This window comes from Nocardia amikacinitolerans NBRC 108937, assembly GCF_001612615.1.
GTDB classification, from domain to species: Bacteria; Actinomycetota; Actinomycetes; order Mycobacteriales; family Mycobacteriaceae; genus Nocardia; species Nocardia amikacinitolerans.
In genome coordinates this window covers 1-113,579 of the sequence record NZ_BDAU01000035.1, presented here as the reverse complement: position 1 = coordinate 113,579, position 113,579 = coordinate 1, and the positions used below count along the sequence as shown (strand labels likewise).

Annotated in this window: 98 protein-coding genes, 5 tRNA genes and 1 other RNA gene (1 of these 104 running past the window's edge); 45 read left to right on the top strand and 59 right to left on the bottom strand. The window is 68.0% G+C overall.

The annotated features are described in order from the left end of the window. From NAM01S_RS25840 to NAM01S_RS25830, 3 genes are all read left to right on the top strand, one after another. Positions 1-421, top strand: the 3' portion of a protein-coding gene (locus NAM01S_RS25840) for a ribosomal eL19 family protein (RefSeq protein ID WP_253799168.1). The gene continues 263 nt to the left of window position 1, outside the view; the window shows 421 of its 684 coding nt (coding positions 264-684); its start codon lies off the left edge, out of view; its stop codon occupies positions 419-421. 74 nt (positions 422-495) lie between these two features. Further along, positions 496-1,323 carry a MerR family transcriptional regulator gene (locus tag NAM01S_RS25835; protein WP_067789832.1) on the top strand — a complete coding sequence of 276 codons (828 nt, stop codon included), beginning with the start codon at positions 496-498 and terminating at the stop codon, positions 1,321-1,323. A gap of 6 nt (positions 1,324-1,329) precedes the next feature. Beyond that, a complete protein-coding gene (locus NAM01S_RS25830; protein WP_067789829.1) occupies positions 1,330-1,680 on the top strand; it encodes a VOC family protein in 351 nt (116 codons plus the stop codon). Positions 1,681-1,750: 70 nt separating this feature from the next. Here NAM01S_RS25830 and NAM01S_RS25825 read toward each other — a convergent pair whose 3' ends face one another. Then, a complete protein-coding gene (locus tag NAM01S_RS25825; protein WP_067789826.1) occupies positions 1,751-2,185 on the bottom strand; it encodes an SRPBCC family protein in 435 nt (144 codons plus the stop codon). 225 nt (positions 2,186-2,410) lie between these two features. On the opposite strand from NAM01S_RS25825, the gene NAM01S_RS25815 reads away from it, so the two are divergent. Next, positions 2,411-3,850, top strand: coding sequence for an FAD-binding oxidoreductase (locus tag NAM01S_RS25815; RefSeq protein WP_067789821.1), 1,440 nt, complete (start codon positions 2,411-2,413; stop codon positions 3,848-3,850). Beyond that, on the top strand, positions 3,847-5,163 hold the full coding sequence (locus NAM01S_RS25810) for a class I SAM-dependent methyltransferase (protein WP_067789818.1): 1,317 nt from the start codon (positions 3,847-3,849) through the stop codon (positions 5,161-5,163). The genes NAM01S_RS25815 and NAM01S_RS25810 overlap by 4 nt, the downstream gene beginning before the upstream one ends. 18 nt (positions 5,164-5,181) lie before the next feature. On the opposite strand, the gene NAM01S_RS25805 is transcribed toward NAM01S_RS25810, so the two are convergent. Continuing rightward, positions 5,182-8,754 (bottom strand): protein kinase domain-containing protein, encoded by a 3,573-nt coding sequence (locus tag NAM01S_RS25805; protein ID WP_084483307.1) that lies wholly within the window; start codon positions 8,752-8,754, stop codon positions 5,182-5,184. A gap of 247 nt (positions 8,755-9,001) precedes the next feature. On the opposite strand from NAM01S_RS25805, the gene NAM01S_RS25800 reads away from it, so the two are divergent. After that, positions 9,002-9,445 (top strand): MarR family winged helix-turn-helix transcriptional regulator, encoded by a 444-nt coding sequence (locus NAM01S_RS25800; RefSeq protein WP_067789887.1) that lies wholly within the window; start codon positions 9,002-9,004, stop codon positions 9,443-9,445. Here NAM01S_RS25800 and NAM01S_RS25795 read toward each other — a convergent pair. The 4 genes from NAM01S_RS25795 to NAM01S_RS25780 all read right to left on the bottom strand — a co-directional run bounded on the left by NAM01S_RS25795 (position 9,442) and on the right by NAM01S_RS25780 (position 17,358). Further along, complete coding sequence (locus tag NAM01S_RS25795; RefSeq protein ID WP_218018465.1) at positions 9,442-10,527, bottom strand: esterase-like activity of phytase family protein; 1,086 nt, start codon at positions 10,525-10,527, stop codon at positions 9,442-9,444. The two genes, NAM01S_RS25800 and NAM01S_RS25795, sit on opposite strands and share 4 nt — an antisense overlap. A 133-nt stretch (positions 10,528-10,660) precedes the next feature. Continuing rightward, on the bottom strand, positions 10,661-12,811 hold the full coding sequence (locus tag NAM01S_RS25790; RefSeq protein WP_067789816.1) for a 3-hydroxyacyl-CoA dehydrogenase NAD-binding domain-containing protein: 2,151 nt from the start codon (positions 12,809-12,811) through the stop codon (positions 10,661-10,663). A gap of 40 nt (positions 12,812-12,851) precedes the next feature. Then, positions 12,852-14,066, bottom strand: coding sequence for an acetyl-CoA C-acetyltransferase (locus NAM01S_RS25785; RefSeq protein WP_067789813.1), 1,215 nt, complete (start codon positions 14,064-14,066; stop codon positions 12,852-12,854). Between the two features lie 334 nt (positions 14,067-14,400). Next, positions 14,401-17,358, bottom strand: coding sequence for a DNA polymerase III subunit gamma and tau (locus NAM01S_RS25780; protein WP_084483301.1), 2,958 nt, complete (start codon positions 17,356-17,358; stop codon positions 14,401-14,403). A 492-nt stretch (positions 17,359-17,850) separates the two neighbouring features. Between NAM01S_RS25780 and NAM01S_RS25775 the strand changes: the two genes are divergently transcribed. The 3 genes from NAM01S_RS25775 to NAM01S_RS25765 all read left to right on the top strand — a co-directional run bounded on the left by NAM01S_RS25775 (position 17,851) and on the right by NAM01S_RS25765 (position 21,707). Next, positions 17,851-18,675: a hypothetical protein gene (locus NAM01S_RS25775; RefSeq protein ID WP_067789810.1), complete on the top strand. Its 825-nt coding sequence runs from the start codon at positions 17,851-17,853 to the stop codon at positions 18,673-18,675. A 96-nt stretch (positions 18,676-18,771) separates the two neighbouring features. Further along, the gene (locus tag NAM01S_RS25770; protein ID WP_067789808.1) at positions 18,772-21,021 is read left to right on the top strand and encodes an MMPL family transporter; all 2,250 of its coding nucleotides are present in this window, start codon (positions 18,772-18,774) and stop codon (positions 21,019-21,021) included. Between the two features lie 44 nt (positions 21,022-21,065). Then, positions 21,066-21,707: a TetR/AcrR family transcriptional regulator gene (locus NAM01S_RS25765; RefSeq protein WP_307188705.1), complete on the top strand. Its 642-nt coding sequence runs from the start codon at positions 21,066-21,068 to the stop codon at positions 21,705-21,707. Between the two features lie 73 nt (positions 21,708-21,780). Here NAM01S_RS25765 and NAM01S_RS25760 read toward each other — a convergent pair whose 3' ends face one another. Together NAM01S_RS25760 and NAM01S_RS25755 are read right to left on the bottom strand one after the other, a co-directional pair. Then, on the bottom strand, positions 21,781-22,710 hold the full coding sequence (locus NAM01S_RS25760) for a neutral zinc metallopeptidase (protein ID WP_067789882.1): 930 nt from the start codon (positions 22,708-22,710) through the stop codon (positions 21,781-21,783). Between the two features lie 250 nt (positions 22,711-22,960). Further along, positions 22,961-23,881, bottom strand: a complete 921-nt coding sequence (locus NAM01S_RS25755; RefSeq protein ID WP_067789802.1) for a neutral zinc metallopeptidase — start codon at positions 23,879-23,881, stop codon at positions 22,961-22,963. A gap of 299 nt (positions 23,882-24,180) precedes the next feature. Here NAM01S_RS25755 and NAM01S_RS25750 point away from each other — a divergent pair, with 299 nt between their 5' ends. Next, positions 24,181-25,806 carry a DUF2207 family protein gene (locus tag NAM01S_RS25750; protein ID WP_067789799.1) on the top strand — a complete coding sequence of 542 codons (1,626 nt, stop codon included), beginning with the start codon at positions 24,181-24,183 and terminating at the stop codon, positions 25,804-25,806. A gap of 279 nt (positions 25,807-26,085) precedes the next feature. Here the strand turns inward: NAM01S_RS25750 and NAM01S_RS25745 are convergent, their stop codons facing one another. The 3 genes from NAM01S_RS25745 to NAM01S_RS25735 all read right to left on the bottom strand — a co-directional run bounded on the left by NAM01S_RS25745 (position 26,086) and on the right by NAM01S_RS25735 (position 29,153). Beyond that, a complete protein-coding gene (locus NAM01S_RS25745; RefSeq protein WP_067789797.1) occupies positions 26,086-27,351 on the bottom strand; it encodes an ROK family protein in 1,266 nt (421 codons plus the stop codon). 352 nt (positions 27,352-27,703) lie between these two features. Beyond that, positions 27,704-28,414 (bottom strand): DUF8020 domain-containing protein, encoded by a 711-nt coding sequence (locus NAM01S_RS25740; RefSeq protein WP_067789794.1) that lies wholly within the window; start codon positions 28,412-28,414, stop codon positions 27,704-27,706. Between the two features lie 154 nt (positions 28,415-28,568). Beyond that, positions 28,569-29,153, bottom strand: a complete 585-nt coding sequence (locus NAM01S_RS25735) for an HhH-GPD-type base excision DNA repair protein (protein ID WP_067789790.1) — start codon at positions 29,151-29,153, stop codon at positions 28,569-28,571. 138 nt (positions 29,154-29,291) lie between these two features. Between NAM01S_RS25735 and NAM01S_RS25730 the strand changes: the two genes are divergently transcribed. After that, the gene (locus tag NAM01S_RS25730) at positions 29,292-30,098 is read left to right on the top strand and encodes a methyltransferase domain-containing protein (RefSeq protein WP_084483300.1); all 807 of its coding nucleotides are present in this window, start codon (positions 29,292-29,294) and stop codon (positions 30,096-30,098) included. 10 nt (positions 30,099-30,108) lie between these two features. Beyond that, positions 30,109-30,546, top strand: a complete 438-nt coding sequence (locus tag NAM01S_RS25725; protein ID WP_067789785.1) for an SRPBCC family protein — start codon at positions 30,109-30,111, stop codon at positions 30,544-30,546. A 194-nt stretch (positions 30,547-30,740) separates the two neighbouring features. Here NAM01S_RS25725 and NAM01S_RS25720 read toward each other — a convergent pair whose 3' ends face one another. Together NAM01S_RS25720 and ffs are read right to left on the bottom strand one after the other, a co-directional pair. Next, positions 30,741-32,030 carry an aspartate aminotransferase type Ic gene (locus tag NAM01S_RS25720; RefSeq protein ID WP_067789782.1) on the bottom strand — a complete coding sequence of 430 codons (1,290 nt, stop codon included), beginning with the start codon at positions 32,028-32,030 and terminating at the stop codon, positions 30,741-30,743. 222 nt (positions 32,031-32,252) lie between these two features. Continuing rightward, an RNA gene (gene ffs / locus NAM01S_RS25715) (signal recognition particle sRNA small type) lies at positions 32,253-32,347 on the bottom strand. A gap of 173 nt (positions 32,348-32,520) precedes the next feature. On the opposite strand from ffs, the gene NAM01S_RS25710 reads away from it, so the two are divergent. Further along, positions 32,521-32,608 (top strand) — tRNA-Ser (locus NAM01S_RS25710). Between the two features lie 191 nt (positions 32,609-32,799). Here NAM01S_RS25710 and NAM01S_RS25705 read toward each other — a convergent pair. Further along, entirely contained in the window at positions 32,800-33,819 is a 1,020-nt protein-coding gene (locus tag NAM01S_RS25705) for an alpha/beta hydrolase (RefSeq protein WP_067789779.1), read from the bottom strand. Positions 33,820-34,090: 271 nt separating this feature from the next. Next, a complete protein-coding gene (locus NAM01S_RS25700) occupies positions 34,091-34,900 on the bottom strand; it encodes an NmrA family NAD(P)-binding protein (protein WP_067789776.1) in 810 nt (269 codons plus the stop codon). Between the two features lie 180 nt (positions 34,901-35,080). Here NAM01S_RS25700 and NAM01S_RS25695 point away from each other — a divergent pair, with 180 nt between their 5' ends. Further along, a complete protein-coding gene (locus NAM01S_RS25695; protein ID WP_067789773.1) occupies positions 35,081-35,761 on the top strand; it encodes a hypothetical protein in 681 nt (226 codons plus the stop codon). A 388-nt stretch (positions 35,762-36,149) separates the two neighbouring features. On the opposite strand, the gene NAM01S_RS25690 is transcribed toward NAM01S_RS25695, so the two are convergent. Both NAM01S_RS25690 and NAM01S_RS25685 read right to left on the bottom strand, forming a co-directional pair. Continuing rightward, on the bottom strand, positions 36,150-36,596 hold the full coding sequence (locus NAM01S_RS25690; RefSeq protein WP_067789771.1) for a GtrA family protein: 447 nt from the start codon (positions 36,594-36,596) through the stop codon (positions 36,150-36,152). Further along, positions 36,593-38,821 carry a hypothetical protein gene (locus NAM01S_RS25685; RefSeq protein WP_253799201.1) on the bottom strand — a complete coding sequence of 743 codons (2,229 nt, stop codon included), beginning with the start codon at positions 38,819-38,821 and terminating at the stop codon, positions 36,593-36,595. The genes NAM01S_RS25690 and NAM01S_RS25685 overlap by 4 nt, the downstream gene beginning before the upstream one ends. Before the next feature lie 146 nt (positions 38,822-38,967). Between NAM01S_RS25685 and NAM01S_RS25680 the strand changes: the two genes are divergently transcribed. After that, positions 38,968-39,417 carry a hypothetical protein gene (locus NAM01S_RS25680; RefSeq protein WP_067789766.1) on the top strand — a complete coding sequence of 150 codons (450 nt, stop codon included), beginning with the start codon at positions 38,968-38,970 and terminating at the stop codon, positions 39,415-39,417. A gap of 220 nt (positions 39,418-39,637) precedes the next feature. Here NAM01S_RS25680 and NAM01S_RS35325 read toward each other — a convergent pair whose 3' ends face one another. Both NAM01S_RS35325 and NAM01S_RS25675 read right to left on the bottom strand, forming a co-directional pair. After that, positions 39,638-39,778 (bottom strand): hypothetical protein, encoded by a 141-nt coding sequence (locus NAM01S_RS35325; RefSeq protein WP_157107909.1) that lies wholly within the window; start codon positions 39,776-39,778, stop codon positions 39,638-39,640. A gap of 52 nt (positions 39,779-39,830) precedes the next feature. Continuing rightward, positions 39,831-41,717: a wax ester/triacylglycerol synthase domain-containing protein gene (locus NAM01S_RS25675; protein WP_253799199.1), complete on the bottom strand. Its 1,887-nt coding sequence runs from the start codon at positions 41,715-41,717 to the stop codon at positions 39,831-39,833. Between the two features lie 111 nt (positions 41,718-41,828). On the opposite strand from NAM01S_RS25675, the gene qcrB reads away from it, so the two are divergent. Then, positions 41,829-43,469 (top strand): cytochrome bc1 complex cytochrome b subunit, encoded by a 1,641-nt coding sequence (qcrB, locus tag NAM01S_RS25670; RefSeq protein WP_067789760.1) that lies wholly within the window; start codon positions 41,829-41,831, stop codon positions 43,467-43,469. A gap of 81 nt (positions 43,470-43,550) precedes the next feature. Here the strand turns inward: qcrB and NAM01S_RS25665 are convergent, their stop codons facing one another. Further along, positions 43,551-43,760: a DUF397 domain-containing protein gene (locus NAM01S_RS25665; protein WP_067789758.1), complete on the bottom strand. Its 210-nt coding sequence runs from the start codon at positions 43,758-43,760 to the stop codon at positions 43,551-43,553. A gap of 420 nt (positions 43,761-44,180) precedes the next feature. Here NAM01S_RS25665 and NAM01S_RS25660 point away from each other — a divergent pair, with 420 nt between their 5' ends. The 3 genes from NAM01S_RS25660 to NAM01S_RS25650 are packed head-to-tail and all read left to right on the top strand — an operon-like array spanning position 44,181 to position 46,476. Then, the gene (locus NAM01S_RS25660) at positions 44,181-44,729 is read left to right on the top strand and encodes a DUF309 domain-containing protein (RefSeq protein WP_067789879.1); all 549 of its coding nucleotides are present in this window, start codon (positions 44,181-44,183) and stop codon (positions 44,727-44,729) included. 30 nt (positions 44,730-44,759) lie between these two features. Next, positions 44,760-45,698 (top strand): tRNA glutamyl-Q(34) synthetase GluQRS, encoded by a 939-nt coding sequence (gene gluQRS, locus NAM01S_RS25655; protein ID WP_253782193.1) that lies wholly within the window; start codon positions 44,760-44,762, stop codon positions 45,696-45,698. A gap of 46 nt (positions 45,699-45,744) precedes the next feature. Continuing rightward, positions 45,745-46,476, top strand: a complete 732-nt coding sequence (locus NAM01S_RS25650) for an RDD family protein (protein WP_067789752.1) — start codon at positions 45,745-45,747, stop codon at positions 46,474-46,476. Between the two features lie 200 nt (positions 46,477-46,676). Here NAM01S_RS25650 and NAM01S_RS25645 read toward each other — a convergent pair whose 3' ends face one another. Further along, positions 46,677-47,234 carry a DUF4190 domain-containing protein gene (locus NAM01S_RS25645; protein ID WP_067789749.1) on the bottom strand — a complete coding sequence of 186 codons (558 nt, stop codon included), beginning with the start codon at positions 47,232-47,234 and terminating at the stop codon, positions 46,677-46,679. A gap of 115 nt (positions 47,235-47,349) precedes the next feature. Here NAM01S_RS25645 and NAM01S_RS25640 point away from each other — a divergent pair, with 115 nt between their 5' ends. Further along, positions 47,350-48,132, top strand: a complete 783-nt coding sequence (locus tag NAM01S_RS25640) for a queuosine precursor transporter (RefSeq protein ID WP_067789746.1) — start codon at positions 47,350-47,352, stop codon at positions 48,130-48,132. Positions 48,133-48,211: 79 nt separating this feature from the next. Here the strand turns inward: NAM01S_RS25640 and tgt are convergent, their stop codons facing one another. Both tgt and NAM01S_RS25630 read right to left on the bottom strand, forming a co-directional pair. Then, positions 48,212-49,465: a tRNA guanosine(34) transglycosylase Tgt gene (tgt, locus tag NAM01S_RS25635; protein ID WP_067789743.1), complete on the bottom strand. Its 1,254-nt coding sequence runs from the start codon at positions 49,463-49,465 to the stop codon at positions 48,212-48,214. Between the two features lie 375 nt (positions 49,466-49,840). Next, entirely contained in the window at positions 49,841-51,136 is a 1,296-nt protein-coding gene (locus tag NAM01S_RS25630; RefSeq protein WP_067789740.1) for a saccharopine dehydrogenase NADP-binding domain-containing protein, read from the bottom strand. 49 nt (positions 51,137-51,185) lie between these two features. Between NAM01S_RS25630 and NAM01S_RS25625 the strand changes: the two genes are divergently transcribed. Then, a complete protein-coding gene (locus tag NAM01S_RS25625) occupies positions 51,186-51,818 on the top strand; it encodes a TetR/AcrR family transcriptional regulator (RefSeq protein WP_067789737.1) in 633 nt (210 codons plus the stop codon). A gap of 124 nt (positions 51,819-51,942) precedes the next feature. Here NAM01S_RS25625 and NAM01S_RS25620 read toward each other — a convergent pair whose 3' ends face one another. From NAM01S_RS25620 to NAM01S_RS25605, 4 genes are all read right to left on the bottom strand, one after another. Next, complete coding sequence (locus tag NAM01S_RS25620; protein ID WP_067789734.1) at positions 51,943-53,862, bottom strand: ABC transporter ATP-binding protein; 1,920 nt, start codon at positions 53,860-53,862, stop codon at positions 51,943-51,945. Then, on the bottom strand, positions 53,859-55,592 hold the full coding sequence (locus tag NAM01S_RS25615; RefSeq protein WP_067789877.1) for an ABC transporter ATP-binding protein: 1,734 nt from the start codon (positions 55,590-55,592) through the stop codon (positions 53,859-53,861). Before NAM01S_RS25615 ends, NAM01S_RS25620 begins: the two co-directional genes overlap by 4 nt. A gap of 68 nt (positions 55,593-55,660) precedes the next feature. Continuing rightward, positions 55,661-56,119 carry an RrF2 family transcriptional regulator gene (locus NAM01S_RS25610; RefSeq protein WP_067789731.1) on the bottom strand — a complete coding sequence of 153 codons (459 nt, stop codon included), beginning with the start codon at positions 56,117-56,119 and terminating at the stop codon, positions 55,661-55,663. Positions 56,120-56,155: 36 nt separating this feature from the next. After that, positions 56,156-56,749, bottom strand: coding sequence for a TetR/AcrR family transcriptional regulator (locus tag NAM01S_RS25605; protein ID WP_067789728.1), 594 nt, complete (start codon positions 56,747-56,749; stop codon positions 56,156-56,158). A gap of 203 nt (positions 56,750-56,952) precedes the next feature. Here NAM01S_RS25605 and NAM01S_RS25600 point away from each other — a divergent pair, with 203 nt between their 5' ends. Continuing rightward, positions 56,953-59,253: an MMPL family transporter gene (locus NAM01S_RS25600; RefSeq protein WP_067789726.1), complete on the top strand. Its 2,301-nt coding sequence runs from the start codon at positions 56,953-56,955 to the stop codon at positions 59,251-59,253. Between the two features lie 224 nt (positions 59,254-59,477). Next, positions 59,478-61,775 carry an MMPL family transporter gene (locus tag NAM01S_RS25595; RefSeq protein WP_067789723.1) on the top strand — a complete coding sequence of 766 codons (2,298 nt, stop codon included), beginning with the start codon at positions 59,478-59,480 and terminating at the stop codon, positions 61,773-61,775. Between the two features lie 83 nt (positions 61,776-61,858). Here the strand turns inward: NAM01S_RS25595 and NAM01S_RS25590 are convergent, their stop codons facing one another. Next, a complete protein-coding gene (locus NAM01S_RS25590; protein ID WP_067789720.1) occupies positions 61,859-62,059 on the bottom strand; it encodes a hypothetical protein in 201 nt (66 codons plus the stop codon). A gap of 223 nt (positions 62,060-62,282) precedes the next feature. On the opposite strand from NAM01S_RS25590, the gene NAM01S_RS25585 reads away from it, so the two are divergent. Then, positions 62,283-63,314: an EamA family transporter gene (locus NAM01S_RS25585; RefSeq protein WP_169810903.1), complete on the top strand. Its 1,032-nt coding sequence runs from the start codon at positions 62,283-62,285 to the stop codon at positions 63,312-63,314. Positions 63,315-63,363: 49 nt separating this feature from the next. On the opposite strand, the gene NAM01S_RS25580 is transcribed toward NAM01S_RS25585, so the two are convergent. Beyond that, positions 63,364-64,338 carry a GlxA family transcriptional regulator gene (locus NAM01S_RS25580; protein WP_067789715.1) on the bottom strand — a complete coding sequence of 325 codons (975 nt, stop codon included), beginning with the start codon at positions 64,336-64,338 and terminating at the stop codon, positions 63,364-63,366. Between the two features lie 106 nt (positions 64,339-64,444). On the opposite strand from NAM01S_RS25580, the gene NAM01S_RS25575 reads away from it, so the two are divergent. Further along, positions 64,445-65,401: an NADP-dependent oxidoreductase gene (locus NAM01S_RS25575; RefSeq protein WP_307188704.1), complete on the top strand. Its 957-nt coding sequence runs from the start codon at positions 64,445-64,447 to the stop codon at positions 65,399-65,401. Between the two features lie 129 nt (positions 65,402-65,530). Here NAM01S_RS25575 and NAM01S_RS25570 read toward each other — a convergent pair whose 3' ends face one another. The 5 genes from NAM01S_RS25570 to NAM01S_RS25550 form a co-directional block, all read right to left on the bottom strand. Beyond that, positions 65,531-65,731 (bottom strand): hypothetical protein, encoded by a 201-nt coding sequence (locus NAM01S_RS25570; protein WP_067789709.1) that lies wholly within the window; start codon positions 65,729-65,731, stop codon positions 65,531-65,533. Between the two features lie 141 nt (positions 65,732-65,872). Beyond that, on the bottom strand, positions 65,873-66,130 hold the full coding sequence (locus tag NAM01S_RS35990) for a hypothetical protein (protein WP_067789706.1): 258 nt from the start codon (positions 66,128-66,130) through the stop codon (positions 65,873-65,875). Positions 66,131-66,181: 51 nt separating this feature from the next. Then, the gene (locus NAM01S_RS25560; protein WP_067789703.1) at positions 66,182-66,469 is read right to left on the bottom strand and encodes a DUF6968 family protein; all 288 of its coding nucleotides are present in this window, start codon (positions 66,467-66,469) and stop codon (positions 66,182-66,184) included. Positions 66,470-66,478: 9 nt separating this feature from the next. Then, complete coding sequence (locus NAM01S_RS25555; RefSeq protein WP_067789700.1) at positions 66,479-66,799, bottom strand: hypothetical protein; 321 nt, start codon at positions 66,797-66,799, stop codon at positions 66,479-66,481. Between the two features lie 143 nt (positions 66,800-66,942). Further along, entirely contained in the window at positions 66,943-67,320 is a 378-nt protein-coding gene (locus NAM01S_RS25550; RefSeq protein WP_067789697.1) for a hypothetical protein, read from the bottom strand. Positions 67,321-67,519: 199 nt separating this feature from the next. On the opposite strand from NAM01S_RS25550, the gene NAM01S_RS25545 reads away from it, so the two are divergent. Together NAM01S_RS25545 and NAM01S_RS25540 are read left to right on the top strand one after the other, a co-directional pair. Further along, on the top strand, positions 67,520-68,740 hold the full coding sequence (locus NAM01S_RS25545) for a helix-turn-helix domain-containing protein (protein WP_067789694.1): 1,221 nt from the start codon (positions 67,520-67,522) through the stop codon (positions 68,738-68,740). Between the two features lie 677 nt (positions 68,741-69,417). After that, positions 69,418-69,753 carry a hypothetical protein gene (locus NAM01S_RS25540; RefSeq protein WP_157107908.1) on the top strand — a complete coding sequence of 112 codons (336 nt, stop codon included), beginning with the start codon at positions 69,418-69,420 and terminating at the stop codon, positions 69,751-69,753. 391 nt (positions 69,754-70,144) lie between these two features. Here the strand turns inward: NAM01S_RS25540 and NAM01S_RS25535 are convergent. The 3 genes from NAM01S_RS25535 to NAM01S_RS25525 form a co-directional block, all read right to left on the bottom strand. Further along, positions 70,145-70,235: transfer RNA gene (locus NAM01S_RS25535), tRNA-Ser, on the bottom strand. 64 nt (positions 70,236-70,299) lie between these two features. After that, a complete protein-coding gene (locus tag NAM01S_RS25530) occupies positions 70,300-70,776 on the bottom strand; it encodes a nucleoside deaminase (RefSeq protein ID WP_067789688.1) in 477 nt (158 codons plus the stop codon). A gap of 141 nt (positions 70,777-70,917) precedes the next feature. Next, positions 70,918-71,457 (bottom strand): tRNA adenosine deaminase-associated protein, encoded by a 540-nt coding sequence (locus NAM01S_RS25525; RefSeq protein ID WP_067789685.1) that lies wholly within the window; start codon positions 71,455-71,457, stop codon positions 70,918-70,920. Positions 71,458-71,515: 58 nt separating this feature from the next. Between NAM01S_RS25525 and NAM01S_RS25520 the strand changes: the two genes are divergently transcribed. Then, on the top strand, positions 71,516-72,469 hold the full coding sequence (locus tag NAM01S_RS25520) for a prephenate dehydrogenase (RefSeq protein ID WP_067789682.1): 954 nt from the start codon (positions 71,516-71,518) through the stop codon (positions 72,467-72,469). 85 nt (positions 72,470-72,554) lie between these two features. Here NAM01S_RS25520 and NAM01S_RS25515 read toward each other — a convergent pair whose 3' ends face one another. From NAM01S_RS25515 to NAM01S_RS25505, 3 genes are read right to left on the bottom strand one after another with little or no spacing between them, the layout of a single operon-like run. Continuing rightward, the gene (locus NAM01S_RS25515; protein WP_084483296.1) at positions 72,555-73,160 is read right to left on the bottom strand and encodes a putative glycolipid-binding domain-containing protein; all 606 of its coding nucleotides are present in this window, start codon (positions 73,158-73,160) and stop codon (positions 72,555-72,557) included. Between the two features lie 36 nt (positions 73,161-73,196). After that, positions 73,197-75,110 carry an ABC transporter ATP-binding protein gene (locus NAM01S_RS25510; RefSeq protein WP_253799161.1) on the bottom strand — a complete coding sequence of 638 codons (1,914 nt, stop codon included), beginning with the start codon at positions 75,108-75,110 and terminating at the stop codon, positions 73,197-73,199. Beyond that, positions 75,107-76,960: an ABC transporter ATP-binding protein gene (locus tag NAM01S_RS25505; protein ID WP_067789679.1), complete on the bottom strand. Its 1,854-nt coding sequence runs from the start codon at positions 76,958-76,960 to the stop codon at positions 75,107-75,109. The genes NAM01S_RS25510 and NAM01S_RS25505 overlap by 4 nt, the downstream gene beginning before the upstream one ends. Positions 76,961-77,117: 157 nt before the next feature. On the opposite strand from NAM01S_RS25505, the gene NAM01S_RS25500 reads away from it, so the two are divergent. Next, the gene (locus tag NAM01S_RS25500) at positions 77,118-77,396 is read left to right on the top strand and encodes a putative quinol monooxygenase (protein WP_067789676.1); all 279 of its coding nucleotides are present in this window, start codon (positions 77,118-77,120) and stop codon (positions 77,394-77,396) included. Between the two features lie 12 nt (positions 77,397-77,408). Here NAM01S_RS25500 and fadD32 read toward each other — a convergent pair whose 3' ends face one another. Beyond that, the gene (fadD32, locus tag NAM01S_RS25495) at positions 77,409-79,328 is read right to left on the bottom strand and encodes a long-chain-fatty-acid--AMP ligase FadD32 (protein ID WP_067789866.1); all 1,920 of its coding nucleotides are present in this window, start codon (positions 79,326-79,328) and stop codon (positions 77,409-77,411) included. 141 nt (positions 79,329-79,469) lie between these two features. Beyond that, positions 79,470-80,720 (bottom strand): KasA/KasB family beta-ketoacyl-ACP synthase, encoded by a 1,251-nt coding sequence (locus NAM01S_RS25490; protein WP_067789673.1) that lies wholly within the window; start codon positions 80,718-80,720, stop codon positions 79,470-79,472. A 303-nt stretch (positions 80,721-81,023) separates the two neighbouring features. On the opposite strand from NAM01S_RS25490, the gene NAM01S_RS25485 reads away from it, so the two are divergent. From NAM01S_RS25485 to NAM01S_RS25465, 5 genes are all read left to right on the top strand, one after another. Continuing rightward, complete coding sequence (locus NAM01S_RS25485) at positions 81,024-82,178, top strand: DNA cytosine methyltransferase (protein WP_067789671.1); 1,155 nt, start codon at positions 81,024-81,026, stop codon at positions 82,176-82,178. 4 nt (positions 82,179-82,182) lie between these two features. Continuing rightward, positions 82,183-82,599 carry a very short patch repair endonuclease gene (locus NAM01S_RS25480; RefSeq protein ID WP_067789669.1) on the top strand — a complete coding sequence of 139 codons (417 nt, stop codon included), beginning with the start codon at positions 82,183-82,185 and terminating at the stop codon, positions 82,597-82,599. 263 nt (positions 82,600-82,862) lie between these two features. Next, on the top strand, positions 82,863-83,576 hold the full coding sequence (locus NAM01S_RS25475; protein WP_253799158.1) for a DUF998 domain-containing protein: 714 nt from the start codon (positions 82,863-82,865) through the stop codon (positions 83,574-83,576). 73 nt (positions 83,577-83,649) lie between these two features. Further along, complete coding sequence (locus tag NAM01S_RS25470) at positions 83,650-84,069, top strand: RidA family protein (RefSeq protein WP_067789667.1); 420 nt, start codon at positions 83,650-83,652, stop codon at positions 84,067-84,069. 60 nt (positions 84,070-84,129) lie between these two features. Beyond that, the gene (locus tag NAM01S_RS25465) at positions 84,130-84,858 is read left to right on the top strand and encodes a maleylpyruvate isomerase family mycothiol-dependent enzyme (protein ID WP_067789664.1); all 729 of its coding nucleotides are present in this window, start codon (positions 84,130-84,132) and stop codon (positions 84,856-84,858) included. Between the two features lie 6 nt (positions 84,859-84,864). Here the strand turns inward: NAM01S_RS25465 and NAM01S_RS25460 are convergent, their stop codons facing one another. From NAM01S_RS25460 to NAM01S_RS25430, 7 genes are all read right to left on the bottom strand, one after another. Further along, on the bottom strand, positions 84,865-87,651 hold the full coding sequence (locus NAM01S_RS25460; protein WP_067789662.1) for a CHAT domain-containing protein: 2,787 nt from the start codon (positions 87,649-87,651) through the stop codon (positions 84,865-84,867). A 2-nt stretch (positions 87,652-87,653) separates the two neighbouring features. Next, positions 87,654-89,060 (bottom strand): lipase/acyltransferase domain-containing protein, encoded by a 1,407-nt coding sequence (locus NAM01S_RS25455; RefSeq protein ID WP_067789659.1) that lies wholly within the window; start codon positions 89,058-89,060, stop codon positions 87,654-87,656. Between the two features lie 136 nt (positions 89,061-89,196). Further along, on the bottom strand, positions 89,197-91,023 hold the full coding sequence (locus NAM01S_RS25450) for a DNA/RNA non-specific endonuclease (RefSeq protein WP_067789655.1): 1,827 nt from the start codon (positions 91,021-91,023) through the stop codon (positions 89,197-89,199). Between the two features lie 401 nt (positions 91,024-91,424). Next, positions 91,425-92,648, bottom strand: coding sequence for a hypothetical protein (locus tag NAM01S_RS35320; RefSeq protein WP_157107907.1), 1,224 nt, complete (start codon positions 92,646-92,648; stop codon positions 91,425-91,427). A gap of 46 nt (positions 92,649-92,694) precedes the next feature. After that, positions 92,695-93,225, bottom strand: coding sequence for a hypothetical protein (locus tag NAM01S_RS25440; protein ID WP_067789650.1), 531 nt, complete (start codon positions 93,223-93,225; stop codon positions 92,695-92,697). A gap of 360 nt (positions 93,226-93,585) precedes the next feature. Next, positions 93,586-93,876, bottom strand: coding sequence for a hypothetical protein (locus tag NAM01S_RS25435; protein ID WP_067789647.1), 291 nt, complete (start codon positions 93,874-93,876; stop codon positions 93,586-93,588). A gap of 2 nt (positions 93,877-93,878) precedes the next feature. Further along, positions 93,879-94,193 carry a hypothetical protein gene (locus NAM01S_RS25430; RefSeq protein WP_067789644.1) on the bottom strand — a complete coding sequence of 105 codons (315 nt, stop codon included), beginning with the start codon at positions 94,191-94,193 and terminating at the stop codon, positions 93,879-93,881. Between the two features lie 223 nt (positions 94,194-94,416). Here NAM01S_RS25430 and NAM01S_RS25425 point away from each other — a divergent pair, with 223 nt between their 5' ends. Continuing rightward, positions 94,417-95,619, top strand: coding sequence for an NsdA family TPR-like regulatory protein (locus tag NAM01S_RS25425; RefSeq protein ID WP_067789641.1), 1,203 nt, complete (start codon positions 94,417-94,419; stop codon positions 95,617-95,619). 92 nt (positions 95,620-95,711) lie between these two features. Here NAM01S_RS25425 and NAM01S_RS25420 read toward each other — a convergent pair. The 3 genes from NAM01S_RS25420 to NAM01S_RS25410 all read right to left on the bottom strand — a co-directional run bounded on the left by NAM01S_RS25420 (position 95,712) and on the right by NAM01S_RS25410 (position 96,715). Next, a tRNA-Arg gene (locus NAM01S_RS25420) sits at positions 95,712-95,784 on the bottom strand. Positions 95,785-95,820: 36 nt separating this feature from the next. Next, positions 95,821-95,910, bottom strand: a tRNA-Ser gene (locus tag NAM01S_RS25415). Positions 95,911-96,001: 91 nt separating this feature from the next. Next, on the bottom strand, positions 96,002-96,715 hold the full coding sequence (locus tag NAM01S_RS25410; protein ID WP_067789861.1) for a dienelactone hydrolase family protein: 714 nt from the start codon (positions 96,713-96,715) through the stop codon (positions 96,002-96,004). Positions 96,716-96,932: 217 nt separating this feature from the next. Between NAM01S_RS25410 and hisC the strand changes: the two genes are divergently transcribed. Then, complete coding sequence (gene hisC, locus NAM01S_RS25405; RefSeq protein ID WP_067789639.1) at positions 96,933-98,009, top strand: histidinol-phosphate transaminase; 1,077 nt, start codon at positions 96,933-96,935, stop codon at positions 98,007-98,009. Between the two features lie 186 nt (positions 98,010-98,195). Here hisC and NAM01S_RS25400 read toward each other — a convergent pair whose 3' ends face one another. Then, entirely contained in the window at positions 98,196-99,248 is a 1,053-nt protein-coding gene (locus tag NAM01S_RS25400; protein ID WP_067789858.1) for an alpha/beta hydrolase, read from the bottom strand. A 464-nt stretch (positions 99,249-99,712) separates the two neighbouring features. Between NAM01S_RS25400 and NAM01S_RS25395 the strand changes: the two genes are divergently transcribed. The 4 genes from NAM01S_RS25395 (at position 99,713) to NAM01S_RS25380 (ending at position 103,543) form a co-directional block, all read left to right on the top strand. Continuing rightward, positions 99,713-100,801, top strand: a complete 1,089-nt coding sequence (locus tag NAM01S_RS25395; RefSeq protein WP_372508416.1) for a nitric oxide synthase oxygenase — start codon at positions 99,713-99,715, stop codon at positions 100,799-100,801. Positions 100,802-101,011: 210 nt separating this feature from the next. Then, positions 101,012-101,767 carry a phosphatase PAP2 family protein gene (locus NAM01S_RS25390; RefSeq protein WP_067789636.1) on the top strand — a complete coding sequence of 252 codons (756 nt, stop codon included), beginning with the start codon at positions 101,012-101,014 and terminating at the stop codon, positions 101,765-101,767. A gap of 259 nt (positions 101,768-102,026) precedes the next feature. Continuing rightward, positions 102,027-102,590 carry a YbaB/EbfC family nucleoid-associated protein gene (locus tag NAM01S_RS25385; RefSeq protein ID WP_067789633.1) on the top strand — a complete coding sequence of 188 codons (564 nt, stop codon included), beginning with the start codon at positions 102,027-102,029 and terminating at the stop codon, positions 102,588-102,590. A gap of 92 nt (positions 102,591-102,682) precedes the next feature. Further along, positions 102,683-103,543 carry a hypothetical protein gene (locus NAM01S_RS25380; RefSeq protein WP_067789631.1) on the top strand — a complete coding sequence of 287 codons (861 nt, stop codon included), beginning with the start codon at positions 102,683-102,685 and terminating at the stop codon, positions 103,541-103,543. Positions 103,544-103,586: 43 nt separating this feature from the next. Here NAM01S_RS25380 and NAM01S_RS25375 read toward each other — a convergent pair whose 3' ends face one another. The 5 genes from NAM01S_RS25375 to NAM01S_RS25355 all read right to left on the bottom strand — a co-directional run bounded on the left by NAM01S_RS25375 (position 103,587) and on the right by NAM01S_RS25355 (position 106,963). Next, positions 103,587-104,375: a WXG100 family type VII secretion target gene (locus NAM01S_RS25375; RefSeq protein ID WP_067789629.1), complete on the bottom strand. Its 789-nt coding sequence runs from the start codon at positions 104,373-104,375 to the stop codon at positions 103,587-103,589. Continuing rightward, entirely contained in the window at positions 104,369-104,707 is a 339-nt protein-coding gene (locus NAM01S_RS25370) for a hypothetical protein (RefSeq protein WP_067789626.1), read from the bottom strand. Before NAM01S_RS25370 ends, NAM01S_RS25375 begins: the two co-directional genes overlap by 7 nt. Positions 104,708-105,144: 437 nt before the next feature. Further along, positions 105,145-105,229 (bottom strand) — tRNA-Ser (locus NAM01S_RS25365). 24 nt (positions 105,230-105,253) lie between these two features. Further along, positions 105,254-105,664, bottom strand: coding sequence for a MarR family winged helix-turn-helix transcriptional regulator (locus NAM01S_RS25360; RefSeq protein ID WP_084483304.1), 411 nt, complete (start codon positions 105,662-105,664; stop codon positions 105,254-105,256). A gap of 123 nt (positions 105,665-105,787) precedes the next feature. After that, complete coding sequence (locus NAM01S_RS25355; RefSeq protein WP_067789620.1) at positions 105,788-106,963, bottom strand: alpha-hydroxy-acid oxidizing protein; 1,176 nt, start codon at positions 106,961-106,963, stop codon at positions 105,788-105,790. 127 nt (positions 106,964-107,090) lie between these two features. Here NAM01S_RS25355 and NAM01S_RS25350 point away from each other — a divergent pair, with 127 nt between their 5' ends. Next, positions 107,091-108,101, top strand: coding sequence for an NAD(P)H-quinone oxidoreductase (locus NAM01S_RS25350; RefSeq protein ID WP_067789618.1), 1,011 nt, complete (start codon positions 107,091-107,093; stop codon positions 108,099-108,101). A gap of 7 nt (positions 108,102-108,108) precedes the next feature. Here the strand turns inward: NAM01S_RS25350 and NAM01S_RS25345 are convergent, their stop codons facing one another. Beyond that, positions 108,109-109,311: a cysteine desulfurase-like protein gene (locus tag NAM01S_RS25345; protein ID WP_067789854.1), complete on the bottom strand. Its 1,203-nt coding sequence runs from the start codon at positions 109,309-109,311 to the stop codon at positions 108,109-108,111. Positions 109,312-109,666: 355 nt separating this feature from the next. On the opposite strand from NAM01S_RS25345, the gene NAM01S_RS25340 reads away from it, so the two are divergent. From NAM01S_RS25340 to glfT1, 4 genes are all read left to right on the top strand, one after another. Further along, the gene (locus NAM01S_RS25340; protein WP_067789615.1) at positions 109,667-110,269 is read left to right on the top strand and encodes a bacterial proteasome activator family protein; all 603 of its coding nucleotides are present in this window, start codon (positions 109,667-109,669) and stop codon (positions 110,267-110,269) included. Between the two features lie 252 nt (positions 110,270-110,521). Next, complete coding sequence (wzm, locus tag NAM01S_RS25335) at positions 110,522-111,358, top strand: galactan export ABC transporter permease subunit Wzm/RfbD (RefSeq protein WP_067789851.1); 837 nt, start codon at positions 110,522-110,524, stop codon at positions 111,356-111,358. 11 nt (positions 111,359-111,369) lie between these two features. Beyond that, positions 111,370-112,221: a galactan export ABC transporter ATP-binding subunit Wzt/RfbE gene (wzt, locus tag NAM01S_RS25330; protein WP_067789612.1), complete on the top strand. Its 852-nt coding sequence runs from the start codon at positions 111,370-111,372 to the stop codon at positions 112,219-112,221. Then, a complete protein-coding gene (gene glfT1 / locus NAM01S_RS25325; RefSeq protein WP_253799155.1) occupies positions 112,218-113,213 on the top strand; it encodes a galactofuranosyltransferase GlfT1 in 996 nt (331 codons plus the stop codon). The genes wzt and glfT1 overlap by 4 nt, the downstream gene beginning before the upstream one ends. The last annotated feature ends 366 nt before the right edge of the window (positions 113,214-113,579 follow it).

Sequence of the window (113,579 nt, the reverse complement as noted above, 5' to 3'; positions counted from 1 at the left end):
GGCCGCGACCTTGGATTCGCTGCGCTTCCGCTGCTCACCGGAACAGCAGGACGCGATCTTCCACGACGCGCCGCAGGGCGCGGTGCCGATGGGCGTCAAGAACGGCTGGGTGGTCCGGCCGAACTACATCCAGGGCATCGCACCGGGCGTGTGGATCGGCAAGACCTTCTACACCGGTCCCGACGGCGGACACCTGATGAACCGCCTGACCGGCGCGGGCGTCGAGGGCTGGCGGGCCGATGTGTATCGCGCGCCAGCGGTGTTGGACGGCCGCCCGGCCTGGGCGCTGAACTACGCCCCGTCGCCGAGCCCGCCGCTCTACGACGAGATCCGCGAGGTGACCCCTGGCGTCTGGTTCGGCTACTCGTGGTGGCGCGGCGCGCTGCAGACCACCCTGCTGCTGACTTTCGCCTTGGCATGAGCGAACGTCGTGAGCGAACCATGTGCCGGCGGGCCGCTTGACTCTCCAGTCGCTGGAGGGTGTTCGCTGAACACATGACCGCGACCGTCTCGATCGGTGAGTTCGCCAGACTGACCTACCTCAGCGTGAAAACGCTGCGGTACTACCACGACATCGAACTGCTCGAGCCGGTCGAGATCGACCCGGCCTCGGGTTATCGGCGCTACTCGACCGAGCAGGTGGCGCAGGCCCATCTGATCCGGCGCCTGCGCCGCCTCGACATGCCGCTGCCCGAGATCAAGTCCGTGCTCGCCGCGCCGGACGTCGCCGCGCGGGACAGCGCGCTGCGTGCGCATCTGGAGCGCATGGAGGGGGAATTGCAGCGGACAAGGGCGGTGGTCGCGTCGCTGCGTTCGCTGCTGACCGAACCCGCGCCGATCACGGTGAGCTACCGGTCGATTCCGGCATTTCCGGCGCTGGCCGTCGTCGGCTTCGTCGAGCGCGACGGCATCGAAATCTGGTGCGGACAGTCCTTCGCGCAGCTCTACCAGACCTTGGCCGCAGCGGGCGTGCAGCCCGCGGGGGTCGGCGGCGCGACGTACTCGCCGGAATTCTTCGAGAACGACGAAGGCGAGGTGGTCGCCTTCGTGCCGATCCCCACCCGCGACGCCATCGAACCGCCCGAGGGACTCGACGTGATCGAACTACCCGCGCGCCACTTCGCCATCGCCGTGCACACCGGCCCCTTCGAGGACTTCGACCGCACCTACGGCGCGCTGGGCAGCCACGTCGCCGAACACGACACGGCGCTGCCGGAGCCGGTGCGCGAGCTGTACCTGGTGGCCCCGAACGACACCGACGACCCGACCGCATACCGGACCGAAGTCTGCTGGCCCATCGGCGGACGCCGAGAACAGGAGTGAACGATCATGACGCTGTCCATCGCCAACGTCACCTTCGACTGCGAGAACGCCGCGGCGCTCGCCGGATTCTGGGCGGAGCTGCTCGAGCAGCGCGTCGACGAAGGAGCCAACGAGTTCTTCGCGACGGTGGGTAGGGAGTCCGGGCACAAGCCGCTACTGATGTTCATCAAGGTGCCGGACAAGACGCCGGGCAAGAACGTCGTCCACCTGGATCTCGCCTCGACCGAGTGGCGCGAACAGGTCGACCGCGCGGTCGCCCTCGGCGCGAAGCACATCGGCGATTTCGACGAGTACGGCGGGAACTGGGCGACGCTCGCCGACCCAGAGGGCAACCTCTTCGACATCGGCAAGGCCTGATCGAATGGCGACGGCGCGGCCGGACCTCATCGGAAGGTCCGGCCGCGCCGTCGCTCGATTCGCTACCGGCTCAGGCCAGTTCGCGCTTCAGGTTCTCCAGCACCTCGGCCTGGATCTTCTTCAGCCCCAGCGGCGCGAAGATGCCCTCGAAGATGCCCGAGATGCCGCCAGCGCCCTTCCACGTGGTGCGCAGCGTGATCTGCGCGCCAGCGCCCTCCGGCGTCACCGTCCAGGTGTTCACCATGGTGGAGTTCGAATCACGCTCGGTGACAATGGAATCCGCCACCGAAACGACGGCGTGCACGTTACGGACGCGCTTCTCGGTGGCCTGCAACGTCCACTCGGCGACGGTGCCCGCGCCCTTGCCGCCCTCGACGACCTTGTAGTCGCGGTAGTGCGAGGAGAGAATGCGCGGGCGCACCGTCTCGTAGTCGGCGATGGCCTCGAGCGCGCGCTTCGGATCCGCGTCGACGGTGATCGAACTGCTGGCGCTGACCTGTCCCACAATGAGCTCCTTGTCCGGATGCGGTGTCTCGACCGCCCCCTATCCTGCCCTGCGCCCGCGCGTGCGCGGCGTCCAGGCTCACGTTGTCCTACCGCGTGTTCGACCGGACGACTGCCACACCGAACACCGGGTATTCCCGATGCAACATTCCCGTGACATTTATCCCGGCTCGATCATTTATCAGTGGTCGAAGATCACGGTGCGTACTAGCGTCGAGGGGTGGCAGTGAGTCTGTTGGGGAAGGCCGGTCACAGTCCGGCCGCACGCGAATCAGGGTTTGCCGCGCACCGAGCGGGTGTGGATCGCCTTCTGGCGAGTTACCGCGCCATACCCGCGGACGCCAACGTGCGGCTGGCGAAGAAGACCTCCAATCTGTTCCGAGCCAGGGCCAAGAACACCGCGCCCGGCTTGGACGTTTCCGGCCTGACCCAGGTCGTCGCGGTGGATCCGGACGCGCGGACCGCCGACGTCGCGGGCATGACCACCTACGAGGACCTGGTGGCCGCGACCCTGCCGTACGGGCTGGCGCCGCTGGTGGTTCCGCAGCTCAAGACGATCACCCTCGGCGGCGCGGTGACCGGCCTCGGCATCGAGTCCACCTCGTTCCGCAGCGGCCTCCCGCACGAGTCGGTGCTGGAGATGGACGTGCTGACCGGTGCGGGCGAGCTGCTCACCGCCCGGCCCGATGGCGAGCACGCCGACCTGTTCCGCGGCTTCCCCAATTCCTACGGCACGCTGGGGTACACCGTCCGGCTGAAAATCGAGCTCGAGCCCGTACTGCCCTACGTGGCGCTGCGCCACGTGCGGTTCCGCGACCTGCGCGAACTGGAGGCCGCGATCACGCGGATCGTGGACGAGAAGTCCTACGACGGCGAGCGGGTCGACTACCTCGACGGCGTCGTGTTCACCGCCGAGGAGAGCTACCTGACGCTCGGCAGGCAGACCGACGAGCCAGGTCCGGTCAGCGATTACACCGGGATGGACATCTACTACCGCTCCATCCAGCACGACGGCGCGCGGCCCAAGCGCGATCGCCTGACCATCCACGACTACCTGTGGCGCTGGGACACCGACTGGTTCTGGTGCTCGCGCGCTTTCGGCACGCAGAACCCGAGAATCCGCCGGTTCTGGCCGAAGCGCTACCGGCGCAGCAGCTTCTACTGGAAGCTCGTCGCCCTCGATCACAAATACGACATCGGCGACAAACTGGAAGCCCGCAAGGGCAACCCGCCGCGCGAGCGGGTGGTGCAGGACATCGAGGTCCCGGTGGAGCGCACCGCGGATTTCGTCGAATGGTTCCTGCGCGAGATTCCCATCGAGCCGATATGGCTGTGCCCACTGCGTTTGCGGGAGACCGCCGCACCCGCCGCGACCGGACGTCCCTGGCCGCTGTATCCGATCGAGCCGAACCGCACCTACGTCAACGTGGGATTCTGGTCGGCCGTGCCCACCGTTCCTGGCCAGCAGGAGGGCGCGGCCAACCGCGCCATCGAACGCACCGTGACCGAGTTCGACGGGCACAAATCGCTGTATTCCGACGCGTACTACGAAAAAGACGAGTTCGCGGCGCTCTACGGCGGCCAGACCTACACCGAACTGAAGAAACGCTACGACCCGGACCAGCGCTTGCTGGATTTGTATTCGAAGGCGGTGCAACGGAAATGACGACATTCAAGGACCGTTCCGACGTGTTCGCGGACCTGGGAACCAAACTGAGCATTGCCGAGATCTTCGAGACCCTCGTCGACGGCGAGGTCCCGATTCGCCTGACCGCCTACGACGGCAGCGCGACCGGGCCGAAGGATTCGGACTACACCCTCGACATCAAGACCCCGCGCGGCATCAACTACCTGGCCACCGCGCCCGGCGATCTCGGCATGGCGCGCGCCTACATCGCGGGCGACATGACCGCGACCGGCGTCCACCCGGGCGACCCGTACGAGATCCTGAAGGCGATGCAGGACTTGAAGTTCCGCCGCCCGTCGGCGCTCGCGCTGGTCACCATCGCGCGCTCGCTCGGCTGGGAGCGGCTCAAGCCGGTCGCGCCGCCGCCGCAGGAGACGCTGCCGCGCTGGCGCCGGATCGCGTTCGAGGGTCTGCGCCACTCCAAGACCCGTGACGCGGAGGCCATCCACCACCACTACGACGTCTCGAACACCTTCTACGAGTATGTCCTCGGTCCCTCGATGACCTACACCTGCGCGGCCTACGGCGACGAGAACTGGACGCTGGAGCAGGCACAGGAGAACAAGTACCGCCTCGTCTTCGACAAGCTGCGCCTGAAGGAGGGCGACCGGCTGCTCGACATCGGCTGCGGCTGGGGTGGCATGGTGCGCTACGCGGCTCGGCGCGGCGTCAAGGTCATCGGCGCGACCCTCTCAGCGGAGCAGGCCGAGTGGGCGCAGCGGAAGATCGCCGAGGAAGGCCTCTCCGATCTGGCCGAGGTGCGGCACTCCGACTATCGCGACGTGCCAGAGGGCGAGTTCGACGCCGTGTCCTCGATCGGTCTCACCGAACACATCGGCGTGCACAACTACCCGTACTACTTCGAATTCATCAAGAACAAGCTGCGCGACGGCGGCCTGTTCCTGAACCACTGCATCACCCGCCCGGACAACACCCGCACCACCAAAGCGGGCGACTTCATCGACAGGTACGTCTTCCCGGACGGCGAGCTGATCGGCTCCGGCCGCATCATCTCCGAGATCCAGAACACCGGGCTCGAGGTGCTGCACGAGGAGAACCTGCGCGAGCACTACGCGCTGACCCTGCACGAATGGTGCAAGAACCTGGTCGCCAACTGGGACGCCTGCGTCGCCGAGGTCGGCGAGGGAACGGCCAAGGTCTGGGGCCTGTACATGGCGGGCTGCCGACTCGGCTTCCAGCGCAACGTGGTTCAGCTGCACCAGGTGCTCGGCGTCAAGCTCCCGCCCAACGGCGCGTGGACGGTCCCGCTGCGTCCCTGGTGGGAAGCCTGAGCTGACGCTGCCCGCCCTTCAGTCCAGGAGTTCCTCCAGGAACAGGGCGGGTAGCGCCGCGTCCTCCAGCTGCTCGGGGGACGCGTGCATTTCGGAGCGCAGCACGCGCAGGATGGCGACGACGCCGGGGCCCGCGTCCAAGAGCGGACGGGTCCACCCCAGTTCGGCGCAGGTGGCGGCGGCGGGGAGCAGCAGGCCGGTGGCCTCGCCGACCCAGCCGGACGCGGCGAGGCATTCCGCGAGCAGCAGCGCGGTGTCCAATTCCGCTCGGGGACGGTCCTGTTCGAGCATCCGGCCGTGCAGGGCGCGGGCGCGGCGCACCGCGGTGTCGTCCGAGCGCGGCGGCTTCTGCGCGAGCAGGCCGCGGATGCCCGCGATCTCCTCGGCCTCGGCGGTGAGCGCGGCGGAACCGACCAACCGGTGGTGGACCACGCTCAGCGCTTCGGAATGCCCGTCGCCGTGCGCCAGGTACTCCACGGGTAGGCCGAGCCGCAGCCGTTCGGCGCGGATGTGCGCGGCGAGCCGGACCAGGCGGTGCTCGGCGGCAATCCTTGCGCCCTCGTCCAACCGGGCCGCGGCGGTCGCCAGATCGCCGAGCACCGCCTTGATCCGCGCTCCGGTGACGAACGTCGGGATCAGGAAGTCGACCGGCCCGATCCGGGTGACCAGCTGGTGGCTCTCGTCGAGCAGCCGGTCGGCGACATCGAGATCGCCTCGGCGGTAGTTCAATTCGCCGAGCAACGCCGAGGCCACCCGCACCGCGTGCGATCGCGGACCCGAGCGGAGCCGCGCCGTCTCCCATGCCTGCTGGAAACACTGCATCGCCGTGGCGATGTCGAGCTGCTCGTAGGCCGCCGCGCCCTGCCCGCACAGCCCGAACACCACGCCGAGCGGGTCCTTGGAGCTGGCGTGGTACTCGGCCGCCCAGTCCTGGATGCTGCGGGCGCCGTCGAAATCGAACTGGCACAGCCGCACGAACGAGGTCAGGTTCGCCGCGGTGGAGACCGTCCACGCGGGCAGCTCCTCGGGGTGCTCGAGGCAGTCCGCGACGCGGTCGAGCACGCCCTCGGTGTGGTCGCGCGCGATCTGGTCTGCGGCGGCGAGCACCGCGGCCTCGCACCGCTGCACGACCACATCGGCGTCACCGGAGGAGCCGCGGGCGAGCATGTTCGACAACCTGCCCAACGCGCTGCGCGCCGCGCTGGACTGTTGCAGGTTCACATTGGCTCGCGCCACCGCCATCAGCAGCTTGGACCGCGAAGCCACCTGCTGCACCGGCAGCTTCGACACCGTGCCGAGCAGGGTGGCCAGCCGGGATGCGTCGATCAGGTCCATGCCGCCACCCTCGACCAGATCCAGCGCCATCTTCAGATCCGTCGCGGCAAGCGCGTGGTCCACCGACTTGCGCAGCAGCTGATGTTCGGCGTACCAGCGGGAAGCCTTGCGGTGCAGCGACTTCAGCTTCCCCGGCTGGGTGCGTTCCAGCCGGGCGCGCAGATGCTCGGCGAACAGCGGCTGCATCCGGTACCACTCCGGGTCGTGCTCGATGCGCCGCAGGAACAGCTCGCGCTGCTCGGCCTGGGCGAGCAGCAGCTCGGCCTCGCTGTCGTCGGAGAGGGCGGCGGCCAGCGACGCGGAGACGCGCTCGGTCACCGAGATCGAGCTGAGGAAGTCGAGCATCCTCGGTTCGAGCGCGTCCAGCACGTTCTCGGCGAGATATTCGCGGATGCCGTGACTGCCTTCGGAAAGCGTCGCGATCAGCTGTTCCGGGTCGACGTTGCCGCGCAGCGAGAGGCTGATCAGCTGGATGGCGGCGGGCCATCCGTCGGTCGCCTCGTGGATCTGCTCCACCTGCGCCTCGGTAAGCGCGAAACCGTTGCGGTCCACCAGAATCTGCTTGGTCTCGGCAACGGTGAGCCGCAGCGCCGCGGACCCGATCTCGACCAGTTCGTCATGCACCCGCATTCGGCTGGTCGGCAAGCCGGACTGCTCCCTGCTGGTCACCACGAAACGCAGGTGGTGGCAGCCGTTGTCGAGCAGCGCCTCCATCGCGCGGTGCGTACCGGGATCGCTGATGCGGTGCCAGTCTTCCACCACCACCACGATGGTCTCCCCGCCCGCGTGGATCTCGTTGATGAGCGTGGTGATGGCGTAGGGCACCGCGTCGCCCGCGTGTTCCTCCAGCGCCTGGTCGAGCCCGGCGCCGATATCGGGGCGCACCCGGTGGATGGCCTGGATGAGGTGGGCGAGGAACCAGATCTCGTTGTCGTCGTCGCGGTCGATGCCGATCCACGCGACAGGCACCCCGCCGCCGCTGAGTTCCGCGCGCCACTGCGCGGCCACCGTGCTCTTGCCGAACCCCGCGGGGGCGTGAAGCACCGCGAGCCTGCGCCGCCCGCCCGCGCGCAGGATGTCGAGCAGCCGGGGTCGCGGTACCGGCTCGAGGACCGGGGTCGGCGGGTGGAATTTCGTCGCGGCGGTTGGCGGGAGGGTGGTCGCGCCGGTCGGGTGCTGCGAGACGGCGGGACGCAACGTCAACGGCCAGCTGCGCCGGGTCACCGCGGGGCGGGTGCGCGTGGACGGTTGCGCCTCCACCACCGGACGCGCGCCGTCGAACTCCTCGAGCAACCCGGTCGTGTCGAGCAGCGCCATCTCGTCGGGCAGCTGGCCGTGTTCCACCTGCACCGAGCGCAGCAGCGTGCCGAACTCGTACGCCGATTCCGGTCGATCGGCCGGATCGGGCGCCATGGCCCGCTCGATCGCGTCGGCCACATCGGGCGGAATGTCCTGCTCGCGCAGGTCCGGCACCGGCTGGGTGGTGATCCGCAGGAACTGCGCGACCACCCGCTCCCCCGCCTGCCTCTCGAAAGCGGCGTGGCCGGTGAGCAGGGCGAACAGCGTGGCCCCGAGACCGTAGATATCGGAGCGGACGGTCGGCTCCTCGCCCTTGAGCACCTCCGGCGCGGTGAACGCGGGCGACCCGGTGATCAGGCTGCTGGAGGTGCGAAAGCCGCCGGGAATCCTGGCGATGCCGAAATCGGTGAGCTGCGGTTCGCCGTAGCCGCTGAGCAGCACGTTGGCTGGTTTGACGTCGCGGTGCAGGATTCGGGCGCGGTGCGCGCTCTCGATCGCGCCCGCCAGTTTCACACCGGCCCGCAGCGAATCCGCCCAGGTGAGCGGGCCCTGCTCGCGGATGAGCTGTTCGAGCGAACCGTGTGTGCAGTACGGCATCACGATGATCGGCATACCGCTGGCGGTGACGTCCACCTGCAGGATGTCGACGATGTTGGGGTGGCCGGAGAGCCTGCCCATGGCCTGTTCTTCGCGCAGGAAGCGTTCCCGGCTCTCGATGTCGATCTCGGAGGAGAGCACCTTCACCGCGACGACCCGTTCCAGCGCGACTTGCAGACAGCGGTACACCACGCCGAAACCGCCCCTGCCGATCTCGACGGCCCCGGAGAGACCCATCGCCGCGAGCTCGTCCGCGATGCCTGCCAGCTCGGGGCGTGGGGTGTCGCGCTGGGTATCCGCGCCGCGTCGCGTATCGATGCCGCGCGTATCCGAATCGGCCGGGGCCGCGTCGGGACTCATCTTGCCCGAACCCCTGTGTGGATTCACGTGACCACCTCGAATGCACATCGAATCGGCGTCACCGGCGATCGTGGAACACGCCGACATCGGGCACCGGTGCCGACCTGGTGTCCGAATTGTCTGCGCATACTCCAACGTAGCGCGGTGCGGGGCCGGACGGGTGAAGATTGCCCCAGCTTCGTTTCCGCCTCGCGGCGACCCTTCGATCTGGTATCTCTTCGTTGTCGAAGAGTCACCGGAGGTGTTCGTGTCGAGTGAGCAATCGGAGGCGAACGCGGTCTATCGCCGCTACCTGAGCGCGATCGTGTTGCACAGTCAAACCGCGGCGCGAGCGGTGGATTTGGGCGCGACCGACGGCTACGCGCTCACCATCCTGCAGCTCGCGGGCCCGATGACGCCCGGCGAACTCGGCGCGCGCACGGGGCTGACCACCGGGCCGACCACTCGGCTGATCGACCGGCTGGAGCAGGCTGGATACGTGCGCCGGATTCCGGTGCCCGGTGACCGTCGCAAGCTCACCGTCGAACTGGTCGACCCGCCCGCCGACCTCGACCGTGTGCTCGGCCCCGCCCGCAAGCGCATCGGTGAAATTCTCGGCGGCTATCGCCCAGAAGAGCGCGAACTCCTGCTCGACTACTTCCGCAAGGCCGCGGACGCGTACGTCGAAGCGGCCGAAGAACTTCGCGCCTAGACTCGGCGCACCGCGAGCGCGACGATCTGGGTGATCTGGTTCTCGGCGAAGTTGTCGTCACTGACCAGCACCAGCGTCCGCTCGCCGGACGGCAGCCGCGGTCCCCATGTCATGCCCTCGATGTTGTCGATGTGCGAGAGGCCGACGTTGTGCAGGTCGACGAGCAGCCGTTTGGCGACCGGACGCGCGTTGCCGAGCGGAGCATCGAGCACGTTGGTCGCGCCCGCGATGTCGGCCTCGTAGACGCGGATCTTGGTGCCGACACCGTCCACGAACGCGCGCTCGAGCACCAAGAACTTCGTCGGGTCGAGCGGGTCGGCGGCCAGGATCGAGGCGACGCCGTTGCCGCCGCGCCCGGGCTCGGGCCGCGACACGGCGAACACCGGCTCCATCGGGTACGCGTACTGCGCGAGCAGCGGTCCGGACCGCGCCCGCACGGTGATGCGCGAGATCGCGCCCGAGCTCACGGTCGCCTCGGGTCCGTCTTGGAGCAGCGGCCCCTCGACGGCCGTGACGAACAGCGCGCCGCCCGCGGCGAAGGTGGCGGCCTCCAGCACCGCGTTGCGGCGCGGCCCGGAATCCGGCCGCATCCGCTCGTTGTCCGGGATCGGCAGTTCGGCAACGAACGTCCCGTCCGGCCGCGCGACGCGCACGGCCGGATCGATGAGCACGTCGCCCGCGCGCTCGCCCTCCTGGGTCCAGAAGTAGTCACCGGTCCACGGGTCGACCCGAATCTCCTCGGGGTCAACGGATTTCGGTGGGTACAAGCCGCCGTCCGCAGTGCGCAGCGGCCGAGTCCCGGTGAATGTCACCGGGCCGACGCCTTGGTCGTCGACGGTGAAGCGGACCGTGTAACCGCGGGCGGGTGCGCGTTCCGAGCGGTCGTCGCTGATCAGCACGTACTCGTCGGTGGCGGGCCGATAGTCGATGCCGGAAAGCCCGCCGACGGTGGTTCCGTGAAAGTCCATGCCGTGCGGCAGGATCTGCTGACCCAACAGCCGCACATTCGGTTCCGCCTGTGCGGCGGGCATCGCGACGACCGATGCCGCGGCGGCGAGAAGGAGTCCGATCTTGCTGCGCACGAGCCACACGGTATCGGCACTCGCGGACGGCGCGGTGAACTCCATCGGAAATCCGGCCGAGAGACGGCGAAAGCCCGCCACCGCGAAAAGCGGTGGCGGGCTTCGCCGTTGCGTAACTACCTACGCGGCGCGATTACTTGCGCAGCGAGGCGGGAACCTCGAAGCGGTCGCCGAACTTGGCCTTCAGCTCGTCGGCGCGAGCGACGAAGGCTTCCTGGCCGCCCGGGTAACCGACGATGAACTGGTGCACACCACCGGTCCAGGCCGGGTAGCCGATGCCGAAGATCGAGCCGATGTTGGCGTCGGCGGTGGTCTCGAGCACACCCTCGTCGAAGCACTTCTGGGTCTCGATCGCCTCGATGAACAGCATGCGGTCGATCAGGTCCTGGATCGGCACGTTGAAGTCGGTGACCGACTTGAAGTGCTCGCGCAGGCCCGGCCACAGACCGGTCCGCTTGCCGTTCTCGTCGTACTCGTAGAAGCCGGCCTTCTCCAGGCGACCCGGACGACCCTCGTTCACCATGTACTCGATGACGTCGATGGCCGGGTGCCGCTTCTTGCCCATGGTGGCGTCACCGCGGGCGATGGCCTCTTCGGTCTCCTTGGCGATCTTCAGCATGAGCTTCATGTTCAGCTCGTCCGACAGCTGCAGCGGCGCGGCCGGGTAGCCCGCCTGCGAGCCCGCCTGCTCGATGGTCGCGGGCTCGATGCCCTCGCCGAGCATGGCGATCGCCTCGTTGACGAAGGTGCCGATCACGCGCGAGGTGAAGAAGCCGCGGCTGTCGTTGACGACGATCGGGGTCTTCTTGATCGCGAGGGTGTAGTCGAACACCCGGGCCAGCGCCTCGTCCGAGGTCTTCTCACCCTTGATGATCTCCACCAGCGGCATCTTGTCGACCGGCGAGAAGAAGTGGATGCCGATGAAGTCCTCCTGGCGCTTCACGCCGGTCGCGAGACCGGTGATCGGCAGGGTGGAGGTGTTCGAGCCGAGCAGCGCGTCGGGGGTGACGATGTCCTCGATCTCCTGGAACACCTTGTGCTTGAGCTCGGTGTTCTCGAAGACGGCCTCGATCACGAAGTCCACGCCCGCGAAGTCGGCCGCGTCGGCGGACGGCTTGATCCGGTCCAGCAGCGCCTTGGACTTCTCCTCGGTGGTCTTGCCGCGGGAGAGGGCCTTGGCCTCGATCTTCTCGGAGTAGTTCTTGCCGCGCTCGGCCGCCTCGATGGTGACGTCCTTGAGCACGACCTCGTAGCCGGCCTTGGCGGAGACGTACGCGATGCCCGCGCCCATCATGCCCGCGCCGAGCACGCCGATCTTCTTGATCTCCTTCTTCGGCACGTCCTTCGGACGCGAGCCGCCGTTGTTGATCGACTGCAGATCGAAGAAGAACGCCTGGATCATGTTCTTCGCGACCGGGCCGGTCAGCAGGTTGACGAAGTAACGCGACTCGATGAGCGAGGCGTTGTCGATGTCGACCTGCGCGCCCTCGACCGCGGCGGCCATGATGGCGCGCGGCGCGGGCATGTTCGCGCCCTTGATCTGCTTGCGCAGGTTGGCGGGGAAGGCCGGGAGGTTGGCGGCGAAGGCCGGGGTCGACGGAGTGCCGCCCGGGATCTTGAAGCCCTTCTTGTCCCACGGCTGCATGCCGCCCTCGGGGTTGGCCTTGATCCACGCCTTGGCGGCGGGGACGAGCTCCTCGACGGAACCGACCAGCTCGTTGACCAGGCCGATCTCCTTGGCCTTTGCCGGCTTGTTGCGCTGGCCCTGCAGCAGCACCTGCATCAGTGCGTTCTGCAGGCCGAGCATGCGCACGGTGCGGATGATGCCGCCGCCCGCGGGCAGCAGGCCGAGGGTGGCCTCCGGCAGACCGATCTGCGAGCCGGGGACGTCGGCGGCGATGCGGTAGTGACACGCCAGCGCGATCTCCAGGCCACCGCCGAGCGCGGCGCCGTTGATGGCGGCGACGACCGGCTTGCCCAGCTGCTCCAGGCGACGCAGGGCGCTCTTGATGGTGCCGAGCTCGTCCATGAGGGCCTGGCCGTCTTCCGGGCCGACCTTCATCATGTTCTTCAGGTCGCCGCCTGCGAAGAAGGTCTTCTTCGCGGAGGTCAGCACCACACCGGTGATGCTGTCCTTCTCGGCCTCGAGCCGGTCGACGGTCGCGGTCATCGACGTCTTGTACAGCTCGTTCATCGTGTTGGCGCCCTGGTTCGGGTCGTCCATCGTCAGTACGACGATGCCGTCCGAATCCTGCTCCCAACCGATCATGTTGGTTTCGCTCACAGCTCTGTGTCTCCTTGAATTCTCAGCTGTCGGTTGGGGATCAGACCCGCTCGATGATGGTCGCGACGCCCATGCCGCCGCCGATGCACAGGGTGATCAGCGCGTAGCGGCCGTTGCGGCGCTCCAGCTCGTCGACCATGGTGCCGGTGATCATCGCGCCGGTGGCGCCAAGCGGGTGGCCCATCGCGATGGCGCCGCCGTTGACGTTCAGCTTCTCGTCCGGGATGTTCAGGTCCTTCTGGAACTTCAGCACCACGGAGGCGAACGCCTCGTTGATCTCGACCAGGTCCATGTCGTCGAGGGTCAGACCCGCCTTGGCCAGCGCCTTCTTGGCGGCCGGGGTGGGACCGGTCAGCATGATGGTGGAGTCGGCGCCACTGGTGGCGGTCGCGACGACGCGCGCACGCGGAGTCAGGCCCGAAGCCTTACCGGCCTCCTCGGAGCCGATCAGCACCAGCGCGGCGCCGTCGACGATGCCCGAGCTGTTGCCGCCGTGGTGCACGTGGTTGATCTTCTCCACGAAGTGGAACTTCTGCAGCGCCACCGCGTCGAAGCCGCCCATCTCGCCGATCATGGCGAAGGAGGGCTGCAGCTTGGCGAGGTCCTGGGCGGTGGTGCCGGGGCGCATGTGCTCGTCGCGGTCCAGCACGACAAGGCCGTTCTGGTCCTTGACCGGAACGATGGACTTGGCGAAGTAGCCGCCGGTGGTGGCCTTGGCGGCCAGGTCCTGCGAGCGCACGGCGTAGGCGTCGACGTCGTCGCGGCTGAAGCCCTCGATGGTGGCGATCAGGTCGGCGGAGACACCCTGCGGAACGAAGTAGGAGTCGTAGTTGGTGGCCGGGTCGAGGGCCCATGCGCCACCGTCGGAGCCCATGGCGACGCGCGACATCGACTCGACGCCACCGGCGATGACCAGGTCGTCGAAGCCGGAGCGCACCTTCTGGGCGGCGATGTTGACGGCCTCGAGACCGGAGGCGCAGAAACGGTTCAGCTGGACGCCGCCGACGGTGTCGGGCAGGCCGGCCACGGTCACCGCGGTGCGCGCGATGTCCATGCCCTGGTCGCCGACCGGGCTGACGACACCGAGGACGACGTCGGAGATCCGGTCCTCGTCGAGGTTCGGGAAGCGGTTGCGCAGCTCCTGGATCAGACCAACAGTCAGGTCGATCGGCTTGACCGAGTGCAGCGAACCGTTCTTCTTGCCGCGGCCGCGCGGAGTGCGGATGGCCTCGTAAATGTAGGCCTCTGTGGTCATATCGGAGTGTTTCCTTCCTTGGGGTGCGCCTGCACCGCGTTGTGCGGCACGGCCGCGGGTAACCTCGCCGACCGGCCATGAGACCGACCGTCCGTATTCAGTTTGCCGTGCTCCGAGGCCCAGCGTGGTGACGCGAGGTTCCGTCTCCGGGCCCGTCGCCCGCACCGCATAACGCTGTACAAAACTTGGCAAGCACCTGCGGACGCACGTTCCGGACACGCCCGTACGCCTGGGCATACCATAGAACGCCGCCACACCGGAGCTCACGGCCACCCGTTCATACTACCGTCGTGTGCGAACTCCGGTTAACTTAACGTCCTCGAGGCGGTGGTTGTCAACCATCCAGCCGTGTGGCACCCAGCTCACTCCTGAGCAATTCCAGGGCGACCTCGTCGGGGTCGTGGCGAGCCTCAGGAGCCACCGGCTTGGCGGCCTCGGCCAGCATTTCCTGCTCCTCTTCCGGAGTCGACGGGCCTGGCACCCCACCCGAGCCGGATCCAGCGCCGCCGGAGGTCGTTTCGTACCCGATCGGATCCGGCGGCGCGTAGTCGCCGGGACCGGGATCGTCCGGTAGATCGGGGTAGTCGGGCGGCGGGATGTCGTCGTCGCCGGATCGCGCGGGGGCGGCGGGCCGCTGCGCACGGGCCGGTGCGTCGCCCGCCGCGTTCGCCCTGGTCTGACTGGGTCGGGAGAACTTCGGCGGACCACCATCGCCGCGTCCGCCCTGCGCGCCCGAACCGCGCCCGGCCGCACCCGCCCCCGCTCCGCGCCCGCGGTTCGCCTGCTGCGCCGCCGGACGCGGCGCCGCACCGCCCGCCTCCCACCGGATCTCGTGGTCGCTGCCGAGCACGGCGCGCACCGCCGACCGCACGGCCTCGACATTGCGCGGATCGGACAGTCGCTGCGCCAGCGGCGCGTGCTGATGGGCGAACACGATGACCGCGCCGTCGACCCGCGCCACCGAGGCACCGGACAGCAACGCCTGCACCGTCGGCCCGAACTCCCGAACCTTGGCCCGGATCTCCGCCCACGCCCCTTCCACGGCCCGCAGCAGTTCGTCGCCCTGCGCGCCAACGGGCTCGTCCGTGACACCAGCGGGCCCGCCCATCGCGCCAGCGGGCTCGTCCGGCAATGCCGCGGCCATCGATTCGGCGCCCGCGGCAGCCCGCGCAGCCGCCACATCGTCACCCACGCGACCCGCCGCCGCGGCCACCGATTCGGCGCTCGCAGCAGCCCGCGCAGCCGCCACATCGTCACCCACGCGACCCGCCGCCGCGGCCACCGATTCGGCGCTCGCAGCAGCCCGCGCGCCCGCCACATCGTCACCCATGCGACCCGCCGCCGCGGCCATCGATTCGGCGCCCGCGGCAGCCCGCGCGCCCGGCACGTCGTCACCCCCGCGACCCGCCGCCGAGCCCCCGGGCACTTGACCGGAAGCGGCCGCTGCATCGGAAACCTCTTGCGCCGCTTCATATCCCGTACGTTCGGCGGAACCGGGCGTAGTCGCGGACCGCTCGACCAAACGTGCCCCAGCCGCGTCGCGGCTCGGCGCTGATTCGACCGGCACCCCCGCTGCCGTGCCGCGGCCTTCGGCGGGTCCGTCCTGCGAGGCTGCGGAACGCCCGGCGGGCGCGTCCGCGTTGCCCTGGATATCGGCATCGGCCTGGACGGCGCTTGGCGCGGAGTGAACCGCCGCCGTGTTTCGCCCCCCGGCGGGTCCGTCTCCGGGTGCGGGCTGCCCGGTTGCGGCCTTCGCGTAGCCCTCGTCGGCAGCCCGGGGAGGCGACTGCCCCGCTTCGACACCGGTATCGCCCGCGTTCGCCCTGACAGCGTCCTGCTGCGCGATGGGCGCACCCACGACGGCGGCGTCAGCCCGCTCGGGCCGGTGAACGGAGACGTCTTCCCGCGCATCGGCGTCCGGTGCCGGGCTGCCCTGACCGACCGCTCCACCGGAGGCAACCGTGCCGCTTTCGTCCGGTCCGGAGTTCGCGCCACGCGTCTTGCTCTCGCGCAGCGCGGCGAGCGCCTCCGCACCACGGCGGCGCGAGGGCTCACCCGGTGAGCGGGCCGGAGCGGGCGCGGCGCTGGGGGGCACGTCGGCGGCGGAGGCGGTGGGCGGGCGGGGGGCGACGGCTCCGCCCGCGAAACCGCGTTCGAGTCGTTCCAGGCGCTGGAGGGTGGCGGATTCGGTGTCGGAGACCGAGGGCAGCAGCATGCGGGCGCAGACGACCTCGAGCAGCAGGCGCGGTGCGGTCGCACCGCGCATCTCGCCGAGCCCCTCGTGCAGCAGTTCGGCGTAGCGGGTGAGGGTGCCTGGGCCGATGCGCTGGGCTTGGTCGCGCATGCGGTCGAGCACGTCGCCGGGGCCGGTGACCAGGCCGCGGTCGGCGGCGTCGGGCACCGCGCGCAACAGGATCAGGTCGCGGAAGCGCTCGAGCAGGTCGACGGCGAAACGGCGCGGATCGTGCCCGGCCTCCATGACGCTGTCCACGGTGCCGAACAGCGCGGCGCCGTCGCCCGCGGCCAGTGCCTCCACGGCGTCGTCGATGAGCGCGACGTCGGTGACGCCGAGCAGCGCGACCGCGCGGTTGTAGGTGACGCCCTCCGGCCCGGCGCCCGCGAGCAGCTGGTCGAGCACGCTGAGGCTGTCGCGCGGCGAGCCGCCACCCGCGCGAATCACCAACGGGTACACCGCTTCCTCGACCGGTACGTCTTCCTGTTCGCAGATCTTGCCGAGCAGCCCGCGCATCGTCGCGGGCGGCAGCAGCCGGAACGGGTAGTGGTGGGTGCGCGAGCGGATGGTCGGCAGCACCTTGTCGGGCTCGGTGGTGGCGAAGATGAAGATCAGGTGGGCAGGCGGCTCCTCGACGATCTTGAGCAGCGCGTTGAAGCCCGCGGTGGTGACCATGTGCGCCTCGTCGACGATGAAGACGCGGTACCGGGATTCGGCCGGCGCGTAGAAGGCGCGGTCGCGCAGCTCGCGGGTGTCGTCGACACCGCCGTGGCTCGCGGCGTCGAGCTCGATGACGTCGAGATTGCCCGGTCCGCCCGGACCGAGCGCGACGCAGGACGGGCAGACGCCGCACGGTCGCGAGGTCGGGCCCTGCACGCAGTTCAGCGACCGCGCGAGGATGCGAGCCGAGGAGGTCTTGCCACAGCCCCGTGGTCCGGAGAACAGATAGGCATGACTGATCCGTCCGGTGTCGAGCGCGGTGCTCAGCGGGTCGGTGACGTGCTCCTGACCCACCACCTCAGCGAACGTTGCCGGTCGGTACTTCCGGTACAGAGCCACGGCCAGAGGTTACCGGCGACCACCGACAAAGCGGGCGGCGACCGGGGGCTCACGACCTACAGCCCGCCGCGGACCTTCGCGCCTCGAGCGCAGCATCGCGAAACTGGTCGAATTTGTGATATAGATCACATAATTCTCGGAGACTTCTTCCGCCGCTTCGTTCCTCTCACGATATGGCAACTCGACAGCAATCTTGAAGTCATGGACCATCCGCACGGCGGCGTAACCGTCCGTTTAACTCTCCAGCCAGCGGAGATGCGTACTCACGCCCCGGTTTATCCGATTTTTACCGAGATAACGAATAAGTCAACCCGGGTGACAGTTACCGGCGCCCCTGGCTACGGTGGCTATTGGCAACTTCGGTAGCCAAACCTTCATCAGGTTGGTGACCCCGGCCGGTCCCTCATCCCGACCGGGGCACAACCTGGGCAATCTTCCGGCCCCAGGGCGACATCGCCGAACTCCCACCGCGTATATCGGAGGAACGTTCCCGTGCCGTCGTGTGACGACATCGCCGCCGCCTGGCTCTCGAATACCGACTTCGCGGACGACCGTGCCGCCGTCGGACTGCTCAGCCGCGCGATCAGCCCCCAGGATTTCGCGCTCAAGCGCGACTCGCTGCCGGTGGCGGCCGCCGCCGACCCGTCCACCGCCTCGGCCATCCTGGAACTACTCGAACGCGGTCAGGTGCCGACCATGGCCGCGATCCGCACCCTCACCGCGCAGAACGAGATGCGCCGCGAGGCCGAGCGCATCGAGCGCCTCGGCCGCCGCGCCCAACGCAGCATCGACGACTTCGGCCGCGTGCTCGCCCGTCTCGCGCACGAGCACTGGATGGCGCACGGCACCGGCCCCACCCGCCGCGACATCCTCTCCTCGGAGCCGGTGACGACGCTGATCAAGGAGCGCATCGGCGTGATCGCGCCCAACGCGGTCAAGCATCTGTGGCTGATCGAACGGGCCCAGCGCGCCGGCTGGATCGCGTCCAACGCGAATCCGCAATCCCTCTGCGCGGCAAGGCGTTTCCACGCCGCCAAATACGGCAACCGGGTCTCGCTGCGGCCGGTCAACACGATCGGGACGCTGGTCACCGGCTATCTCGCCGAGCACCTCGACGAGCACGGCCGCCCGCCGCGCTGGTCCAGCCTCGCCCGCGACCTGCGCGACGATCGCGGGCGGCGCGTCTTCCACGACACCGCCGACGCGCGGGCGCAGGAACTGTGGCTCACCACCGCGGAATGGGTCGCCGTCGAGGACGATCTGCCGATACCCGGCCGCCGTGGCAGGCGCGCGCTGACCCGCAAGAACCGTGGCTGAGCGTCGATCCCCAACGCTGCCACCGCGGCTCCACCCTCGACATCCGTTGGTTAACGGCGTTACGCTAACCCCGTTAACTCACGGAGGGGAGCCGCGATGCTCTATCGGATCGCAGTACTGACCACGCGATACCCGCGCGCCATCCTGATCACCGCGCTGGCACTGGTGATCGGCTGCGGTCTCTTCGGAGCCACCGCCGCAGCGCACCTGAAGTCCGGCGGATTCACTTCGGACGACGCCGAATCCTCGCAGGTCACCAGGATGCTCGAGGACAACTTCGGCGGCGCCTCCCCAAACTTCGTGCTGCTGGTGAGCGCCGAGGACGGCGTCGACAGCCCGGCAGCGCGGGCCGCGGGCCTCCGGCTGGTCGACGCACTGCGCGCACACGATGAGGTGCGGACCGTCCAGTCCTACTGGACGACGCCGCCGCCCTTCTCGACCGCGCTGCGCAGCACCGACAACGGATCGAGCGCACTGATCGCCGCGTTCCTCGCCGGAGACGAGACCGCCGTCCAGAAGACCGCGGGCGAGCTCACCGAACAGCTGACCGGCACCGCCGACGGCATCACCGTCCGCCAGGGCGGCATCGCCGCGATCTACCACGACGTCAACGAGCAGACGACCCGCGACCTGGCCGTCGCCGAGGGCATCGCGATACCGCTGTCGATGATCGTGCTGGTTCTGGTGTTCGGCAGCCTGGTCGCGGCGTCCCTTCCGCTGGCCGTCGGCCTGTTCGCGATCGCCGCCACCCTCGCCATCCTGCGGCTGTTCACCCTGGTCACCGACGTGTCCATCTACGCGCTGAACATGACGACCGCCCTCGGGCTCGCGCTGGCGATCGACTACAGCCTGTTCATCGTGAGCCGGTACCGGGAGGAACTGGGCAACGGCCTCGACCCGACGGCGGCGACCATCCGCGCCGTGCAGACCGCGGGGCGGACGGTGCTGTTCTCCGCGCTCACCGTCGCGCTGTCGCTGGCCGCCCTGAGCGTGTTCAATCTGTACTTCCTGAAGTCCTTCGCCTACGCGGGCGTCGCGGTGGTCGTCACCGCCGCCGCCGCGGCGATCGTGATCCTGCCCGCCGCGCTTGTGCTGCTCGGCTACCGGGTCAACGCGCTCGACCTGCGCGTCCCGCTGCGCCGGCTGTTCCGCCGACCGGCGCCCGCCGGCCCGGTGCCGCCGGAGCAGTCGGGCTGGTACCGGCTGGTCACGGTGGTGATGCGGTACGCGATGCCGGTGGCCGTGGTGATCATCGCGCTGCTGCTCTTCCTCGGCGCGCCGTTCCTCTCGGTGAAGTTCGGCTACCCCGACGACCGGGTGCTGCCCACGTCGTCGACCAGCAGGCAGGTCGGCGACGAACTGCGCGCGCACTTCCCGCAGGCCGACCCCGGCGCGAGCACCACGATCGTGCTGGACGGCTACACCGGTGACGCGGCGGCGGTGGGCGCCTACGCCGCGCGACTGTCCGAGCTGCCGGACGTGCCCGCCGTGCTGTCCAGCGCGGGGACCTTCGCGAACGGTGCGCGGGTCGGTGTCGCGCCGCCCGGCATGGCCAACGACACGGGGGCCTATCTCACCGTCGTCAGCTACGCCGATCCTTTCTCCCCGGACGGCGAACGTCAGCTGGACGCGATCAAGGCGGTGCCCGCCCCCTCGCCCGCGCTGTACGGCGGCGCGGCGGCGGTCAACGCGGATTCGCTTGCCGCGCTTGGCGACCGGCTGCCCTTGGCGGGCGCGCTCATCGTGCTGGCGACCTTCGTCGTGTTGTTCCTGTTCACCGGAAGCGTCGTGCTGCCGATCAAGGCGTTGGCGCTCAACACCTTGTCGCTCGCGGCGGCCTTCGGCGCGATGGTGTGGGTGTTCCAGGAGGGGCACCTGTCGAACCTGCTCGGCTTCACCGCCGTTGGCTACATGGTGCCGACCATGCCGATCCTGATGTTCTGCTTGGCCTTCGGCTTGTCCATGGACTACGAGGTGTTCCTGCTCTCGCGGATCCGCGAGGAGTGGCTGCGCACGCACGACAACGATCGCGCGGTGGCCATCGGCGTCGCGCGCACCGGCCGGATCTTCACCGCCGCCGCGGTGCTGATGGCTATCGTGTTGGGCGCGATGGTTACCTCGAACGTCTCGTTCATGCAGCTGATGGGTCTCGGCCTTACCCTCACCGTGCTCGTCGACGCGACGATCATCCGCGCCCTGCTCGCGCCCGCGCTGATGCGCCTGCTCGGCTCGGCCAACTGGTGGGCGCCGAAACCGCTTGTCCGGCTGCACGACAAGATCGGCCTCACCGAGGACGTCGACCACCGCACCATCGCACGGGAACCGGAGCACGCGGGACGCTCATGACCCTTCGCCGCCGACCTCGATCACCGCGCGGTTCCGGCGCCCAGTTGCGTACCGAGATACTCACCGCCACAGTGGAATTGCTCGCACGCACCGGCCGGGCCGACGCGGTGTCGATCCGCGAGGTGAGCAAGCTGGTCGGGGTGAGCGCACCGTCGATCTACCGGCACTTCGCCGACAAGGACGAACTGATCGAGGCGGCGGTGGCCACGGCCTTCGAGGATCTGGCCGAGGCGCTGCGCGCGGCAATCGACCCCGCCGTTTCGCCGATGAATCAGCTGCGCGACCAGGGCCTCGCCTACGTGCGCTTCGCGCTCGAGCACCCGGAGCAGTACCGGGTGGCGACCGGGCCGACCGAAAGCGGCAGCGCGGTCGACCAGGTGCTCACCAGCGGCGCGTTCCAGCATTTCGCGGCGACCGTGCGCGCCTGCATGGCGGAGGGCTCGATCGCGCAGGGCGACCCGCTGCCGATCGTGCTCGACATGTGGACCGTCGCGCACGGCGTCGCCTCGCTGCTGATCGCGAAACCCCATCTGCCGTGGGGCGATCACGAGCAATTCGCCGATCGCATCATGACCGCGGCCTGCCTCGGACACACGGTGCTGAACATGATCGGCAGCACCCCGACCCCCGACGAGGCCGACGCCTGGCTGGACCGAAATCTCCCGCACTGGCGTACGACATCCTGACCGGGCCGACCGAATGTCACCGTCACGCGCCGAGACCGACCGAATGCGACCTTCGGTCGAACCATCTCACGGCTCAGGACACCTCGTCGGACGGCGCCAGCCAAGTGTTGCACTGGAAGTTCCGGTTCGTCTTGTAGCCGTGCTCGTACCAACTACCGTTGTGCGCGGGACTGCCGTGATCGCGTTCCCTGCCGGGGTGATCACCACGACGGTAATGATCTTGGAGCGCTGCCGAGCCCTCCGCAGGGGAAAACGAGCCGGCGAACTGTGCCGAGCCGAGATACATACCACCGAAACAACTGGCTTCCAGCTCCAGTCGGCGCGACATCTCCAGGCCGGCCGCGGTTCGCGCCCCCAGGTTGTAACGCCGATCGTGCACGGCCCCAAGGATTCCGGTCAGGCCCTGCACGTGGTGGCCGTACTCATGGGCAAGGATCGCCAGCGCTTCCATCGCGGGGTAGGGCGTCGTGTTGTCGATCAAGCCGTTCATCGCCATGTAGATGGTCTTGCTGGAGGAGCAATAGAAAGCCTCGCTGGACGCCGGGCCGGAGCGGCACGGCGAACTCAGCTCTTCTTTGTTCGCCTTGACCACCAGGCCAGGAGTGGAGAACGGAAGATTGAACACGCCCATGTTGGGCTTCCACATTTCATCCAAGCAAGCCAGCCCCGCCTGGAAGAACGCTCGTGCGACGTCGGGATTCGAGCTGTACCGAGGGAAGCTGCATCTGATGTTGTTCAGGCCGATTTCGTTTCTACTGAACATCGGATGATCGCCGAGCTTCGCGACCGGTTGCGGCCCAGCGGGTCTGGTCGGCGTGGCCGAGGTGGTGCGGACCGAACTGCTCGCCCGGGTGGTCGGACGCGCCGATGTGGTCGTCGTCGCGGACGATGAGGGAACTGTCGGGGTGTAGGTGAAGCTGGGCGTGTACGCCGTTGTCCTGCGGTCGTTCTCGCTCTCACTGGCCGCCACCGCGATCGCCGCGGCGATCAGCGAGCCGACCATCAGGAAGATCCCCAGCACTCCCAGTGCCGCCCCCAGACCACCTCCGCGTCTGGGCGGCGGATACGGACGCCCGTAACCCGGCGGGCCGTAAGGCGGAAGGGCATAGCCCGGCGGACAATACGGCGCGGGCGCGTGCCCCGGGTACGGGTAGCCCGGCGGCGGATATCCCGGCGGTGGCGCGTACCCGGGTGGGCCGTACGGCGGCGGATAGTGTGGCTGATGTCCGTAACCGTATGGCGGCGTTGTCATCTCAGCTCACCCGGTTGGCGGGCGCGGTGAAGGTGTTGCACTGGTTGGTGCGGTTCTTGTCGACGCCCTCTTCGAACCAGTCGCCGCTGTTCTCCGAGGAACCGTGATCGCGCGCGTCGGTCGGACCGTCGCCTCGACCGCGCGCGTCGCGCTTGGCGACGCCGATCTGCGCGGTGGTGAGCGCGCCGCCGTCCTCCGAGGAGCCGAGGTACATGCCGTTGAAGCACTGCGCCTGCAACTCGATTCGCCGCGAGAGCTCCAGTCCGCGCTGGCTGCGCGTGCCCGCGTCCACCCGCTCGCTGTTTGCCTTGCGCAGGATGCCGGACACGGCCTGCACGTGATGGCCGTACTCGTGCGCGAAAACCGACAGGTAGACCACCCAGTTGTCCTTGAACAGATCGGTCTGCAACTGGCTGATCGGCATGTAGATGGTCTTGTTCGCCGGGCAGTAGAACGCGGCGAAGTTGGTGGTGGTGCCGGTGCACGGGGTGGAGATGCCCGCGGTGGACGTGCTGACGTTCAGCGTCGGCGGCGTGAACGGCAGATTCGCCTTCTGCAACACCGGTTTCCACGCCGCCTCGAGGCAGCCCGCCGCGGTCTCGAAGAACTTGCGCGCGGTCTCGACCTGCGTGCTCCACGGGGAGTAGTCGCAGTCGGCCGGGAGCAGCGTCGCGTTCGGATCGGTGAGCAGCGGGTTGTTGCCCGTCTCCGGGGCACCCTGGGAACCGTCCGGGGTGTAGGTGAAGCTGGGCGAGGGTCCCGAGGCGCGGTCGTTGCGGTCGCTGCGAATCGCGGTGCGCACCAACGCTCCCGCGACCAGGAACACCACGACGAGCAGCAGCGAGACGATCTTGCTTCCACCGCCCTTGCGCGGCGGCTGCGGCGGACGACCCGGCGGGCCGTACGGCATCGGGGGCGGCATCGGCGGGCGATACCCGGGCGGCTGGCCGTAGCCGGGCGGCGCCGAATAGCCCGGCGGCGGACCGTATCCCGGGCGCTGACCGTACCCGGGCGGCGGCGCGTAACCGGGCTGCGGCGGGTATCCGGGTGGCGGGCCATAACCGGGACGCGGCCCGTAGCCGGGCGGCGGAGCGGGGTATCCACCAGGTGGAACCGGTCCATATCCGTACGGTGGTTGGGTCACTCCCCCGTACCCCCTCGCCCTAGGTGATCGTCGACAGCCGCTGACGAAGAATAGCAACCTGTCTAGAGTAGGCACCCATGCTGACATTTCGGGGGGCCGCCGCGGGCGCGCTGATTCTCGCCTTCGCGGGATTGGTGGCGACCGCGCCGGGTGCCCAGAGCGAACCGACGCCCGAGGGTGTGACCATTGTCGCGGATCTGAAACTCAGCCGCGAGGGCGTGCTCGAAGTCGACGAGACGGTGACCGTGCCGCCCGGCGAATCGTTCAAGATGTCGCTGCCCCTGCGTCTTCAGTTGAAGGACGACGTGGAACGGCGGTTCGAGGTCACCGATATCGACGCGCAGGGCGCGGGCACCGCGACGGTCGCCAACGATCAGTTCACCATCGAAGCCAAGCCTGGCGAGTCCAGCTACAAGTACTCGATCCACAACACCGTCAGCGACGCACCCGGCACCCAGGTGTTCCACTGGCTCGGCGTGATGAACGCCGACATCGCGTCCATCAGCGCCTCGGTGATCAGCCCGAGCTACGAAATGGCCATCGTGGACTGCAAACTCGGGCCGCCCGGCAACACCAGGCCGTGCGCCGACGTGCGCATCGAGGCCGACGGCGTGCTCTGGCTCGAGCAGACCGACCTGCACAAGGGCGACGCGATCGACCTGACCCTGCAACTTCCGCCCGGCACGGTCCCCGCGAACGCCGACATCGAGGACAAGGGCGCGCCAGGTCCGTTCTCGGTGACCGGTCCGGTGCTGGCCGCCTTCGGCGTGCTGCTGCTCGCGCTTGCCGGTCTGGCCGCGTTCGTGCTGCGCGCCCGTCGCGAGAACGCCGCGGCGGGAAGCGGTTCCGAAACCGTCGACCCGCTGCTGCGCGACGGCAACCAGGTGCAGTTCACCTCGCCCGACGGCATCCTGCCCGGTGAGGCGGGCGTGCTGCTCGACGAGCACGCCGACCCGATCGATATCGCCGCCACCGTGGTGGATCTCGCGGTGCGACGCTACATCTGGATCACGCCGAGTGGCGAGAACGATTGGCGCATCACCAGGGTGAACGCCGCCGACGACCAGCTGCGCGATTACGAGAAGGCGGTGTACGCGGCGCTGCTGCCGGAGGGCGCCGACGCGGTCACCGTCGCCGAATTGCGCGCGCCGGGACGGGTGCATGCCGAGCCGATCCGCAAGGCCATGATCGATGACGCGGTGCGCCGCGGCGCCTTCGCCGACCGGTCCCGCATCGGGCTTCCGGTCTGGGTGGGCGGCGCGCTGATCGTCGCGGGCATCGCAGCGACGGTGGGATTGGCCGTCACCTCGGGCTCCGCGCTGGTCGGCGTCGCGATCCTGCTCGCGGGCGTGGCGACCGTGCTGATGCCGAAGTACCTACCGGTGCGCACCCAGGACGGTCGCAGGTTGGCAGGCCAGGTGCGCGCACTGCAGCGCGGGCTGGACGCCACTCGGCGCGAACAGATTCCGCCGACCGACCAGGAGACGGTGTTCTCCCGCGCGCTGCCGTTCACCGTGGTCGGCGGCCGCGCCGACAACTGGATTCGCGCCTTCCGCGACCTGAACCCGGCCGCCGACGCCCAACCCGGCCTCTACTGGTTCGGCAGCTTCGAAAGCGACCAGAACCTGCACCGATTCGCCGCCCACTTCCCGTTCTTCATCACGGCGCTCGAGGGACTGTTCACCGGATCGTCTGCCCGCTGACGAACGCACGCCGAAGGCCGGGTTCTCCGAAAACACCCGGCCTTCGACGTTTCGACGCGATCAGTCGGCGAACACAGATCGGCGTCGATAGGCGACGCGGCTCGGCACCCGCCAACGCACCTCGTTGTCGCGGCTCGGCGTCGATCGGCCAACGCAGCCCGGCGTCGATCGGCCAACGCGGGCCGTGTCGATCGGCTAACGCAGGCTGTGTCGACCGGCAAACGCGACCCGTCGATCGGCCAGCGCAGGTCGGTACCGGTCGGCGATCGCAACTCGGCGTCAGTCGGGGAACCTGCGGCGCATGGCGGCGAGCGGGTCGGCGTAGAGCGTGCTGAGCGACGTGACCACGGCGGCGAATTCCTGGACCTTGCCGCCGAATCCGCTGATGCGGATGTCGGTCGGCGGGAGGGTGGAGCTCCGCCGGAACGCCTCCGCGACGTGCGCGATGCCGGGGCGGTAGCCGGTGAACGCCTGCCCGCCGAGGATGACGCGATCCGGGTTGAGCATGTCCCGCACGAGCGCGACGGTGCTGCCGAGCATGGCGGCTCGCTCGGCGAGCAGTTCGCGCGCCGGGACCGAACCGCCCGCGGCCGCGCGGTACAGGTCCGCGATGGTCGAGCCCGCGGTTCCGTTGTACGCCGGGATGATTCCGCGCCCGACCGCCCGCGCGTGCAGCGCGCGGTCACCGACGGTTACCTCCAAGCAGCCGCGCCGTCCGCAGGTGCATTCGACGTCCGAGCCGGTGGGCAGGTGCGCGATCGAACCAGGGCCGTTGCTCGGAGTGTGCACGCGGCCGTCGAGAGTGACTGCGATACCCGCGGTTTCGCGGACATAGAAGAACAGGCTGCTGCCGCGCTGCTGCCCCTCGCGCGGTTCCGGTGTCGGCAACAGCAGTTCCGAGCCCGCCATCGCCTCGACGTGCGGCGCCACCGAGACCGGCAGCTCGAGCACGTCACCGAGCACCGCGCCGACCTGGGCGCCCTTCCAATCCAGCTTGGGGTGGTCGACCACGCCGGTCAGCGGGTCGACGCGGCCACCGATCGCGACACCCGCCCACAGCGGTTTTCGCCGATGCCAGCGCTGCAGAAAGGCTTTCGCGCTGCGCGCGACGGTCGTCGTCGCGAATTCCTGGCCCGTCTGCGGGGTCGCGATCGCGAGACCGCCGAGGATCCGGCCGCGCAGATCGGCGGCGACGATCTTGGTCGCGGCGGCGCCGATGTGGATGCCGAGGGTCAGATAGGTGTCGTGGTCGACCTCGAACGGCACCCGTGGCCGGCCGACCGCACCCGAGGTGGTCAGGTCCGGACGCTCACGCAGCAGTCCGGCGTTCAACAGCGCCGACACCTGGCGGTTGACCGTCGCGATGCTCGAACCCGTTGCGCGCGCGGCATTGTCGCGCGAGATGGGGCCACCGGTCGCGGCGCGCAGCACGGCCGCCGCCGGATTGTCGGAGATGCGGAGTTCCGGAGCGACGACGGGGCGCTGGACACGGACGCGGCCGGTGGCGACCCGCGAAGCGGATCGTTCCAGGGTAGGGATCGACATATGAAGAGTCCTTGCTGAAGTCCCGCCTGCGAACGGGACGTGCCTACAGAAGCGGCGACGAGGCAGCGCGCACGCCGAAAAGGCGGCTCAGCTGCGACGAAGAGAGCGACACAGCTCCCTGGTCAGCGGCAGCCGCAGGCCGAGCGCGGCGGTCACGTAGGTGACCCGCAAGGCGGATGGGCTGCTGATGGACATGAAAAAAAGGTAACACCGAATTCACCGGCGCACCAAGCATCCGCGCTCCTCGGTGTGCGAGGACACAGCGTTTCGCCTGGTCAGAGGCGCGCACGCCGAAGCCCCGCCCAAGCGAAAGGCATTGGGCGGGGCCGTTTTCCAGGCGCGGTCGAACGGACTACTTCGCGGGCGCGTTGAACGGCGCGTTGACCGTCGAGAAGTACTGAACGACCGCACCGATGGCGACCGGCGCCGTCACGAAGATCTGGCCCGCGATGGTGCCGAGCGCACCGACCGCGGCCGCACCGGCGATGCAGCCGACGGCAGCGGCGGGCAGGAAGGGCCCGAACAGTCCGACGATGGTGCCGCCGACCGCCGCGCCACCGAGGATGCCGCCGACCACGCAGCCGACCGCGGCGCCACCGAGGCCGCCGACCAGCGTGCCGATCGTGGCGCCCATGCTGATGGTGCTTGTCAACCGGGTCCAGGCCGCGACCTCGCGGTCGTACTCGGACTTCCACGGCGCCTTGTCCTCGAACGGTAGCGCGACCGGTTTGTAGGTCGCGTGACCGAGATCGAGCTGGGGCGTCAGCGTCGCGGTGCGATCGGAGATCTGCGCCGCGATCGGGAACTCGAACTCGTCGAGCCGGAACTTCAGCGGCGTGCCAGCGACCACGGTGCCGTCCGCTGCCTTGATCTTCAGCGCGCCGTCCTCGGCGACGATCGCGCCCGCGTCGGTGCTGATGATCGCCGCGGTCTCGGTCTGCGTCGCGGTGAAGTTGACGACGTCACCGGCGGAGGTCTCCGGCCCGGCCATCGCGGTCCCCGCGGTGACACCGGTCGCCATGGTCACGAGTGCCGCGACCACGGCGAGTTTCCTGATTCTCATACGTACTGCTATCCCTCATCCGATGGAGCTCGTTCGAGGGAAAAGCATCGAGCACCGGCGCCTTCGGGACGAGGGAAAAAAGCAGCGAGATTGGAATGGGCAACCGCCGAGCAAAATGCGCACCGCCGCCTTCGCTCCGGCCGTGCGCGTTGCGCTATTTCGCCGCGGATTCCTTAGCTTCGGCCTTGATCCGCTTCTTGAACGCCCGCACCTCCAGCAGGGACTGAGCATCGGTGATGTCGGCCGCCGAGCGTCGCGAATCCTTCTCCGAATACGCCCCGGCTGCCTTTTCCCAGCCCTTCGGGCGCACGCCGAGCTGCTTGCCGAGCAGGGCGAGGAAGATGCGCGCTTTCTGGTCGCCGTAACCGGGCAGCGCCTTCAGCCTGCGCAGCACTTCCTTGCCGTCCGGATCGCCGTTCGTCCAAATCGCGGCGGTGTCGCCGTCGTAATGCTCGATGACATAGCGCGCCAGTTCCTGGGTGCGCCGCGCCATGGAGCGTCCGTAGCGGTGGATGGCGGGCGGCGTCGCGGCGAGTTCCTCGAACGCCTCCGGATCGGCCTCGGCGATCTTGTGGATGTCGAACCCGTCCATCCGGTCGGCGATCTTCTTCGGACCGCGGAAGGCGTGTTCGAGTGGGAACTGCTGATCGAGGAGCATGCCCGTCAGAAGGGCGAACGGGTCCTCCGACAGGAGCTTGTCGGCCTCCGGTTCCTGCGCGAGACACAGTGTGACGGTCACCGTCGTTCCTTTCGGCTTGTCGGCGCGTTCCGTCTGACGATCATCTCACCCGCGTCCAGCTGTGCGGCACGCCACAGCCGCGCGTAGGCTCTGGCCATGCCTGAGACGACGGCAATACCTAGGGACGGATACGCGCCCATGGACACCTATTCATTGCGCCCCGATCGCTTCGACAGCGCGGGCCAGGATCAATTGGTCGACGTGCGCGACCTACAGGCCACGCTGCCCGGTATCCGGCGGCTGCGCACCTGGGCACACGACGCGCTCGCACTGCAACCCGGCGAACACGCCGTCGACGTCGGCTCCGGCACCGGCTCGGAGGTCATCGCCTTCGCCGACGCCGTCGGACCGACCGGCGAGGCGGTCGGTGTCGAGCCCGATCCGCACCTGCTCGCCTCCGCCGAGCGCCGCGCGTCCCAGCTGGGCTCGCGCGCGAAATTCCACTCCGGAGACGCCTACGGCATTCCGTTCGGCGCGGACTCCTTCGACGCGCTGCTGTGCGAGCGCGTCTTCCAGCACCTGACCGCCCCTGCTCGCGCGGCGAACGAGATCGCCAGGGTGCTACGTCCCGGCGGGCGTGCGGTGGTGATGGACGTCGACTGGGACACCGCGATCGTGCATCCCGGCGACCGGCAGGTGGTCCGGCAGGTGCTGGACACGCTGGTCTCGGCGACCACGAACCCGCTCTCCGGCCGCAGGCTGCCCGGCCTGCTGACCCAGGCGGGCCTGGTCGTCGACGACATCGGCTCGCACGCGTTGGTGCAGGACCGCAGCGTGGGTGCCGGCTCGCTGGTCACCCGCATCTCGGCCATGGCGGTGGCGCGGGGCTCCATCACCGAGGCGCAGCGCGACCAGCTGCTCGCCGATCTCGAGCGCGGCGCGGCCAGCGGCGACATCCATCTGTCGGTGACGATGTTCGCGGTGCTGGCGCATAAGCCGCACTGAGGCGCACGCGATGGCTGTCGACGTGCTGACCGAGACCGTCATCGAACGGCCGCCCGAGGTCGTGTCCGCGTACGCGGGGGATCCGACGAACGCGCCCGAGTGGTACGCCAACATCCGCAGCGTCGAGTGGCAGACCGAGCCGCCGCTGCGGGTGGGCTCCCGCATGGAGTTCGTCGCGTACTTCCTCGGTAGGCGGCTGGTCTACACCTACGAGATCGTCGAGTACGAGCCCGGTTCGCGGCTGGTGATGAGCACCGCGCAGGGGCCGTTTCCCATGGAGACCACCTACACGTGGGCGGCTGCCGGGACCGGCACCCGGATGACGCTGCGCAATCGCGGGGAGCCCGCTGGCTTCGGGAAGGTGGTCGCGCCGGTCATGGAGTCGGCCATGCGGCGGGCGAACCGGGCGGATCTGGCGCGATTGAAAGCGCTGCTGGAAGCGCGGTAGAACGCGTCTGGTCGGAGCGTCTTACGCCGACGGCCCTCCGCACCGGTGTGCGGAGGGCCGTCGTTCGTTCTATTCATCGAGCGGCGTCTCGGTGCCAGCCGATGGGCGGCCGCTCGATGCTGGTCGATGAGCGGCCGCCCGGTGCTGGTTGTCGACCGGCTGTTCGGTGCTGGTTGTCGGGCAGCCGCCAGCCGCTACTTGCCGAGCAGCTTCTCGGTGGCCGCCAGCAGGACGCAGGTGGCCAGGCCGTCCATCGCCTTCTCCAGTTCCGGAAGCTTCGGGAAGCTGGGGGCGATGCGAATGTTCTTGTCCTCCGGGTCGTTTCGGTAGGGGAACGCCGAACCGGCGGCGGTCAGCGCGATACCCGCGTCCTTGGCGAGCGCGATCACCCGGGCCGCGGTGCCCTCCAGCACGTCGAGGCTGATGAAGTAGCCGCCCTTGGGCTCGGTCCAGGACGCCACCTTCGACGCGCCGAGCCGGTCCTCCAGGATCTTCAGCACCAGGGCGAACTTCGGCTCCAGGATCTCGCGATGCTTCTGCATGTGCGCCCGCACGCCCTCGGCGTCCTTGAAGAAACGCAGGTGGCGCAGCTGGTTGATCTTGTCGGGGCCGATGCTCTTCTTCGCGGCGTGCGAGAGGTACCAGTCCAGGTTCGCGGTGGACGCGCCGAGGAAGCTGACGCCCGCGCCGGCGAAGGTGATCTTCGAGGTGGACGCGAACACGATGGGCCGGTTCGGGTTTCCCGCGGCGGCGGCCATGCCGAGCACGTCGAACACGGGCGCGGCGGTGTCGGTCAGCGGGTGCACCGCGTAGGCGTTGTCCCAGAACAGGCGGAAGTCCGGCGCGGCGGCGGGCATCGAAACCAGTTCCCGCACAACATCTTCGGAGAACACGACGCCGGTCGGGTTGGAGTAGTTCGGCACCGCCCACAGACCCTTGATCTGCGGGTCGGCGGCGAGCAGCTCGGCGATGCGGTGGGTGTCAGGGCCGTCGTGGCGCATCGGGATCGGGATCATCTCGAAGCCGAGCGCCTCGGTGATCGCGAAGTGGCGGTCGTAACCCGGTGCGGGACAGAGGAATTTCAGCGTGGGCTCGGCGGCCCAGCGGCGCTCGGAATCGTTGGTGCCGTACAGCATCGCGTAGGTGATGACGTCGTGCATCAGCTCGAGGCTCGCGTTGTTGCCCGCGAGCAGGTTGTCCACGGGGATGCCGAGCAGCTCGCCGAAGATGGCGCGCAGTTCCGGGAGACCGTGCAGCCCACCGTAGTTGCGGCAGTCGGTGCCCGTGCCGTCGCGGTAGTCGCCGTCACCGGGCAGCGAGAGCAGTTCCGCGGAGAGATCGAGTTGTTCCGGCGAAGGTTTTCCGCGAGTCAGGTCCAGCGTGAGCTTCTCGGTCTTGAGCGTCGCGTAGTTCGCGGTCTGGGACTCGTGTTCGGACACGAGCTCCTCATGGCTCATCAAACCGATCTGCGTTTGCCGGGGCATCCTGAGCAGCCTTTCGAAGCAGCGAAGTGGCGTTGGGGTCGATGTCCGTACCGAAGTCGTCCGACCGTCGGTGGACCGTTGACCACGTTACCCGTGTGTTGCTCGGAATTGGGGCGATACCTCCGCCTGCGCTACGGGCATCCGCGGTTCGAGGACGGCCGCACCCGTTCGGCGATCTTCCGGAACTGAGGGCAAGTGCCCGATCTTCGGCATCGGCCGGAATATAGGGGACCCCGCGCACCCGGCAGAGCCCGTTGACCCTTGCTGCCTTCCGGCCCTGGGGGAGTTCACAGGATGCGCGCCGCGCGGGATCCGTCGGCCAGTGTAGCGGGTCCGCGTAGCCCCGTCCGCACGGGGCCGAAACACCGCCATACCCCTTGCCGACCACCGCGCCGAGAACCCGCCCCGACCAGCACGAACCCCCTCCCCCTCCCCCGGATACCGATCCCAATTTGGTGTCCGACCGGGGGCAACCGGTATGCTGCTCCACGGAGGATTCGCCTAGTGGCCTATGGCGCTCGCCTGGAACGCGGGTTGGGTTAACGCCCTCAGGGGTTCAAATCCCCTATCCTCCGCCACAACGGCCCAGGTCGGACACGGTTTCCCGTTCCCGACCTGGGCCGTTTCGCATTCGCAGCCCTGCCGTCGTTTCCCGAAGGCGGGACACCGCAAGCGACCAAGCATGCGACCGTCGCGCTGTCGGGCCGCCCGCACCACGGGGATGGCGGTCTCGGGAGGAGTCCGTCGCCGAACTCCTCCCGTGTCCGCATCAGCCGTTCAGCCCCATGCCCTTGGCGAGCAGCGGCCAGGAATCGTGCAAAGCCTCTTCCCAGTACGGCCAGTAGTGCGTGCCGACCGGGGTGAACTCGAAGGTCGCCGGGATGCCGAGCGAGTCGAGCCGGTTCTTCAGGTTGGCGGTGCAGCCGTTGACGGCCGCTTCGATGATCACGCCGAGACTCAGGTTGACCGCGCCCATGGGGCCGGGTGCGGTGCTCAGGTAGTACTGAACGTCCTCCAGCACTGGGATGCCGCTCCCGCTGGAGACGTAGAGCAACGTGCCGCGCAGCTTCTCGGCATTGACGACGGGGTCGTTCTCGGCCCACAGCGGGCTGTCGGCGGGGCCGTACATGTTGTCGGTGTTGCCACCGCCCCAGGTCTCGGTGGCCAATTTGACGAACTGCTGCCCGATCGGGTCGGCGATCTGCGCGCAGCCGCTATAGGCGGCTACCGACTTCCACAGCCCCGGCTTGGCCTCGGCCAGCTGCAACACCGACGTGCCCGACGTCGACAGACCGGCCAGCGCGTTGAGCCCCGTCGAGTGCAACGTCTCGTCGAGCAGCGGAGGCAGTTCCTCGGTGAAGAACGTCTTCCACTTGTTCAGCCCGAGCACCGGGTCCCGCTGCCTCCAGTCGGTGTAGTAACTGCCGCGACCTCCGATGGGCTGGATGACGTTGACCTGCTTGTCTGCCAGCCAGTCCAGGGCGTGCGTTGCGGCCTTCCAGCTGGCGGTTCCTTCACCGGCGTCCAAGCCGTTGAGCATGTAGAGGTTCGGCGCGGGCGTGGACTCGTCGGCCGGACGCTGCACGTCGACCCTGATTTCGGTGTCCATCGCGGCGGAGTAGACCTTCAGGTGCCAGGTGCGCCCCTCTTTGACCACGGACGTTACGGCCGAGGACTTCTGCGGCTCCGCGGAAGCGTCGCCTCCGGCCACCGCCACCGCCAGCGCGCCGGCGAGCGCAAGCGCCGCGGTCCGCGGAGCGGCCATGCTGCGTAGTGCGGAAAACTTCATCGAACAGTTGGCTCCATTCCACGGACCTTCGCCGACCGAATCGCCGGTGAAGTGGTTACGGTAGTCGACAGCCTCGCGGGGCCATCCCCAAACTACGTCTACCGCGGCGCGAAAGCCGTTACTCGACAGCACCATTCAGCGGCGACCGCGCGGAGCCTGCAAATGTCCGAGTTCTTGCCGTCGCTCGAATGGTTCTGGTGGGCTAGAAATGGCGGTTGTGAGCGCTTCGTGAACCGCCATTTCTCTCCCACCGATTTACCCGCGTTGGGACTCAGGAGGCGCGGAAGCGGTAAGCGTGTTCGGCGGCCCAGTCGGTGAATGTGCGCGCGGGGCGGCCGAGTACGCGGGGGACGGTGTCGTCGACGGTGGTCGCTTCGGTCGGTGGAGCGGCGTACCAGCCGATGACGTAATCGGCGTCGGCCTGGGAGACGCCCATGGTCAGGAGCCGGTCGATCGCCTGCTGGTGCGAGATCCGGTCGAAGGCGATGTCGCGGTCGATCGCCTTGGACAGGATCGCGAGTCGTTCGTGCGAGGTGAGCGATTCCGGCCCGGTGAGGTTGTAGGCCTGACCCGCGTGGCCGTCCTCGACGAGCGCCGTGGCGGCGACCGCGCCGATGTCGGCCTCGTGCACCAAGGCGCTCGGGAAGTCGTAGGGTTCACGGACCACGCCCTCGGCGCGGATCGAGTCGACCCAGGTCAGCGTGTTGGACATGAACTCTTGCGGTTCGAGGCGCGTCCACTCCACACCCGAGTCGGCGACGGCCTGCTCGACGGGGCCGACCGAGCCGCCCCACACGACGGTGATGCGACGAACGCCCGCGTCGACGGCGCGGCGGACCAATTCCTCGCCGACGTCCGCGAGCCCGGCCGTCACGGTGATGTGCAACCGGGTGATTCCGTCGAGCGCCGCGCCAAGGGTCTCGGGTGCGGTGTGCGTGCCCGTCGCCAGTTCCACGCCCGACGGGAGTTTCGCGGCGGCCGGATCGCGAGTGAGCGCGCGGACGCGCTCGCCTCGGCGCACGAGCTCTTGCACGACATGGCGGCCGGTGTTGCCGGTCGCGCCTGTTACCAGTGTTGTCACGGTGTCCCTTTCGTCCGCGACCGACGTTAGGACCTCAACTTTGCTCGAGGTCAATGCCGTGAATTCTGGTGTCCCTGCGGACCTCGCATGCACCGCCCGCCATCGCGGGCGCGCCGACATCCGAACGCGTTGTCGGCGAGGCCGACGCCGGGAAGGCGCGTCGGCTGCGATGATTCCGGGGTGACTCAGTGGCTTCCCCTCTTCAGTTCCCTGGTCGTCGCCTTCGTCGTGCTGGTCGGCGTCCTCCTCACCAATCGCACGAACCGTCGCGCGATCGACGCGGCCGACGAGCGCGGCAGCATCGCGCTCGAGGCGGCGCAGCGGAACGTGGAGGCGGTCAACGCGGCGGCCGAGCAGCGCAGCAGGGCCGCGATCGAAGCGGCGCAACGGAATACGGAGTCTGCCGAACAGCGTGAGCACGAGAAGTGGCGGCGCGAATCGGTGCTCGCGGCCGTCTCCGCACTGCTGGAGACCTCGGCCGCGGTCCGGCAGCAGCTGTCCAGTCAGGACTTCACCTACATCGGGGAGATCGACAGGTTCGGCCTCGAGCTGCACGAAAGCATCGGGCAGTGCGGCGGATCTGTCACGCGCCTGCGCATTCTCGCGAGCCCGCGCATCCCCAACCGCTGCGAAGACCTGCTGCGCACGCTCACCGCGGCCGCGAACATCACCATCCAGAAACTGACGCTGACCCTCGACGCCGACGCGACCGTCGAGGACCTCGACGACATCCGGACGCTGTGGCACAAGGCGATTGCCAGCACCGTGGAGCAGGAGCTGTCGGTCGTGAAGGCCACACGGGCCGAACTCGGCATCGAACCGCTTCCCACCGCCGAGCGCGTTCCGGCTTCGGCCGCGTAGGCGCGAAAAGGCCGGGCCACCAACCGTTCTGCCTGGCCTCCGCATCTGCCCCGCACGCCCACAATGCCCCGCAGCCCGAACCACTACAGCGCCTTGACGCCGGGCCGCTACAGCGCCCCGCCACCGCACCACCACAGCGCCCCGCCACCGCACCACCACAGCGCCCCGCCACCGCACCACCACAGCGCCCCGCCACCGCACCACCACAGCGCCCCGCCACCGCACCACCACAGCGCCCCGCCACCGCACCACCACAGCGCCCCGCCACCGCACCACCACAGCGCCCCGCCACCGCACCACCACAGCGCCTCCATGCCGCACCGCTACAGCGCCTCGGTGCGGCCCCGCTGCCGCGTCGTCCCGAAAGGACTACAGCCCGTCGTACCGATCAAACCGGCTCGGCGGCCTTGCGCCGGAACGAAATATGGCGGTGGCCGAAGAAACTCGCGACCGCGACCAGTGCCATCACCACAACCGCCGACGGGATGCTCGGCAGGTGCAGCAGCGAGACGGCCGCTTGCAGCAGCACCATATTCATCAGCAGCCCACCGGAATTCACCGCGACGAACGCGAAGAAATCGCGCAGCACCTGCCCCCGCACCCGGAAGACCAAGGTGCGGTGCAGCACGAACGCGATCACGATGCTGATGCTGTAGGCGGCGGCGGGCGCGAGCGCGGCGGAGACGCGGCCGTCGAAGATCGCCAGCCACATCACCGTCAGCGCGATGCCGAGTCCGGTGTTCACCATGCCGACCATGGCGAACGCGATCTCCTGCCGCCGCACGACGCGCAGCAGCGGCCCGGGATCCAGTTCGGCCTGGTCGACGGTGTTCATCGGACGGCGTCCGCCAGCTCGGCCTCGCCGGTCTCGTCCGCCGGGGCCATGTCGGGCTCGTCTTCCCGGCGGCCTCGGCGATACAGCCAGTGCAGCACGCCGACGCCGAGCAACCCGGCCAGCGCACTCGCCGCGCCGATCTGCCAGCCGGGCGGCCGCCAGGCGAGTTCCAGTTCGGCGTTCTGGGTGCCCGCCGGAATGTCCACGGCGACAAAAGTTTTCGCGACGTTCTGGACCGGGAGGTCGCGGCCGTCGAGGGTGGCGCGGTAGCCAGGCCAGCCGAGCCGCGCGAACACCACCCGGCCGCCGCGCTCCGAGCTCACCCGGACCCGGCTGGTGGTGTCCGATTCGGCGAGGGAGGTGGCGGTCACGCCGTCGGTGGCGGAGATGCGGCCGTCGACCGTCGAGAGCAGGCCGTTCTCGCGTTCGAGCACGGCGATGTACTTCTCGTGGCCGGGGTAGTCGACCCACTTCCAGCCCTGCGGTGCGGGCTGGTTGCGCGCGTCCGGGAACAGGGCGGTGTGCAGCACGACCCGGTCCACCTTCATCAGGTCGACGATGGTCTTGCCGGTGGTCGGCTCGACGGCGAAGGCCCTGCGGAAGGCGTCGGGGCAGACGCTGGTGTCCCAGAGCATGCACAGCATTTCGCCGAACTGGAAGTGGCCGTTCGGCGTGTATCCGCTGACGTAGGTGAGTTCCAGGTCCTTGGCGTAGTTGCCGAAGACCAGCGATCCGTACGCGCCGTCCAAAGCGCGTTCCGCGGGCGGGATACGGCCGCGGTCGCCCAGTTGCAGGGTGGTGCCGGGGAAATCGGGGAAGGCGGCCTTCATCTGCGAACGCTGCTCCGGCAGGTTCCAGCCGAGCGGGGTCGGTTGGGCCGACCACACCTGGAGATAGGCGATCGGGAAGATCGAGACGAGCACCAGCGCGCACGCCGCCGCGGCGCCGCGATTTCGGGCCAGCCACACCACGGCCGCGCCGAGCGCCGCCACCGCGACGGCGGCGACCACGTGCCACACCACCTCCTGCGGCGCGGCCGAAACCGAACGCAGCCACAGCAAGCCGATCAAGCCCGCCGCGATCAGCCCGCGCCTGCGCCAGTCCTCGAACGTCGCGAAGCGGCCGAGCAGCACGCAGACGAGCACCAGCAGCCCGAGCGCCACCATCGGCAGCACGCGGGCGGGCCAGCGCAGCGGGCCGATGGCGCCGGGGCCCGCGGTCCACATCAGCACGATCGCCGTGAACAGCGCGGGTGCGGTGAGTTCGCGCGCCGAATCCAGGGCTTTGCGCCAGTCGACGAAGGCCAGCGCCGGGATGACGAACCACGCGATGTAGACCACCGGCATCGGCTGCACGTAACCCCACCAGCTGGTGAACGCGGGCAGGGTGCTCGGCAGGCTGGCGTTCAACGACTCCGACCACGGCACGGTCAGCAGCTGCTCGTTGTTGATCTGCGCGGTGCCGCGCCAGGTGACCTTGGCCGAGAGCATGCTCGGCAGGTACGTCGCGAGCCCGGCAAGCGCCGCGCAGGCCGACACCGCGAGCAAACGCAGCGACGGCTGCCACTTCCGCTGGTAGACGAGTTCGCCGACGGCCACCGCCGCGATCATGATTCCCGCCTCGACCGCCGGGAAGATGTACTGCACCGAGATGGCCAGATACAGGAAGACGAAGGTGGGGATCGGCCCCGAGCGACCGCGCGCGTACCGCACGCCCGACGCCCACGCGTGCGCCAACCAGGCGGTGCCGGTGAACGCGGTCATCCAGCTGGCCTCGTCGAAGAACAGCAGCCAGCCGCTGAACGGGATGGCGACGCCCGCAAGAGACGCCCACGGCGCCCGCGACCCGTACGCCAGGCAGATCCGATAGACGCCGAGGCCGAGCACGATCGCGAAGATCAGCTTGACCACCGTGGCGTACAGCGCGAGGTTGTCCACCGACGGCGCGATCAGATCGATGAGCAGCTGCGGCGGATTCAGCAGGCCGGCCTCTTCGATGGCGTAGTTGCCCGCCATCCAGTGCTCCGGCACCAGCATCGGGAAATCACCGTCGCGCAGCCGCCTGCCCATCATCACCCACAGCGGGGCGTACTGGGACTCGGTGTCGTCGGTATAGAAATGCCGAGCGTTGGCCAGCAGAACCGCGACATACCCCGCGACCACTCCGAGCCCGGTGATGAAGCCCCACTTGTACACCTCGCGCGGAGCGAGAGTTCCACTGTCCACCACGAGTCCCAGACCCTACAGGCAACCGCCCCCGACCGAACGCAAGATGAACCCCAGCACGCCCCGCGTGGGCGGAAAGCGAACTTACGGGCAGGTGGGCGGGCCTAGACTCGGGCTCTGCGAGGTTCGGTGGTCAGTGAGGGGAGATGCGTACTCGGTTCGAGTTCGACCTGCATACCGTGGCTTCGCCGGAGCAGGTCATCGAGTTGTACACCGATTTCTCCGCGGAGCGGCCGCGGCGGTGGCCTGCGTTGTCGGCGCGGCAGTATCGGGTGTTCGAGGTGGGTGAGCACACCGCGGACGTGCTGGAGGGGCAGGACTTTCCGAAGATCTCGGCGCGCTGGAGCTACGACTGGTCGACGCCGGGGACGGTGCGCATGCATGTGGTCGACAGCGATTACCTCGCGCCGGGCAGTTTCCACGAGCTGACGATCCGGCCGGCCGAGGACGGCGGCAGCGATGTGCACGGGGTGTGGGACAACACCGCTCTTCGCCCGTCGTCCCAGGTGGGGTTGGCGATGGCGCGGTTGATGGGGCGGCGGTTCTTCGTCGCGTATTACACGCGGGTCTTCGATCGGTTGGTCGACGAGGAGTAGCAACAGCGGTGCCGCCAGCTGCCCGCAGATGGAGCGGCCACCCCGGCAAGGCGGCTATCGAGGCTGGGCGGTGGCGGACTCAGAACTGGAGGGGCCGAGCGCGCCTCTTGTGTTGGGCTGTGGCTCACGACCGGTCGGGCGGCGGCGGCCGAGCCGTGTGTGACCAGGCAAGGAGCGCCAAGCGCGATCAGCTCGCGCGACCGAGCCACATGTTCGCTGGTCAGCGGTCCGCGAGCGTTGTTGCCACCTCGACCAGCGCCGTGCGGAGCAGGTCGGCGTATGAATCCACATCGACGACCGCCGCGTAGGCGCCAATCGAGACGATGTCGCCAACGCCGTGCACGCCGCGGGTGAGGCGCACGATCGCGCGGAGCAGAAGGCGGCCGGTGCAGCGGACGGGCCGCAGGTTCGCCTCAGCGGTGCGCGAGCGTCGCCGTCACCTCGAACAGCGCCGTGCGGAGCAGGTCGGCGTATGAATCCACATCGATGACCGCGGCGTCGGCGTGGATCGAGACGGTGACGGTGTCGCCGAGGCCGTGCACGCCGTGGGTCAGGTGCATGACCGCGCCGAGGGCGGGGAAGCCGCCGGTGCAGCGGACCGGGCCGCCGCCGAAGGTGAGATCGGCGGGTCCGCGGTGGACGCTGGAGACGACCGTGTGGCCCGCGATCGAGTCGGGCACGCTGTCTATGGGATAGCGGTCGACGTCGCGGCGCAGGATGGGGGCCGGGGTTACGGCGGTGACGCGATCCTGCGCGGACAGCAGCGGATGCTGGGCGCGAAGCCGCCGTTCGGCGAGCGCGGCGGCGACCCGGTCGGCACGCAGACGCAGATCCGGTTCGTCGATGAACAGTTCGACGCCGAGGCTCCGATAGTTGTTGTGGGACAACGACTCACTCGAAAGCGCCATCGGCACTTGAGAGCCGAGTCGCGAAACCGACTCACCCTGCACCGCAAGGTATTCGGCGAGCGCGACGGACACGGCGGTCAGAACCACGACGGTGATCGTCCAGCCGGGAACGCGAAGCTCCTCGGCAGCGCACACGATCATCCGCGCCCGATGGTCGATAACACCTTCGGCCCCAATCTTGTTCACCGCGCTCGGCGCGAACCCGGGACCCGGCGGCGGCACCTTTCCCGCTTCCGTCAGCGCGGCCAACTCCGACTGCGCCTGATACGCGCGATATCCGCGAACCGCCGTGCGAACCATCCCGGCGGGTATCCGAGCGGCACCCCACACCGCGCCCGGAATCCGCGAACCTCGCAGGGTCGCAAAGAATTCAGCGGCGATCTTTGAGACTTCGGCCCGCCGCACCCCATCGGTGGTACCGGAACTGCCACGTCCACGGACTGGCGCAACCGCTGCCCCGCCGAACGCCTGCCGGAGTTCCGCGCGGTTCTTGTCGGCAGCCAAGCCTGTCGGGCCGGTCCTCACCGCCTGTTCGGCGGCTTGCGGCGCTCCGCGATCTACTGCGAGCTCATCGGCTTCCGCCGTCGAGCGATCCGCCGCGGACCCGTCAGCCTGCCCCGCCTGCCCGTCCGTCACGAACTCGTCGGCCGCCCGGTCGATCAGTTCTCCCGCCGTCCGATTGGCAGCTTGTCCCACGGCGTGATCCTCCGCGGACGGCCCGGCCGCGTGATCTTCTTCGGGCTCGTCGGGTTGCCCCTCCGCACGATCCACCGCCGCCTCGGCGACGTGCCCTTCCCCGCGATCGGCGGCGAACTCCCCGGATATCCGCGCCGCCAACCGGCCGACAACGCGGTCATCCGCAGCGCGTCCGGCCGATGCACCACCGGCTGCACCCGCAGCCCTCGGCTCACCGTCGTACCCATCCCCCTCGGAAAACAACTCCCGCGCGATCCCCGCCGCCCGCCTCCCATCCGCCAGCGCGTGCGACATCTGAAGCACCACCACGGTGGCGAGCTCGTCGTCCGAGGCCCGCATGGGCGCCCCCGCGACACCGCGGAAGACGTGCAACTTCCACGGGTGAACGGTGGCGTCGACGCCGGTGCCGAGCAGGTCGCCGAGCGCGGCCTCCACCGCGGCCCAGTCCGGGCGCGGCAGCGGGTGCTCGACGAACTGGTCCGCGGAGTATTCACATGGCACCCAGGACGGATAGGCGAGATCACCGGGCGTCTCGCGCAGCCGGACCCGCAGGGCCGGTATCCGCGCGCTGCGGGCCGCGACGGCGGTGCGCAGCGTCTCGGTCGGCGCGCCCGCGTCGGCGAAGCTGTAGAGGAGGAACAGATCGTTGCGGGTTCGGGCCGACAGCCAGAACATGGTCGCGTCCTGTGGCGCCATCGAACTCACGCGGGAGACGATAGCCCTTCCGAAAACTATCGATTCCGCGCGGCAACGCTGCTACCGTCTGTAGTAGACCCATTCCACACACGCACGAGCGGAGTGTCGGCCATGGCGAACGGACTCGCGCGAACAGCCGGCGAACAAGCTGATGCGGCGGATCAGCGATATCGGGGCGCGGCATTCATGAAGCGGTCGATCAACAAGGTCTTCCCGACCCACTGGTCGTTCCTGCTCGGTGAGATCGCGCTCTACAGCTTCATCATCCTGCTGCTGTCGGGCGTCTATCTCACGTTGTTCTTCGATCCATCGATGGCGCACGTCACCTACGACGGCGCCTACCAGCCGCTGCGCGGCGTCGGCATGTCGCGGGCGTACGAGACCGCGCTGAACATCTCCTTCGAGGTGCGCGGCGGTCTGTTCGTGCGCCAGGTGCACCACTGGGCGGCGCTGCTGTTCGCGGCCTCGATCATCGTGCACCTGTTCCGCATCTTCTTCACCGGCGCCTTCCGCAAGCCACGCGAGGCGAACTGGGTGATCGGCTCGCTGCTGCTGATCCTGGCGATGTTCGAGGGCTTCTTCGGCTACTCGCTGCCCGACGACCTGCTGTCCGGCACCGGACTGCGGGCCGCGTTCTCGGGGATCACGATCGGGATCCCGGTGATCGGCACCTGGATGCACTGGCTGATCTTCGGCGGCGACTTCCCCGGCGAGATCATCATCCCGCGCCTCTACATCGCGCACGTGCTGCTCTTCCCCGGGATCATGCTCGCGCTGATCGCCGCCCACATCGCACTGGTCTGGTACCAGAAGCACACCCAGTTCCCCGGCCCAGGTCGCACCGAGAACAACGTGGTGGGCGCGCGCATCGTCCCGGTGTTCGCCGCGGATCAGGGCGCGTTCTTCGCCTTCACGCTCGCCGTCGTCGGCCTCATGGGCGGCTTGTTCCAGATCAACCCGATCTGGAACCTGGGCCCGTACAACCCCTCCCAGGTCTCCGCCGGTTCGCAGCCGGACTTCTACATGATGTGGACCGACGGTCTGGCGCGCCTGATGCCGCCGTGGGAGCTGTACCTGGGTCGCTACACGGTCCCCGCCTCGTTCTGGGTGGCGCTGACCATGGGCTTGGTGTTCGTCCTTCTCATCTCCTACCCCTGGATCGAGAAGCGCCTGACCAAGGACCACGAGGCGTACCACAACCTGCTACAACGCCCCCGTGACGTTCCGGTGCGCACCGCGATCGGCGCCATGGCGATCACGTTCTACGTGGTGCTCACGATCTCCTGCGTCAACGACATCATCGCCTACAAGTTCGACATCTCGTTGAACGCGACGACCTGGGCGGGCCGCATCGGCGTCCTCCTCGGACCACCGATCGCGTACTTCATCGCCTACCGCCTGTGCCTCGGCCTGCAACGCAGCGACCGCGCGGTGCTCGACCACGGCATCGAGACGGGCGTCGTCAAGCGCCTGCCGCACGGCGAGTACATCGAGGTGCACCAGCCGCTCGGCCCGGTCGACGAACACGGCCACCCGATCCCGCTGGAGTACCAGGGCGCTGCGGTGCCGAAGAAGATGAACCGCCTCGGTTCGGCGGGCAAGCCGGGCACGGGCAGCTTCCTGCGCGCCGATCCGGTGGCCGAGTCCAACCGCAACCTCGCCATCGAGCACGAAGAGGAACACCGGCAGCTCGCGGTGTTGCGGCGCTACCAGGATCGCTTCGCCGGAAACGGCCACGACGAAACCGAATAGCTCGCAGTCGAATTCGAGCGCGCGAAGGCCCCGAGCCGATAGGACCCGGGGCCCGTGCTGACAGCTCGTCGGACCTGATGTTCAGGCCTTGCCGAACTCCCCCGCCGATACTCCGCTCAGGAATGCGTCCCACTCGCCAGGGGTGAACGCCAAGACCGGGCCGACGCCCTTGTCCTTGGTGTCGCGGACAGCCACATTGCCGCCGTCGAGAAATGCCACTTCCACGCAGTTCCCGTCGGGGCCGCTGTATGTGCTCTTACGCCACACAGCGCCCGTCAAATCAACTTCCACGGCACTAGCTCCTTTGCTGCGTCGAGAACGGGAATTTCCAACCGAGATCGTTCTAACTAGCACCGGCATCCGGCGTGGAACGTCGAATGCCGTGGTGCGCCTGGTGGTAGCGCGCAACCATATCGGTGCGCGGTATCGCACTGAAGTTCGGGACGAATACGCCCCGCGGGTTGCCCCCGCGGGCTAAACCCTAGCAGGTTCACCGAAGGATTTGCCGGTCTCTTGCCAGTTCAACCATCCTATTTGCCAAGCTTGCGAAGGCCTCGAGTTGCGGAGACATTGCCGGTCCTGAGATTTCCGGCGAAAAGGCGCGGACGGCATGCATTTGTTCCGGCGTGATTGGTCCGTGATCCGTCGATCGAGGCACCGAGGGCCGCCCCCTCGCGGCGCAGGCTGGACACCGTGTGGATCATGGATCTTATGGTCGAACGCCCACGCGACGAGGCAGGTCGCGCCCGCAACCCCCGCCCACGAGACCGGTTCGGCCGCCCGCTACCGCTCGGTAGCGAGGGCGTGCCGAGAATTCCAGACGATCTGAATCTGCCGCCCCAGCAAACCCTTACCCTCGCCCAGCAACTTTTGGACGACGGTCTGGCATTCAATGCACACGAGGTATTGGAGGCGGCATGGAAGAACGGACCGTTCGCCGAAAGGATGCTGTGGCAGGGACTCGCGCAATACGCGGTCGGTCTGACACACATACAACGCGGTAATCCGAAGGGCGCGCGTACCCTGCTCGGTCGCGCGGTCGGCCGACTGCGGGCCTACGAACCAGGCGATAGCGGCAATTCGGACGACGATTGTCATGACGACGGCGCGGACGACTCGACAGAACTCCGAAACCGCACGCTGCCCTATGACATCGATGGCGCGGGACTCATCGCGCGGGCCGAAACGCTGCTCGCCGCGTTGGACTCCGGAGCCGCGATCACCGAGGACGACCTCAAGCCGCGGCTGCGCGTCCGATAACCGTCGGCGCGGACGCCTACCATGGCAGTCGTGCCCGCCGCCCAGCTCGACTCACTCGCCCGAGGCGCTGGCCGCTATGCGCCGAGCCCGTCCGGCGACCTGCACCTGGGCAATCTGCGCACCGCACTGCTCGCCTGGCTGTTCGCGCGATCGAGCGGACGGCGGTTCCTGATGCGGATCGACGACCTCGATCGGGTGCGCCCCGGCGCGGCGGAACGCCAGCTCGCCGATCTCGCTGCCATCGGACTCGACTGGGACGGCCCGGTGGTGCGCCAATCCGAGCGCCTGCCACACTACGACGCCGCCATCGAGCGGCTCACCGCCGCCGGTCTGACCTACGAGTGCTACTGCACAAGAAGGGAAATCCAGCAGGCCGCGACCGCACCGCACGGGCCGATGGGCGCCTACCCGGGAATCTGCCGCACCCTTGGCCCCGAGGCTCGCGCCCGGCGCAGGGCCGAGGGCAGGCCCGCCGCGCTGCGCCTGCGTGCCGCGGCCGCCGACTTCGAGGTCGTAGACGACCTGCACGGCCGCTACCGAGGCCCGGTCGACGACGTCGTGCTGCGCCGCGGCGACGGCACGCCCGCCTACAACCTCGCGGTGGTGGTCGACGACGCCGAGCAGGGCGTAGACCAAGTGGTGCGCGGCGACGACCTGCTGCCGTCCACCCCGCGCCAGGCCTACCTGGCGAGCCTGCTCGACTTACCCATCCCGCGCTACGCGCATGTGCCGTTGGTGCTCAACGAAAACGGTCAACGGCTGGCCAAGCGCGACGGCGCGGTGACGCTCGCCGACCGACGCGCCCTGGGCAACACGCCCGACCAGGTTGTGAGCTTGCTCGCCGGCTCGCTCGGCTATACCGCGAGCACGCCGTCGCAGCTCCTCGAACGTTTCGATCCGGCGCGACTGCCGCGAGAACCTTGGATCCTGGCCGTCGATGGGTTGTTGCAACCCAGTGGGTGTCCGTAACGTACCGAATTGACCACTGATCAACCGATCACCACGAGGACACAGCATGACGAGCGGTGGGTACGACCCCAACCAGAATCCCCAGGGCGGGTACGGCCAGCCGTACCCGCAGGGCCAGCCGCAGTACGGGCAGCAGCCGCAGTACGGTCAGGACCCCTACGGGCAGCAGCAGCCGCAGCAGTACGGGCAGCCGCAGCAGCAGTACGGTGCGCAACCCCAGTACGGCCAGGACCCTTACGGCCAGCAGCCGCAGTACGGGCAGCAGCCGCAGTACAACCAGGATCCGTACGGCCAGCCGCAGTACGCGCAGCAGCAGGGTTACGGGGCAGGTGGTTTCGGCGGTGCGCAGCCCGGTGAGCTGTGGCCGCGCTTCGCCGCGCGCCTGATCGACAGCCTCATCGTGGGTATTCCGGCGGGCATCCTCCTCGCGTTCGTGGGGGCGGCGCTCGGCGGCGGCTTCGTCGCCAATATCGTCACCACCGCACTGTCCGGCGCCTTGATGCTGGCCTACTTCGTGGGCATGGAGACCACGCAGGGCGCGACACTCGGCAAGAAGATCCTCGGCCTGCGAGTGGTCGCGCCCGGCGGCGCGGCCAAGATCGACCCGGTGACCTCGCTCAAGCGCAACGTCTTCCTCGCGGCGAACGTGGTCTACTGCCTGGGCAACCTGGTCGCGTTCGGTCTGATGATCTACATCGCCGTGACCATCGAGCAGGACCCGAACAAGCAGGGCTGGCACGACAAGTTCGCGGGCGGCACCCAGGTCGTCAAGGGCTGACCCACCCCGGCAAACACTCAGGGGGCGCTCCCCGCACGGGAGCGCCCCTGAGTCGTTTCGGCACAAGCCATTCGGCGCCAGTCCTGGACGCGAGTCGCTGTCAGCGCCAGTCGTTTTCAGCGTCCTGCCGTTTCAGCATCAGCCGCTTCCGGCGCGAGCTGTTGCCGGCGCGAGCCGTTAGCTGCGGATCGTTCGGCGACTCACCACCCCGCGACGACGCCCACAAAGCTGAGCACCCAGTACAGAACGCCGAGCACGAGGCCGCCCGCACCGACCCACACACCGGCCTGGGCCATGCCTTTGCCCTCGTAGTTGCCTGACTGCTTCATCTGATTCAGCGCGACGACACCGAGCACCAAGCCGATGATGCTCGGCAGCAGGAAGCAGCAGGACGCGACACCGGCGATGGAGACGATCATCGCGGCGATCGCAAGACCGTTGGAGCCCTGGCTCGGCGGCTGGCCGTACGGCTGATAACCCTGGGGATAACCGTAATTCGGCTGCTGCGGATAGGGCGCCGGTCCCGACTGGTACGGCGAACCGCTCGCGGGCTGCTGGTAGTTCGGGTACGGCTGCTGCTGTTGCGGATACTGCGGCTGCGACGGCGGCGGCTGCTGCGGATACTGCGGGGCGGAGGGGTACCCGGTCGGTTCGGAGTTCGGATACTGCGGTACCGAGCCCTGGGCGCCGGAGTCCGGCGACACGCCTTGGCCGCCGTACTGCTTCCACCACTCGTCGGAATCGCCGGGATTCGTCATGGGTACAGCGTAATGGGCGCGGGGGGACCCGGTCCGCCCAAAATTTGGCACGGCCGCGGCGATGGTCCGTCCTGCACGACCGACCGTCCCACGCGACCGAGCCCCAGCTGGGAGGATGATGCCCGTGAGTGATGTGCATAAATCCGAAGAACACGAGGGGTCTGGGCGCCCCGCGCCGGACCACGCGGCATTCGCCCAGGTCGCGCGGGGGTACTACACACCGATCGTCGCGCTGTTCACCGCGACGCTGATCATCTCGAATATCTGCGCCACCAAGGGCGTCGAATTCTTCCGCGACGAATCGGTCACGGTGGGACCGTTCCAGATCCTGCCGATCGTGACCGACGGCGCGTTCTTCCTCTTTCCCCTGGCCTACGTCCTCGGCGACGTGCTGAGCGAGGTGTACGGCTTCCGCGCCACCCGGCGCGCCATCTACTACGGCTTCGGCGCCCTGGTGCTGACCGTGCTGTGCTTCGCGATCGTGCTTCGCCTGCCCTCCGCCGGTTTCTACGAGAACCAGGAGGCGCTGCGCAGCATCGTCGGTCCGGTGCCGCGGCTGGTGATCGCCGGTCTCGCCGGATATTTCGTCGGCCAGCTGCTGAATTCCGCGACGCTGGTGCTGATCAAGGAACGGACCAAGGAGAAATACCTGTGGGCCAGGCTGATCGGCTCGACCGTGGTCGGCGAATTCGCCGACACCCTGATCTTCTGCTCGATCGCCGCGGCCGCCATCGGCATCGAAACCTGGCAGCAGTTCGTGAATTACGTGATCATCGGCTTCCTGTGGAAGACGCTGGTCGAGGTGCTCGTCATGCCGCTCACCTACCGGGTGATCGCGCTGCTGAAGAAGCACGAGCCCGGTTACGCGCCACGCGCGGTCGACCCGCTGCACGCGTAGAGCGCGAGTCGCTCAATCCCCGCCTCGCACACCGCCGAATGCGAGGCGGGGATGCGCCTCAGGCAGTGCGGGCCTGCGACTACGGCGTGCGGATGCGGCCCTTCCAGCGGCCCAGTGTTTCGGCCTTGAACTCGTCGAAAGTGCCGTCGTCGATACTGGCGCGAATTCGGTCGACCAGGCGAACGGTGAAGCGCTCGTTGTGAATCGTGCACAACGTGGCGGCCAGCATCTCCTTGGCTTTGAAGAGATGGTGGATGTAGGCGCGGGTGTAGTTCGCGCAGGTGTAGCAGTCGCAGGTCTCGTCGATCGGGGTGAAGTCGCGGCGGAAGCGACTGGTGTTGATGTTGAAGCGGCCCTCGGCGACGTAGATGGCGGCATTTCGGGCGACGCGCGACGGATTCACGCAGTCGAAGGTGTCCGCGCCGTTCTCCACCGCGACGAAGATGTCCTCCGGCTCGCTGATGCCGAGCATGTGCCTCGGCTTGTCCTGCGGCAGTTCGTCGCAGCACCAGCCGACGATGGCGCCGAGATTGTGCTTCTCCAATGCGCCGCCGATGCCGTAACCGTCGAAACCCGTTCCGCCAACGCCGCGGATCGCCTCCAGTTCGCGACATGCCTTGCGGCGCAGGTCTTCGTACTGCGCACCCTGGATGACGGCGAACAGCGCCTGGTAGGGCCGGTGCGTGCGGGCCGAGGTCAGCCGCTCGTGCTCGTCGATGCAGCGCTGCGCCCATTCGTGCGTGCGCTGTAGCGACTTCTCTTGGTAGGCACGGGTGTTCAGCAACGTGGTGAGCTCGTCGAAGGCGAACATGATGTCCGCGCCGAGCTGGTGCTGGATGCCCATCGAGACTTCCGGGGTGAACCGGTGCGTGGAGCCGTCCAGGTGCGAGCGGAAGGTGACGCCGTCGTCGTCGACGGTGGCGAGGCGCTCCTTGCCCGCAGCGATCACGTCGTCGCTGCGCACGTCGACGGCCTCCATCGCGAGCACCTTCTTGAAGCCGACGCCAAGCGACATCACCTGGAAGCCGCCGCTGTCGGTGAAGGTGGGCCCCGGCCAGTTCATGAACGCGCCGAGTCCGCCCGCCTCGTCCACGATGTCCGCGCCCGGTTGCAGGTAGAGGTGATAGGCGTTCGCCAGCAGCGCCTGCGCGCCGAGCTCGCTCATCGTCTCCGGCAGCACCGCCTTGACCGTCGCCTTCGTGCCGACGGGGATGAACGCCGGCGTCGCGATAGCGCCGTGCGGCGTCTGAATGACACCCGAGCGACCGTGCCGCCCGTCCAGCCGGGCGCCAACGCTGAAGGAGAACGATTCCGCTGCTGACACGCCCCTCATCCTCTCAGGCGCCCCAACCCACCCCGCGCCGCCCATCCGCTGCCCTTGCCACCTAGCGCTCGACCACCCCATTGCCTGCCGCGCCCGTGGTCATCGCCGCCCACCTGCTCGCCCGCGGCCATCCGCCGCTCAACCACTGCTGCCTCGCCCGCCGCATCCGGCCCTGCTCCGGGCCACCGCCGCCAGCCGCCAGCCCACATCACCAACGCACGACCACGCCACCACCGGATCGCCCCGCCGCACGCCCCGCGCCGCGAAACCCGAACTCGCGCCACCCGCCGGTCCGAGCCGCCCGTCCGCTGCCACCGCCACCCGCCCCGCTCTAGCACCCTCGCGGTCGTCGACCGCCGCCATCGCCGCCTGCCGCGCCCGTGGTCATCGCCGCCAGTCGCTCGTCCACCGCTCGCCGCTCGCCGCTCGCCGCTCGCCGCTCGCCGCTCGTTGCCAAGCGCTGGCCTCGCCGTCCGCCCGCGACCATCGCCCATCCAACACTGACGTCGACACCCGGCCCGACCACGGTGATCGCCGCCCACCGGATCCCGCACCCGTCGGGGACACCGCCGCCCGTCGCCAATCCGCATCACCAACGCACGACCACGCCGCCGCCCGCAACGCCAGCCGCCGCCCGCGGAATCGAACCGCGCGACCGCCGCCGGCCAAACCGCCGTTCGCGTCGCCACCTCGTGCCCATCCGACCACCTCGCGGGCAGTCCCCGCTAATTCCGGCAGGTGCGACTCGAACCCGTAGGCGTCCAGCTCCGCGAGAAACTCACCCGGTTCGACCAACTGGTCGATGTGCCGAACTCCGGCTGGAAAGGATCCGACGCGCTGCACCAGCAAGGCGGCCACTAGGCCAGTTGCGTGACTCTGCCGGTGACCGGCGAACCAGGCCGACGTGGCACCCGACTCGGCGACCACCGCGAACCGTTCCGACCCGACGTGCACGCGCGCGAGCAACCACTCGGCCACCCGCCCGCGCATCAGGCGCGCGAGGAACGGCCGACGTGCCGCGCCGATCGACCAGGTCAGCGAGCGAGAGTCGAGGGCGAGACCGGTGCGCGCGTCGTCGATCCCCAGGGTGTGCACGAGTGTGTATTGATCGGAGAACGGGAAGCGGTGGACCACGCGACCGCCCTCGGGGAAGGCCATCCGCCAGGAGCCGGACATGGTGCCGAGACCGTCGAGTGTCCAGCGCAGTGCGGCCGGACCGTGCGCCTCGCCGGATCCGAGGACGGCGCCGATTCGAACCGTCCGCCCGCCCGAGAATTCGACCACCCGGCGGGCCAGCAGATTCGACACACCTGGTATCAGTCCGACGCTGAGCACACCGACGGCGTCGTGCGCCGCCGCCAGGTCGTCGAGTTCCTCGATGCCGCGCAGAACCCCGTGCGACGCGCTCACGTCCAAGTAGTGCACGCCGCGTTCGAAGCAGGCGCGCGCGACCCTCGCGTTGTCGAGTTCGGCGCACATCAGCACGACCGACGCGTCGTCAAGCACCTCGGCCAGCTGCCGGTCGTCGGCGATGTCCGCCCGAACCATCTCGGCGCCGTCCACCGCCCGCGCCCGCTCGGGACGACGGCCGACGAGCCGCACGCGCTGACCAGCGGCGACCAGCGCGCCGGCCGCTTCGCGCCCGACAGTGCCGTATCCGCCGAGAATGACCACCGTCATGACCGATTCCTCACTAGAGTTCGACTCTAATCAGATATAGACTTCGGTCATGAGCGCCGTCAAGGGGACGACCAAGCGGGCCCTCAAGGCCCTGGAGACGCGTCGGCGGATACTGGCCGCCGCAGGCGAGTTGTTCGTCGAGCAGGGCTACGGCGCGACGAACCTGCAAGAGATCGCCGCGCGCGCGGGCGTAGCGGTGCAGACCATCTACTTCACGTTCGGCAACAAACGTACGCTGCTGAAGGAGCTGGTCGACGTCACGATCGCGGGCGACGACGAACCGGTCGCGACCATGGAACGCGAGTGGTTCCGCACCGCCATGGCCGCGGCGACAGCGCAGAAGCACCTGCGCGCGCACATCGCGGGCACCCGCCCGGTCCTCGAACGCATCGCGCCGATACACAAGGTGATCGAGACGGCCGCGGCGACCGACCCGGAGGTCGCGGCGATGTGGCCCGCGGACCAGCCGGACCCGCGCTACACCGTGCAACTACGCACCGCCACCACCTTGATGACGAAACCCGGTGCGCGCCAAGACGTCTCACCCGAAGAAGCCGCCGACCTCCTCTACGGCCTGCTCAGCACCGAACTGTTCCTGCTACTCGTCCGCACCAGAGGCTGGACACCCCAGCACTGGGAGGACTGGGTCTACACCACCCTCCTCCCCCAACTCTGCGAATGAGGAACCGAGGCGTGCCGTCGCCCTCCGCCTGAATAGCTTGCAGCGCAGCGATATTCGCGGCGCCCTCGGCGAGCAGGCCTCGAATCTCGCGTAGCACGGCCGAAGCCCGGTTCGAGCTGACGCGTCAGGCTTCGGCCGCCGCGGCCGCGAACTGCGCGCTGTAGAGCCGGTAGTACGCACCGCGCTCCTCGAGCAGCCGCTCGTGCGTGCCGTGCTCGACTATCCGTCCCGCCTCCATGACGACGATCAGATCGGCGTCGCGGATGGTGGAAAGGCGGTGGGCGATGACGAAACTCGTCCGGTCTCTGCGCAGCGCGGCGGTGGCGTGCTGGACCAGCAGTTCGGTGCGGGTGTCGACCGAGCTGGTCGCCTCGTCCAGGATCAGGATCGAGGGCTTGGCCAGGAAGGCGCGTGCGATGGTGATCAGCTGCTTCTCACCCGCGCTGACGCCCGAACCCTCCTCGTCGATGATCGTGTCGTAGCCGTCGGGCAGCGCGTGCACGAACCGGTCGACGTAGGCCGCCGTCGCCGCGGCGAGGATCTCCTCTTCGCTCGCGTTCGGATTGCCGTAGGCGATGTTCTCCCGGATGGTGCCGCGGAAGAGCCAGGTGTCCTGCAAGACCATGCCGATCCGCGAACGCAGGTGATCGCGGGTGATCTCGGTGATGTCGACGCCGTCGATGGTGATCGTCCCGGCGTCCAGCTCGTAGAAGCGCATGAGCAGGTTCACCAGCGTGGTCTTGCCCGCGCCGGTCGGCCCGACGATCGCGACAACGTGCCCCGGCTCCGCGACCAGCGAAAGCCGCTCGATCACCGGCTTCTCCGGCACGTACCGGAACGAGACGGCCTCGAACTCGACCCGCCCGCGATCCACCGGCCTGGTGTTCTCCATGACCGGATCGGGGCTCTGCTCCTCGGCGTCGAGGATCTCGAAGATCCGCTCGGCCGAGGCCACGCCCGATTGCAGCAAGTTCGCCATCGCGCCGATCTGGGTCAGCGGCTGACTGAACTGCCTGGAGTACTGGATGAACGCCTGCACCTCGCCGAGCGAGAGATGACCTGTGGCCACCCGCAGACCGCCGACCAGCGCGACCAGCACGAAGTTCACGTTCCCGAGGAACATGATCGCGGGCATGATCAGGCCCGAGATGAACTGCGCCTTGAAGCTGGATTCGTAGAGCGCCTGGTTGCGCTCGTCGAACTGCCTGCCGACCTCGCGGCCTCGGCCGAACGCGGTGACCACCTCGTGGCCGGTGTATGCCTCCTCGACCTGGGCGTTGACCAAGCCGGTGTACTTCCACTGGTCGACGAAGTGCGGCTTGGACCGCTTGGCGATCTGCGCGGTGACGACGATCGCGCCCGGCACGGTGAGCAGCGCGATCAGCGCGAGCAGCGGCGAGATCCAGAACATCATGATCAGGATGCCGATCACCGAGAACACCGACATGAGCAGCTGGCTCATGGTCTGCTGCAAGCTCTGCGAGACGTTGTCGACGTCGTTGGTGACGCGGCTCAGCACGTCACCGCGCGGCTGCGAGTCGAAGTAGCGCAACGGCAATCGATGGATCTTGTCCTCGACATCGCTGCGCAGCCGCTTGACCGTCCGGTTGATGACGATGTTGAGCAGGTAGGCCTGCAACCAGCCGAACACGGAGGCGCCGACGTAGAGCGCGAGCACGAGCAGCAGGACCCGGCCCACCGCGCCGAAATCCACGCCGACACCGGGGATCACGTTCATGGCGCTGAGCATGTCGGCGAGGGTGTCGTTGCCGCTCTCGCGCAGCCGCTCGACGGCCTGCTCCTTGGACAGCCCGCGCATCGCCTCGAGGTTCTTGCCGACCACGCCGTCGAAGACCAGGTTGGTCGCCTTGCCGAGCAGGTACGGGCCGAGGGTGTTGAGCACCACCGAGACGACCGCGAGGCCGACGATGCACCAGACGTAGAACCGTTCCGGGGCGAGCCTGCGCAGCAGTCGCTTCAGCGACGGACCGAACGACTTCGCCTTCGCGTCCGGTGACCCGGGAGTGGGAGCCCCTGGCCTCATCGCGCCTCCTCCACACTCAGCTGAGACGCCACGATCTCCTCGTACTCGGGACAGTCGCGCAGCAATTGCTCATGGGTGCCGATGCCCGCCATCACGCCGTCTTCGAGCACGATGATCTGGTCCGCGTCGCGGATGGTGGCGATGCGCTGGGCGACGATGATCACCGAGGCGTTCACGGTCTCCGGTTTCAGCGCCTCGCGCAGCCTTGCGTCGGTGGCGACGTCGAGCGCGGAGAACGAGTCGTCGAACAAGTAGATCCGCGGTCTGCGCACAAGTGCTCGCGCGATGGCGAGGCGCTGGCGCTGACCGCCGGAGACCGTGGTGCCGCCCTGCGCCACCGGCGTCTCCAGACCCTGCGGCATCTCCCGCACGAAGTCGGCGGCCTGCGCGATCTCGAGGCAGCGCCACAGTTCCTCGTCGGTGGCGTCCGGGTTGCCGTAGCGCAGGTTGCTCGCGACCGTGCCGGAGAACAGGTACGCCTTCTGCGGAACCAGACCGATCTGTTCGCGCAGCACTTCCAGGTCGAGGTGGCGGACATCGGTGCCGCCCACGTACACCGCGCCGTCGGTGACGTCGATCAGCCGCGGTATCAGGTTCAGCAGCGTCGTCTTGCCGGAACCGGTGGAACCGACGATGGCCGTCGTGGTGCCCGGCTCCACCTGGAAACGGATCGCGCGCAGCACCGGCTTCTTCGCGCCGGGAAAGGCGAACTCGCAGAACTGCAAGTCGATCGAGGCCGGATCGCCTTTGAACGGTTGCGGCAGGCGCGGCGGCAGCACCGAGGACTCGGTGGCGAGCACCTCGCCGATTCGATCCGCCGAGACCGCGGCGCGCGGCGCCATCATGGCCAGGAACGACGCCATCATGACCGCCATCAGGATCTGCAAGATGTAGGACAACATCGCGGTCAGCGAGCCGATCTGCATCTCGCCCGAGTCGATCAGGTGCCCGCCGAACCAGATCACCGCCACCGCCGTGACATTGCTGATCAGCATGACCGTCGGGAACATCAGCGCCATCAGCCTGCCGACCCGCAGCGAGGCCTCGGTGAGTTCGCTGTTGGCGACGCCGAAACGCCAGGTCTCCTGCCGCTCCCTGACGAACGCGCGCACCACCCGGATGCCGGTGATCTGCTCGCGCAGCACCCGGTTGACCGCGTCGATGCGCTCCTGCATGTCCCGGAACCCGGGCACCATCCTGGCGACGACGACTCCCATCGCCAGCGCCAGCGCGGGCACCGCGATGAGCAGCAGCCAGGAGAGACCCAGGTCTTCGCGCAGCGCCATGACGATGCCGCCGACGCACATGATCGGCGCCATCACCAGGATGGTCGCCGACATCACGATGAGCAGCTGAACCTGCTGAATGTCGTTGGTGTTGCGGGTGATCAGCGAGGGCGCGCCGAACATGCCGACCTCGCGCGCGGAGAAGGTGCCGACCCGGTGCACCAGCGCGCCGCGCAGGTCACGACCCGCGCCCATGGCCGCCTGCGCGCCGAGATAGACCGAGAAAGCGGACGCGACGATCTGCACACCCGTGACCGCGAGCATCCACAGGCCCGTTGTCCAGATGTAACCGATGTCACCCTTCGTGACGCCGTTGTCGATCAGATCGGCGTTCAGGCTGGGCAGGTAGAGCATCGAGATGACCGAAACCAGCTGGAGCGCAACGACCCCCGCCAGTTGTGCGCGGTAGGGATACAGATGAGCTCTGAGCAGTCGGATCAACATGATGCTTCGCAGGCTACCGGCAATCGCGGACACCAGTCGTGGCGTTTTCCTCTAGGCGGAACCGCAGCTCAGCGCCGCTCCCAGGCGCCGGGGTCGCCGGTGAGCGCGTCGACGAACTCGGGCAACCGGTCGGCGACGATGTCGGCGACGGTCACGTTCTCCAGCACCGCGCGGATGTTCACACGCAACGCGATCCACACCGACTGCAAGGGCTCGGCCGCGCCCGGATACTTCACGTCCTCGGGCCGCTGCCCGCGCACCGAGGCGAGCGGGCCCTCGATCGCGCGGATCACGTCGGCGATGGAGATCTCGGCCGCGGGCCTGGCCAGCGAATACCCGCCGTCCGGCCCGCGCCTGCTGACGACAAGCTCGGCGCGGCGCAGCTCGCCGAGCACGGTCTCGAGCACCTTGGGCGGAATGCGTTGCGCGGCCGCGATGGAGTCGGCCTTGATCTTGGCGTCCGGCGTGGCCCGGGCGATCTCCAGCAGGGTTCGCACCGCGTAATCGACCTTCGCGGTGATGTGCACGGCTACTCCCAGGCGTGTTCGACGACGCGCACGAATCTACGCGGTGCCGCAGGCGGTCAACACGCAGGTCGCCGAGTCCAGCAGGGTGGTCTCCAGCAACGAGTCCTCCGCGCCGGGCACCAGCTCCTTCGAAATCAGCGCGACCCCGAGCACCTCGAGCGCCGCGCAGGCCCGCACCCGCGCCTCGTCGGTGGGATTCGGACCGGCCAGCCAGTCGCGCAGCACCCGATTCGAGTCCATCAGGTCCGGATATCGGTCGGCCATCGCGTTGACGATCGCCACCGCGTCGCGCACGCACAGCGCCCCCGCGTCGCGATGCCGGATGAGCCCGCGCAGGTGCGCACGCAACACCGCGCGCACACCCTCGGCGTTGTACGGAACGGCGTCGATGTCCTCCACGACCGAACGCAGGTGGTCGATGATCGGATCGATGATCGCCAATAGCAGATCGAGCTTCGAGGGGTAGTGATAGTACAGCGAAGCCTTTGTGATTCCTACCGCATCCGCGACCTCACGAAGGCTCGTCTGCTCGAATCCCTTGGCGGCGAATAGCTTCACAGCGGCGTCGCGGATCGCGATCTTAGTGCCGCTACCTGCGATAACGCTGTCGGGTGCGTCGGGGCCGGCCATTGGATGATCCTCTCGTCAATTCTGCGCGGGGCTAACGTTGCCACCAAAATTGAGGTTGTACCTCCGCTTACTCGCTCGGTAGTCTACCTACCGCACGGTAGGCAGAAAGCGAAAGTGGAGGCGGGGACAGGCAGGGCGCCCCGCGAGAGTGCTGTCTACGCGCCATGATCCAGCACGTACCAGTCATCGCTAGGAGTACCCGCGTGTCCGTTTACCTCTATAGATTCGGAAAGTTCGCTTTCCGCCGGAAATGGATAGTGCTTCCGGTCTGGCTTGTCCTCTTCGTGCTCCTGGGTGGTCTGGGCGCGCAGCTCAGCAAACCGATGAGCAACGACTTCAGCATGCCCGAGCTGCCCTCGGCCCGGGCCAACGACATTCTCGACAAGCACTTCCCCGGTGCGTCCGAGGCTTTCAAGTTCGACGCCGTCACCGGAACTTACGTCATCGGCGCGCCCGAAGGGCAGAAGCTGACCGATCCCGCGAACCGTGCGGCGGTCGAGGCGTTCATCGCCAAGCTCAACCAGCTCGACATCGTCGACCACGAGAAGCCGATCGTGAACCCGATCGACGCCGCGGAGAAGATGGGCTGCCTGGCGAACCCGGATCCGTCGCAGTGCAGTGGCGCCCCGCTGAACGTGCTCAGCAAGGACGACCCGAACTCCGTCGCGTTCATGAGCGTGCCGTTCAGCATCGCGAAGTTCACCGACGTCACCGACGAGAACCGCAAGGCGGCCTATGACGTCGGCGCCGACGCGCGCAACTCCGGCCTCGTCGTCGAGGTGAGCGGTTCCATCGCCCAGACCCAGGAGCAGCCGAGCGGTACCGCCGAGCTGATCGGCATGGGCGTCGCGCTGATCGTGATGATCGTGGCCTTCGGCGCCATCGTCGCGGCCTTCGTGCCGATCGTCACCGCGATCATCGGCCTCGGCGCTGCCACCTCGGTCATCCTGTTGGGCACCTCGTTCATCGAGGTCCCGAGCTTCACCACGTTCCTCGCCTCGATGATCGGCATCGCGCTGTCCATCGACTACGCGCTGTTCATCGTCTCGCGCTACAAGCACGAACTCGCCGTGCAGGATTCGCCGGAAGAGGCGGCGGGCACCGCGCTCGGCACCGCCGGTTCCGCTGTGGTGTTCGCCGGTCTGACCGTGATCATCGCGCTGGCCGGTCTGAGCATCGTCGGCGTCGAGTTCCTGACCTTCATGGGTCTCGGCGGCGCGATCGCGGCGGCGTTCGCGGTGATCACCGCGACCACGCTGATGCCCGCGCTACTCGGCGCGTTCGGCCGGTTCCTGTTCAAGCCGAAGCTGCCGCTGGTCGCCAAGCACGACCCGGAGGACGACTCCGTTGTCACCAACGGCATGCGCTTCGGCCGCCTGATCGGCAAGGCCCCGTGGGCCGCGCTCGTGCTGTCCATCGTGGCGCTCGGTGCGCTCGCCGCCCCGGCCGCCGGTCTGAACCTGGGTCTGCCCGGCGAGGACAGCATGCCCAAGACCTCGACCGTGCGTAAGGCATACGAGCTGCGCACCGAGGGCTTCGGTGAGGGCAGCAACGGCGTGCTCAACGTCGCGGTCGACCTGAGCAACGTCGCACCCGAACGGCGTGACGAGGCCGTCAACGCGCTGCGCGAAAAGCTCGCGTCCTACGACAACATGGACTACGTCACCGAGCCGCAGTTCAGCGGCGAGGACAAGGCGGGCGCGCTGCTCGACGGCGTGCCGAAGTCGGGCCCGAACAACCAGGACACCAAGGACCTGGTGCGCGACGCCCGCGACGCCGAAGGCGAACTGAAGGCGCAGTACGGCATGGAGTACGGCATCACCGGCACCACCGCCATCTACGCCGATGTCGACCACGTGCTGCTCAGCAAGATCGCGCCGTACCTCGCCATCGTGGCGGGCGCCGCGTTCATCCTGCTGATCCTGGTGTTCCGCTCGATCCTGGTGCCGCTGACCGCGGCGCTCGGCTTCCTGCTCTCCATGGCCGCGACCTTCGGCGCGACCGTGCTGATCTTCCAGGAGGGCAAGCTCGGCCTGATCGACGATCCGCAGCCGATCGTCAGCTTCATGCCGATCATGCTCATCGGCCTCGTCTTCGGTCTCGCCATGGACTACCAGGTCTTCCTGGTGACCCGCATGCGCGAGGAGTACGTGCACGGCAAGTCGCCGAAGGAAGCGGTGGTGGCCGGTTACCACCACGGCGCCCGCGTGGTGACCTCCGCCGCGATCATCATGATCTCGGTGTTCGCCTCCTTCATCCTGGAGTCGGATGTGACCGCGAAGTCCTTCGGTTTCGCGCTGGCGGCGGGCGTGCTGTTCGACGCCTTCATCGTCCGCATGGTGCTGATCCCGTCGCTGCTGGTGATCATGGGCAAGTGGTCCTGGTGGATGCCGAAGTGGCTGGACCGGATCGTGCCTGACATCGACGTCGAGGGCACCAAGCTGCGCGATCTGCAGCAGAAGTCCGTCGAGCTGAAGAAGAAGGAACCGGTCGCCGTGAGCTGATCGGATTCCGCCGAACCGACCGTCGGCCCCGCACCATGGTGCGGGGCCGACGGCGTTTTTTCTTGAACTCGAGTCCAGTACGCAGCAGACTCGGGGTGTTCGACTCTTTGCTCGGTAGACCGCCTGCGCATCGGTGCGCGGCGGAGGTAGTTCGCGAGCGCGGGGCGGGTGAGCCGCGTGTTCGTTCCAGAACCGGCTCGATCCGAAAACCGCGAGGAGAACCTGTGTCCGTGTATCTGTACCGGTGGGGGAAGTTCGCCTTTCGCCGCAAGTGGATAGTCCTGCCGGTCTGGCTCGTCCTCTTCATGCTGCTCGGCGCGCTCGGCGCCCAGCTGAAAGAGCCGATGACCGACGACTTCAGCCTGCCGAACCTGCCGTCGGAGCGGGCCACGGAGATCCTCGACGAACACTTTCCCGGAATGTCGGCGGCGTTCGAATTCGACGCGGTCACCGGCACCTACGTGATCGGTGCGCCGGAAGGGCAGAAGCTCACCGATCCGGCCAATCACCAGGCGATCGAGGCGCTGATCAGCAGACTCGACCAGCTCGGCATCGTCGATCACGGCAAGCCGCTGGTAGACCCGATCGCGGCGGCCGAGCAGATGGGCTGCCTGGTGCCGGAGCCGAACGTCTCCACGTGTAGCGGCGCCCCGCTGAACGTGCTGAACAAGACCGCGCCCGACACCGTCGCGGTCCTCAGCGTGCCGTTCACCATCAAAGAGTTCGCCGACATCACCCCGGAGAACCGGGCCGCCGCCTACGACGTCGCCGACGACGCCCGCGCTGCCGGGCTGACCGTCGAACTGAGCGGAACCATCGCGATCGAGCAGCAGGCGCCGAGCGGCAAGTCGGAGATGATCGGCATGGGGGTCGCGCTGATCGTCATGGTGGTGGCCTTCGGCGCCATCGTCGCCGCCTTCGTGCCGATCGTCACCGCGATCGTCGGCCTCGGCGCGGCCACCTCGCTGATCTTCCTCGGCACCTCGGTGCTGTCCATCCCGAGCTTCACCACCTTCCTCGCCTCGATGATCGGCATCGCGCTGTCCATCGACTACGCGCTGTTCATCGTGTCCAGGTACAAACACGAACTGGCCGTGCAGGATTCGGCCGAGGAAGCCGCTGGGACCGCGTTGGGCACGGCGGGTTCGGCGGTGGTGTTCGCCGGGCTGACCGTGATCATCGCGCTGGTCGGCCTGAGCATCGTCGGCGTTCGATTCCTGACCTTCATGGGTCTCGGCGGCGCGGTCGCGGCGGCCTTCGCGGTGCTCGTCGCGCTGACGCTGATGCCAGCGCTGCTCGGCGCGCTCGGCCGGTTCCTGTTCAAACCCGAGCTGCCGCTCATCGCCAAGCACGACCCGGAAGACGACACCGTCGTCACCAACGGCATGCGCGTCGCCCGGCTGATCGGCCGCATCCCAGTCCTCACGCTGGTGCTCAGCATCGCGGTGCTCGGCCTGCTCGCCGCACCGGCCGCGGGCCTGAACCTCGGCCTGCCCGGCGAGGACAGCATGCCCAAGTCCTCCACCGTGCGTAAGGCCTACGAACTGCGCACCGAGGGCTTCGGCGAGGGCAGTAACGGCGTGCTCAACGTCGCGGTCGACCTCACCGACGTGCCGCAGGAGCGCCGGACCGAGGCGCTGACCGCGCTGCGCGACAAGCTGATGTCCTACCCCGACATGGACTACGTCACCGAGCCGACGCCGAGCCGGGACGGCAACGGCGCGCTGCTCGACGGCGTTCCGAAGGCGGGACCGAACAACCAGGACACCAAAGACCTGGTGCGCGACGCACGGGAAGCCGAGGCGGGACTGAACGCCGAGTACGGCATCCGATACGGCATCACCGGCACGACCGCCATCTACGCCGACATCGACCACGTGCTGCTCAGCAAGATCGTTCCGTACATGGCGATCGTCGCGGGGGCGGCGTTCGTCCTGCTGATCCTGGTCTTCCGTTCCATACTCGTGCCGCTGACCGGCGCGCTCGGGTTCCTTCTCTCCATGGCCGCGACCTTCGGCGCGACCGTGCTGATCTTCCAGGAGGGCAAGCTCGGGCTGATCGACGATCCGCACCCGATCGTCAGCTTCCTGCCCATCATGCTGATCGGCCTGGTGTTCGGTCTGGCGATGGACTACCAGGTCTTCCTGGTGACGCGCATGCGCGAGGAGTACGTGCACGGCGCCTCGCCCAAGGAGGCCATGGTCAACGGCTACCACCACGGCGCGCGCGTGGTCACCGCGGCGGCGATCATCATGATCTCGGTGTTCGGTTCGTTCCTGCTGGAATCCGACCCGACCGCCAAATCCATGGGTTTCGCGCTGGCCGCCGGCGTGCTGCTCGACGCGTTCCTGGTCCGGATGGTGCTGATCCCCTCGCTACTGGTTCTCATGGGCGAGTGGGCGTGGTGGATGCCGAAGTGGCTGGACCGGATCGTGCCCGATATCGACGTGGAGGGCGCGCGGCTGCACGCGCTGCGGGCCGAATCGGCCGCGGCGCGGGAAGCGGTCGCCGTCCGCGATTGACGATCGCCCGGTCGAAGCGGCTCCGCACCCATGCGGGCGTGGAGCCGTTCCGGTGGTAGCCGAACGCCCGGATTGCTACCGAGTTACTCGCTCGGCCGCGGCATGACGCAGTTCGACACTTTGGGGTTCAGTCCCAGGTAATTCAGGGGGCCGGAGATCGCCGTGAGCGCGATCGTGCCGAATCCGGCGCAATTGATGGGTCCGCTGTTGAAGTACTGACGCTGACCTGCGGCGATCATGCCGATGGCCAACCACACCAGGAGCAGCAGACTGAACCACCGCATCCCGGATTCGCGCGCAGCCCGCCCGTGAGTCACTCGCTCGCGCATAGTCATCGCTTCCTTCCACAATCGCGCCGACTGGCGTAACGGGGGAGATACCCCCATGCCCACCGGTTACTCCCAGTGCGCTCGACCACAATTCGGCCGACATTTCGCCACCGGGGAAGACTTGCGCGGCAACCGGACAGTCAATTTTCTTTTACTTTGGGTACCTAGTTTTCGGCTCGTGGTCGTCACTTCGGTCGAAATACCGCCGCGTACCTTTCCCCCACTTCCCACTCGAAGCCCCGTCGATCGGGTGCCCGCTCCGCTGCTCGTGCTCGGTGCGATGGTGTCCATTCAGCTCGGCGCGGCCGTGGCCAAACAACTCTTCGCGCTCGCTGGCGCGGACGTGGTCGCCTGCCTGCGCATCGTCGTCGCCGGTGCGCTGGGTCTGCTCATCTGGCGGCCCGCTTTCCGGGTCGACCGGCGCGCGCTTCCCGGTATCGCCGGGCTCGGAATCGCCATCGCCGCAATGAATCTCAGCTTCTACGCGGCGATCGAGCGGATACCGCTCGGCGTCGCGGTCACCATCGAATTCCTCGGGCCGCTCACCGTCGCCCTGCTCGGATCGCGCAGGCTGCGCGATGCGCTGTGGGCTTTGACGGCGGGCGCCGGCGTGCTGCTGCTCATGGATTCCGGCGGTCCGATGTCGTGGACCGGCGTGCTCTTCGCCCTGCTCGCCGGCGCGGGATGGGGCGCGTACATCGCCTGCGGCGCGGTGGTCGGCAGGCACACCGCCGGACACGACGGACTCGCGCTCGCCATGGCGTTCGGCGGCGCGCTTGCGCTGCCTTTCCTTGTGACACAAGGTGGTTCGGCACTGCTCGATCCGATGCTGCTGGCCGGGGTCGCGGTCGTCGCGGTGTGCTCGTCGCTGGTGCCGCACGCCATCGAACTGACCGCGCTGCGGCGGATCGAGGCGTCGGTGTTCGGGGTGTGGATGAGCTCGCAGCCCGCGGTCGCCGCGGTGGCGGGGATGGTGCTGCTCGGGGAAGGGCTGCGCGGGGCGCAGTGGGGTGGGGTTGCGATGGTAGTTGTCGCGGCGGCTGGCTCGGCTTGGTTCGCGGCCGATTCGGGCCGTCGCGCGCAGGACGAGATGGCGCGGCGAGGCCGAACCGACGCGTTGTCCGCCGACGCGGAACCGCTGAGAACGGGCGCGGGTGCGACGAGCGAGGTGCTCCGCCCGGAGCGGGCCGCGCCGGAGCTCGTGCACTGAACGAAGGCGGTCACCAAGGCCACCGGGGCCGCGATTCCGTCGCGACCGGTCAGGCCGTACGCCGAAAGGTGCGGCGGTAGGTGTTCGGAGAGGTGCCGAGAACCGAACGCATGTGCTGGCGAAGCGAATTGGCGGTACCGAAACCGGCGCGGTGGGCGACGAGATCAATGCTGAGATCACTGTTCTCCAGCAGGTCGCGGGCCCGTTCCAGACGCTGAGCGAGCAACCAGCGACCTGGCGTCGAGCCCACCTCGTCGCGGAAACGGCGGGTGAAGGTGCGCACACTCATGCGCGCGTGTGCCGCCATCTCCTCCAGCGAGACCTGCTTGTCGAGCCGATCGAGCAGCCACGCGCGGGTGGCGGCGGTGGAGGTCATCGTCGGCTCGGGCACTGGACGTTCGATGAACTGCGCCTGGCCGCCGTCGCGCCAGGGCGGGACGACGCAGCGGCGGGCGACCTGGTTCGCGATCGCGGTGCCGTGATCGCGGCGCACCAGGTGGAGGCATAGATCGATGCCCGCGCCCGCACCCGCCGAGGTGAGCACATCACCGTTGTCCACGAAGAGCACATCCTCGTCGAGGCGCACCCGGGGGTAGGCGCGGCGGAACTCCTCGGTCCACATCCAGTGTGTGGTGGCCGGTCGGTCGTCGAGGACGCCCGCGGCGGCGAGCACATAGCTGCCGGTGCAGATGGAGACCAGTCTGGCCTCCGGTCTGATCCGTGCGAACGCGGCGGCGAGGCCCGGCGAAAGCGGTCCGCCGACGGGCAGATCACCGCGGTGGCACGGTGGCGGGATGACCACCGTGTCAGCCTGTTCGAGCGCTTCGGGGCCGTGCTCGATGGCCAGCACGATGCCCGCGTCGGAGCGGACCGGCGCACCGTCGACCGAGCAGACGATCACCTCGTAGAGCGGGCGCCCCTCGGCGTCGAATGCCTGACCGAATACCCGGGCGGGCATACCCAATTCGAACAGCGGTACCTCGTCGAGGGCGAGCACAACGACGCGGTGCGGTCGAGCGGTCATGGCCAGATCCTGTCACATATTGTCCGTCCGGCCAGCACCGCGGACGGGGATCGGACGGCAATCTGGTCTCCGCTCACCGAACGAGCAGACCGAAAGGACCGCACAAATGCCAACGATGCTCGCCGTCACCGCCCGCGAGTGGGGCGCGCCCGAGGTGCTCACCCCGATCGAGATCGAGCGTCCCGAACCGGGACTGACCGAAATCCTGGTGCGTGTGCACGCGGCCGGGGTCAACCCGGTCGACTGGAAGACACGGGCCAGCGGGGTCTTCATCGCCTGGGGCGAAGTGCCGATCGTCGGCTGGGACGTCTCGGGAACCGTCGAGGCCGTCGGGCCCGGCGTCACCCTGTTCGAACCCGGCGACGAGGTTTTCGGCATGCCCGCCTTCCCGCGTCAGGCGGGCGCGTACGCGGAATTCGTTGTCGGGCCCGCGCGCCAGTTCGCGCGTAAGCCGGGCAACATCTCCCATATCGAGGCCGCCGCCCTGCCGCTGGCCGGCCTGACCGCGTGGCAGTCACTGATCGATACCGCCGATCTGCGCGCGGGACAACGGGTTCTGATCCACGCCGCGGCAGGCGGCGTCGGACATCTCGCGGTCCAGATCGCCAAGGCGCGCGGTGCGTACGTCATCGGCACGGCGCGCGCGGACAAGCACGATTTCGTGCGCGCACTCGGTGCGGACGAAGTGATCGACTACACCGCTGTCGATTTCGCCGCGGTGTTGCGCGATGTCGACATCGTGCTCGACAACATCGGCGGGGATTACGGTGCCCGCTCACTTCCGGTACTTCGGCGCGGCGGCCACCTGGTGACGTTGCCAGGACCGGAGGACCTGCCCGATGCGGCGGATGCGGACGCGCGGGGAATCCGTACCTGCTGGCCTGTGGTCGAACCGGATTCGGCGGGTCTCACCGCCATCGCCGAGCTCGTCGCTGCGGGCAAGCTGCGACCCGAAATCGACAGGGTGCTGCCGCTCACCGATGCCGCGAAGGCGCACGCCTATGGCGAGACGGGACGCACGCGCGGCAAGATCGTGCTCCAGGTCGTCGCGCCGAGCGAGTAGCGTCTGCCCGCGGTCGCGGCGTCGGCCGGGCCGCGCGTGTAGGCACCGGTGCTGGAACGAGACCGGCCCCGGCGGTCGCGGTGACCACCGGGGCGGGGACTCCGTCGCCCGACGCGTTATCCGCGCCGATTACGGACTTGGTTCCGGCACATTGCAATCCGCGATCTTCGGGTTCACGCCCATGTAGTTGAGCGGGCCCGCGATCACGGTGACCGCAATGGTGCCGAATCCGGCACAGTTCACCGGACCGCTGTCGAAGTAGTCCCGCTGCGCCGCGGCGACCACACCGATCAACAGCCAGATCAGGACAATCACACTTCCGATTCTCATGTAACTCTCGCGCATCGTTCCCACGCGGACGGCTCGGCGGCGCATTAGGCGTCACATCCCTTCCCGCTTCCATCTGCTCGGCGTATACCCGAAATTCGCCGTTTCACCGCCCGAACCGGACAATTTGCGCGCACCTGAGCGCTACCACACACCTCGCATACGCTTCACACACCCGACACCTGTGTGAGGCGTATGCGAGGTGTGTGGCGACGGCGCGTTGAACTCCGTGGCGGTTGTGCCTGCCGGTACATGCGGCACCGTGGCGCGCGGGTCGAAGCCTTGGAAGGTGAGGCCGATGATGAAGCCCGCCGCTTCCTCCAGCTGGCGGGCGCGGTCGAGTCCACCCAGCACGGCGGCTTGCGCGCCCGCGTCGCGGACCAGGATTTCGGTGGTGCGCAAGGCACGCGGATGGTCTCCGCAGATCGCGACGGTAACGTTCGTTGACGCGGGCTATCCGATGCTTGGGAACCCAAGGTCGGCGTCCCCGAGGAATGTGTAATCGCCTTCGCTGGATTGGATGAACCGGCCAGCGAAGGCCATCGCTGCGACGAGCGCCTGCACGGAGTCGATACCGAGAATGTCGGTCACGAGAGGTTCATCGTTGACACCTTCGATCCGCACCGCGCACGCGAAGTCGCCGTGGCCGGACGGCCGCGGCTTGCCGATTGTCACGATCACCGGATCGTCGCCCTTGCGCAGTTCGCGGCGGGCGATCGGCTCACCGAGGCCGTTGGTCATGGCCGGAGCCTACCCGGCCGTGACCAGCACGGCGGGCGTATGCAGGTCGAGCTGGCTCGGTTCGGCCGGTGTCGAGGCCCACCGCCAGGGCGGTGTCGACTTGCCCGCCAAGCAGTCGGCGTACCACTGGGTCGCGGCGTCGTAGCAGACCCGAGACTGCCGCTTGCGGCACTCGGGCAGCAGATGGTTGTAGTAGTGGTCATCGCACGCTTCCTTGTCGACGCCGTTGACCTGGACGAGCTTTGTGCAGACCGCGCCGGGCGCGGCCGCCTGTGCCTGTCCCGACGACTGCGCGGCGAGCGGTAGCGCAGCGAGCAGGCCAATGCACATGGAAGCGAATACATTTCGCATGATTCCCCCACGGAACCTAGTTGTGTTGTTGCGGAGCCCTAGCCAGCGAGCCGGGCAAATCGAGCGCGTTCGTGCTGGCGAAACACCTGCGCGCTGGAGGTGCCCGCGCAGCGGCGGACACGTCACGGCTCCAAGGGGCGGCGGCCGGAGTCCGGCGTGATCCGGCCAGCGTCGACCAGCACGCGCCACGCGGCCGTCTTGCGCGGGCACTCGTTTACCAGACACGTGCGATGCCGCTGCATGGTCATCTGGGCTTCGAGCTGGCTCATTCGGTGGTCTGGCGCGTCGTGCGGGAATCCGACCGGCCAGACGTCGGTGTCCATCAGGGCGTTCTCCTGCTCGATCTGCACGCGGCGGTCGGATCGCTGCACCTTCTGGCGAATCTCGGCGACGCTGCGCCCCTCCGGTATCCGGCGCGGCCACAGCCACACCGTCAACGCGGCGGCGGCCGTGCCACCGAGCGCAATCGACAGCGTGATTACGAACCCCTGCCACCCCATGCCGACCCTGCCCCTCTGCGTCGCGGTTGGTGGGCACCCGCGCGCAGAGCCGGGTCGGGTCCGAGACAACGAAGCTCGGCGCCGAATGTCGACTCGACGGCGGGGCCGAGCACAACAGTGGCAGCGATCACAGGTCGCACTGTCCCGCAGCGGGACAGCTGGATAGCATTGGGCTTTGGTGCCGTCGAGGGAAGTTCATATGAGCGACTACCAGCAAGGCGAAGACCAGTACATCGGCCGCCAGGTCCGCGCGATCCGTGCGCGGCGCGGCATCTCACAGCAGGTGCTCGCCGATCGGGTCGGTGTCTCACGTGGCGCGATCGCCAAGTACGAGAACGGGGAACGGCCCGTCGATTCTCGGCGTACATTGCTGGCACTGGCGCAGGCACTCGGCGTGAATGTCGGCGACCTCACCGGCCACGAACAGGAACGGCTCGATCCTTCCGCAGCGGGATTCCACACGGCGGTACCGGACATCGAGACCGTGCTGTGGTCGCAGGGCAACATCACCGACGTGCGCCCGCCCCGGTCTCTCGCCGAGCTGGCGACGCTGGCGCAGGAAGCGACCCGGCTGCGCCAGGACTGCGATTACGCGAAGCTCGGGCCGATGTTGGCGCCCATGATGGCCGATTCATTTCGGCACGTACGGGATAGCGACTCCGAAGAGGCTTGGGACGTGCACGGCGTGATCGTCTACGGCGTGGCGTCGGCGCTGCGGGCGCGCGGGTATCACGCGTTGGCGTGGACGGCCGCACAGGAAACCGAGCGAGCCGCGCTCAGGACCGGGGGTACCGCGGCTCTCGCTGCGACCGCCTACATCCGCAGTCACATTCTGCTGACACGGCCCGGTGCGTTGCCCGCCGCGCTCGAGCAGGTCGAAGCCACGGCCGAACGTCTGTCGTCGGACGTTCGTACGGTGGGCGAGATCGAGACATGCGGAATGCTGCACCTACAGGCGTCGCTCGTGACGGCCGCTATCGGCGGTGACCCTGGCCCGCGCCTCGCGGAGGCGTCCGAGCAAGCGAGCAGGCTCGAGCATGCTCAGCCTGGCCAGTCGGCGGCCCGCAATGTGTCATTCGGACCCGCAAACGTCGCCCTGTGGCGCATGTCCGCAGCCATGGAACGACGAGAACCGGGCGAAGTCCTCAAGCTCGCGCCGCTGCTCTCCCCGAACGATCTGCCCGCGGAGGGCCGACGCGCGCAGTACTTCGTCGAGATCGGTCGGGCGCACGCGATGCAGCGCAACTACACCGAATCCCTGCACGCGCTCCTACGCGCCGAACATGCTGCACCGCAGCATGTTCGGAACATGCCCCACGTGCGCGAGCTCGTCGGACACATGATGCGCTCAGCACGGCGCGATCTCACCACCGGCAAACTCGGCGGTCTGGCACAGCGAGTCGGCGCAATTCCGGCCTGAATGTGCGGCGCTCCAGTTGTTCGGGCCTTCGACCAACCGCTCGGCAGGAATGTCTGAACGTCACAGATGCAAGAGACTGTCGACCCGCGTCCGCTTTTCACGAGGCCACAAACGTATCCCGATGACAGCGCGACGCTGAACAGTTCACAACTGTGGTCAAAGTGCAGAGCAGACCCATAGCTGCTTGGCGGATAGGAACTTGAGCGTGCGCCAGAACCGGCCTGAGCCTAGGCCGCTGATTATACGAATGGCAATAACAGAAGGAGCGCTAAGGGCTGTTTCAGACTGTGCTCCAACAAGTTTCGTGGCAATCGTCCTGGCTTACACATAGACTCTCTCCGGTGAGCGAGCAGCGTACGTCCGCGGGGGGAGCCCGCGCGAATTCTGAACATCAACCACAACCTGGCGATCAAACCCCCACTCCTGGCGGGAGACCCGATCGGAGGTCTGGGATCGCAGACCTCGGGCCGGCGTGGATAACCGCTATCTCCGGTCTAATCGTTGCCCTGACCGGGCTAGGCGTGCTCGTTGGGCGACAGACAGCACCCGAGAGTCCAAGTCCTGCGGCTCCGGCCACGGCCGTCTCTTCCGCCGAGTCACCGGCACGCACGAACTCATCGCAGCCAACCGCGGTTGCCAGCCCTGCTGCGGGCACAGTGATAGTTGCGGATTGTCCAGTGGTTCTCGCTGCGGGCTACAACCTGCCCATCGGCAAGGCTTCCGAATGTCCTTTTCCAACTGACGAATCGGTTTCTGGCGTTGGGTGGGGCTCCACGTTCTTGTGGGCTGGCGACAAGTCGACCCTGGCCGAACTGACCAATGCCACTGCTAGCTACGACGCATGCAAGAAGAACACTCGCTACAGCAGGAATATTGGTTCGCCAGCCGCCAACGACGTCATTTGCTACGTAGCCAAGGGGATTGTCGCGGCGATCACGTTCACCAAAACAATTCCGGCCGGCGCCTCCGGACTGGAGCCCGCAGAGTTCAGCATCACAATCTGGCAAGACTAAAGCTCCGTCAGCTTGGCTTCGGGCGGCGGACTATGGCGGCCCATTCAGAATGGATTGGAAACGTGGTCGAGATCTCACTAAGTCCTCAGAAGGAACGCATCCGCTGGGGCACCCTGGGCAGCCAAGCACGCTGAAGACCAGAGACTACCCACAACACCTAGCACAGTGCGCCAGCCTTACCGTGAGCGATGGCTTCAGGGCCGCTCGGATGCTCAGCCGCGACAACCCGGGGCAACACGCCAGCTCGTCGATAGCAAAGGTTGGACCGAGCCAGTGAAGCCACGTCGAGCCCGTGACGTTCAACCCCGGGTGTTGAAGATGTGGGTAGAGCCAGGTTGCGCCTACGTCAGGACGGAAAAGCCCCTCACCTGCGTGAACAGATGAGGGGCTTTGGCGGTGGCGGAGGGATTTGAACCCTCGGAGGGGGGTTACCCCTCACACGCTTTCGAGGCGTGCTCCTTAGGCCGCTCGGACACGCCACCGCCGACTAGGTTACCCGACCGGGTGCGGATCGCTAAATCGCCTGGAGAGGTGGGGTGCGGGGCGTCAGCGCTGGGTGCGGAAGAAGTCGTCGAGGAGGGCGGCGCATTCCGGTTCGAGGACGCCGCCGCGGACCTGCGGGCGGTGGTTGAGGCGGCGGTCGCGGACGACGTCCCATAAGGAGCCGACGGCGCCGGTCTTCGGCTCCCACGCGCCGAAAACGAGGCGGCCGACGCGCGCGAGGACGAGCGCGCCCGCGCACATCGTGCACGGCTCGAGGGTGACGGCCAGGGTCGCGCCTTCCAGTCGCCAGCCGTCGCCGTGCACCGCCGCGGCTTGGCGCAGCGCGAGTACCTCGGCGTGTGCGGTCGGGTCGCCGAGGGCCTCCCTGGCGTTGGCCGCGCGGGCCAGCTCCCGGCCGGACGCGTCGAAGACCACCGCGCCGACCGGCACGTCGCGCGGATCGGCGGCCGCGGCCGCGTCGATCGCGGCGCGCATCATCGCGACGTCGGACACCAGCGGGTTCTCGGGCAGAACGCTCATGCCCGCGCCTGACAGACGCTCGGCTTTCCCGAGGCAATCAGGCACATGACTCGCTCGCTCATGCCGCAGCCTCGCCAGCCCTCTGCTCCGGCACGCGAGGCGAGTCGGCACATGATCCGCACATTCATGCGCGCACCGCGATCACCGCGGCAACTTGTCCAGCACCGCCGAGAGTTCGTTGGCGAAGCCAAGCCGCTGGGCGATCATGCCGAGCTGCTCGTCCGGGTACAGGTCGGTCTCGGCGAGGATCACGCTCAGCACCGGCTCGGGCAGACCGAGATCGGCGAGCACCGCGAGATCGCCTTCTTCCCACGGTTCGATGTCGTCGAGTTCGTCGGGATCGATATCGGGGATTTCGATATTCAAGGCCTCGAGCACATCGGCGGCGATGTCGTAATCGATCGCGGCGGTGGCGTCCGAGACGAGCAGCCTCGTGCCGCTCGGCGCGGGGCGCAGCACGATGAAGAACTCGTCGTCGATGTCAAGCAGCCCGAAGACCGCCCCGGAGCTGCGCAATGCCTTCAGCTCGTTTTCCGCGACGGACAAATCGGTGAGCGCCGCCTGGCTCAACGGACTACACCGCCATTTGCCTTCTTCGCGGACAACCGCCACTGCGAACCCTTCCACGTCGTCGTAATCTTCCGACGCCGCCCTGTTCGTGCCCGAGCGCTGTGCTGCCATGGCCGCAACGGTAGTCGGCTCGAGCTCAAATGTTGAAGTCGTATGCGAATCTGTTCCGGTGACTCGCGACCAGAAAGCACCGGTGTGTGTCCTCGGGACGGGCTTGATCGGCGGTTCCCTGCTGCGCGCCGCGGCGGCGGCGGGTTATCCGGTATTCGGCTACAACAGATCGCGGTCCGGGGTGGCGGCCGCGCGGGCCGACGGTTTCGACGTCGACGACGACCTGCCCGGCGTGCTCGGCCGGGCCGCGACCGACGACGCGCTGATCGTGATCGCGGTGCCGATGCCCGCCGTCGACCACATCCTCGCCTCGGTGGCCACCTTCGCGCCCGACTGCGTGCTCACCGACGTGGTGAGCGTGAAGGCGCCGGTCGCGGACGCGGTGCGCAAGCACGGTCTGGCCGCACGCTACGTCGGCGGGCACCCGATGGCCGGGACGTCCGAATCCGGTTGGGGGGCCACCGATCCCGAATTGTTCCGCGACGCGGTGTGGGCGGTCGGCGTCGATCCGGGCACGCACGCGGACCCGTGGCGGCGGGTGGCAAGGCTCGCGCTGGACTGCGGGTCGGTGGTGGTTCCGGTGGTCGCCGAAGAACACGATCGGGCCGTCGCCCGGATCTCACATCTGCCGCATGTGCTCGCGGAGGCGCTGGCCATCGCGGGCACGGGCGGCGGGCCGCTCGCGCTCGGCCTGGCCGCGGGCTCGTTCCGCGACGGCACCCGGGTGGCGGGGACCGCGCCCGAGCTGGTGCGCGCGATTTGCGAACCGAACGCCGACGCCCTGCTCGCCGTGCTCGACGAAACGCTGACGGTGCTCGGCGCGGCCCGCGACACCCTGGCCGAGGACGGTTCGCTCGCCGACCTGACCCGCGCGGGCCACGACGCACGGAACGACTACGAGACCGCGCGACGCTGGGAAATCACCGACGTCCACCCCGGCGACCACGACTGGCTGGAGCGCCTGCGCGAGGCGGGCCGGCGCGGCGGCGTGATCACTACCGTGCACCCATGACCCACGACACCCGGAAATCTCCGGACGACGGTGACATTCAGTCCGTCTGACGGCGTGGGGGTCACCTTCGGTCGGGGCGCGCGGTTCAGATGCGTTCGGCCAGCCCCGGGTAGTCCAGCAGGAAGCCGTCCTCGTCGACGGTGACCGTCGCGCTGGAGACCGGAGACAGCACGCTGATCCCGTCGGCGCCCGCGCTGTAGATCAGGCTGGCCTCCTGCACGAGCAGATCGGGCAGGCGCACGTACACCACCGGCACCTCGAGATCGTCGACCGCGTGCTGGAGACCGTAGCGGCGGATCGGCAGGGTGTTGAAGAACGGGCTGAGCACCACGTCCACGTCCAGCGCGCCCGCGAAGGTGGAGCGGACGTGGCTGCCGCCCGCGTCGACCAGCCAGTAGTTCTCCTCGTCCCTGGCGATCGAGGCGTGCCGCTCCCCCGCCGAGGTGGTCGTGCGCAGCGAGAGCCGTTTCGTCGCGCCGTTCTCGTCGGTGACCAGGTCGTAGGACGCGCTGAAGGCGGGGTGGTCTTCGCACGCGCCGCCGATCATGCGACCGGCGGCGCGGATGCGATTGCCGTTCAGCGTCACGCGCACCGATTCCATGCGCGTCGCGTTGTGCGCGCGCCACGTCAGAATCGCCGGCCACCGAGGTGCCGCCGGTTTGCTGTCGGGGGCGGGGGCTGGATTGGTCACGTATCTACCGTAAGCGAAAAAGGCCGCCTTACCGCATCACACGAGTGACTCGCGCCACGCGGCGTGCAGTCCGGCGAACCGGCCCGCGCCTTCGATCAGCTCGGCGGGCGCGCCGTCCTCGACGATCCGGCCGTGCTCGAGCACCAGGACGCGGTCCGCGATCGCCACCGTGGACAGCCGGTGCGCGATGATCACGGCGGTCCGGTCACGCAAGACCGTCTCCAGCGCCCGCTGCACCAGCCGTTCGCTGGGGATGTCCAGGCTCGACGTGGCCTCGTCGAGGACGATGACAGCCGGATCGGCGAGGAAGACCCGCGCGAACGCGACCAACTGCCGCTGACCAGCGGAGAGCCTGCCGCCGCGCTTGCGAACGTCGGTGTCGAAACCCTCGGGCAGTTTCACCACGAAGTCGTACAACCCGACCGCGCGTGCCGCCGCGTGCACCTCGGCGTCGGTGGCGTCCGGCCTGCCGAGCCGGATGTTGTCGGCCACCGAACCGGAGAACAGGTACGACTCCTGGGTGACCATCACGACATTGCGCCGCAGGTCCGCGTCGGCGATGCGGCGCAGGTCGATCCCGTCCAGCGTGACCGTGCCGCCGGACGGGTCGTAGAACCTGGTCAGCAGCTTGGCCAGGGTCGACTTGCCCGCGCCCGTCGCGCCGACCAGCGCGACGACCTGCCCCGCCGGAATCTCCAGCGAGAACTCGGGCAGCACCGGCCCGCGCCCGGCCGACGTCTCCTCGTCGAGCGCCTCCGGACCCGGCGCGGAGTCGTAGCCGAACCACACCGCGTCCATCCGGACCGCGCCCGCGGCCTTGCCGATCGGCACCGGATCCTTCGGTTCCGGCACCGAGGGCTCCTCCTCCAGCACGCCGGAGATCTTCTCCAGCGCCGCCGCGGCGGACTGGTAGGAGTTGAACACCTGGGCGAGTTCGTCCAGCGGGCCGTAGAACTCGTTGAGGTACAGCAGATAGGCCGCGAGCACGCCGACGGCGAGGTTGCCCTCGATCACCTGCCACGCGCCGATCACGATGACGATCACCGTGGTGAGGTTGCCGAGCAGCCGGGTGAGCCCGGCGTAATCGCCCATGCCGCGCATGGCGGCGGTGGTCGCGGTCCGGTACTCCGCGTCCTCGACGGCAAGCACCGCCTCGTTGCGCTGCTCGCGGCGGAAGGCCTGCACCGCGCGCATGCCGCCCATGGACTCGACGAACTGCACGACGACCTTGGCGATCGCGCCGCGGGTGCGCCGGTAGCCCGCGCGCTGCCTGCGCTGCGCCCACCTGGTGACCAGCGCGAGCGGCACGAAACCGGCGAGCACGATCGCCGCAAGCGTCTGGTCGAGGTAGACGAGCAGCACCGCGATGGTGACCACCGAGAGGATCGCGCTCAGCGCCTGGTTCAGCGCGCTCTCCAACAGTTCCTGGAGGGTTTCGATATCGCCGGTGAGCCGGGCGACCGCCTTGCCCGAGGTGTACTTCTCGTGGAAGCTGACGCTCAGCCGCTGCATGTGCTCGAACAGTCGCACCCGCAGGTCGAACAGCACGCTCTGGCTGAGCCTGCCCGAGACCCGCAAGAAAGCGAAGGTGGTGAGCACACTGATGCCGAGCACGCCGAGGTAGCCACCGACCGTGAAGGCCAGCGGCGTCCAATTGCCTTTGGCCCCTTCGGCAATGCCGGTGTCCAGCCCGTAGGCGATGAACAGCGGCGCCGACACGGTGGCCGCGTTGTCGACCACGATCAGCACCAGCGCGAGCACCGCGAGCCTGCGGTACGGGCGAACCAGGTCCAGCAGCAGCCGCCGGGATCGCCCGGCCAGCACCAGGTTTCCGGTCTCGGTGACCTCTTTGTCCTCGCTTGCGATACCGCGCCAGTCGGCGACCTCGTCGCGCGCGGCCGAATCCGGCTCGCTCGCGGCGTCTTTCGGCACCGTCTCGGTCGCGTTCACGAGACGCCTCCCATCAGTTCGCGATAACGGGCACTGGTGCGCAGCAGATGATCGTGGCTGCCCTCGGCGACGATGCGGCCTTCGGCCAGCAGCGCGACCCGATCGGCCAGCGCCGCGGTGGAGGGCCGGTGTGCGACGAGCAGCGTTGTCGCGCCCGCCAGCACGGTGCGCAGCCGCTCTTGCACGCGCTCCTCGGTCTCGACGTCCAATGCCGACAGCGGGTCGTCGAGCACCATGATCCTGGCGCGGTCGTCGGCGCCGTCGCGGCCGAGCACCGCGCGGGCCAAGGCCAGCCGTTGCCGCTGGCCGCCGGACAGGCTCAGGCCCTGCTCGCCGATCCTGGTGTCGAGGCCCCACGGCAGCTGGTCCACGAAGTCCGTGGCCTGCGCGATGTCGAGCGCGCGGCGCACGTCCGCGTCGGTGGCCTCCGGATCGCCGAGCGCGACGTTCTCGCGCACGCTCGCCGAGAAAAGCACCGGGTCCTCGAACGCCACCGTCACCAGCGAGCGCAGGCCCGCGACCCGCATCGCCGCGATGTCGATGCCGTCGATGGTGATCGCGCCGCCGGTCACGTCGTAGAGCCGCGGAATCAAGTTGAGCAGCGCCGTCTTTCCGCTGCCCGTCGCGCCGACCAGCGCCACGGTTTCGCCGGGCCGTACGGTCAACGAGACGCCGCGCAGCACTTCGCGTTCCGCGTCCGGCGTCGCGTCCTCGCCCTCGTCTTCCCCGCGCGGGAACGCGAAACGCACGTTGTCCAAGGTCAATTCGCCCGCGACGCGCTCGGGTAACCGCACCGGATCGGCGGGATCGGTGATGTCGATCGGGGTGTCGATGATTTCCCAGTAGCGATCGGCGGCCGTGCGCGCGTCGTTCAGTTCGGCGAGCAGGAAGCCGGTCCAGATGATCGGCCACTGCAGGAAGGTCGCCAGCGTGATGGCCGCGACCAGGGTGCCGAGCGTCATCGTGCCGTGCGCCACCGCGTAACCGCCGTAGCCGAGCGCGAAGGCGATGGCGAGCTGGGGCATGCCCATCATGGCCGACCAGAGCTTGGCGTCGAGGCGCACCTTCAGCAGTTCGGTCTGCTGCAACTCGCCCGACTGGGCCGTGAATCGCGAACCGAAGAACAGACCGCGGCCGAACGCCTTGAGGACGCGCACGCCCTGCACGGATTCCTCCGCGGTGGTCGCCAGATCACCGGACTGGTCCTGCGAGCGCCGCGAGGCCACCGCGTAGCGCCGCTCGAAGTTGGTCGCGATGAACACCAGCGGAATCGCGATGAGGCCGAAGATCAGGCCGACGCGCCAGCTCAGCGCGCACAGCACGAGCAGGCCGACCGGGATCACCACGATGTGGATCACCAGGAACGGCCCGGCGAACGCGACGAACCGGCGCATAGTGGCGAGGTCGTCGACGGCGCGCGAGAGCAGCTGACCCGACTCCCAGGCGTCGTGACGGCCGATCGCCAGCGCTTGTAGCTTGCGGAAGATCTTGGCGCGCAAGGTGATCTCGAACGCCGTCGCGGGTTTGGAGACCAGCCAGCGCCGACCCCAGATGCCGAACGCCTCGAGCAGGCCGAGCAGCAGCACCAACAACACCGGCACGACCGCACCGCCGAGATCGCGGTGCGCGATGGGACCGTCGATGATGCGCGCGATCAGCAGCGGAATGACGACCGCGGTCAGCGTCGCGAGCACCGCCAGCGCGGTCGCCCCGATCAGGGCGGCCCGATGCGGGCGCAGGTATGGCGCGAAGCGCCGCAGGGAATGCAGGCGGCCCGGCGTCGGCGCGGCGGGCCGCTCGGGTCTGTCCGCGTCCGATTCGGCCGACGGCAGCTCCAGCGTGACTGACAAGGCTCCCCCTCGTGGTTCGTGGATCGCGGTGTCCGTGCCTCAGGCTCCCCGGCGATGTTCGCACCGGGATCCGACATCCCAGGGTGACACCAACACCCGCTCCGGCCAACCGATTTTTCGCCCCACCGCATTCCCGCCACGGGGTTAAGCTGCGGGAATGCTGATCGTCGCCGGATATCTACGGGTCACCGATCGCGACGACTACCTGGCGCGCTGCCGGGAGGTCGTCGAACAGGCGCGGGCGGCCGAGGGCTGCCTCGACTTCTGTCTCGGCGCGGATCTGGTGGAGCCCGACCGGGTCAACGTGTACGAGCGGTGGTCGACCCGCGCCGACGCCGAACGCTTCCGCGGCGAAGGTCCGTCGGACGGGCTGGAGACCCGAATCGTCGGCGCGGACGTGCGCGAGTTCGAGTACACCGCCGAGACTCCGCTGTAGGCGGACCCTGGATCAGCGAATGCCCGCGCCCTCCGGTTCGCGATCCTCCGCGTCGGGGAACGCCTGCTGCCGGTAGCCGCCGCGCAGCGTGCCTTCCAGATACGCGGCGCGGCAGGCGCGCCGGGCGATCTTGCCGCTGGACGTGCGCGGAATCGATCCGGCGGGCACCAGCAGCAGGTCGCGGACCGTCACACCGTGCCGCCGCGCGATGGCGCCGCGCACCGCGTCGGCGATCGGTCCGGGCTCCGCCTTGGCCGCGCCGGTGGCGCGCTCGGCGACGACGACCAACTGCTCGGAGGTGTCCTCGGCGTCGAATCGGGTTGTCGCGCCGCTTTGTTCGAAGCTCTCGGACGGCAACTGGTTGGCGGGCACCGAGAACGCGGCGACGAACCCGGGGCGCAGCGCGTCGCTCGCCTCCTGTGCCGTGTACTCCAAGTCCTGCGGATAGTGGTTGCGGCCGTCCACGATCACGAGGTCCTTCACCCGGCCGGTGATGAAGAGCTCGCCGTCGAAGTACGCGCCGAAATCGCCGGTGCGCATCCAGTTCGCGTCCTCGGCGGCGCCTTCCGCGCGGCTGCCTTCCGGCCGCCGGTGCAGCCGATTGCGGAAGGTCGCGGCCGATTCCTCCGGCCTGCCCCAGTAGCCGATGCCCATGTTGTTGCCGTGCAACCAGATCTCGCCGACCTCGCCGTCGGCCCGCTCGACGCCGGTCTCCGGATCGACGATCGCCGCCCACTGCGACAGCGACACGTAACCGCAGGACACCTGCGCGATGGCGTTGTCGGTGCCCGGCTCGACCTGGACCATCCGGCCCGCGTTCAGTTCGCCGCGGTCCACGTAGATCACCTTGGCCTCGTCCTGCGCCCTCGTCGCCGAGACGAACACGGTCGCCTCGGCCATGCCGTAGCAGGGCTTGATCGCGGTCTTGGACAGGCCGTAGGGGGCGAACGCGTCGTTGAACTTCTTCATCGACGTCACCGAGACCGGCTCGCTGCCATTGATCAGACCGATGACGTTCGACAGATCCAGATCCTCGCCCGGATTCGGCAGACCGCGCGCCGCGGCGTGCTCGAAGGCGAAATTCGGTGCGGCGGCGAAAGTTCCGGCGCCATCGGAGACCGCGGCCAACTCTTTGATCCAGCGGTAGGGACGGCGAACGAACGCGCTCGGGGACATGATCGTGATGAACCCGCCGCCGACGGTCGGCAGGATCACGCACAACAGGCCCATGTCGTGGAACAGCGGCAGCCAGGTGACCCCGCGCGCGTTCTCGCTCACGCCGATGGCGTCCATCATCTGCAACAGATTGGTGCCCACCGCGCGGTGGGTGATCTCCACGCCCGCGGGCGTCCTTGTGGAGCCGGAGGTGTACTGGAGGTAGGCGACGCTGTCGATGTCGATGTCCGGGCGAACCCAGCTGGTGCCGACACCGTCCGGGATCGCGTCCACGGCGATGATGCGCGGGCGCTTCGCGGCGGGCAGGTGCCGGAAGAAGTTGCGCACGCCCGAGGCCGCGGTGGAGACGGTGAGGATCACCGAGGGCTCGCAGTCGGCGAGCACCGCGTTCAGCCGGTCGGTGTGTCCTTGCTCCTCCGGATCGAACAGCGGCACCGCGATGGCGCCCGCGTACACCGCGGCGAACAGCGAGATCACGTAATCGAGGCCCTGCGGCGCCAGGATGGCGACCCGGTCGCCCGCCTGCGCCACCTGCTGCAGCCGGGCCGCCACCGCGCGCAGCCGCACGCTGAACTGGCTCCAGGTCAGGTCCTGGTACTCGCCGTCGCGCTCGCGCGAGTAGTCGATGAACCGGTACGCGAGGCCGTCCGGGTTCGTCGCGGTGTGCTTGTCGACGAAGTCGATCAGGGTCTTGTCACCCAGGATCGTGATGTTGCCCTGCTCGTCGAGATATTCGCCGAAGGTCTCGCGGATCATCGCCATCCTTTTTCCAACGCACCGCGGGCAGAACCGCGCGGTGACACCGAACACAGATCGACAGCGGAGCGTCGGGAAGGCTAGCAGGTCTGCCGCCCGCAGTCATGCGGTGCGAGCATCACTCACCGCCTTTCCCTCGGCTCAATACCTTCCGAACGCGATCGCCACGTTGTGCCCGCCGAAACCGAACGAGTTGTTGATCGCGTAGTCGATGCGGCCCTGCCGCGCGCCGCCCTTGACGATGTCCAGGTCGACCTCGGGGTCCTGGTTCTCCAGGTTCAGCGTCGGCGGGACGATGCCGTCGCGCACGCTCAGCACGGTGAGCACCGACTCCAGCGCGCCGACAGCGCCGATCGAATGGCCGAGCGCGGATTTCGGCGCGTAGACCGACGCGTGCGAGCCGACCGCCTTGCCGATCGCCAGCGCCTCGGCGGTGTCGCCGATCGGGGTCGCGGTGGCGTGCGCGTTGATATGCGAGACATCGCTTTTCGACAGCCCGGCGGTTTGCAGCGCTTTGGTCATGGCGCGCGCGGCGCCGGTGCCCTCCGGGTCGGGGGCGACGAGGTGGAAGCCGTCGGAGGTGATGCCCGCGCCGAGCAGGCGGGCGTGGATGGTCGCGCCGCGGGCCTTGGCGTGCGCCTCGGTCTCCAGCACCATCATCGCGCCCGCCTCGCCGAAGACGAATCCGTCGCGGTCCGCGTCGAACGGGCGCGATGCCGCCTTGGGATCGTCGTTGCGGGTGCTCATCGCTCGCATCATGGTGAACGCCGCGATCGGCAGCGCCTGGATGGAGCCCTCCACGCCGCCTGCGACGACCATGTCCGCGTCGCCCATCACGATCATCTTCCAGGCGTTCGCGATCGCCTCCGAACCGGACGAGCAAGCCGAGACCGGGGTGCAGACGCCGGCGCGCGCACCGACCTCCATGCCGACGCACGCGGCAGGACCGTTCGGCATGATCCACTGCACCGCCAGCGGCGAGACCTTGCGGTAGCCGCCGTTGTTCATCTTGTCGCGCTGGTCGATCATGGCCTCCGCGCCGCCGAGCCCGGTGCCGATGGAGACGCCGAGCCGATCTCGGTCCACCTCGGGGCTGCCCGCGTTGCGCCACACCTCGCGGGCGAGCACGGTGGCCATCTGCTCGACGTACGCCAGCATGCGGACCTCGTCGGGGGCCAGGCAGGCATCGGGGGCGACCTTCAGGTGCCCGCCGATACGCACCGGCAACTCGAACTGGTCGATGAACGGATCCTCGAGCACGTCTATGCCGCTCTCGCCGTTCAACAACCCCTTCCAGGTGGAGTCGACATCGCCGGCGATCGAGGTGGTCGCCGCGAGGCTGGTCACCACGACGTCGGGGAAGTTGCCACGCTTGGTGGACGGAGACTGCATCGAAACTCACTTTCCTGGCGTTCGCATGGGTGTTCCGGGAACTGCGCGTCGACGCCGTCGGCGTCGAAAGGCCAAGCGGAAGAGCAAGAGAAGCAGCCGTGATCTAGATTCGGCCGATTGGCATTATCCGGGGAGGTCGAGCTAATCCGCAGCAAGACGCGCGAATTCGCACGGCGGCAGTGACGGCGGGCGGGCGCCGCCCGGTGGTCCTGCCGGTGGTCCGCGCCGACGGGCTCGAGTAACGTGCTGTGCGGGGCGCGGAGCGCGGACGTGTTGGCGCCCGTCGTGGAATCGCGAGAAGGGATGACTGTGACGGGCGGGCGGATGGTCGGGCTGTTCGCCGGGATCGGCGGGCTCGAGCTCGGTCTCGCCGAGCACGGCTGGCGTTCCGAGCTGCTCTGCGAGATCGACGCGGGCGCTCAGGCGGTGCTCGCCGCGCACTTCACAGACGTCCCGCTGCATTCCGACATCACCCGCCTGCGCGGCATCCCGGCGGGCACCGAACTCGTCGCGGCCGGGTTTCCCTGCCAGGACCTCTCGCAAGCGGGCCGCACGGCGGGCATCACCGGCCAGCGCTCGGGTCTGGTCGACGAGGTGTTCCGCCTGGTGCGGCGCAAGCGCGGGCCGCGCTGGCTGCTGATCGAGAACGTCCCGTTCATGCTGCAATTGGGCCGCGGCGCGGCCATGCGGCACATCACCGAGGCGTTGGACGAGCTCGGCTACACCTGGGCATACCGCGTCGTCGACGCGCGCGCGTTCGGCCTGCCGCAGCGCCGCCAGCGGGTGCTGATGCTGGCCTCGCGCACCGAGGACCCGCGCCGCGTGCTCTTCGGCGAAGACGCGGGACCGCTCGATCTCGGCGACGCGGGCAGCGACCCGTGCGGGTTCTACTGGACCGAGGGCGTGCGTGGGCTCGGCTGGGCGGTGAACGCGGTGCCCACCCTGAAAGGCGGGTCGGCGCTCGGCATCGCGAGCCCGCCCGCCGTGCGACTGCCGTCGGGCGAGATCGTGACGCCCGGCCTTGTCGACGGAGAACGATTGCAGGGCTTCGCCGCCGACTGGACCGCGCCCGCCACCACCGTCCGCGGCATCCGGCACGGCCATCGCTGGAAACTGATCGGCAACGCGGTGAGCGTGCGGATGGCGGCCTGGGTCGGCGGGCGACTCGCCGCGCCGCTGGATCCGATTCCACACGACCGGGTGCTGCTGACCGGCCAACCGTGGCCGACGGCGGCGTGGGGCCGGAACGGGACGGCCTACCGCGTGCCGGTGTCGACCTGGCCGGTGCACGAGCCCTACGAGGACCTGAAGAACTTCCTCACCGATTCGCGCCTGCTCTCCGCGCGCGCCACCGCCGGATTCCTGCGCCGGGCGGGGATGGGCTCGCTGCGGTTCCCCGACGGTTTCCTCACCGATGTGGAGAACCACCTGGATCGCATGGGCGGCTGGGCGGCCTGAGCCGATGATCGAACGTCCACGCACCGATGCCGTGACCAGCGCCCGACTGGCCAGGCAGCGACGCAGCGGGACCGCACCGGAGCTGGCGCTACGCCGAGAGCTGTTCCGGCGCGGGCTGCGCTATTTCGTGGATCGCGCGCCCATACGCGGCCAACGCCGCCGCGCCGACGTGGTCTTTCCGCGGCGCAAGGTCGCGGTGTACGTCGACGGATGCTTCTGGCACAGCTGCCCCGAGCACGCGACCTATCCGAAGAACAACGCCGAGTGGTGGGCGGCCAAGCTCGCGGGCAATGTCGCGCGCGATCGCGCCACCGACGCGACCCTGCACGCCGCCGGATGGCATGTGGTGCGGATCTGGGAACACGAAGACCCGGCCGCGGCGGCCGATCGCGTGCAGGCCGCGCTCCGGGAACCCGGCTGACTCGGTCTAACGGTGCCGGACGCGCACCAGAGTGCGTGGCGCGTGGGCGGCGAGATAACCCGACACCACCATCGTCGCCATCATCGCCAAACCGGCGGCGGCTGTCGCATATCCGATCATGGAAACCTCCTCGCTTCCACTCCAGACTGGCCGGACAAGCTGACAGTAGCCTGTGCACCGCCTGTCGAAGCCGTGCGAACCGCGGGAAACACGCATCTTTCGCCTCGAACCAGGCACCGAACGGTTCGCCGAGAATGGGCAGCGTGACCGACGACGGGAGCAGGATCGCCGAACGACGTGCGCCGATCGCGTCCTGGCCGATCGCCGCCGCGATCGCGATCGCCGGACTCTGCTACTCGTCCTGGGTGCTGGAGTTCGTGCTGCCCATCGACTCCGACCCGGTGAACTCCTTCCTCAGCGAGCTCGACGCGGAAGGCAAGCCCTATCGCGAGGTGTTCGGAACGGCGGACAAGATCGCCGGCGCGCTGCTCATCCCGGCCGCCCTCGCCGGGCTGCTGATCTTTCCTCGGCGCAGGCTGACCACCGTCGGTTGGGTCGCGCTGGCCTGCTTCGGCGCGGCGACCATCGCGGACGCGCTGCTCCCGTTGCGCGACTGCACACCCGGCGAGCCGGGTTGCGGCGAACCGAACCAGCTCTTCCCGCAGTTGCATCAGCCGCACGCGCTGACAAGCACGCTCGCGGTCACCTCGATCGCCGTCTCGGTCTTCGCGTTCAGCCTTGCGGCGTTCCGCTATCACCGCTGGCGGATTCTGCGCGAGTTCGGGGTCGTCGCGCTGGTGGTCGGGTCCGCGGCGACGGTGTGGATGCTGGTGGCCGACAACCTGTCCGGCGACTACGCGCTCGGCATCGCCCAGCGGATCCAGGTCGGGTCGATGTCGCTGTGGTTGCTCACGTTGGCCGTCGCCGTGGTCGTCGAGGGCAGGGAGTGGGCCGAACCGGTCGACCGCACCGGGTGATTTCGCGCGGCGGAGGGTTCGGTGTCGAATTATTTGTTGGCGAGGACGGTTCGGGCTGACGCATGCTGTCGCCATGACAGAGCGCGTGAACATCTCCTCCGAATCCGAGTTCGAAGACGTCGTCGGCTACTCGCGGGCGGTACGTGTCGGCGACTTCGTCGCGGTCAGCGGGACCACCGCGGCGGGGCCGGGCGGAACCGCCGTCGGTGGCGACGACATCGGCGAGCAGACCAGGGAAACCTTGCGCCGCATCGCCGTTGCGCTCGACGAGGCAGGCGCGCGGCTGGCCGACGTGGTCCGCACGCGGATCTTCGTCACCGATATCGCGCGGTGGCCGGAGGTCGCCGCCGCGCACGCCGAAGTGTTCGGATCGATCCGGCCCGCCGCGTCGATGTACCAGGTACAGGCACTCATCACGCCCGCGCTGCTGGTGGAGATCGAGGCCGACGCGGTCGTCACCGATCGGAGCTTGGACCGGCTCGTCGCCGAATAGGCCTCGGGCCGTGGGCGGTTCGACCGACCGCGGCCGGTCGCGCCCGTTAAGGTCGACAGCGTGACCAGCGACGCGCAGGATCCCACGCCGCACGAACTGCTCGACCAGGTCGCCGACGCGACCGCGCGGTTGCTCGACACCGTGCGCGGTCTCGGCGACGGCGACGTCATCGAACCCTCGCTGCTGCCGGGGTGGACCCGCGGGCACGTGCTCGCCCACCTCGCGCGTAACGCCGACAGCCTGGTCAACCTCCTGATCTGGGCCCGCACCGGCATCGAGACCCCGCAGTACGCGAGCCCGTTCCTACGCGAGTTCGACATCGACGCGGGCGCGCCGCGGCCGATCGCCGAACAACTTCGCGACATCGAAGCCGCCGCCAATCGCTGGTCGGCCCTCGCAACCACCGCACCGCCGGAAGCCTGGACCGCCACCGTCCGCACCCGCCAGGGCCGCGCCATACCCGCCGCCGAAGTTCCGTGGATGCGCCTGCTGGAGGTCGAGATTCACCACGTCGACCTCGCCGCCTCCTACACCCCCGCCGACTGGCCGACCTCCTTCGTCACCCGTGCCCTGCCCCGCGTCGCAGGCGACATCGCCAACCTCCTCACCCCCGACATTCCACCCTTCGACATCCAAGCCAGCGACCTCGACTTCACCACGTCCCTCACCCCCGGCACCCCCACCCACACCGTCCTCGGCCCGGCCCCCTCCCTGCTCGCGTGGCTCATCGGCCGCTCGTCCGGCGAGGATCTGTCCGGCCCGCTGCCGGAACTCCCCGGCTGGCGCTGAGCGGCGTCACCGATCCGGCCGCGTCAACCATTCGACGCCGTCGTTGACCGTCTTGACCAGCGCGCCGTTCTCGACCAGCTTGTCGACAAGGGAGATGGCCTGATCCGATCTGGCCCCCGTCCTGGCCAGTACTTGGGGCAGGTCGAGCTTGTCCGATCCGATCGTTTCGACGATGTCGCGTTTGCGCAGGGTGTCCAGCGCGGTCGTCACATTGAGCCGTCGCACCGTGCGCCCGTCCGAGAGCCGCTTCTTCTCGGCGGTCTCCAGCAACAGGGTTCGGACGTGTTCGGCGTCTTGCGAGCGGTTGGTCGCCCAGACGATCAGCGCCGCGATCGCCGCTGCGGTCTCCGCCGACGTGCCGTGCTGCGTCGGGTCGACGACGACATCGACCGGCCCGGCATGGTCGACGGTGCCCGCGATCAACAGGCGCCGCCGCGCGGTGCCCGAGGCGTGCTCGAGCCCCGAGGCCGCGCCACCGACGACGAGATGGTCCCGGCCGTGTAGCAGCGCCGCGTCCGAGACGTCGTTCACCACGACGATGTCGGCGCACGCCCGCTGGGCGAACCGCTCTTGATCCGTCACGCCGTCGAGGGGAACCACTTCGGCGAACGCCGCCGCGCTGTCGGCCGTTCCGAAGAGCACCGCACGTCCCGCGACGCCGCGTTCACCGGCGAACTGGGTGATCGTGCGCGCGAGCTCACCTGCGGTGTCCGACGTCGCCCCGGCGAGGGCGAGCCGCAGCGGGCGCTTCGTCCGGTTCGGGTCCGGCGCCGCGGTGAACAGGTCCTGCGTGTCCACCGGTGCGGCGACCTCCTCGACGTTCTCGCGAGCGAGGGCGGCGAGCGATTCCGCCGACGGCGGTGTGGCGAGGGACCGCACGCGGTCGGCGAGCTGGTCCCACTGTTCGAGGCGCGGTAGATCCGCGTACAGGCGCGAGAGGACGGCGGGTCCGAACCGGACGAGAACGGGCTGATTGCTGCGTATCCACTGCCACACCTCGGGCCAGGCCAGCAGGTCCAGCCGTATCTCCCGGGTGCGCGATGGCATGTCGGCGCGATCGGTCAATCCGGCGACGCCGTTGGTCGAGGTGATCGCGACCCTGGCGGGCAGTCGGCGGTCGAGCAGTTCACCGAGCGCGCGCAACGCGGCGGCGCCGCGCTCGTCGCCGGCGAGCAGTTCCGCCTCGTCGACGGCGAGCACGAAGCGCGTGTGCTCGAGCTTGCCGAGCAAGTTCCCCCACAGGTCTATCGGGTCTTTGGCCAGACTGCCGCGCGGCAGCCGCATCCCGCTGTCCGTCATCGCGGCGGCCACGGCGTCGTGCAGTATCCCGACCGGGTTGTGATCGCGGCGCCGGACCTTGGACTCGTCGAGCAGCCAGCGGGCGGCGACGAACACCCGGACTACGTCGTCGTCGAGATCGTCGAGTACGCGGTCCACGAACGCCGACTTACCGCTGCCCGCAACACCTTTGACGTGCAGGAGCCGAGCCTGCGTCTTTCCGCCGAGTACGTCGATGGCTTGCCGCAGCTCGGTCAGGCGCGAGATGAACCTCGGGTCGCCCTGCGCGATGCCGAACGGGCGGTAGACGCGCGGCCGCAGCACGATCGGCCTGCCGCGGGTGCGCTTGTCGATCAGCGCGCCCGGTTCGTTGGCGCCGACGTGCAGCGTCGGCACCACCCAGTTCAGCAGGGCCCCTCCGGAGAATTCGTCGGTCGCGATCGCCTGTCTGGCCAGCCGCAGCGCCGTCGCCACCGTGTGTCCCGCGGCGAGCGATTCGTAGAAGGAGCTGGTGAAGATCTTTTCGGTGCCGAACGGCAGCACCGTCTGCATGCCGATGACCATCGGGCAGACGTCGCGCACGAAGTGGTCGGCGGTGGACATCTGACCGCGCCAGTCGTCGCCCGCGGCAGCGGCGGGTGCCCGCGCGGTCTCGCACCCCGCGAAGACCGCCAGCCGCAGGTCGGGCAGTTCGGACAGGATTTTGCAGAGTTCCGCGTTGTGCACGAAACGGCCACGGCCGCTCGCGTCTTCGAGCTTGAAGCCGTGCGGCGCTGCGTGCCCGAGATAGTGGAAGATCTGGAACCCGTCGGCTTGGCGGCGAATGGTCTGCCGAATCCGCTCGGTCGACGGCCGGTCCTCGACGACGATGTTGAGCCTGCCCTGTCGCACGAGCGGTTTCAGCCCGTCCAGCAACGCGCGCTTCGCCGCGTACAGGTCGAACAGCGCTTCCTGGTTCTGCTCACCGACCTTCGGCATGGGGCTGGACATGACGATCAGCACGTTCAACGGCGCCTCGATCGGTTCCGGCGCCTGCTGAACCGGATAGGTGCGGAAACGCCCGAGCCGCAGGATGTGGGTGTCCCGAGCGCAGCCGAGGAAGTCCACCCCGTCGGCGATGCCGTTCTCCGGGTCGAGCAGCAGCTCCCACGGCCAGGCGTTGACGTGCTGGGGCGCCGACTGGACGCGGACGAGCACCTGTGCCCCGGCGTGCCGGGCCGCGCCTCGGGTCCGCGCGAACAGATTGTCGATCTCGGGTACCTCGAACACCAGTCGGGTCAGGACCCGCCCGATATCGATCGCGGCCCGTTCGACGCCGGAACAGGCATTGCGCACGACGGCGTTGAGCCACTCGGACGGCGTCTCGAAGCCATCCGGCAAAGTCCAGGTGGGCGGCGGGCGCGGCACCGCGTACACCGCGCCCTGCGGCGAGGATGCCGAAACCCACACGCGTCCACCGGCATCCAGCACGCTGATGTCGAATCGGTGGAAGGCCTGCGCGGGGTCCGGTGGCATCGCTATCCCGGCCCTTCCGCGCTGCGGGCGAGCTCGTCGAGGTCGACAACGCTCACCAGATCGGTCACCGGATGGACGGTGTCGGCGGACACGGTCACCCGGTAGTCACCGGGGAGAACGTCGGCCAGAACGACCTCTCGCCAACCGTCGGACGCCTCGGTCAGCGGATGCCTGGTGGACACGCCGCGGCCGAGATCCTCCACCGTCGCGACCAGCGCCGCGGCGGGGTCGGCGGTCTTCGCGCGAACGATCATCGGTTCGTCGGTGGTGACGTCCTCCACCGCGAGCGCGACCGGGTCCTTCACGGCCGGGAAGACGTCGACGCCACCGAACTCGGCCGTGCGCAGCACGCCGCCGACGTGGTCGAGGACCGGATCGTCGTTCTGCAACGACCCGTGCTTCTGGCTCACGAACGAGGCGTTGCGCCAGCCGTCCATCAGCTCGTGCGGGATCGCGGACACCTTCGGGACCGTGCCGTCGCCGCCGTCCTCGCCCGCCGCCTTGCGCGCCCACAGCACCTCGATCCGGCCGTCGGTGAGTCGCGCGGCCCACCGCGTCGGCTGGAAGTCGCCGATGACCGGCCGGATCTCGTAACCGGGTCCCGTTTCGGAGATCCGGCCGTTCACCTGCTCGCGCAAGCCACGGTGCAGCTGGACGGCATCCCGCAGCCGGGCTGCGTCCACGCCGGTGCGGCTCCAGTCCAAGCTGGCGTCGTCGAGATTGAGCCACGTACCGTCGGGCCCCGCCACGCAGCGGTACGACGGCAGCAGCTGATACGCCGAGGTGAACGAGCGCAGCAGGTCGGAGAGGTCGACGTCGAACGGGCCCCAGCTCTTGCGGAAGCCGTTCGCGAGGAAGTCGAGGGCATTGATCGACCCGGAATAGGGCGTCCCGAAGGTGATCAGCCTGCGGGTGTCCTTCCATCCGTCGAGCTGTTCCAGGTAGAGCCGCGAGACGATGCCGCCCATCGAATGCCCGATCAGGACCAGTTTCGCGTCGGCGGCGCCGGACTTCTCCCGCCAGTTCCGCAGCCAATCGTGCGCCGACCTGGCGAGTTTCGCGGCGGCCACCCGGTTGTCGCGCCGCCAGTCGTAGGGGAACTCGAAGTAGTTCTCGCCCTCGACCGCCCCGAACCGCTCGATCAGCTGTTTGCGGAAACGGGTGTAGCCGTCGATCTTCCAATCCAGACCGGGCACGATGTGCAGGTCCGGCACGACCCGCGTCGCGACGACGCCGTCCACGTCGGCGGCGGCCGGATCGTCGCCGTCCAGCCGCAGCCTCTTGATGCTGCGTCCGAGGGACAACACTCCGCGCAGCACCGCGCCCGGCGTGGGAGCCCACAGCTCCTTGCCGTCGCGGGCCAGCACGGAACCGCCGATCCCCGGTATCAACACGACCACGTCCCGCATGACTGGCCTCCGTCCGTTCGTCCGCGGAAGAGTTCGATCTTCATGGTCGCGCGTTTCGCGGCCGGAATCACGAGTACTCCGCTACTCGAACGCCGTGGTCAGACGGTATTCACGGCGCTGACCGGGGCGGCGGGCGTCACCATTGGATATCGGCGAGCGAGTCCAGTGGCCGTCGTTGCTCGATTCCTTCGGGAACGGTGAACGTGTCCGCTTTGCGTAGTTCTGGACCGAACCGCACACCGGTCCGTTCCTCGACCTCGGCGATCGCGACCTGGAAGACCCGGAACTCGTCGAGGTCGAGCGCCTCGAGCTGATCGAGTCCCTGGGTGAGCAGGAAGGCGCGGGCCTTCAGATCACCGCCGTCCACGAAGGCGAGGATCTTGAAGTACTCCCGGGGAATCCGCGACCCGCGATACACGCGGTCGTCGTCGTGGAACACCGGTCCGCCGAACGCGCTGACCCGCAGATCCTGCACCTGGACGTCGGCGAACACCGCGTCCTCGAGCTGCCCCCAGAGGCCGTCCTTGCCGCTCTGGTTGAAGTCGTCCATCTGCGGGGTGATGTTGGTGTAGAAGAACGAATCCGTATTGGCCTGTTGCGCTTCCGGAAGCGCAGCCCACAGCAGGTCGGCCCGGCGGGCGATGTGTCCTCGGTCGAGGCGGTTGTCCCGGTACAGCTCGTTGCCGGTCTGGAATTCGGCGGGGACGCGCGCGTCCTTCGCGAATTCGATTCCGACACGGTCGATCTTCTTCAGACTCGATCCGTCGATGTTCCAGGCGACCCAGCGGGCGAAGCGCCGCGATTTGCTGAGCGCAAGCGAGAAGTGCGTGTACGCAACGACTTCGGAACCATCGAGCATGACGAGGTCCTTCCGCAGCGCCGTATCGACGGTCGGTGCGTCGATGGAGGTGGCGAGGAAATTCGGGTCGTATCCCTTCCGCACCGCCTCGGCCGCCTCGACGGGCGTCGGCGGGCGCAGCGTGATCTCGAGCTTCTCGAACACCGACTGCGGCAGGCACGCGAGGGCGTGCTCGTCGGGGCTGTGTTCGGACTCGCCCGCGAAGTGCAAGCCCGCGAGCACACCCGTGGTCGTTCCGCCTTCTTCGAACAACCACACCGATCCCGAGTCGCCGCCTCGGCTGATCTCGTCGTGGGCCGCGGGGCGGGCCGGGTCGGGTCCGATCTCGAAGCAGCCGATGTTGTGCACTCCCGCGGAGCCGTATCGCAACTTCACTATGGTGTCGATCCGGCGCACCACGCCGTGCGTGACGCCGGTGGTGCGGCCGCTCTTGACGACCTTGTCACCGAGCTCGGGCTCACCCAATCGCGCTGGGGTGACGCCGATTCCGAGGACGCTGTCATCGATCCGCCGGTCCTCGACGGTCGCGACGGCGCAGTCGCCAGCGATCCCGAGATGCGAGCGATTCAGCACACCGAGGCGATTGCGGTCGATCCGGTTGTCGTCGCGCGGCCCCGGCTGGACCACGGTGTCGCCGATCCGGCCGTCGGGGCCGTGCAGCACGTGCCAATTGCTCAGCACCAGCGGTGTGCCGTCGTGTTTGTCGTAGACGATGCAGCCGACCGTGCCCGCCGTGCCCTTGACGTTCGACACGCTGATGCCCGGCCGAATTGGATCGCATCTGACCTTGCACGGCGGCGGCTCCGGTTCCGCGACGACACGGAACGACGGTTCGTAACTGCGCTGGATCACATCGGTCGGCACCCTGACGCCGTCCACTTCGATGGAATCCGGAATCGCTTCGGTATTCAGCGATTCCAGCGCCTCGGGTTCGACTTTCTCGTCGACCGTGAATTGCACCGCGAGCTGTTCGGTCGGCGCACCGTCGACGATCTTGTATCCGACGCCGATCGACGAGATGTTCGGGTCGTTCAAATACTCGCTGCCTTCGCTCCTGATGAACTCCCGCAGCGCTACCAGCAGTTGCTCCCGCTTCGTGGCCATGTGACGTCTCCTCGCATGCCAGGCCAGTTGTTGCGGTCGACAGCGCTGCACACCCGGCGCAGCCACCCCCACCATCGGCACACCCCCCGAACCCGATCCACAGACCCGATCCGCCTCCCCCAAAGACTCCCGCACCCCCACCCCCACCACACGCGTACCCCGCTACCCGCGTTCTCGGATATCCACTACGCATACCCACCGGTCGGCCCCAACGGAAGCCCCGTACCGGGCATGCGTCCCGCGCGGGCGCGTGCCGCACAATCCCATCCCGAACGTCGCGATTGATGAAACGAGAGGCGATGCGAGCCCGGACGGACCCGAACTCCCAACCTTCTGATCCGTAGTCAGACGCTCTTCATGCACCCGTGCCGTGCGGCGAGACCGAAGGAAGTCACGGGCCGCTATGCGCTTCCCTCTGGCTCGCGCCCCAGCCCCCGCTGCCGATGCCGCTCCTGTTCCCGTTGGCGCTCCTTCGCGACGTCGTAATGCAATCGCGCCTGACTCGCCTCGCGCCCCGGCGCGGGTCGTGGCGTTTCTCCCGGCTGCGGCCTGCCCAGTTCCAGGATCTGCGCCACATCGCGCGGCAGGGGGCTGCGGTCGACGCGATCGCGGACCTGCTCGCGTTGACGCTCGATCTCTTCGCGCCGCTGCTGAGCCTTCGCCGCATCCTGCACAGCAGAACCAAGCGCGTCGATATCGCGCACCATGTCCAGCCGCGGAGTCTCCCGGCCCTGCTTCAGAATGGGCTCCATCGCCTCTATCTGCTTCGCGCCCAGGCCAGCCTTCTCCAGCGTCTCGCGCGCTTGGGCGGCCTCCATAGCCCGGACCGTGTCGAGCTGATGCGTAATGCTGTCGTGCGACCTCTTCAGCTCCTGCGCGGCCAGCGGCTTCCCCTGCTCCCTCGCTGCGGCCAATCGTCGGTTCTGATCGGCAACGGCACGTGACAGCCGTGCCCGTGCTTCCCGGAGTTGTGCTGCACGATCCCGTTCTTTCCGCTGCCGCACGTCTTCACTGCGGCGGGAGCGGTCTCGTTGCTGTTCTTCGGTGCGGACCAGGGATACGGCGGGCGATTCGCGTTGCTTGACAAGAGACACGGCAGGCGCTTGCCGCTGGCGGTCCCTCTGCTCACGTGCTTTCTCGCCGACACCAGGCAATTCGAGTTGTTGACCACGCTCGAGTTGCAGTCCCAGCGCCCAGATTTCACGGGCTACACTTCGCGAGATGACCTGGTGCGTAAACCGATCCGGGAAGTCGCGGGCCAGTTTGTCGATGAGTTCCTGCGCCCTCTCCGATATCTTCTCACTCTCGACAGAACGCAGCAAGTGTTGCTGGACTTCACCTTTCTCGAGAAGCGCGTAGATCACCTTCAGCTGGGTCTCATCCTTCTTTCCCTCTATTCTGCCGGACTTTTCTTCGATGGTGTGGACTACGCCTCGATCGTTTTTTTCTTTGTCGAGTCGAGTTTTTCCCACTCCTTCGGCTACATAGAGTCTCGATTGCCGGACGTACCCGTTCTCACGGTCACGGAAGTGCCTATCGCAACCGTTCTCGAAAACCCTTCCACGAATGTTGTTTTCGAAGTCGTCGCGATCTTTGTAGTAGCCATCTGGCATGGCTGCGCCCACCCCCGAACCGTGGAACGGTGTGATTACGCGCCGGGAGGCGCACTAGTTACGCGCCGGATGTGGCTTCCTCGCGGCGCTTCTCCTCGTGGTATTCAGCGTATTCACGTAACGCCGCAGCAAAATAGGAGAACATGCCGTCATGGTCGCCGGGATGATAGTCGATCATGTCCTTGATCAATCCCCACAAGACGATTTCATCTTCGTCCACGGTGTCGCATTCCACGGCTGGATTGACGTCTGCGTAGAAGGAGTTTTCGCGCCCGAACCATTCGCAGTCGATCCAACGTCCACCTGCAAATTTGACGAAGCACTCACCCGCGAAACAAACGAAAGCGTCGGTCATTTCGGCATTCTCGGGAGCCATCGCGGATTCCATGTTCGGGAACAGCTCGGCGACGATGGGATTGAGCCGCGCCACCTCCGCGGAGTCCTTCGCCCACGGCTCGGACGGGATGCGGCGGATACCCGCGTGGTCCATGAACTTTTGCATCTGGGCCTGCCGCCGGTCAGCGTCGATCCACTTACCCCACGCGGTCTGCTCCACCTCGAATCCGAAATCCAACTGTTCCTTGCCCACGCCGTTCCTCCTCCGATGCGGTATTCGGTTGCCGCTCATGGTCGCACGGCATCGAAAGTGTCAGTAGATACCACCAACCCAGCTTGCGGTGCAGCGTGCATCCGCCGCCACTGTCCTGTGGATGCAACCGCCGGCCAGGGCGAAGGCGTGACACCATGCGCCCGATACCCCGCAGCCGATCGCGAACGGTCACCGGACCTTCATACTCTGCGTAGCGCGCCATCTCGTACTCCCTGGTTGTGCTGCGGAAGCCCCTGAGGTGCCTCGGCGGGCGTCTGGTTCACACCGGGCACCTCTGGGGTCTCCTCCTCACCCGCGCACACGGTGGCATTGCGGCACGATGCGCGGGAAGCTCCTTCTCTAGTTCAAGGCGTAGAAGTCCATGAGAACCGCGTAGATTCGCTCGTCCCACTCCGAACTCTCGGCACCGTCCAGGATCACATCCAGCAACGGCGCGCGAACGATGCTCCCCGGTCCGAAGTGGCCGGCTTCCCGCGCCGACGCCATCACCGCGTGGATCACGACGGCGTAGATCTTGGACCGCGGAAAGGCCAACTCGAAACCCAGCGCTATGCGTTCGTCCAGCGTCCGGTCCACCGACTCGATGATGTCGGTCAGCACCCCGATTTCGATCTCGCTGTATGTGTTCATGATCAGAATCCGAATCGTGCACACGAATTGGACTGCGGGACATATCTCTTCGTTTGGATTAGATACGCCCGCGCCTGCTGCTTGACCGGGCATACCGTGATCGGGCAGTGCATGTGTTCCTGCATGATCCGGTGCGCCAACGGTGGGGTCATTGTTTTCCGGCGATCGTGGCCTATGGGCAGCACTACGGGTAACTCCACGGTGTCGGCGAAGGGGGCCGCGCGCTGGTCGGTATCGCGGAGCAACCACGGCATACCCCACAGCGCGGATAGGACCACGGCGGCGAGGAACACGATCAGAGCGATGGTGACCGGCATCGTTCACCTCCACAAAGTCGAAAGCGTTGGAAGCACCCGGAATCGAGGCGTCGACGTCACGTCGAGTTGTCCCCGGCACCCGATGGCATGGTGGGACGAAGGTGTCGGGCGCTTCCCGATTCCGGGTGCATAACAAAGCTTGCGGGAGAAAGATCCCCCAGAGAAGGTATGACGTACGCAGGCTCGAGCAATCCTGAGCAACGACAACCCAGCAGGGGGATCTGTGGGGACCGTGACGATTTGGACCGGCGCGCACGTGCTGGCGTTGCGTACCGCGCTGCGACTCAAACAGCGGCAGCTGGCAACCGCCGTGAAGTGTGCCCAGCGAACGGTTAGTTTCTGGGAGTGCAACCCTGAGAAGACCGTGGGTATGGCATTTCAAGCGGCCCTGGACAGGCTGCTCGAAGACGCGGACCATGGGGCACAAGATCGGTTCCGCGAGGTGATCGGAGAAGACGACGTGAAACGGCGAGATTTCATTGCCGCCACGGGCGCGGCGGTCGGCGCATCCGTCCTGCGAGGCGCTGAAGCACCGACCGTCACGGCCGAGGCGATCGGGCACCTGCGCGACACCGTGCACGCGGCGATGCTGCTGGACGACAAGCTGGGATCGAATGCGGCACAACCCATCATCGAGGCGCAGAAGATCACCTGCGAGGCGCTGTTGCGCGACTGCCCGACCAGACTCCGGCCGGATCTTCAGTCGCTCACCAGCGAAGCCACGGCCAGTAGTGCGTGGGCGGCATGGGACCAGGGCCGCTACCAAGCATCCGACAAGCTGTTCCTCGAGGCTTACGACCATGCCCAGATGGCGCGCAGCGTGGACGTGGCCGTGGGGATGATGTGCCACCGAACACAACTCGCCATCTGGACGCACCGCTACCAGGATGCCGCCGACTTCGCCGACGTGTCTGTTCGCCTGCCAGTCCGTGATCCCAGGATGGCCGACTACGTACTCCTGCAAGCCGCGCAGGCGTACGCGTACGCCGGGCGGGCACGGGAAGCGTGGCCGCTGCTCGATCGGATCTCAGGCGACCACCCGGAGCCCACCACGCCGGACAAGAGCTACGCCTACTACATGTCCGACTGGCTGACCGGACTGCTCACCAGCAAGTCGTTCGAGAAGGCCGGGGAGACGAGCGCGGCGGTCGATACCATCGAAACGTCCATCCATCGCATCCCAGAGACCGACGTCCGGGACCGCGCGCTGGCGCTGCTGCACCTGGCGAAGCTCACCGCGCCCGACGATCTGGACCGGGCGTGTCAGTCCGCCACGCGAGCGCTGGAGCTGGCGCAGATCAACACATCGCCCCGGCTCCGAGAGGTCTATTTCGACACCCGCGCACTGCTCGCACCGTGGGCGAAATCCCGCGCGGTGCGCCAACTGGATGAGCACGCGGCCGAGATCTGGGCGAGGGCGGTGTAGCAGCCTCCACCAGAGCGACCCGACGGGCTTGTGACGAAGGTTGCAACAAAGCAGAAGGCCCCTCCCGACGTGGGAGAGGCCTTCTGAAAAAGTGCGCCCGAAGGGATTCGAACCCCTAACCTTCTGATCCGTAGTCAGATGCTCTATCCGTTGAGCTACGGGCGCATAGCTGTGTTCAGTTGTTACCCGGCGGACCGGGTGTGGCGGAGGCGAGAGGATTTGAACCTCCGGTCCCCGTGAAGGGACAACTCATTAGCAGTGAGTCCCATTCGGCCGCTCTGGCACGCCTCCTGGAGCCTTCTCTTCGAGGGCACCGGTCCTTTCGAACCGCCGAGCATGAAGGTTACATGACCCAACGACCAGATAACAAAACGCCTGGTTATCAGCGTAAGTTGCTGTCGAACCAGTCGAAGATCCTGGTTTGGGAAGCGATGGCTGTGGTGTCGTCGTCATCGGCGCCGGGGTTGTCGGCGCGGTGGTGCAGACCCGGGTAGGTGACCACGAGGCTGGCGACGGAGGCGCGGGCGGCGGCGTCGCGGAGCCGGTCGACGTCGGCGGGCGGGGTGTTCGGGTCGTCGGAGCCGAACAGACCGAGCCAGGGGGCCTGGAGGTTGGGGGCGACGCGCACGAGCGCCTCGGCCTCGTCGGTGAGCGGTTCGGTGATACCCGCGGCGGCGATGCTGACCGCGGCGCCGATCGGGCGGTTGGTGGCGACCAGGAAGGCGGCGGTGCCCGCGTGGTCGAAGCCGAGCACGCCGATGCAGTCGGGGAAGACGCCGCGCCTGGTCAGCCAGTCGAAGCAGGCGTCGAAATCGTCGAAGAGCTCGTCGCCGAAGACCTCGTGTTCGGGCTGGTCACCGTTGGCCCGGTGGAACAGATTGGGCGCGACGACCGTCCATCCCTCGATCGCCAGCGCCCGCATGAACTCCAGCAGCGCGCCGCTGAACTCCCGGGATTCGTGCAACACCACGATTCCGCCGCGCGAGTTGCCCTCCGGTTCGATCACGGTGATGGGCACCCGGCTGCCTTCGGTGGGGCGCTGCTCGAGGTCGTCGCCACCGCGTAGCGGGGCGATATCGTCATAAATGCCCGACATGAAACCAGCGTAGGGCGAGCCGCTGATCTTCGCGAGAATTTGCACGTGAGCAGCCATTACCCGCAACTTTTCCGGTACGGAAGCCGCGATTCCGGCTCGGTGAAAATCGGGAACGGACGCACCCTCGGCAGCACCGTTCACGCAGACCTCCGGGTCCGTTCCGACCGTGCGCAGGCTAGGGACAGACTCCGTCCAGCAGCCCATTTAGGGTGGAGGGGTGACAGCGCGCATCCGCCCCGACCTCTCCGCCATCCCGGCCTACACCCCCGGCCGCAGCCACCCGGGCGCGGTCAAGCTGGCCAGCAACGAGACCACCCTGCCGCCGCTCCCCGCGGCCGCCAAGGCGATCGCCGAGGCCGCGGAGCTCGCGCACCGGTACCCCGACAACCAGGCGGCCGAACTGCGCGCCGCGCTGGCCGAGTTCCTCGGGGTCACGCCCGCGCACGTGGCGGTGGGCTGCGGCAGCGTCGCGCTGTGCCAAGAACTGGTTCAGATCACCTGCGCCACACCCACCGACGAGGTGCTGTTCGCCTGGCGCTCGTTCGAGGCGTATCCGATCGTCACCCAGGTGGGCAACGCGACGGCCGTGCAGGTCCCGTTGACGCCGGAGCTGACGCACGACCTGGACGCGATGGCGGCCGCGGTGACCGAGCACACCCGGCTGATCTTCGTCTGCAACCCGAACAACCCGACCGGCACCGCACACGGCCGCGAGGCGCTGATCCGCTTCCTGGACGCGGTCCCCTCGCACGTCCTCGTCGTGCTGGACGAGGCGTACTACGAGTACCTGCGCCTTACACCGCAGGACCGTCCGGACGGCGTCGAGCTGGGCCGCACCCGGCCGAATGTGGTTGTGCTGCACACCTTCTCGAAGGCGTACGGTCTCGCGGGCCTGCGGGTCGGCTACGCGGTCGGCGATCCCGAGGTGATCGCGGCGCTGATGAAGGTGCACATCCCGTTCAGCGTGAACCGGGTGGCGCAGGCCGCCGCGATCGCCTCGCTGGAGGCGCGGCACGAGCTGCTCGACCGCACCGACGCGGTGGTTCTGGAGCGCGACCGGATGCGGGCGGCGCTGCTCGCGGCGGGCTACTCGGTGCCGCCGAGCGAGACGAACTTCGTCTGGCTGCCGCTCGGCGCGCGCAGCGCGGAGTTCGGCGAGGCGAGCGCGGAAGCGGGCGTGCTTGTACGGCCGTACGGCACCGACGGCGTGCGCGTCACCGTCGGCGATTCGCACGAGAACGACCAGTTCCTCGCGTTCGCCACCGATCCCGAGGTCCTGTCCCGCTTCGTCTGACAGCGCCGATTCGGCGAACTTCGGCGCGGGAAGACGCCGAACGGGTAACGTGCGCGGCCAGCCGTTGCGTGGGAAGGTCTTCGAGTGGAGTCGCACGACCGGCGGCTCCCCCACGACCCGCCCAACCCGTAGACCGCGATCGGCTCGCGCAGCGACCGGGCCGCCGTTCGTCGGCCCGGCGCTCGGTCAGCGGATCGCGGGATAGATCGTCGGCCAGGACGCGGCGAGCTCGTCGCCCCAATACGGCCACGAATGCGTGCCCGTGGCACGGAAATTCGCGGTGACCGGTATCCGCAGCGAGGTGAACCGATCGACCAGCCTGCGCGTGCAGGCGTTGGTCGCCGCCTCCAGCGGTCCGCCGAACGCGACGGTGCTGACCAGGTCCGGGTTGCCCGGCGCGTCGTACTTGCCAGGAAGGCCACTGCCGACGGACAAGTAGATCGCCTTGCCGCGCAAGGCTTCCGCGTGCAGCAGCACGTCGTGCGCGAGCCAGTCCGGGTCGTTCGCTTCACCGAACATGTTGTCCGGCTCGCCCTGATAGGTGGCCACCACGGCGCGCGCGTGGGCCTGGCCCATATCGGTGCCCGTGGAGAAGCAGCCGCTGTGCGCGGCCACCGCGCGGTACAGCTCCGGCCTGCGGAAGGCGAGCATCATCGCGGCCTCGGCGCCCATCGAGACGCCCATGATCGCGTTGCGCCCGTTGCCATCGAACTCCGCGTCGATGAGCGGCGGGAGTTCCCTGGTCAGGAAGGTCTCCCACCGGTTGGTGCCGAGCACCGGGTCGGGACGCTGCCAGTCGGTGTAGAAGCTGGCCGGGCCGCCGACGGTGAGCACCACGTTCACGTCTTTGTCTTCGAAGAACCGGTCGGCCTTGCCGAGCTCGATCCAATTGTTGGTGTCGGCTTCGGCGCTGCGCCCGTCCAGCATGTAAACGGTTGGCCTGCTCCGGCTCTGGTCACGCGGCAGCAGCACCTGCACCTGCACGGTGCGGCTCATCGCGGGCGACTTCACGAACACGCGCACCCGGCGATCGGTGATCGGTTCGATCCGCTCGATCGAGGGCGCGATGGGTGGCGCCGTGGTCGGCTCGGCCGGGGCGGGCCCATCGGAGGAGCCGGTGCTCGGCTTGTCGGGCGCGGCGAACGCGACAGGTGCACCGGCGCCGACCGCACCGACCAACAATGCGGCGCTCATGGCGACCACTGCGAGCCGTCGCCGCGCCCAACGCCGAGACAGCATGTCTGCCATGGTGCCAGACCGTGGGCCGCGATCTCGACTTCCGATCCGCATTCGAATGATTTGTGACGAGCGCCACTTTCGCGATTCGGGCGTTCACGATTGTTTCGAATTCGGGCACACCGTCAGCACACCGGCCTTACGCTCCCTCTCGGGCGATTCTTCAGGCGTCGATGGGGACCGCGATGACCGCACACAGCCGTGACCCCGGCAGAGGTCGGCCTTCTGCGCGCCCGCGTCCACACCGTCCGATCGGTTTTCCGGCAACGCAGAGGCTAATTCGGCGGATCCTGCTAACGCCGGACCGCGCGCCACCGACCAGACGGGTGTGTCCGACGCGCCACGCGCGCGAATTCTCTGCTCGATCGTTGTGTCCGTCTGTTTGCCGCAGTACCTGATGCCCGACCGGAGAAAAGATCGTGAACCACGTGTTACCCGTTCGACCGCTCGAAAACACCGCCGACACCGTGCCTTTCGATTCGGCACTTGCGCGTCGCCTGCGCGAATGCGACGACTTCTACCGGCAACCCGAACTCGCCCACCTCTGCGCGCAGCGCCGCCGCACCGCACTCGAACAGCTGCGCCAGACCGGCACCTACGTGCAGACCGCCGAGGAAATCCTGATCGGCGCCAAGCTGGCCTGGCGTAATCACGCCCGCTGCGTCGGCCGAAAGCATTGGCGCTCATTGAAACTGCTCGACGCGCGGCGGGTGCGTTCGGCGCGCGACCTGGCCGAGGTGTGCTGGCAGCACCTGCACATGGCGACCAACGGTGGCGCGGTGCAGTCCATGATCACCGTCGGTCCGCCGCGTCAGAGCGACGGGCGCGAGTACCGCATCGTCAGCCCGCAGTTGCTGCGCTACGCGGGCTACCGCAACGGCGACGGGACGGTCACCGGCGACGCGGCCAATGTCGCGATCACCGAGTTCGCCAGGAAGCTCGGCTGGCGCGGCGCGGGCACGCCGTTCGACATCCTGCCGGTGCTGATCAGCACGCCCGACGAACCGATCAGGTGGTTCGACGTGCCGAGGGAGCTGGCGCGCGAGGTGCACATCGAGCATCCCGACTTCGACTGGTTCGCTGGCCTCGGCCTGAAATGGCATGCGGTACCGGCTGTTTCCAACATGAATCTGGAGATCGGCGGCGTGACCTACCCGTTCGCGCCGTTCAACGGCTGGTACGTCGGCGCCGAGATCGGCGCGCGCAATCTCAGCGACACCAACCGCTACAACATGCTCCCGCTGATCGCCGACATGATGGGCCTGGACACCTCGCATCCGCGCACGCTCTGGCGCGACCAAGCGCTCGTCGAACTGAATCGCGCTGTGCTGCACAGTTATCGCAAGGCGGGCGTGCACATCGTCGACCACCACACCGTCGCGAAACAGTTCTGCGACCACGTGGAGAAGGAGAAGGCCGCGGGACGCACCTGCCCCACCGACTGGACCTGGATCAATCCGCCGATCTCGTCCGGACTCACGCCCACTTTCCACCGCTACTTCGACCCGCCCGACGACGACTTGCGCCCCAATTTCGTCCGCCGCGAAACACACTGAGCCCGGCCCGCCTGTTCCTCGGGTCACAGACCGGTTTGCCAACGGGCAGACGCTGTTACGGTAAACGGAGTACGTACCTCCGGTTAAACGTTTCGGGCGTTTTGTTCAATGGCGAAGGAGGCCACGGGCGATGGTGGCTGTCGGTTTCCCTGGTCCGGGGCTGGAACTCGGGTTTCGGTTGCCGGAACGTTCGAACGAGCGCCGGCGGCGGTGCACGGTCGCGGCGGAGAGGCGATCCGGCAGCTGGCGCTGATCACCGTGCTGTACCTCGGTTATCGGTTCGGTCGGCTGATCACGGCGGACGACACCGCGCGCGCCTTCGGCAACGCGCACGATCTCCTCGGTGTCGAAAGCCGACTGGGGATGCTGGCGGAGACCACGGTGCAGGCGCCGTTCCTGCGCTGGGATCTGCTGGCCGTCTCGGCCAACTTCTATTACGCGACAGCGCATTTCACCGTCGCCATTGGAGTGATCCTGTGGCTGTGGGTCTTCCGTCCCCGGCACTACCAGCTGACGCGCAACCTCATGGTCGGGTTGACCGGCGCGGGACTGCTGCTGCACGTCCTGTTGCCGCTCGCGCCGCCGCGCATGCTGCCCGAACGCGGATTCGTCGACCTGGCGGCTCTGCACGGCCAATCCGTCTACGGCCCAGATCATTCCGACGGCATGTCGAACCAGTTCGCCGCCATGCCCTCACTCCACGTCGGCTGGGCACTGCTACTCGCCGTCGCCGTGGTTGCCGCGACCCGCACCCGCTGGCGCTGGCTCGCCCTCGCCCACCCCGCCCTCACCACCGTCATCGTGATCGGCACCGGCAACCACTACTGGCTCGACGCCATCATCGCGGTGCTCCTGCTGGCCGGTATCGCGGTGCTACACCGCATGATCCTGCCCGCGGCGGCCGCGTGGGAACCGTTGGCGCAGACCCGGTCGAAGACTCACGACACATCGCGGATCGCGAGCTAGCCACTCGAGGCCGCCACCTCGGGCAGGGTGACTACGGGTCTGCGGGTGCGCTCTCTCCGCCGATCGAATCCGCTGCAATTGAGGCGATTTCGGGCCATTTGGCGATCCAAACGTTACGACCAGAGGTTGACGTGGTCAACGCTCACGGAAGGGGAATGTTGGAGGGCGTCCCTACCCCGCCTGTGCGCAGTCGTGGAAGCTGGAGCAGACTGGCAGTCGAGGGAACGATCTCAGATGCAGCATTGGGGAGGTTCGCCACGTGTCCAGCGGCGATGCGAGAGCGGCAGTCGACCAACTGGTCAGTTGGGCCGATAATCTGGAGCGAACCGCCCAGAAGTACCAGGACTTGCACCACCGGATGGCTGCCGTCTCGGTAACCGAGACTTCAGCAGACAAGCGGATCAGTGTCACCATCGACTCCAGCGGCGCTACCACCGCGATCAGCCTAGCGCCGCCCGTGCGAGGAACGGATCCAGCGACGGTCGCCGCCGAACTCATGGGTTGCACCCGGCGCGCCCAGGCGCGATTGCGCGCTCAGGTCACCGATCTGGTGCACTCGGTCGTCGGTGACGACGCTGCGGGTCAAGGGATCGTCAACCAGTACGTGGAACGGTTCCCAGACCCATCCCCAGGGCCCGTTACGCCAGCGCAACCGGCGGCCCCCGATTTCCCCACCTACATGCCGACATTCGGCGCCCAGCCGCCAGCGGACGAACAACCCCCACGGCAGGGAACGCGCGGCCCAGACCGCAACCACGTAGTCACACCGGACGAGCCCGACGAGGAAGATCTTTACTACCAGCGCAAGTCGTGGCTGGAGTAAGTCATCGCGATTCGCCCGCAGGTCTGTGTGGTCCCCGCCCGTTGGCGGATCCTTGTACCCATTCGCTCACAAGCGCTTTGGAGTTGTGCTCTATGGGCTTGCTTTCGGCCACCGTCCCCAATTTCTCGGACCCGTCTACCGCGCCGGTGCTGCAACGACGTTGGCCCAGCGCCCGACGGCTGCTGTATGTGAGTTATCTCCTGATACCCGCGATTATTGTCGTCATATTCGCGTTGCTGGCGACACCCTCGCAGGTCCCGATCGGCTCGGAGGAACTAGCACCTGCGATGGTGTGCCTGGCCGGGGTATCCGCTCCAGCATTCGCCGCACTGATCTGGTTGCGGTTGGTCGGACTGCGCAACTGGCGGTACTGGGGGATGGCCGTCGTCAGCACATCCGGTCAGTGGCTCACCGGCGTCGTTCTCAGCTTGCTGGTGTTCGCGCCGGACTCCGGCGGACTACTTCCCGAGGGATCAGTGGTAGTTGCTGTTGCCCTGTCGCTGGTGGCATGGATCTGCGCGGTGAAGGCCCGACATCGGTTGATCGAACCGCTTACTGTTGAACTCGGGGATCTGGATCTCGACATTGTGCTGACCCGCGAACGTCTACCAAGCTTCAGCAACGGCCGCAGTATCGAGGTCACTGTGCGGGATAATCAGATCATCATCAGGAGCCAGCGAACCGGGTTCGCCGAGCGCCGAAGACTGGACTCGTACCGGATGGTAACGATCCCGTTCGAGGACATCCGTAGCATTCAGCCATGGTCGGCCAAACCGAACAAACCGTGGTTCGTCGACCTGGACGGGTACAGCTGGTATCCAGAGGACAGCGAAACCATCGTGGTCCGATCAGCGTATCCGACAACCGACACCGTTATACCGGTCGCAGACGCCCACGTGGCCGCCGAGGTGCTCAACCGCCGCCTGCATCAATTTCGGTCTACTCCACTCTGATATGTACTGGAGCCCGAGCGCCAGGCGGGGTTTTACCTAATACCTACGCCGTGGATGGCGTCTTCGCTATGGACGGGCTCGAGTTCACGAAGACCGCCAGGGACTTGAATGTCCCGTCGACCAAGTCACGTACCGACGCGGCGGCAGGGCCCAATGCATCGATGGCCTTGATCAGTTGATTCAGAATCATCGCGGTCTGCCGACTCGACGTGGCTATGGCTTGGAGCGCCTGTGCCACAACGACCGGTGTGGCTGCGCCTATTGTCCCGGTAATTTCGAGGGCCCAGCTCACCAGTCTTCCGGCGAGGGCGGTCAGCAGATCCCGAATCGCCGTCCGCAGTCCGGCGATGAATTCTCCTGCGGCCGAAGTCATCTGAGTAGCAACGCGTGCGGTCTCGGCCATAGCCTCAACATGCTTGACCAGGTCGTCGGTGCGGCTCTGGTACGAGCTGGCCGCCTTTCCAGTCCAGGTGGAAACGGCCGTGGTAACACCCGAAGCTAGATCTGCACCGAGCTGAGTCAGGTCTTTCTGAACCTGTTCCCACGCCGATGCTGACGCCTTGATGGAACTCGGATCGCCGGCCAGCAGGTTGAATTTCTCACGTACCGGCCCGACGTTCTCGATCATCCACGACAGGAGCTGGCCTGCCACATACCCGATGGGGTCCGTTGCGGCGCCGAGTAGATCGATGCTCAGCGCCGCCGCGCCGGAGAAGATGTTGAGAATACTGTCGGAGTCGAAGCCGTGGGCTATCTGGACGACGGCCTCAACTGAGGTGACACCGGTAAGGGAACCCGAACTGTTGGTACTGATATCTGGTGCGTCTACCACTCTTTATCTAGCTCTCCGGTCTGGCCCTCCATCTTCGCGGCAGACGCCGCGTCGACTGCCGCAAAGGTTTGTGCACAGACCTGTACGCGCTGGCCTACAATCTCGGAGCACTCTCCGATCTGGCCGATCTGTTTGACGGCGGGTTCCTGGATTTGAGACTTCAGCAGCCACCCAATGGGATTCCCCAGCACACCAAATGCGTATGTCAGATCCTCGGATTCGGTGGCGGATCGAGCTGCCTCGGCAATCGCCGCGAGCCGGTCTGTGAACCCGGCTATCTGCTTGGCGTGTGCGGTCAGTTCTTCGGGCACGACTTCGCACTCATCGCCCATGGTGTCACCTCACTACCTTCATCCGCGTGCGCACATCGACTGCCGAGCCGCAGCACGGCAGTAGCGGCTCAACTGTTATGACGCAGGACGATCTGAAACGGTTCCATCGGATTCTCATGGACGGCGCCCCCCTGTTCTAGATCGAAATCTCCCTGGAGCGTAACAATCGTGCCAGCCCGCCCCTGGGCTCTGGCGAGGTCGTGAAGCGGCGCTGGCCTTCACTGACCATGCGACCGGAGGAGCTGATCCCCCGGTCGCATGCCGTGTTGACGCGGCAACACGCGATCTACCTGCGAGAACACCTTGCGGCACTACGAATCAGATTGAGAGTAGCCAGTTTTCCGTCAACAGCAGCCCAGTGTTTGCTACAAAAGCGAGAAATATGAGAAAACGCCTCCGACCAGCCTGCACTGGTCAAACAGAGGCGTTTGCTACAGCGGAGACGGAGGGATTTGAACCCCCGGTCGCTCTCGCGACGCTCGCTTTCAAGGCGAGTGCATTCGGCCGCTCTGCCACGTCTCCAGGCCCACGATCCTAACGGACGGCTCAATCGGCTCGCTCGCCGATTGTTTTGTCGACGCGGGCGAACACCTCGCCGATGACCGCGAGGTGTTCGGGGGCGAGCAGGTCGATGAAGTCGGTGCGGACGGCTTCGACGTGGCCGGGGGCGGCGGCTTCGAGGCGGCGCATGCCCTCGTCGGTGAGCTCGGCGACGACGCCGCGACCGTCCTCCTCGCAGGTGTTCCTGCGCACCATGTCCTGCGCCTCCATGCGCCGGATCTGGTGGGTCAGCCTGCTGCGGGAGGAGAGCACGCCGTCGGCGAGCTCGCTCATGCGTAGCGAGCGGCCAGGCGCCTCGGAGAGCAGCACCAGGATTCGGTATTCGGCGAGACTGAGATCGCTGTCGCGCTGCAACTGCTTGTTCAGCGCCGTCATCAGCCGCTGATGGCCATCCATGTAGGCGCGCCACGATTGCTGCTCCGTCGGGCTCAGCCAGCGGGGCTCGGCCGTGCGACCGCTCGGTTCGGGATCCACGGACTTATTCTAAACGGCCCTGAACTGGGCAAACACCGGTTCTGTTCACCGGACCGCGGCGATCGTGCCGCGGTTCAGGTCGGCGACGTTCGCGCATCCGGACAGCCCGAGCGCGGAGTCCAGGTCGGCGAGCAGCAGCCGCAGCGCGTGCCGGGCGCCGTCGCGACCCGCGATGCCGAGACCGTAGGCGTACGGCCGCCCGTACAGCACCGCCTTGGCGCCGAGCGCCAGCGCGATCAGCACGTCGGAGCCGCTGCGCACACCGGAGTCGAACAGCACGTCGGCGCGGTCGCCGACGGACGCGACGATCGCGGGCAGCGCGTCGAGCGCCGCGATCGAGCCGTCCACCTGGCGGCCGCCGTGGTTGCTGACCACCACCGCGTCGGCGCCCGCGTCCACCACGAGGCGCGCGTCGTCGGGATGCAGGATGCCCTTCACCGCGATCGGCAGATCGGTCCATTCGCGCAGGTGCGCGAGGTCGGCGGCGCGCAGATTGTGGTTGCCGAACAGCCCGACCCAGGTGAGGATCGCGATCCGCATGGCGTCCTCGCTCTCCTCGGGCGGCGTCGGCAGCTTCGCGCGGAACACCGGGTCGGACAGATAGTTGGCGATGCCCTTGCCGTGCAGGAACGGCAGGTGCGCGAGTTCCAGATCCTGCGGCCGCCAGCCGAGGGTGGGGGTGTCGACGGTGACCACGATGGCCTTCGCTCCGGCGCGCTCGGCCCGCTGCACGAAGGACCGCGCCAGCTCCGGATCGTTCGGCCAGTAGAGCTGGTACCACCATTCGCCCGCGACCGCGCCGACCTCCTCGATGGTGGACGACGCCGCGGTGGACAGCACCGACCCGATCCCGAGCTCCTTGGTGACCTCGGCGACGATCACCTCGCCGCCCTCGTGCATCAACTCCAGAACGCCGATCGGCGCGGTCAGCACGGGCGCGGCCAGCCGGGTGCCGAGCACCTCGACGGAGAGATCGCGCGCGCCGGGGCCGGTGGTGCCGCGCAGCATGCGAGGAATGATCCGGTACTTGTCGAAGGCGGCGCGGTTGGCCGCCGCGGTGCGTTCCGCCGACGCGCTGCCCGCGACGTAGGCGTATTCGGCAGGTCCTAGGACTTCCTTCGCGCGTCTTTCCAAACCCGCGGCGGTCATGGGCAATTCGGGCACGATGCCGCCCAATCCGCCCAGGTAGATCTCGTTCTGGAAGTCGATGAAACTGCTCACGCGGGGAACGCTAGTCCGTTGCGGGCGTTCCCGCAGGCGGGAGCGGGTTTGCCCGTCGAAAAAGTGGTTCTCCGAGTGAGTCCTGGGTCGCGCGGTGGCCGGGCGGTCGGCGGGGCAGTATGGGGTGATGCGTGCGATCGAGTTGACCGAATTCGGCGGACCGGAAGTACTCACCTGGGGCAGGGCCGCCGACCCGGCGCCTGCTCACGGCGAGGTGCTGATCGATGTGGTGGCCGCGGGGGTGAACCGCGCGGATCTGCTCCAGCGTCAAGGCAGGTACAACCCGCCGGCGGGCGCCAGCGAGATCATCGGCCTGGAGTGCTCGGGCGTCGTCGCCGAGGTCGGCGAGGGCGTGCGGGACTGGCGGGTCGGCGACCGGGTGTGCGCGCTGCTGTCCGGCGGCGGCTACGCCGAGCGCGTGGTCGTCCCCGCGGGTCAGGTCCTTCCAGTGCCGGACGGCTTGGACCTCGCCGCGGCGGCGGCGCTTCCCGAGGTGGCGGCGACGGTGTGGTCGAACCTCGTCATGACGGCCGGTCTGCACGCTGGTCAGCTGGTGCTGATCCACGGCGGCGGCAGCGGTATCGGCACGCACGCCGTCCAGCTGGCGGTGCACAAGGGCGCGCGGGTGGCGGTCACCGCCGGCTCGGCCGAGAAGCTGGCGCGCTGCGCGGAACTCGGCGCGAGCGTGCTGATCAACTATCGCGAGGACGACTTCGTCGCCGCGGTCCGCGCCGAGCAGTCCGGCGCGAACGGGCCTGGCGCCGACATCATCCTCGACAACATGGGCGCGGCCTACCTGTCCCGCAATGTCGAGGCCCTGGCCAAGCACGGCCACCTGGTGGTGATCGGCATGCAGGGCGGGGTGAAGGGCGAGCTCAACCTCGGTGCGCTGCTGTCGAAATGGGGCTCGGTGCACGCCACCAACGTGCGCAACCGCCCGGCCACCGGTGTGGGAAGCAAGGCCGAGATCATCGCCGAAGTACGCAGGCACGTCTGGCCGCTGATCGCCGACGGCACCATCGTGCCGGTGGTCCACGCCGAACTGCCGATCGCGGAGGCCGCCGAGGCGCACCGGATGCTGGACGCCGCCGACACCTTCGGCAAGGTCGTCCTTCGGGTGCGCGAGGACGCGAGCTGAGTCCGGCTCACTCCAGCGCGGCGAGCGCGCGGCCGAGCTGGTCGATCTCGAATTTGGTTGTGTAGGGCGCGAGTCCGACGGTCACGGCGCCGCCCTCGTCGTTGACGCCGAGCGCGTCGAGCAGCCTGCTTCCGCCGTGCACGCCGCTGAGCGTGCCGATGCGGGCGTCGGCCAGTTTGGCGGCGATCTTCTCCGCCTGCATCCCGGCCATGGTGAAGCTGACGGTCGGGATGCGGGTCGAGGCGCGGCCGATCACGGTCAGGTTCGGGATCTTGTCCAGCACGTCCATCAGGTGCTCGAACAGCTGGTCGTGGTAGTCCTGCAGCGAGGTGATGGAGATTTCCAGCCGCTCGCGGCGGGTGCCCGTGGCCCGCTCGTCGAGACCGGCCAGGAAGTCGATGGACGTGGTGAGGCCGGCGAGCAGCGCGTACTGGTGTCCGCCGACCTCGAGCCGTTCGGCGCCTTTCGCGTACGGATTCAACGACATCGACGGAATCCGGTCCAGGAAGGCGGGATCGCGGAACACCAGCGCGCCGATCTGCGGTCCGCCCCACGCGGGCGCGCTCAGCGCGACCACGTCGGCGTTCAGTTCATCGATATCGATGAGCGCGTACGGCGCCGCGCCGAACGCGTCGGCGACGAGCAGGCCGCCCACCTCGTGCACGCGGTCGGCCGCCACCCGCACGGCGGGCGCGGAGCCGACGATGGGCGAGGCCGCGGTCAACGCGACCAGTCGGGCCGTCGGCCCGATCAGCTCCTCGAACTGCCAGGACGGCATCTCGCATGTCTCGATCTCGACCTCGGCCCAGCGCACGTGCGCGCCGTAGCGATTGGCGATCCGCAGCCAGGGCGCGACGTTGGCCTCGTCGTCCAAGCGGGACAGCACGATCCCGGTGCCGAGGCCGAGCCGGGAGCTGAGCGACTCCGCGAGCCAGGCGAGCAGCACCGCCCGATCCGGGCCGAGCACGACGCCAGCCGGATCGCCGCCGACCAGGTCGGCGACGGCCTCGCGGGCGGCATCGAGAATGGCCGCGCTGCGCACCGCGGCGCCGTTGCGGCCGATATGGGAGAACGACGACGTGCGGAAACCCGTTGACACGGCACGAGATACCGAGTCGGGGACAAGCATGCCCGCCTGCGGATCGAGATGGATCCAGCCGTCGCCCAGGGACGGTATCAGGCCCCGAACCCTCGCGACGTCGTAAGTCATGTTGGCCACTCTAAGGGCAGCGGGCGAGGCTGCGTAACCGCCTTCCCCTCCCCGGTCGCTCGCGAACGCGACGGCGAGGGACCCCGCCCGGACCGGCCATCGGCACCCGGCCGCGGCTTCGAGGGCGCCGCGGAGCTGGGCATTCGAATCAGCATGGCAACCGACTTTCAGCAAAATCCGAACCACACGACCCGCACAGAATAGTCGGCCCCGCCCTGCCGCGGCACCGACCCGCCTGGCCTGTTCAGCGCCTCCGGCGACTGCGCCGTTCAGCGCCTCCGGCGACCGCCCATTCAGCGCCTCCGGCGACTGCCCCGTTTAGCGCCTTCGACGAGGACGCGACATGATAGGGAACATGACGCATTCGGACGAGGCACCCGATTCCATCGTCGTGGTCGGACCCGACGGGCAGCCGCTGGTCATCCCGGCCGACGCGGGCACCCCGCTGACCGGACAGGTGGTCACCGACAGCGACAAGAAGAACGACGGCTCGAACGACCGCGAGGACTCGGGCGAATCACTCGCCGACATGGTGGAACAGCCCGCCAAGGTCATGCGTATCGGCACCATGATCAAGCAGCTGCTCGAGGAGGTGCGCGCGGCTCCGCTCGACGACGCGAGCCGCACCCGGCTCAAGGAGATCCACAAGTCCTCGGTGCGCGAGCTCGAGCAGGGTCTCGCACCAGAGCTGCGCGACGAGCTCGAGCGGCTGACCTTGCCGTTCACCGACGACGCCGTCCCGTCCGACGCCGAGCTGCGGATCGCCCAAGCCCAGCTGGTCGGCTGGCTGGAGGGCCTGTTCCACGGCATCCAGACCGCGCTGTTCGCCCAGCAGATGGCCGCCCGCGCGCAGCTCGAGCAGATGCGCCAGGGCGCGCTGCCGCCCGGCATCCACACCGCCGACCCGCGCGGCGGGCGCGGCGACCAGGCGATGGGCGGTTCCGGCCAGTATCTGTAACCCCGCCTTGCGGGTGACGAGTTTCGCGCGCCCCGCGTGTACCAGCGGACCCGGTGCGAGGATGCAGGGGTAGGGTCGAGCACCGTGCCCGCCGCTGCCGCTCGCCCCGACTCCGATGAGAGTTCGGCGCGTCCTGAAGAGAGCCCAGTGCGTTCAGATGACAGCTTGCGTTCAGACAGTCCCGAGACGACCGACGAGGGTCCGGTGAGTGCCGAGAGCACCGCGCCGGCGCAGCCGGGCGGAGCCGAGGCGATGCCGCCGCTGGTCTCCGACTCGCAGACCTTCCGGCGCGCGATCAAGGACATGCGCGACGGCTTCGGGCAGCGCGAACTATGGCTCTCGCTCGGCTGGCAGGACATCAAGCAGCGCTACCGGCGCTCGGTGCTCGGCCCGTTCTGGATCACCATCGCGACCGGCGTGCAGGCGGCCGCGATGGGTGTCCTGTACGCGACACTGCTCGATCAGCCGCTGCGCGAATACCTGCCGTACGTGACCGTCGGTTTGATCGTCTGGAATGTGATCCAGGCGAGCATTCTCGAGGGCTCGGAGGTGTTCATCGCCAACGAGGGCTTGATCAAACAGCTTCCGTCCGCGCTGAGCGTGCACGTGTACCGGTTGGTGTGGCGGCAGTTGCTGTTCTTCGCCCACAACATGGTCATCTACGCGGTGCTGCTCGGCGCGTTCGGTATATGGGAGAACCTGCGCTGGTCGAGCCTGCTCGCGATACCCGCGATCGGCTTGATCTTCCTCAATTCGATGTGGGTTTCGATCGTGTTCGGCATCTTCAGCACCCGCTACCGCGATATCGCGCCGATTCTCAGCAGCACCACGCTGATGCTCTTCGTGCTGACGCCGGTCATGTGGACGACCAAGACCTTGGAAGAGCAGATCGGCGGCGCGAGCGATCGGGCCCGGCTCGTGGAGATCATCCCGACCTTCCACTACCTGGAGATCGTGCGCGCTCCCTTGCTCGGTGAGCCGCAGGAGGCGCGGCACTGGGTGATCGTCGGCGCGATCACCGTGGTGGGCTGGATCGTCGCCGCCTTCGCCATGAAGCAGTACCGTTCGCGCGTACCGTACTGGGTATAGGAGCCGCTGCGATGAGCCGTGTGAGTATCGAAACCCGTCAGGCGTGGGTCGAGTTCCCGATCTTCGACGCCAAATCGCGGTCTCTGAAAAAGGCGTTCCTCGGCAAGGCGGGCGGCGCGATCGGGCGCAACCAGTCCGACGTGGTGGTGGTCGAAGCGCTGCGCGACATCTCGCTGTCGCTGAAGGAGGGCGACCGGGTCGGCCTGGTCGGCCACAACGGCGCCGGGAAATCCACGTTGCTGCGGCTGCTTTCGGGTATCTACGAACCGTCGCGGGGTAGCGCGCGCATTCGCGGGCGGGTGGCGCCGGTGTTCGATCTCGGCGTCGGCATGGACCCGGAGATCTCCGGTTACGAGAACATCATCATTCGCGGGCTCTTCCTCGGACAGACTCGCAAGCAGATGCTTTCCAAGATCGACGAGATCGCCGAGTTCACCGAGCTCGGCGAATATCTGCAGATGCCGTTGCGCACCTATTCGACCGGTATGCGGGTGCGGCTGGCGATGGGCGTCGTCACCTCCATCGACCCGGAGATTCTGCTGCTCGACGAGGGCATCGGCGCGGTCGACGCGGAATTCATGAAAAAAGCGCGGCTGCGGTTACAGGAACTCGTGGCACGTTCTGGCATCCTGGTGTTCGCCAGCCATTCCAATGAATTCCTCGCTCAACTCTGCGATTCCGCGCTGTGGATCGATCACGGACAGATCCGTTTGCGCGGCGGCATCGAAGAGGTGGTGCGCGCCTACGAGGGTCCGGACGCCGGAAACCATGTCGCGACCGTGCTGAAGGAAATGGCAGCGGAGCGGGCGGCGACCGAAAAGACCGAGGACAGCGCACGAGAACTGGAGCGGAACAACGCATGAACGAGCCGACCGGGCAGAACGCCCCGATCAGCGCTGGGGCCGACGCCCCGGTCGACTCGGCCGCGCCGGAGGTGGTCTACACGCCCACCGACACCGGGCCGGACGCCCGCATCATCGCCGTCGTGGTCACCCACAAGCGCCGTGAGCTGCTCGCCGAATCGCTGAAGGTCGTCGCCTCACAGTCGCGGCCGGTCGATCACCTCATCGTGATCGACAACGGCAACGAGCCCGAGGTCGCCGAACTGGTGCGGCAGCAGCCGGTCGAGACGACCTACCTCGGCTCGGCCCACAACCTCGGCGGCGCGGGCGGTTTCGCGCTCGGCATCCTGCACGCGCTGTCCCAGGGCGCGGACTGGGTGTGGCTGGCCGACGACGACGGCAGGCCCGAGGGCGCCGAGGTGCTCGCCACCCTGCTGGACTGCGCGAAGCGGCACGGCCTCGCCGAGGTCTCCCCCGTGGTCTGCGACATCGACGACCCGGACCGGCTCGCCTTCCCGCTGCGCCGCGGCGTGGTGTGGCGGCGGCTGCGCTCCGAACTCGGCGACGAGGACTTCCTGCCCGGCATCGCGTCGCTGTTCAACGGCGCGCTCATCGCCACGAAGGCGGTCGACCTGATCGGCGTGCCGGACCTACGCCTTTTCGTGCGCGGCGACGAGGTCGAGGTGCACCGCAGGCTAGTCCGCTCCGGCCTACCCTTCGGCACCTGCTTGCAGACGGCCTACCTGCATCCCAACGGCGCCGCCGAGTTCAAGCCGATCCTCGGCGGCCGGATGCACACCCAGTACCCCGACGATCCGGTGAAGCGCTACTTCACCTACCGCAACCGCGGCTACCTGATGGCTCAGCCGGGTATGCGAAAGCTGTTGCCGCAGGAGTGGATTCGATTCTCCTGGTTCTTCCTCGTCACCCGCCGCGATCCCGCCGGGCTGAAGGAGTGGTTCCATCTGCGCTCGCTCGGGCGCAACGAGCAGTTCGGGAAGCCGGAGAAGTAGGCGATCGTTCGGAACTGGCGGGTTGGGCGACCGGCTCCCCGATGTTGGCGGATCCCAACGGGATCGCCTACCCCTCTGAGCAGTGCTGGGCGCGTCGTGTGCCGTACCCGGCTTACCTCCTGCGGTCAGGTGCGCGGGGTTCGGCTTCCGGCGTGGTCGACCGGCTGTGGTCGCGTCCAGAGACGGGCAAAAGTGAAGCGCCGGTTGGTCTGTCAAGGCCCCAACCACCATTTGACTACCGTCGATAGAGAAATGGATTCGACGGTAGTCAGATGGTGGCTTTTCAAGATCTTGGGTTCAGGGGGTGGATGCAACACTCACCCTCAAGCCCCGTGGAGTGTTGCGATGGCCCTGCCGCCGTTGAAC

What these genes read in the sequence shown, in the direction of transcription:
- NAM01S_RS25690 (WP_067789771.1), bottom strand. Translation starts at nt 36,596, where the DNA reads ATGAACACCGTCGACCAGGCCGAACTGGATCCCGGGCCGCTGCTGCGC.
- NAM01S_RS25640 (WP_067789746.1), top strand. Translation starts at nt 47,350, where the DNA reads ATGATGCCCGTGAGTGATGTGCATAAATCCGAAGAACACGAGGGGTCT.
- NAM01S_RS25410 (WP_067789861.1), bottom strand. Translation starts at nt 96,715, where the DNA reads ATGTCGGGCATTTATGACGATATCGCCCCGCTACGCGGTGGCGACGAC.
- NAM01S_RS25830 (WP_067789829.1), top strand. Translation starts at nt 1,330, where the DNA reads ATGACGCTGTCCATCGCCAACGTCACCTTCGACTGCGAGAACGCCGCG.
- NAM01S_RS25605 (WP_067789728.1), bottom strand. Translation starts at nt 56,749, where the DNA reads ATGGCCGGCCCCGACGCACCCGACAGCGTTATCGCAGGTAGCGGCACT.
- NAM01S_RS25745 (WP_067789797.1), bottom strand. Translation starts at nt 27,351, where the DNA reads ATGTCGATCCCTACCCTGGAACGATCCGCTTCGCGGGTCGCCACCGGC.
- NAM01S_RS25630 (WP_067789740.1), bottom strand. Translation starts at nt 51,136, where the DNA reads ATGACGGTGGTCATTCTCGGCGGATACGGCACTGTCGGGCGCGAAGCG.
- NAM01S_RS25345 (WP_067789854.1), bottom strand. Translation starts at nt 109,311, where the DNA reads ATGACTTACGACGTCGCGAGGGTTCGGGGCCTGATACCGTCCCTGGGC.
- NAM01S_RS25490 (WP_067789673.1), bottom strand. Translation starts at nt 80,720, where the DNA reads ATGCAGTCTCCGTCCACCAAGCGTGGCAACTTCCCCGACGTCGTGGTG.
- NAM01S_RS25370 (WP_067789626.1), bottom strand. Translation starts at nt 104,707, where the DNA reads ATGGGCGATGAGTGCGAAGTCGTGCCCGAAGAACTGACCGCACACGCC.
- NAM01S_RS25770 (WP_067789808.1), top strand. Translation starts at nt 18,772, where the DNA reads ATGCTCTATCGGATCGCAGTACTGACCACGCGATACCCGCGCGCCATC.
- NAM01S_RS25550 (WP_067789697.1), bottom strand. Translation starts at nt 67,320, where the DNA reads ATGGGGTGGCAGGGGTTCGTAATCACGCTGTCGATTGCGCTCGGTGGC.
- NAM01S_RS25755 (WP_067789802.1), bottom strand. Translation starts at nt 23,881, where the DNA reads ATGCCGCCCCCGATGCCGTACGGCCCGCCGGGTCGTCCGCCGCAGCCG.
- NAM01S_RS25705 (WP_067789779.1), bottom strand. Translation starts at nt 33,819, where the DNA reads ATGAAGTTTTCCGCACTACGCAGCATGGCCGCTCCGCGGACCGCGGCG.
- qcrB (WP_067789760.1), top strand. Translation starts at nt 41,829, where the DNA reads ATGGCGAACGGACTCGCGCGAACAGCCGGCGAACAAGCTGATGCGGCG.
- NAM01S_RS25380 (WP_067789631.1), top strand. Translation starts at nt 102,683, where the DNA reads ATGGGCTTGCTTTCGGCCACCGTCCCCAATTTCTCGGACCCGTCTACC.
- NAM01S_RS25645 (WP_067789749.1), bottom strand. Translation starts at nt 47,234, where the DNA reads ATGACGAATCCCGGCGATTCCGACGAGTGGTGGAAGCAGTACGGCGGC.
- NAM01S_RS25760 (WP_067789882.1), bottom strand. Translation starts at nt 22,710, where the DNA reads ATGGTCGGCTCGCTGATCGCCGCGGCGATCGCGGTGGCGGCCAGTGAG.
- NAM01S_RS25730 (WP_084483300.1), top strand. Translation starts at nt 29,292, where the DNA reads ATGGACACCTATTCATTGCGCCCCGATCGCTTCGACAGCGCGGGCCAG.
- NAM01S_RS25680 (WP_067789766.1), top strand. Translation starts at nt 38,968, where the DNA reads ATGCGTACTCGGTTCGAGTTCGACCTGCATACCGTGGCTTCGCCGGAG.
- NAM01S_RS25430 (WP_067789644.1), bottom strand. Translation starts at nt 94,193, where the DNA reads ATGCCGGTCACCATCGCTCTGATCGTGTTCCTCGCCGCCGTGGTCCTA.
- NAM01S_RS25435 (WP_067789647.1), bottom strand. Translation starts at nt 93,876, where the DNA reads ATGAACACATACAGCGAGATCGAAATCGGGGTGCTGACCGACATCATC.
- NAM01S_RS25560 (WP_067789703.1), bottom strand. Translation starts at nt 66,469, where the DNA reads ATGACCAACGGCCTCGGTGAGCCGATCGCCCGCCGCGAACTGCGCAAG.
- NAM01S_RS25620 (WP_067789734.1), bottom strand. Translation starts at nt 53,862, where the DNA reads ATGAGGCCAGGGGCTCCCACTCCCGGGTCACCGGACGCGAAGGCGAAG.
- NAM01S_RS25480 (WP_067789669.1), top strand. Translation starts at nt 82,183, where the DNA reads ATGATCGAACGTCCACGCACCGATGCCGTGACCAGCGCCCGACTGGCC.
- tgt (WP_067789743.1), bottom strand. Translation starts at nt 49,465, where the DNA reads ATGAGGGGCGTGTCAGCAGCGGAATCGTTCTCCTTCAGCGTTGGCGCC.
- NAM01S_RS25675 (WP_253799199.1), bottom strand. Translation starts at nt 41,717, where the DNA reads ATGGCGCCACAGGACGCGACCATGTTCTGGCTGTCGGCCCGAACCCGC.
- NAM01S_RS25725 (WP_067789785.1), top strand. Translation starts at nt 30,109, where the DNA reads ATGGCTGTCGACGTGCTGACCGAGACCGTCATCGAACGGCCGCCCGAG.
- NAM01S_RS25625 (WP_067789737.1), top strand. Translation starts at nt 51,186, where the DNA reads ATGAGCGCCGTCAAGGGGACGACCAAGCGGGCCCTCAAGGCCCTGGAG.
- NAM01S_RS25810 (WP_067789818.1), top strand. Translation starts at nt 3,847, where the DNA reads ATGACGACATTCAAGGACCGTTCCGACGTGTTCGCGGACCTGGGAACC.
- glfT1 (WP_253799155.1), top strand. Translation starts at nt 112,218, where the DNA reads ATGAACGAGCCGACCGGGCAGAACGCCCCGATCAGCGCTGGGGCCGAC.
- NAM01S_RS25570 (WP_067789709.1), bottom strand. Translation starts at nt 65,731, where the DNA reads ATGAGAATCGGAAGTGTGATTGTCCTGATCTGGCTGTTGATCGGTGTG.
- wzm (WP_067789851.1), top strand. Translation starts at nt 110,522, where the DNA reads ATGCCGCCGCTGGTCTCCGACTCGCAGACCTTCCGGCGCGCGATCAAG.
- NAM01S_RS25450 (WP_067789655.1), bottom strand. Translation starts at nt 91,023, where the DNA reads ATGGCCACGAAGCGGGAGCAACTGCTGGTAGCGCTGCGGGAGTTCATC.
- NAM01S_RS25660 (WP_067789879.1), top strand. Translation starts at nt 44,181, where the DNA reads ATGGTCGAACGCCCACGCGACGAGGCAGGTCGCGCCCGCAACCCCCGC.
- NAM01S_RS25350 (WP_067789618.1), top strand. Translation starts at nt 107,091, where the DNA reads ATGCGTGCGATCGAGTTGACCGAATTCGGCGGACCGGAAGTACTCACC.
- NAM01S_RS25580 (WP_067789715.1), bottom strand. Translation starts at nt 64,338, where the DNA reads ATGACCGCTCGACCGCACCGCGTCGTTGTGCTCGCCCTCGACGAGGTA.
- NAM01S_RS25460 (WP_067789662.1), bottom strand. Translation starts at nt 87,651, where the DNA reads ATGCCACCGGACCCCGCGCAGGCCTTCCACCGATTCGACATCAGCGTG.
- NAM01S_RS25485 (WP_067789671.1), top strand. Translation starts at nt 81,024, where the DNA reads ATGACTGTGACGGGCGGGCGGATGGTCGGGCTGTTCGCCGGGATCGGC.
- NAM01S_RS25615 (WP_067789877.1), bottom strand. Translation starts at nt 55,592, where the DNA reads ATGTTGATCCGACTGCTCAGAGCTCATCTGTATCCCTACCGCGCACAA.
- NAM01S_RS25785 (WP_067789813.1), bottom strand. Translation starts at nt 14,066, where the DNA reads ATGACCACAGAGGCCTACATTTACGAGGCCATCCGCACTCCGCGCGGC.
- NAM01S_RS25340 (WP_067789615.1), top strand. Translation starts at nt 109,667, where the DNA reads ATGACGCATTCGGACGAGGCACCCGATTCCATCGTCGTGGTCGGACCC.
- NAM01S_RS25740 (WP_067789794.1), bottom strand. Translation starts at nt 28,414, where the DNA reads ATGAGAATCAGGAAACTCGCCGTGGTCGCGGCACTCGTGACCATGGCG.
- fadD32 (WP_067789866.1), bottom strand. Translation starts at nt 79,328, where the DNA reads ATGATCCGCGAGACCTTCGGCGAATATCTCGACGAGCAGGGCAACATC.
- NAM01S_RS25750 (WP_067789799.1), top strand. Translation starts at nt 24,181, where the DNA reads ATGCTGACATTTCGGGGGGCCGCCGCGGGCGCGCTGATTCTCGCCTTC.
- NAM01S_RS25720 (WP_067789782.1), bottom strand. Translation starts at nt 32,030, where the DNA reads ATGCCCCGGCAAACGCAGATCGGTTTGATGAGCCATGAGGAGCTCGTG.
- NAM01S_RS25400 (WP_067789858.1), bottom strand. Translation starts at nt 99,248, where the DNA reads ATGCTGTCTCGGCGTTGGGCGCGGCGACGGCTCGCAGTGGTCGCCATG.
- NAM01S_RS25525 (WP_067789685.1), bottom strand. Translation starts at nt 71,457, where the DNA reads ATGGCAGCACAGCGCTCGGGCACGAACAGGGCGGCGTCGGAAGATTAC.
- NAM01S_RS25650 (WP_067789752.1), top strand. Translation starts at nt 45,745, where the DNA reads ATGACGAGCGGTGGGTACGACCCCAACCAGAATCCCCAGGGCGGGTAC.
- NAM01S_RS25555 (WP_067789700.1), bottom strand. Translation starts at nt 66,799, where the DNA reads ATGTGCATTGGCCTGCTCGCTGCGCTACCGCTCGCCGCGCAGTCGTCG.
- NAM01S_RS25530 (WP_067789688.1), bottom strand. Translation starts at nt 70,776, where the DNA reads ATGAGCGTTCTGCCCGAGAACCCGCTGGTGTCCGACGTCGCGATGATG.
- NAM01S_RS25575 (WP_307188704.1), top strand. Translation starts at nt 64,445, where the DNA reads ATGCCAACGATGCTCGCCGTCACCGCCCGCGAGTGGGGCGCGCCCGAG.
- NAM01S_RS25455 (WP_067789659.1), bottom strand. Translation starts at nt 89,060, where the DNA reads ATGCGGGACGTGGTCGTGTTGATACCGGGGATCGGCGGTTCCGTGCTG.
- NAM01S_RS25500 (WP_067789676.1), top strand. Translation starts at nt 77,118, where the DNA reads ATGCTGATCGTCGCCGGATATCTACGGGTCACCGATCGCGACGACTAC.
- NAM01S_RS25470 (WP_067789667.1), top strand. Translation starts at nt 83,650, where the DNA reads ATGACAGAGCGCGTGAACATCTCCTCCGAATCCGAGTTCGAAGACGTC.
- NAM01S_RS25545 (WP_067789694.1), top strand. Translation starts at nt 67,520, where the DNA reads ATGAGCGACTACCAGCAAGGCGAAGACCAGTACATCGGCCGCCAGGTC.
- NAM01S_RS25835 (WP_067789832.1), top strand. Translation starts at nt 496, where the DNA reads ATGACCGCGACCGTCTCGATCGGTGAGTTCGCCAGACTGACCTACCTC.
- wzt (WP_067789612.1), top strand. Translation starts at nt 111,370, where the DNA reads ATGAGCCGTGTGAGTATCGAAACCCGTCAGGCGTGGGTCGAGTTCCCG.
- NAM01S_RS25590 (WP_067789720.1), bottom strand. Translation starts at nt 62,059, where the DNA reads ATGCGGTGGTTCAGTCTGCTGCTCCTGGTGTGGTTGGCCATCGGCATG.
- NAM01S_RS25805 (WP_084483307.1), bottom strand. Translation starts at nt 8,754, where the DNA reads ATGAGTCCCGACGCGGCCCCGGCCGATTCGGATACGCGCGGCATCGAT.
- NAM01S_RS25360 (WP_084483304.1), bottom strand. Translation starts at nt 105,664, where the DNA reads ATGGATGGCCATCAGCGGCTGATGACGGCGCTGAACAAGCAGTTGCAG.